This is a genomic window from Pseudonocardia sp. NPDC046786 (genome assembly GCF_040645415.1).
Taxonomy (GTDB): Bacteria; Actinomycetota; Actinomycetes; order Mycobacteriales; family Pseudonocardiaceae; genus Pseudonocardia; species Pseudonocardia kongjuensis.
The window spans coordinates 110,059-223,128 of sequence record NZ_JBEYYF010000008.1 but is presented as its reverse complement, the minus strand read 5'-3'; the positions used below and the strand labels follow the sequence as shown (position 1 = coordinate 223,128).

Below are 113,070 nucleotides of genomic sequence, written 5' to 3'. Positions count from 1 at the left end.
GCAGCGTGAACCTGGACCAGGTGCGTAGGACCCATGCGGTGGTGGTGCCCATCAGGCGGCCCCCCGCTCGGTGTCGAGGTCGATCACGTCCGCGTCCGGCGGTGGGGTGCAGCGCTGGACCAGTTCGGTGATGTCGTCGTCGGAGACGAACGCGGCCCGGAACCGGACCGGCAGGCGCGATCCCTTGTCGATGACGAACCCGATCCCGGCGTGGCGGGCGTCGCCGGGGATCTCATCGGCCAGCGCCCCCCGCTCCCGCGCGCCCTCGCCCAAGACCATGTCGACGTGAGAGGCAGCGGTGACGCCCAGGCAGATCCGCTGCGCGAACAGCTCCCGGACATCCACGACGTCCTTGGAGGGCTCCTGCAGGTAGCCGTGGACCGCGAACAGCGACGCCCGACCCTGCGTCATCACCTCCGCCAGCAGGCGCAGTGCGTCGCGGACGCTGGTGCGGTCGCCGTAGGCGGTGAGCATGGCCATCTCGTCGATGACCAGCAGCTCCACCGGCGTCCCGGCCGACGGGGTGGCGGCGCGGATGTTCTGGTCGCGCATGTCGTCCTGCCGGTCGCGCATCGCGTCCCGGAACTCGGTCAGCAGCTCCAACGCGGCCGGCATCGAGATGGCGTAGCGGTGAAATAGCGGGGCGCCCTGTTCGGTCTCCACGCCGCCCTTGAGGTCGACCATCCAGACGCGGACGATGCCGTCGCGGATGCAAGGGCCGACCCCGCGCAGGGTCGACCAGAGCACGGAGCCCTTGCCCGCTCCGGAGGCGCCGGCGACCAGGCGGTGTCCGCCGATGACGGGGGCGGTGAAGGGCTCGCCGCGCTCGTTGTCGCCGATCTCCACCGCGCCCAGGTCGACATCCTCAGTGGCCTCGGGGATGTCGGGGGCGGGGATCGTGCGGGTGAAGGGCAACTCCCACTCGATGACGATCGCCACGACTCCGGGTCGGTGGCGGGTGATCGCCACCCGGTGCGCGATCAACGCTTCCCAGAGGACCGAGGAGCGTTCCTGCCAGTAGGCGACGTCCTGTCCGCGGACCATGCGGACGTAGACGGTGTCGATCGACGCCGAGGACGACCGGACCCGCAGGACCCGGGGCACGAGCTGGTCGCCGGTGTGGCGGTGCTCCTTGGTCAGTCCGGTGTCGGACATGAGCTGGGCCCAGCGGCGGCCGCGGTAGACCGTCCAGCGCCGCCATGTCGCGCGTAGAGCCGGTGCCGCGAAGCGGTCGAAGCTGGCCGGGTGGGCACGGCCCCAGACCGCCACCGCGGCGACCAGGATGCCGAGCCCCAGCCCGGTGACGAGCGGGCCGAGCATCAGCGCGAGGCCCAGGACGATCAGGGGGACGGCGACGAACCCGGGGTGACGTGCGGTCCAGGCCAGCGCCTGGAACTCCCGCCCCGGCGGCCGAGACGCACGCCCCGCATGTGTGCGTGCCGGGCCGTTGATGCGTGTTGCGGTGCTACTACGCTTGTTCACTGCTACCAGTCCTCACGAGAGTTGTCGGGTAGCAGGGGCGCCCGCTGTGTGTTTCCGCCAAGAATCAGTGCAGCGGGCGACCCCACCACCCAGAGATGGGTTACTTCTGTTCGCGCAGAGCGCCGCGGGCCGAGTCCAGGTGGACGGTCAGGTGCGCGACATCGCGGGCGAGGTTGTCGTGGGTGTTCTTGAACCCACCGGTCCGATACGGAATCCCGTGCAGGCTGCGCTTGAGTTCGCGCATCGCGGCGTCGAGTTCCTCGACGGTGCGGTCGACAGCCTTCGACATGGCGCTCACTTCCTCCATTCGCGGGAGACCAGCTCGGCCTCCCACTTCTTGGCCGAGGAGGCCATGACCCGCAGCGAGGCGTGCACGGTCTTCGCCGAGGCCCGGATCTCCTCCGGCGACGCGGTCGACCAGTGCACGCCGCTCGCGCCGCTCTTGGCCGACAACCCCTTCCCCGACCGCTTGGTCTTCGAGTCGGCGGCCTTCGCAGCGACCTTGTCCGCTTCGGCGAGCGCGTCGCCGACGAGCTGCAACGCCCGCCAGAACTCCCCGTACTTGCGCAGAGCCCGCCGGTTGACCTTCGGCAGCGTCTTGACCCGGTCCCGGGCCCCGAGGTTGATCGCCATCGCCTCAGACCCCCTTGCGGATGGCGAGCTGGGCCAGGCGCAGGCCCTCGGCGACCCCGGCCCGCCACGCCTGCTCGGTCGCGATGACGGGGTGCTCGGTGCGGGCCCAGCGGCGCCGCTCGATCTCCAACCGCCGCACCAGCCGACCCACACCGGAGGTCACCCGCGGACGGACGCTCGTGTTGGTGTTCATGCCGTCATCCCCATCCCGACCGCGGCACCGGGCCGTGGGTCTCGCCGTCTCCGAAGCAGCCCGGGCAGACCCCGGAACCACCACACGCCCCGCACTCGACACCTGAGGTCGAGTCGCCGTAGCCGTCGCACACATCGCACGCCTGGCTACCGCTGCATTCGCCACACACCACCGCAGATCACCCCTGGTCGAGGACACAGGTGTCCCCGTCTCGGAATTACTGGGAAATTGCCGGAACACCATTCCGGCGACAGAAAGTGGGCCGCTACATCAGGCGGCCGGCCCGCTTGCGCTCGCGGGCATGCTCGACCCGTAGAGGCGTCGGTCAGGAGTGGTTCTCGTCGTCTTTGCCTCGGCGCATCGGCGCAGGGGAGGGGTGAGCGTGCTTGAGGCCCATCGCCTTGAACGCGATCCCCGACACTGTCCGACCATCCGGGGACTCGATCGAGTACGGGTTGATCTTCGGATCGATCAACTGAACCCGCGCGTCCTCCCCGAACCCCTCACCCGGATCTGTCGTCAGGGTCACCTTGATCTCCTCACCCTTCGGCGCCCGCTGACCCGCCTGAACCTGCAACTTCGCGAACAACGACACCACGAACTGCGTCACCCCATCCCGATCCGTGACCGGCACCTCCGCACCGTTCGCGTCCTGACGGGTCTTGGGTGCCGGCGGCTCCACCACCGTGAGCTTGAAGCCGTCGAGCACCACCGGAAGATCCCTCATCGCTCTCTCCTTCGTTCACCTGACCAGCTTGGCTAGCCATGTCAGAATGGCGGGCTTGGCTAGCCATGTCAAGCACGAATGAGGAACATGGCTAGTCGGGCTAGTCAGCCGACCGATACCGTGGGGTCATGAGCACGCCAGCCGAGTTCCTCGCGCACCTGGACCCGGAGGATCCGCGCACGCCGTCGCAGCAGATCTCCAACCAGATCCGCGCCGCGATCAAGCTGGGCAAGCTCAAGGCGGGGGAGAAGCTGCCGTCGCAGCCTGACCTGGCTGAGCGCTACGGCGTCGCTCGCGAGACGGTGAAGGCCGCGCTGCGTCCGCTCTACGCCGAGCGGCTGCTCATCAGCCGCCAGGGGAGCGGGGTGTTCGTCCGCGCCCAGACCGAGCTACCGGTGGGGCTGCGCCCGCACATCGAGGCTGCTTTCGAGCGCCCGCACGTGCGGATCGACTTCGCCGGGTTCTCCGGCGAGACCCTGGCAGGCACCCTGTCCGAGGTCCTGGACAAGGTCCGCGCCGGACGCCTGAGCCCGGAATCCATCGCCGTGCGGATCATGTTGTCCGACCCCGGCGTCCCCCTCGCGCTCCCGTGCCGAGCCGACACCGCCGCCGACGACCCCGCCGTCCGCAAGCGCGCCGACCGGATCACTCGTCGTGCCGTGGACAGCATCACCGACGGCGTTCAGGAGCTTGCCGACCTCGGGTTGGTCAGGACCGCGACCGCGGAGGTCCGGGCCCACAGCGCCTCACCGCTGTTCAAGCTCTACCTGATCAACGACGAGGAAGCGTTCTTCGGCTTCTACCCCGTCCTGGAACACACCGTCACCATCGACAAGGCCCCCGTGCCGATCTTCGACCCGATGGGCAAGGACGCCACCCTGTTCCACTTCTCCACCGGCGACGACGCCGACACCAGCAACGGCCCCCAGTACGTCACCCAGGCCCGCACCTGGTTCGACTCCGTGTGGACCACCATCACCCGTGAGTACCCGCAGTGACCCTCCCGACCGGCACCCGCACCCAGCTCGCCGACCTGCTCCGCGGCGCCCGGGTCCTGCTCCTGGACTTCGACGGGCCCGTCGCGCACCTGTTCGCCGGACACCCCGCCCCCGAGGTCGCCGCCGCCGTCCGCCAGTTCGCCACCGTGCGTGGCATCGACCTGAGCGAGGTCCGCACCGATGACCCGCTGGTCCTGCTTCGCGCTGCCTACCGGCATTCGCCCGAGTCCGGTCGTGATGTCGAGGCCCACGTCATCGAGCACGAGACCCGCGCCGCAACCGTCGCCGTACCGACCCCCGGCGCCCACGAGCTCATCCGCACCGCCGTCGCCACCGGGCACACCGTGCTGGTCGTCAGCAACAACTCCGAGCGAGCCATCCGCACGTATCTGGCCCGCCACGACCTCACCGAACACGTTGCGCAGATCATCAGCCGGCCCTTCGGGCGCCCCGAGCAGATGAAGCCCGATCCCCATCTACTCCACGCCGCGCTCGACATCACCCGAGCGGCACCGAGCGACGCTGTGTTCGTCGGGGACTCGATCACTGACGCTCTCGCCGGGACCGCGGCAGGAGTGCCGTGCATCGGCTATGCCAAGCAGGCCGAGCGTGCCGAGGGCCTGGCCGACGCGGACGCATTGGTCGTCGTCGACGACATGCACACCCTCGCCACCGCACTGCGCCCGTGACACCACTGCACCCCGACGTCGCCCGCGCCGCACACGCGCGATGGCCCGACCGCGCACCCGCCTGGATCGAGGCGCTCCATGTCGAGCTGGCCGAGGTCTGCGCCGCACTATCGGTCAACCCGACCGGCACGACGTTCTCCGCCAGGTCGGCCCACGTCCTCGAAGCCACGACCAGCACCGGCGCACGATTAATCCTGCGGTCGACTCCCGACCCCGACGCCGTCCACCAGGCCGCGGTACTGGACCAACTCGCCCGTGCTGGCCTGGCGCCTGCAGTCAATCTCCTGCGGAACACGCCCACGAGCACATGGATCGCCATGGACGCGGTCGAGCCTGGCGCATCGTTCGCTGAGCAGGAACCGCGACCGCGAGATCTCGCGGGGGCAGCCGCGATGCTGCGCACCCTCGCCGACGAAGACGACGTGCCCTCGGTGCCGAGCATCGTGCCGTGGCTCCGAACGCGGCTCACCGATCCGCCGGCCGACGACCAGCCACCGCACCGCAGTCCCGAGCCCGCTGACGTACGCAAGTCCGCCAGTCTTGTTCTCGACCAGCTCGCTACCGGGATGGCGGTCGGGCTGTGCCACGCCGACCTATCGCCGCCCAACGTGCTCCACGGGCGCAGTCGGCTGTGGTTCATCGACCCCCGAGGGATGAACGGCGAAGCCGCCTACGACATCGCTGTCCTCGCGCTGAAGCTCAGCGACGATCACCTCGACACCGCCCGATCCCTGGCCCGCAGCATCGCTCTGTCCAGCAGAACTGACCCTGAGCGCGCTGATGCATGGGTCACGGTGGTCGACGCCGCGACAGTCTGACCGCGGCGACAGCGTGCTGCGACAGCGTGCTGTGACAGCGTGCGTCGTGTCTAGACCTTCCGTTCGGTATCAAGCGGCGCCTGCGGCGCCGGCTGTGGGGCCCGGGGACGTGCGGCCTCCGGCCGTTCCCCGGGGCCCCACAGCCTCAGCGCGACAGGCTCATGGGTTATTCGCTGACCCGTTGGAATCCTTTGCTTTGGGCTTCTTGCGTGGCTTCTTGCGGCGATTCTGTCGATCCCAATCGTCGTCAACGAAGCAGTACGACGCCGGGACTTCCATCAGATCGAGAGCGTGAAGGCTGCGCCTGAGGCTGATTCTGGAAAATAGCGGCAAGTTCCTGCTTCTATGAACCTCATCCTTCTTGCTGATGATGGCGAAGAGCACCTCGAACTTTCGGCCCGCGATGGCTGCCGCCAGATTCTGCGCAGCATCGCCGTCGTTCGAGCGCGCATTCACAAGGTCGACAAGCTTTGCTCGCGACTCGTCCTCGCGTTTCAGGGTTTCGACCGAATTAACACCCTGGTTGAATAGGTGGCTTAGCGATGAAGAATCTGTGGATATCTTCACGTGGATCAGTTGTGCGCGGTCCTCGTGACTTGATATGACGTCGCACGGTTCAATCTGTGATTGACCGCCTGGGCTGATGTCAGTCTTGTCTAGACAGGCCACCTTATGTTCGGCGAGCGCGATGTTGTAATCCTCCTCGGCCTTCTCCTTGCATGGGCGAAGGCTGGTGGTTATCCAGCGTTTATCGAGAAATGTTGCAAGGTTACGGAGGTAGTCTTTGTCAACCTGGTACCACTGCCCTTCCGCTAGGTGGTAGAGAATTCCCTCGTCCCCGTCTAGTTCAACATCTAGAAGTAAGCTCTTATAAATGCTGTAGGTTCGAGGCCTATCCCCGTCCTCAGCTGTTGTGTGAACGCTGTGCTTCTTCAGGGTCTTCAGGTCGATCTGGTCGCGCGCGACGCCCTTGCTGTCTAAATAGTGGAAGTAGTTGGCTGCTAGGACTTCGTCGTACTCCGCGCTTCTGCCTGCGCCACTGAACGACGCGAAGATCCCTTGGGAATAGTCAACAAGCTCCGGGATGTCCAGCATGACATCTGTCGAGCGATCTTGAATCGCCTCTACCAGTGACGAGTTTAGTTGAGATATCCGTTCAGGGTCACGAACTGGAACTACGTTCTGGATGTTTGCGAAGGTGGTTCGAAAGTCGTCGCTCTCATACAGTGAGAGCAGAGTTGCGCACAGGTCCTTAAGTTCGTCTGCCTGTGCGCGAGTTCTGATACGAAGACTGGTCGAGCCTGTCGCTTCGTGAATTGTTTCTGAGTGCTCGCTCCTGACTTTGCCGGTTAGGCTGCGAAGGATTGTGCTGTCTTGATCTAGGTCGAAGAATGTGAGATCGTTGCTCACGGTAAGCTGGGTCCGTCGTCTTCTTGCCGAGCCTGGTTCAGATGTGTCGGTGTTCTTTAGCTTGTCTGGGTCAACGCAGTTTAGAGTAGTTCGTAGGCCGAAGTCGTACTCGTACGAGTCTTCGTTCAAGTTGTGGGCAACGTGGCCGAAGCATAACGCGAACTCTCGACTCTCGGAAGTCAAGAATACATCGCCCCTTTTCCGGCCTGCTTTAAGTTGCGACTAATGCCGAAATAGTCGACCCACCAAGGCGTATATGGGTCATTGTCGAGAATGTAGAGAGTCGCTCCCGGGGGAAGTTCGGAAACTTTCGACTCATTCTTTAATTTATGTCCGAGCTTCAGTGCTTCTGTTCGCTTCACTCCCTATTTTAAGAGGAATAGCGTGAAGTCCCTGCTCTTGGTCATGCGACGTCCGTTCGGCCGATACGTGATGTTTGCGACACAGTCGCCACTCGGCCGTCGCGCGTTACACGCGCCGTGGTGCCTCGATGACGGAGAGTCCTATACGAGTCCTCGCCGGACGGGCAGACCTCCGGGATGGTGGGCCGTGCCATCCCGTCGGCCTCCCCGAGGGCTACCGCACGGCCGCCCGTGGGCAGTAGCTCCGCATCGCCGGCTGCCTGTGTGCGTCGAGGGGCTGCCCACGAACGACCGCGCGGTCGGGCTGCGCCAGGCCGACGGGATGGCACTCGAACCGCAGTCGGGGTGTGTGGGCCGGGCCTGGCGAGGGGGGCCTGGGCCGTCTCCGGGCCGTCTGGGCCGTCGTGGGGCCGTCGGAGACCACCCGACAACGAGAAACGACGCTGACCGACGGGAGAAGATTCCCGCTGGTCAGCGCCGTTTCAGGGCCTGTAATCAGGCAGCCTGCTTGGTCTCCCAGAAGATCTCGTCGATCTCGTCGATGGCCGAGAGGGGCCGCCAAGCCGGCGATAGCGCGGCCCGACATCGGTCAGGAATCGAGAAGAAACGGGACAACGGCAGGTCTGGCGTTCCCGCGATGAACCTCGCGATTGATGCAAGCTTCCTCCCTTACGGCGACCGGGACGCTTCCCTCAATTTCTACCGTGACACCGTCTGCCCCCCTCGCTCGTCCACGCTGCTCAGGCCCATGATGGGACGCAGCACAGGTTCATGGCGCAGAACGCGATCGAGCCTCGCGCACGGGGTGGCCACTGTGGCTACTGGAGCAGGCCATCCGCGCTGGCCTTGAGGGCTGAACGACCGTCGGTGGCCGGAGCGGCGGAGCTGATCGCTGGTATCAGCGTGCTGCGTCGGTCGTTCCGCTCAGTGGCCTCGGAGGCACCTGCGACTTGGCCCCGCAGGACCTAGAGTGGCCACATGCTGGTCGAGGTGCTGGGCCCCGTTCGGCTCAGCACCGACGAGGGCGTTCCGGTCGAGGTGGCTGAACGGAAGCTGCGGCTGTTGCTGGTCTCCCTGGTCGTCTCCAGTGGCGAGCCGGTGTCGGCCGATGTGCTGATCGACCGTCTCTGGGGTGAGCGGTTGCCAGCCGATCCGAAGAAGGTGCTGCGAGCCAAGCTGTCGCACCTGCGTACCGCTCTGGAAAGGGCCCAGCCAGGCGGGCGTGATCTGCTGGTCCACACTCCGGTGGGGTATCGCCTGGCTGCCGAGACCGGCGTGGTCGATGCCGAGCGGTTCAAGGACGCGGTCGAACACGCTCGTCACATGAGCGCGCCGCAGGAGAAGACGACGTCCCTGCGGGCAGCACTGAACATGTGGCGCGGGGAACCGTACGGCGACGCGGTCGACGAGGTCTGGCTGGCCCCGATGGTCGCGGAACTACGTGACGCACGTGGCGACGCGCTGGAGTTGCTGGCCGAGGCGCTGGTCGAGCAGGGGGCACCGGAGCGGGCGATCGAGCAGGTGGGCGGTGTCGTCAAGGACCATCCCACCCGCGAGCGGCTGATCGCGGCACTGATGCAGGCGCTGTATCAGGTCGGCCGTCAGCATGACGCGCTCGAGATGTTCGAGTCACTGCGCCACCGACTCGCCGAGGGCCTCGGTGTCGACCCGAGTCCTGCAGTCCGCGAGCTCCACGGACGGATCCTGCGCCAGGACCCCGCCCTGAGTGCTGCAGGCCCGTCCGTCGGTCCTGCTCGTGTGGCGCCGGCACGGACGAACGTCGCGGCCGAGACTTCCCCGCTGATCGGGCGAGAACGCGAGGCCAGCCAGATCAACGCGATAGTGGCCGAGTCCCGGCTGGTCACCTTGACCGGCATCGGGGGCGTGGGGAAGACCCGCCTGGCACTGCACGTCGCTCGGGAGCAGGAACCCCGGTTCGATCGCGGAGCTTGGTTCATCGATCTGACCGAGCTGACCAGGACGCCCGAGGAGTGCCTCGGCTCCGCTGGACGAATCGCAGCTCTGGTCGTCGCGGCACTGGGACTGCCCGAGCAGAGCACAGGCTCGGAGCTCGACCGCGTCTGCGAGGCCTTGGCGTCGAGAGCCGCACTGTTTGTGGTGGACAACTGTGAGCACGTGGTCGTCGAGGCCGCCGTCTTCGCGGCCGAACTGCTGCGCCGCGCCCCGGGAGTGCGCCTATTGGCGACGAGTCGCGAACCCTTGGGGCTGCCGGATGAGCATCGCTACGACGTCGGCACCTTGAGTACGAAACCCGCTGACGATGGCGGGGCGAGCGAGGCGGCGCTGTTCTTCGCGGCGCGTGCTCGCGCTGCTGATCCGGCGTTTTGTCTCGATGAGGACACGACCCGGGTCGTCACCGAACTGTGCCGCCGCCTGGACGGGTTGCCGCTGGCACTGGAGCTTGCCGCCGGGCGGATCCGCGGGATCTCGGCGCGGGATCTGCTGGAGCGGCTCAGCGACCGGCTCAACATCCTGCGGCGTCCTGGCCACGGAGTGCGCAGACGGCAGCAGACCCTGCGGGGAATGATCGATTGGAGCTGGTCGCTTCTCGACGACGCCGAGCGGGCCGTGCTGCGCAGGCTCGCCGTCCATCCCGGCACGTTGACCCTCGACGCCGCCGAAGTGACGTGCGCCGACGATCCCGACGCCGGGACAGCAGTGGTCGTCGGACGATCGCAGGTGGTCGATGTGTTGATCGGCCTGGTGGAACGCAGCTTGGTGACCACGACCTCGACGCCGAACGGTGTACGGTACGGACTGTTGGAGTCGATCGCGGCCTTCGCCGGGGAGAAGCTCCACGAGCAGGACGAACGCGACGCGGTCGCCCGGCGTCACCTGACCTACTATCTCGATCTCGCGGTATGTGCGGATGCAAGGCTGCGGGGCACAGCGCAACGGCGGTGGTTGGCCCGGCTGGACGCCGAGCGCACACAGTTGAGCAACGCCTTCGGTGAGGCGGCTCGCGCCCGGGACGGAGGTAGTGCGGCAGGCTTGGCCGTGACGACGTTCTGGTATCACTGGATGGCTGGAAACGAAAGCCGCCTCCACCAGGACCTGAGCACCGCGATCAGCCTTCCCGGTCCCAGGGACGATACCTACGCGGCTGCGCTCACGCTCGCGGCGAGCATGCGAATCGACACCTCGTCGGGAGGCCCAGCTCGGGTCGACGACGCCGTTGCTCAGTTCAGCGACGCTGTGGCTCGTGCACGATGGCAGTGGGTCGCAGGCACCGAACTCATCGCAGCAGGCTATCGGACCGAAGGTGAGCAGCACGTCGACCAGGCCCTGGTTGTCTTGCAGGGTGCAGGCGACGACTGGACCGTGAGTGTCGCGACATGCCGGCGCGACTGGTTGCTGGTGACCATCTGGGGCGAGCAGCCACGAGGACCAGTCGATGGCCGCGACCCTGAACGCGTGCTCCGTGAACTCGGTGACCGCTACGCTCTCACCTACGCGCTGGCCGTGAAGCACCGCGCTGCCGAGGTCGCGGGCGACCGCCCTACTGCCTCGGCCGCGGCGGGTCGTGCGCTGACTCTGTGCCGGGAGCTCGGTTTGTGGTCGGCGGCCTCACTCTGGACGACCGCACAGGCGATCAACGCTGTCCGGGACGGCGATGTCGCTGGCGCTGCGGCTCTGCTGGAGGAATCCCGCGCGTTGGCCAGCGACACCGCGTCGCCCAACGCTCTGTCCTATGTCGATTTCGCAGAAGCGATGATCGCTCGACAGCAGGGCGACACGCGGCGAGCTGCCGGACTGCTGAGGCGTTGGAAGTCAGCGGGTGACGCTGCCGGTATCGACCTGCAAACACGGATCGAGGAGGCGTTCCTCACCGTCCAGGAAGGACGAACGGGTCAGGCTGAGGACTCCCTGGTGACACTGCACCGGCAGCTTCAGTGTGGGGCCAGGACACCCACGACTGCGCGACTGCTGGAACTGGCGGCGGCCGTGCGCGCGTTGCGCTCTGAGCCTGGAGCCGCTGCCGCGCTGCTGGGCACCGCCGAGGCACTGCGAGCCAGGACGGGACCAGTGCCGTCCTGGCTCGAGTGCCAGGACGTTCGCCGGATCCGCGAGCAGATGGCCCAGCAGTTGTCTGAGCCGGTACTGTCCGACGCGATCGTGCGCGGCAGATCCGCCGATCCCGGTCAGCAACTGGAAGCAGCGGTGCAGGCTGCCTCGCCCCGTGCCGCAGAACGGTGATCACGCTCGGCCGCTAGCGGGGCCGGCACCAGCACCGCGAGAAAGCCCTGTCGGTCCGGGCTCACGAGGAGCGTCCTCTGTGCACGTTGTGGTTGACTTCCGCCCCGTCCGGTGCGGCCGCTGGTTGGGGGCCACCGCACCGGTTGCCTCCTCTGAGGATGGTTCGGAATCGGCCGTGGACGGGGCGGCTTCGTCGGTGGGCAGCTCGACCCCGCGAAGTCCGCGCACCACGAGCACGGTGGTGATCACGCCGATGACCAGTGCCGCGATGTGGGCGGCCAGCGTGCCTTGGGACAGGGCATCCTGGGCAGTTCGAAGCAGTTCCTGGCCGGCTTGGCCCCCGATCTGCTCGGCGACGGCGACCGCTCCGCCGGGGCTCTGGGTCGCAGCGCTGCGATCGGCGTCGGAGACGGAGTCGGGGGAGCCGGCGTTCACGAGTCGGCCGAAGACCGCCATGGCGATGCTGCCGAGGAACACGATGCCCCCCGTGGCTCCGAGACTCGCGGCGATGTCCTGGACAGATGCGACCGGGCCAGCCTGCTTCTGCGGTACCGAGGTGACCATGAGCTGGGCGCCGAGCACCATCGGCGGGCTAATCCCGAAGGAAACGGTCGTCATCCCGACGGCGATGAACGCCGTCATGGGGGCCACCGCGATCGCGGTCAGTACGAGGGCGGTACCGACAACCGCAAGTCCTACCCCTGCCGCCATCACGGTCGCCGGTGTGAACCTACGGGTGAGTGCCGGGGTCAATGCGGTTCCGAGGATCGCCGCGGTGGCGGCGACAGCCAGGAGCAGCCCGAGCTGCGCGGTCGACACCCCGGAGACGATCTGCAGGTACTGGATCAGAACGAAGTCGACGGTCAGGAACGCCAACTGCGCCAACACATAGACGAGTGCCAGGACGCGCACGACCCTGATTGAGAACAGGTCAACGTCCAGCAGCGGGTTGTCGATCCGTCGCTGCCTGCGCAGAAACCATGCACCAAGGCCAATGCCGAGGAGGGTCGCCAAGGCGTAGGGGACGGAGAAGCCGTGATCGGCGATCTCCTGCAGGCCGAGGACGAGCAGTATGACCGCGGTCATGGAGACCACCACGCTGGTCATGTCGATCCGGTCGGTCGTCCTCTCGCTCGCACGGGGGTAGAGCCACAGCCCTGTGACGAGTACCGCGGCGGCGACGGGGACGTTGACCAGGAACACCGAACCCCACCAGAAGTGCTCCAGGAGCACACCGGCCAGGGGCGGGCCGAGCGCACCACCGACTGAGAAGGCGCCCATGACCACGGCGAACGCAACGCCGAAGTGCTTCGCGCTGGTGAACATCGACCGCAGCATCGCGATACCGGCCGGGGACGCTGCCGCGGTCGCCACACCGATCAGGATGCGCGCGAGGAGAAGGGTCTCGGCGTCAGGAGCGAAGGCGGCCAGTGCCGAGCCGGCACCGTAGAGGGCCATCGCGACCAACAGCAGCGTGCGGGGACCGATCCTTCCGGTGAGCCAGCCCATGGTGATGACCATCCCCGCGGCGACGAGCTCGCCGATGTGGACGATCCACAGCATCTGGGTCGTCGTCGGCGCCACGTCGGCGGCCACGGCGGGCATGGCCAGGAAGATCGCCGTGAAGTCGGTGGCCATCATGAACAACGGCAGCGCCAAGAGGATCAGGCCGGTCCATTCCCGCCATGTCGGTCGCGCAGGAACTCTCACGGAGCTCATGACGTGCCCCTCTCGGATAGGTTGTGGTGAGCGTGCGCCACTTCTGGTGACGGCCCGGGTGCTGGTGACGCCATCGTCGTGGCGTCCGATGCGGGCTCTGGGGCGGGTGTCGCCTGCCCAGGCATGTCTCCGCTGCTGTCGGTGGGCAGAGTGACTCCGCGCAGTCCTCGAAGGACGAGCACGGCCATGACCGCGCCGATGATCACTGCGGTGGCGGCCGCAGCCATGGTTCCCATCGACCATGCATGCTGGACCGCGGTCAGAAGATCCTGACCGACCCGTCCATCGATCCGCTCGGCGACGGCCACCCCACCCCCGGGACTGTGAGTCGCTACGTCGAGATCGAGATCGGACACGGCCGCCGGTGCCTCGGAGACCAGCGTTCGGCTGAAGACTGCCATCGACAGGCTCCCGACAAGTGCCATCCCGGTGGCCCCGCCCAGGCCAGTGCCAATGTCTTGGATCGCCACTGCCGATCCTGCCCGGTCCCGCGGGGCAGCGGTGACGATCATCTGCGAGCCGAGCACCATCAGCGGCGAAACGCCGAGCGAGATCAGCGTCGTGGCGACGACGAAGGAGGCGACGAGTCCCGGGGCGATCAGGAGCGTGACGACCACCAACGTTGCTCCCAGCACCGCGATCATAATGCCGCCGAAGATCAGATGAGAGGGCTGTATCCGTCGGCTCAGTACCGGTGTCAGGCTCGTGCCGAGAAGCGCGGCGATTCCCGGCGTCGCCAGGAGCAGGCCGAGCCAGCCGATGGGAACTCCTGCGACGACCTGGAGGAACTGCACCAAAGTTAGGTCGATGGGCACGAACGCCAGGTCGGACAGGAACAGTACTGCGGCCGCCACCCATAGAGTTCGAATTCTGAAGAGGCTTAGATCCAGCAATGGGTCTGCGATTCGATTCTGGCGGCGCAGAAACAAGGCTCCCAGGACGAGCCCGATCACGACCGGCAGGAGATAGACCGCAGACAGTCCTTGGGCGGCGATCTCCTGCAGTCCGAAAACGATCGTCACTATCGCGACGATGGACAGCGAAACGCTGACCAGATCAACACGGACGTTAGGGTTCCGCTCTCCCCGAGGGAACAGCCAGACGCCTCCCAGTAGCACAAGCAATGCGACCGGAACATTGACCAGGAAAACCGACCCCCACCAGAAGAACTCCATCAACAGCCCGCCCAGAGGCGGGCCCAGTGTCTTCCCGACGAAGAAGGCGCCGATGATAACGGCAAACGCGGTACCGTAGTGTCGCGCACCAGTGAATAGCGACCGCACGATCGCGAAAGTCGGAGGCGACGCAGCTCCGGTCGCGACTCCTACTAGAAGACGGGCCATCACCAATGTCTCTGAATTGGGAGAGAAGGCAGCCAATGCCGAAGCCGCACCGTACAGAACCACCGCCCACAACAGCAGGGTTCGATGACCGACCTTATCGGTCAACCGGCCCATGGTGATCACCAAGCCTGCAGCGATGAACTGCCCGACGTGCACGATCCACAGCATCTGCGTCGCGGAGGGGCCCAGGTCAGCCGCGACCGCCGGCATCACCAGGAACATCACGGTGAAATCTGTGGCCATCATGAACAACGGCAAGGCCAGCAACACGAGGCCGACCCATTCGCGCCACCTCGGATGTCCCGGGACGGCGGTGAGCTCGTCGGCGGTCATCATGGAACCTCAGCTCCTGGGGACCATCGAAAATGAATCGTCAATCGGACTCGACGAAGGGGTATGGGCGGTCGACGCGGGCTTGCTGTAGGGTCTGCGCCCACCAAGCGAGCTGGCCGAGGAACCCGTCGGCGAGCTTGCTGGTGCGCTCGACGTCGACTGGGCGACCGTCGTGGTCAAAGACCTCCCAAAAGTTGGCGAAGGTGATTGAGTCACGCAGCGGGACGGCATGGAACTCGGTGAACACGCTGCGCAGAGCGTCGATAGCCTGCAGACCACCGGTGATTCCGCCGTAGGAGACGAAACCCACGGGCTTGAGCTGCCACTCGGCGTAGAACCAGTCGATCGCGTTCTTCAGTGCCGCTGGGTAGGAACGGTTGTAGATCGGGGTCACCACGACAAACGCATCAGCAGGCGCGAGACACTTGCCCAGTTCGGTGACGGCGTCGGGCTGCGAGGCGCCGGCGTCGTTCCCACCCAGCACCACAGGAAGCTCGTAGTCGGCCAGGTCGACCAGATCGACCTCCAGCCCCTCGCGCTTGCGAGCCTGATCGGCGATCCAACCTGCAGGAGTCGGGCAGAACCGGTCCTTGCGAATGCTCCCAACGATCACCGCAACACGCAGCGGCTCGGTGCTGGTCTGGCCGTCAGACAGAAAGGTTGTCATCGAAGTCGACTCCTTCTAGAGGGCTTCTTGCTAGGTCGACCCGATCGTCGAGCGGAGGCGCTTCGTAAGGGTTGCGGGGAAGCTGTGGTCCGTCCGCAACCCGATCGGTGACGCGGGCCCTTCGGGTACAGCTGGTCGACCTGGGCGCACCTACGCGCGGGTTCTCCTCTCGACTCCTGAGCTTGACGCAACTTTCGAGCGGGTTGTCGCTGGCGGCGCCAAGGTCGTACAGGAACCGACGGAGCCTCCGGACGCGGCGGCGTGCGACGAACGTGCGATACGGCAGGGTCCACGAGGGTCACCAGCGGTCACTCGGGACCCCCCAACTCGCAGGTCACGGGCCAGATCCAGCGACGTGCATCGGATTCCCAAGCTGCTGTCTCGTCGAGCTGCCGGCCGAAGCGACTCAGGAACGGACCACCAGCGACCGCCCGCCCGCTCAATCACACGACCGCCCAGTCGGTCGCCGCGATCTTCTATGCGGTCGCAGGGGGCCATGTCCCCGATCGTCATCCGCGCGCGAGGTGCTGGCGCGGAACCTGCTCACACGAGTGCCTCCGCGGCGTTTGCGAACACCAGCCCGAGCCAGAACCAGCCCACGCCGATCACGGCGCGCTGGATCAGGCCCGCCCGCGGGTCGTCGTTCTCCCAGGCCGATCCGAACATGCTGAACCCCACGAACAGCAGGACCGCTGTCGCGCCGGAGTACCAGCGCCATCCGGGTCCCTCCAGAGCGAACGCCGCGATGGCGGCTGCAACGGGGAGCGCGAGGAAGACCACGGCCCCGGCGTGGTCGTGTCGCTCGTGGGTACGGGAGGTGTGTTCGGGCGTGTCGTCCGGGGTGCCTGGCGGGTACCCGCGCATCGGGTCCATCGGGAACACCCCGGAGGCGACCAGGCCGGCGCCGAACACTGCGATCACGAGCGCGAGCAGCATTGTCCCGTACATGATCGCGAGGGCGATGGCCCCGCCGGCCACCGCGAGCCCGCAGAGGACGAAGTTCACCGTCTGAATCCAGCCACGTCGTCCCAGCGCGAGCGCGCTGACCGGATGGCGGACGGGATGGTAGCCGGGCCGAGTAGCACCGTCGACGAGGAACGTCAGGATGAACAGCCATGAACCGATGGCGCCGATCCACAGGAGTGCGATCACGGCGCAGCCCGCCTGAGGTCCTCCATGGAACCAATTCCGATCCGATTCCGAGGATGGAAACGCCGGTCCGAACAGCACGTCCAGCGGCAACACGAGGCCCGTTCAGCCCGACCAGCGACGCCGAGCGCCGGCCCGTCACCATCAGCGAGCCAGCTGGTCAGAAGTCGATTCATCAGCGCGTTCGGGTGACCGGAGTCTCCCTTGTGGCAGTGCATCTCCGAGTGCCTCCATTCGTTCAGGAGAAGATCTCGTGGACTCCGTCCACCGATTCCGGGCCGTAGGCGACCGCACCGACCGGGATCTTGTGCCCAGTGGCTTCGAGGATGTGGGTGGTCCAGACAGGGCCGAAGCCACCGCACAGCTCGATCAGCTGCACGTCGTGCTGTTCGACGAGTCTCCGTGCCGCCTCGATGCCCTGGTCGGGGCGTTCCATGCCGACGACGACGGTGCGGCACGAGCCGGTGTCGACGACGGTGATGTCGCGCTCCGGATCGGCGCCCGCGGCCGTGTACAGGAAACCCCAGCGTGCGAGTGCCATGTTTTCCTCCTGTGAGGGCGTCTACTATCGCGGAGTGATTCCATCAAAGAGGATCTCTGGTGTCGACCGCTTCTCGAACGGCTTGCCGGTCAGCGAGTTGGGGCGTCGCGTTCGTGAGGGTCGGCAGCGGCGTGGTCTGACGCTGCAGGGTCTCGCCGACGCTGCGGGGGTCAGTCGCAGCATGCTGTCCGAGATCGAGCGGGGCGCGAAGATGCCGACGGTGCTCGTGCTGGATCGGGTCGCCGGGGCGTTGGGGTCATCGGTGGCGCAGTTGCTCGATGGGCATCGCAGCGAGTCGGCGGTGGTGATCCGGGCGGATGACCAGCGAGTGGAGGTCGAGGACGGTTGGACCTGGCGTCTGCTGTCGCCGGCGCTCCCGGACCGCTCGACCCAGGTCGTCCGGGTCGTCGCGCCGCCGAATTGTGATGGGCCCGAGTTCCCGGCTCATGCCGCCGGGTCGCGTGAGTGGCTGGCTCTGGAACGTGGTCGGCTCCGGGTCACGGTCGGTTCCGAGGTGGTCGAGTTGAAGGCGGGTGACGCCGTCAGCTTCGTCGGAGATCTGGTGCATCGGATCTCGAATCCTGGTGACGACGAGGCGATGTACTTCCTGGTCATCGACTACTCCGCGCCGTAGCTGGGCGGTCTGCGATGTGTGACCTCCACGGCGGGGCGCTTGAAAGGATCGGGGGAGTGGGCAGGTCCTAGTCTCCCCCGAAAATGGACGGCAGAAGCCAACTGCGGACCGTTGCTCGTGGAAGAGACAGGAGCTAGGACGTAGTTCGACGTGGCCGTGTTTCGGCGAGAGCTGAGTCGGGCTTGGTCCAGTTGGGTGCTTCTCGCCACAGCATGCCCGCAATAGTTGTCGCTGCGCAGAATGCAACCACGGCTGTGGTTAGGATGAAGATGCTCTCATTGCTGACATGAATATTCGCGTAATGCGAGCCCAGAAAGAGCTGCATGATGACCTGAAAAGCTAGGTGGAATCCGATAGAGGCCCAGATTGATCCAGCTATGAGGCGAACGCAGCCAGCGACGATGGCCATGCCGAAGAAGAGGATCGAACGCTCGAAAAGTACTCCCCAGCCGTTGTTGATGACCCACAGTGCGGTGCCGAAGGTGGAGAACAGTAGGGCTTGGACCACGACGGCGATCCAAGGTGTCGCGACCGTGGTGAGATTCCGGTAGATATAGCCACGGAAGATGAGCTCTTCGGAGAATGCCTCGTAGGTGAAAACCAGCACGACGAGCAGGAGGACTGCGCCGACGATCTCTGCGACCGAGGACTCGATCCGGACCTCCAACCATCCGAATGAGAGTCCGGCAGTCATTCCGATAGCGGCCGGGATAAGCCAGGTCAGGGCGCCGTAGAGGACGTCTCGAAACGCCTGCTTTCCACCCGTGAGCCCCAAGGACGATATCGCGCGACGGTCCAGGTATCGGCACATTGCCAGGACTAGCGGCACCGCTAGAGCGAACGTGCCGACAGCGTTGGTGACGTGCTTAGGTAGCGACATCTCGGGGCCCCACAGCGCGGTGCTCAGCTGGGTCACACCGAGCCAGATGAGCAATGTCCCTACGGTCGCGACCACGAGCCGCAGACTGAGCGGCGCGAGAGCGACGGAGTCCCGCCGTGGTGTGGAACGTGTCATTGGATCCACACTATGGGGCCGGGCCGGCTGGCGGACCTGCCAGAAGTCATAGCGGACCGCGACGATCAGGTCCCGGACTCGACGCCGATACCGCCATCGCCAACGTCACGAACCTCCATGCCGCGCAGGAGGTGAGGAGTGGCGAGCTGCCCGGTCGCCGTCGACCACCACGGCAGCCGAGACCCCACGGGGCCGACAGCGCGACGTTCCCGCTCTACATCTGAACGTGCTCCTTGCTTCACACCGAAGTGGCCCTGATCGGGGCCGCGGGGATCCGAGCGTGCAACTGGCATGCAACTACAGGCGGTAGACCACGGTCACTCGCAGGGCGTGGCGACCGCTGTTTCCACAGGTCGAAGTCGACGAGCGCCAGTCTGACGAGGCCTTCCAAACTGGCTACGCGGGTTCGATTCCCGTCGCCCGCTCAAGTAGGTCTACCAGCGGAAACGGCGCCCACTCCCGATCTTGGGAGGGGCGCCGTTCGGCGTTCGTGCCAGATTCGTGCCAGAAGTAGGCGGGGCGGGCCTCCAGGGGTGCCTCTCAAGGACCGAGAGGCACCCCTGGAGCCTGATGGGTGGGCCTCAGGCCAGCCAGCGTTCTCGCAGGTGTGCGCGGGCTTCATCGGGCGCTTCGAGTCGCGTGTACTGCCCGGGAGTTGCTCGGAAGATGCAGTCCACGCCGTAGCGGTGGAGATACGTGACCACGGAGTCGGCAGGCCGCTCCGGTACGAGGACGGTGAGGCGGTCGACAGGCTGGCCGGCCCAGGGTGCGTAGTCGAGGAGCTGGCCAAGAGCCTGACGCACGTAGGTCCGAGATGAGCTGCGCTTAGCTTCGATGACCTCGACGGTGTCCGCGGTGGCGACCAGCAGGTCAGCGATGCCCCCGTCGGGGGTCTTGAAGCGCGATGTCGCAACGCCGTTCAGGGTCGCCGCGTAGTCCTGCACGAGGAGCGCCTCAGCTCGGTGGACGAGTACCTCGCTTGCCGCCTTTAGGTAGGTGGTCGTCGTGGTCCTGACGGCCTCGGTGGGCAAGGGCTTGCCGGAGGCAAGTGCCTCCGTCACCTTGAGTTCAGCTTGATCAGCCTGCTGCGCGGCGACAGCGGATTCGATCCGAAGACCCTGGAGGATCTCGGCGCTCTTCTCGGCGTCGAGGAAGCGGAGACCCATGAAGTTGTCGCCCTCCTTGAAGCTGGGTAGCGCCCAGATCTCGGAGTACGGGATGTCGACGTGTTGGAAGTTCAACAGGCTGTAGACGTTGTGGAAGCTTCCTTTGTTGGGATCTTCTGCCCACATGCGGTTGGCGAAGACCGAGTTTCGGAAGGAGACTCCGACCTCGCCGACGGCACGGACTCGGTTTTGGCCGGTGAACAGGAAGACATCCCCGCTCTGCAACGTGTCCATGCGCTTGTCGTGGTTCGGGGTCGCACCCCAGAACTCCGTCCGACCCGCTGGATGCAGGCCGATCAGCGAGTCGAACTGGGAATCCGTCAATCCCGAGCGAAAGTGTTCCTCTTCGAAGGGGACCTGCTGATCCAGTGTCAGGGCCCAATGCCGTCTGGCCATCGGGTTGCCGTACGCGGGCTGGATGACGACCTGGACCATGCAACGCTCCCAAGATCTCGACGTCGTTGAAGCCTAGGCGTCTGGTAGATCGGTGTACTTCGCGGCACTGCCCTTGGACTGGGCAACTGGGTACCGGTCCTCGTTCCTCGTGACCTTGGCATGGGCCTCTGCCACCGGATCGATGCCACAGACCTGGCTGAATCGGATCAAGTAGATCAGGACATCTGCCACCTCGTCCGCCAGACGGACTCGCAGGTTGTCGCTGATGCCACCGACCAGCTCGCTGTCAGCCTTCCACTGGAGCTCAGATGCCAGCTCTCCGACCTCGCCCACGAGCGCGAGAGCGAGCGCTCTTGGAGTGTGGAACTGGCCCCAGTCACGGGCGTCGGTGAACTTCTCGATCCGATGTGCAAGATCATCGAGGTCGCGCATTCTGCCGAGGATATCGACCTGGTCGATCGATGCTGTGACCACAGAGTGGTGCCCGCCCTCCGGCGAAGGCGGGCACCACTCCACTGTGACAGCTCGCCGGGGCGTGCTTCAGCTCACCGACTCTTCCCCTGCCGTCCGTGCCTCTCGGATCATCAGATCCAGCGCCTCGGCGATCCGGTGGTCCCGCTCGCTCGTCGCGTGCTGGTAGATGAGCGCTGCTCGCGCGCTGCCGTGGCCGATGCGGGACATCACTTCGCGCAGCGTCGCACCGGTCTGCGCAGCCAGTGTTCCGCCGGTGTGACGTAGATCGTGCACGTGCAGCTCCGGGTTGGCCCCCGCCGCCTGCACAGCCTTCTTCCAGATCTTGTTGAACGCGCTGCGACGGGGCGACGCGCCCTTGGGACCGATGAACAGCCGGCCGTCGGAACCGGGCTCGGCGTACAACCGCAGGTGCTCGCGGATCTCCGGGAGAATCGCGGCCGGCAGGGCCACAGTGCGCCGGCCGGCCGCGGACTTCGGCCCTTTCAAGGTGCGCTGCCCACTGTTCAGCTCGGCGAGCGCGCGCGAGACCCGCAGGACCGGAACGCCATCGTCGATCGGCGAGTCCGGGTCCGCTCCGGCGGCAATCTCGGTAGCCGTCGGCTTCCGTATCGGCGGCACAGTCAGGTCCGAGCGGCGGAGCGCGACCAGCTCGCCGAAGCGGAGCTGTCCGAACGCGGCCAGCAGCACCAGCAGCCGGTACCGCCGTTGGATTCCTGCGGCGATCGCGAAGACCTCCGTCAGCGTCGCGGTGGGCCGCTCCGGCGTCTCCGACTGGCCTGCCCCCGTGATCCGGCACGGGTTGCGGCGCAGGATCTCGTCGTCGACGGCGGTGTTGAGCACTGCGCGGAGCAGCGAGTAGGAGCGCGCGATCGTCGCTGCACCGGTCCCTGCTTCTTGTAGCGCGCTGCGCCATGCGCGAACGCGGGGTGCGGTGAGGTCGGCGATCATGACTTGGCCCAGGGTGGGTCCGATGTGATTCCGGAGGTACCCGGCGTACAGCTCGCGGGTCCGGGCTTCCAGATCGCGCTCGGCGATCCACCGTTCCGCATACTCGGCCAGCGAGACGCGGCCGGCGTCCGGGTCGATCCACTCACCCCGACGAACCTCTGCCTCGATGTCGACGAGCCGCTCGTTCGCCTCCGTCTTGCTCGGATAGGTCCGCTCGTCGGAGCGCAGGATGCCGTCCGGACCCGGGTAGCGCACCTGCCAGTTTCCCGACGGCAGCTTGCGCACGCTCCCGAACCGACGTCGGCGGCCGGTGCTGTTCCCACCCATCAGGCCGCCCTCCGTCCGCGTCGGCGCACAGGGATCGGGGAGACCGTGCATCGGGCGATGTACTCGTCGAGCACGCTCTCCGCGATCCGCACGTGCCGTCCGATGCGGACGAACGCGATCCGGCGCTCAGCGATCAGACGACGAGGGAACCGCACCGTCGTTCCGAGCCGCTCGGCGACCTCGACCACGGTCAGATAGCGCTCGCTCATCGGGTACCCCCGTCGGTAGCGGTTACAGCGGTTACGTGCCTGGTCAGGGGCGTAACCGACGAACGGGGTGTAACCGCGGCGTCGGTTACGGCGGTCTGCTCCGGTGAGTCGTCGGGTGAGGGCTCGACAGGGGGCGTAACCGTGGGTGCGGTTACGCGGTCGGGATCGGTTACGCCTCTGACCTGCGGTGTAACCGGTGTAACCGTGGTAACCGCACCTGCCGGGGCGGGCTCTGGGGCGGGTGGGAGGTAGCGGGCGAAGGCGTCGGAGAGTGCGCCGTCGACGTGGTAGCCCTTGGTGACGTGCCCGCCGATGCGCAGCGGGCCGGGGCGGACGCCGTAGCGGGCCAGCTCGCGGGCGAGGCGTCGGGCGTCGAGGGGGCGGCCGTCGAGGTCGGCCCAGCCGGCTTCCTCGTCGGCGCAGAGCCGGCCGATGATGTCGCTGGTCGCCATCCGCTCGGCCTCGTGCGCGGTGAACAGGGCGCGCAGGTCGGCGAGCAGCCGCGTCCCGACCGACGTGCCGGTCTCGGTGGCCTGCCCGACGAAGTGCACAGCGGCGGCGCGGGCGGTGTCGGGCCAGTGCCCACCGGCGAGATCGGCGATGGCGAGCAGGGGCTCCCAGACCTCGGCGGCGCGGTCGGTGACCTGCTCGGGCATGACCGGCTCGGCCCCGACCAGCTCGTCCTCCCCGACCCTGTCGAGCCACGCGGCGAGCTGCTCACGCAGCGGCGTCGCCTCGTTCTCGACCCGACGCTCGCGAAACGCCTCGGCGCGTTCGTGCGGGGCGCGTCGGCGCATGTGCACGGTGATCGCGCGGGTGGTGATCGTGGCGGGCATCGCCCCGGCGATCCCGGCCAGAGCGACCGGGGCGAACACCGGGAACCGCTCGACCTTCATCCGGGAGGCGTCGCCGACGCAGCGCGACACGGTGGCCGAGCGCTTGTAGCCGGAGTTGAGCAGTCCACGCAGGTCCTCGTGGTTCCCGCCTCCCTTGGGCGAGAACACGGCGTCGATCTCGTCGAACAGCAGCGTGACCGGGCCGTCGCAGAGCATCCGGAAGATGGCCGCGGTGGTGATCGAGATGGTCATCTCGGGCTTGCGGACGAGGTACTGCGCCACTTCGAGGACCCGGGTCTTGCCGGAGCCGGGCTCGGCGCTGTCGAGGATGAGGCGCGGAGTCGTGTAGAAGTGCTGGACAGCGTGGGTGTGGGCGTACCAGAGCGCCAGCATCGGGGCGGTGTGCCGGTCGGGGAACACCGAGAACCGGGAGACGAACGCGGCGACCTGGTCGAGCAGCTCGGCCGGCGCGATGGCGGGCAGGTCCGGGACGGCGCGCAGGCCGGCGGGTGTGGTGCTCATGCCGACCGCCGCCCCTCGCCGTGGGAACGAGTGCTCGACAGGGTGGGCAGCCGGCGGGGCCGGCGGGCGCCGTAGCCGAGTCCGGACGCGATCGTGGCGGCGATGTCGGCGGCGGTGCAGTCGCACGGCCCGTCGACGATGTGCCCGGCCAGAGCGGTCAGGTCCGCGGCGGCCTGCTCGCGGTCGAGCACCCCGGCCCCGACGAGCTGTCCGAGGGCACGGGAGGCGGTGAACACCGCGGCGTTGTGGCCCCCACGCTCGGCCTGAGCGATGCGCTGCAGCTCGGCCCGCACGACCGCCGACACGTAGGCCCCGGCGTCGCGCGGCGTGGTGGTGGGCCGCTCAGACGGCGTTGAGTTGGCCGTGGAGGGGCGAACGGACAGGTGCCAGACCAACCACCCCGGCAGAGGGGGTGGGTCGGTGTCGTCGAGCAGTTCGTAGGAGCCGTTCGGGAGCCGGCTGCCGGGGGCGAGCACCTGCCCGCCCTGCCCGCGGCTGTCGAGCATCGGCCCCAACGTGCGGGCGGTGTTGCCGAGCCGGACCGCGGGGGCCCGGAAGTACAGGTGTCGGCCGCCGGATGGTGTGGCGACGGTCCAGGTGTCGGGCAGCCCGCCCCGGCCGGCGGCGAGGCCGGCGAGCACGGCGGCGCCGTCGCGGCTCTGGTCGGGGTCGGTCGGCTTGGGGGTGTCGCAGTCGACGACCAGGAGCCGGGAGGGGCCGCAGGCGATGCCGGCGTTGTGGTCGGGGTGGGCGGTGAAGTAGTCCACGATGGTCTCCGGGTGAGTGGTGGCGCGGGACTCCCACGCCGGGATGGCGGGCTGCTTGCGGCCGGGCAGGACCGGGAAGAGGTGCCAGCCGCGGGCGGCGAGGTCGAGCCAGCCGGCGAGACGAGCACGGGCTGCGGGACTGCCGGAACGGTCACTCTGTGTCGACATTCGGGCTCCTGATTTCGGCATGGGTCTAGCGCCGCAGCACCCACGTGGATGCTGTGTGGAGGAATTTCTGGTGTGTTCGCCCTGGTGGAGCTAGGTTGCTAGCGTGCTGATCAGATGTGGTGTGGCGCGCTAGCGGCGGGTGCTAGACCTAGCGGGGCTCACTGCTAGTCGCACCCGCCGCCGCGCTGTCTCGTTTGGCTACTCGGTGTCACCGTCGGTGCCGGTGCGGTGCCGCCGTTCTGCGGTCTCCCACGCGGTCGTGATGGCGTCGCGGTGGTAGCCGCGCCGGTTGCGTCCGTCGCCGGTCTGGGGATCGGTGCCCCACACCTGCTTGGGCTCGACCCCGTACGGGCGCAGGGCGGCGGCGAGCGTCGCCGGAGTGGTGCCGGTGTAGGTGGTCGGCCACTGCTCGACCAGCCGGGCGGCGATGACGTCGGACCACAGCCGGTCCTCGCCGGGGGCGAACACCGCGGCCACGTCACCGAGCGCGGACCGCGACGGCCCGCCGGTCTCCTCGACCGTCTCGCCGACGGCGTGGCCGGACAGGGTGCCGGCGGCCTCCCGCAGTGCGCGGGCGCGCGCGGCGATGGTCTCCGCGGCGGGTGCGTCGATGTAGGCCGAGCGCACGATCTGCGGCTCGTCGGCGGCGCCGACGAGGTAGCCGATGCCCTTGTCCTTCGCGGTGAACGTGGTCGCCCGGATGCCGTTCTTGTAGGCGCTGGTGCCGAGCACCATGTCGTTCTCGGTCTGGCCCATCACCCGCAGGCAGAACCGGGTGCCGACGTTGGCACTGACCCCGGTGGGCAGCGACTTCGCGTCCGGGCGCTGCGTGGCGAGGATGAGGATGATCCCCATCGCCGGGCCGCGCTTGATGATGCCGGTCGCGAGCCGGTCGGCCTCGTCCTTGAAGTCGGGGTGGGAGAACAGCTCCTGGCACTCGTCGACCGCCACAACGATCGGGAACAGGCCCAGGTCACGGCGCCCGGAGATCTGCGGGGTGACCTTGTTCTCCGGGCACAGCTCCCGCGGCAGCTCCCGGATGCGCTTGGCCCGGGTGTTGAGCTCGGCGTACAGCTCGCGCAGCGACTCCATCGCCAGTTCCAGCGTGGCGTCGTCGGCGCCGGAGGCGTACCGGTGCGCGCACCCCTCCATCGGCGACAGGTCCCCGGTGCCCTTCAACTCGAAGATCCGCAGCTGAGCTGTCGGGTCCAGAGCGCAGGCCAGCAGCAGCACCCGCAGCGCGAACGTCTTCCCTACCCGCGGCATCGCCCCGATCAGGACGTTCGAGAACATCAGCAGCAGCGACACCGACCGACCGCGCTGGTCGGCACCGAACGGCACCGGCTTGAACAGGTCCACCTCGCCGTGCGCGGCGAGCGGCCACGGGCGCGGCTTGGCCTGGCTCATGTCCTGGTCGCCGACCCACAGCACGAGACGGCCGGCGTGGGCGTCGTGCGCGGGCTCGGGCCACACACAGCCCAGCGGGCGACGCAGACCGGAGGCGAGCCGGTCCCGGCGCTCGACGATGTCGGTCACCGTCACCCCGAACGGCAGATCGACGTCCGCGCGCCAGCCCGGCCCATCAGGGGTGATCGGCGCGGGGAAGGTGATCCCGTTCGGCCCCTTCGCGAGCGCCTTGTTCATCTCGCCCAGACCGAGCGCGCCCAGGGCTCGCACGACCATCTCCGAGGTGAGTCGCGTCGGTCGATGGGTGACCACCGACCGCCCGGTGACCGGCTTGTCGGCCGGCGACCCGACCCAGCCGAGCACCAGCACCCCGGCGACCAACAGGACGGCAAGCAGCCACGGCGGGGCGAAGGTCCACAGCGCCACCAGAGCGCCGGCCCCGCCGAGCACCGCGGCGGCCAGCAGCCGGCGCCGGACCGTGATCCGCTCGGCGCGAGCGGCGGTCAGACGTAGGTACTGGTCCGGCTCACCGGAGCGGATGGCCTGCTCCCGCAAGGGTCGGGACTCGGCGTTGCCGGCCCACCGAGCGGCGCCGGCGACCGCGGTCACCGCGCCCCGCGGGGCGCGAGCGGTGAGCCGGGCGGCGTAGAGGGGGGTGCGGACGGTGTGGAACCCGGTGGAGTGCCACGCCCATCCGGCGGCCCAGCGGGCGGCGGCCGCGATGTCCTCCCGGCTGCGCAGCCACGGTTCCACGACCGGTCGGCGGGACACCTCACGGCGCCACGGCAGCGCCACGTCCGCCCCGGTGGGCGGGTCCACCGCCACGTGCTGGACATCGGTGTCGTCGACGATCTCGCCGTCGACCACCGTCGGGCGGGCCGAGCGCTCGACAGGGTCGGCCGAACGCGGGCGGAAGTTCAGCACCCGGGCGCCGGTCCCGTCGTCGTGAACGGTGCCGGGCGCGGGCTCGTGAACGGTCGCCGGGGTCTGCTGGTCGGTGTTCGGGGTGTGCGGGTGGTCGGTCATCACGCAGCCACCTCCCCGCCGGCCACCGGCCGGCTGTCGCGGGAACGAGCGGAGTCGATCGAGGCGGGCGCAGCACGCAGGGCGGCAGCGACCTTGACGCTGGTGCCGGCCGAGCAGCCCGTCACCTGCCGGCACCACGCCGGCGTGACGTCGACCTGCTCGCCGGCGTCCCGGGCGCTGTCGAGCGCTTCGGACGCGGCACGGACGTAGTCGGCCAGCAGCCGACGCGGCCGGGCCGCCGCCTTCCGTCGGCCACCGCCACGCGGTGCCCGGACCGGTGCCGCCGCGATTCGCGGAGCGGGCTCGGCAGCCGGCTCGTGAACGTCCGGCTCGACCGGGTCGTGAACCACCGGAGTCTGCTCGGCGGTCGGCGCCGGCCCGGCGGCCACCGCGCGGTGCACCGCCTCGGTGAGCCGGTCACGCAGGACCGGGCCGGTCTCGGCGGTCGCGAACACCACCAGCGGCGGCACCGAGTGCAGCACCACCCCGGCAGCGGAGAACGGTGCGTCGCCCAGGCCCCACGAGGTCCAGGTGTTCATGACGTAGGTGGCGGCGAAGGTCAGCCACTTCGTCCGCCGTGCCCAGGTCGGTAACGCGACCTGGTAGCGGGCGGTGACCTGCTCGGCGCGCAGCACCGCGAGCAGGACCAGCGACACCATCGGGTCGAGCAGCCACGCGACCCACCACGCGGCCGACCACGCCGGGGCACCGGCGGCGGCGAAGCTCTGGACGTTGACCATCGTGAACGCCAGACCGAGGACGATCCCGGCCCACAGCAGCCCGTCCACCTGCGCACGCACCCGCTCGACCCGCAGCGCGATCACGTCCGGGTCGGTGGTCAGGGCCCGCACCCGAGCCGCATCCGCGGCCTGCTCGGCGAGGCGCTCCACCGCGGCGCTCACCGGACACCCCGCGACGAGACGCGGACGACGTCGTCCGGTCCGGCGAGCATCCGCGCCACGGTCACCCCGGCGATCAACGCCGGGACGCCGAGCACGATGACCCACGCGACCGGGTCGGCCGAGAGCTTCACGACCGCCCACTGCACCCCGACCACCACCGCGGCGGTGGCCAGGATTCGGGCGGCGTTGTTGCCGGTGCGGCCGGCGTGGTGGATCGACTTCTGCACCTTGCGCCCGGCGCGTGCGCCGGCCGCCCACGACCACATCAGGACCAGCCCGGCCAGGAGGCCGAGCGCGACGGCGATCGTCTGCCCGTTCACCGCTGCTCACCCCCGGCCGGGGTGGCGGGCCGGGGCCCGTGCGGCTCTACCATCGCGGTCTCCTCACGTGCGTTCTGCTGGTGGGGGAGAGCCAGCCCGGCGGCTACATCCGCCAAGATCCCGTCGCCGGGCTGGTGCTCACTGCGGTTCCCGTTGCGGCGTGCCGGCTGCGGGCGCAGCTCGCCACGTTCGATCGCGGCGACGTAGGCATCGGCCGCGCGCTCGTCGGCTCGTCGAGATGTCGCGTCGGTCTGGATCACGTGCCGGTCGTCGACGTGGTCGCATCGCCGGCACGTCCGCCACTCCCACCCGCAGCCCTCCCACGAGGTCGGGTCCTGCCACGGCTCGCAGGTCGAGTGCTCCACAGCGAGCCGTCGCAGGCGCACGCCCGCCACACCGGGGCGGGGCCGAAGTCGTGACCGAGCAGCCGGCACAGCGCCGGGTCGGCACAGGCCGGGCACAGGAGCCGGCCGGACAGTCGGACCACCCATCCGGCGGCGCGGGCCGCCGCCAGTCCGTCGGTCGTCGTCCGCGCCTGGTCGGTGCCGGCCAGGGCCACCGCGCAGTCGTCGCAGCCGACGGTGATCTGCAGCGCGATCACGCTGCCTCACCTCCGTAGCTCGGTGCGGGCGCGGTGACCTGCGCTGCGCGAGCCATCCGGGTCATGGCCCGGCGGGTGCTGCGTCGGCGCCGGCGCTCGGCCAGCTCCACCAACGCCCCGTCCACCGGCGCCGGCCGCGGGATCGAGGCCGGGCCCCACTCCTCGGCGATGACGCGGTCCCAGAACTCGTGCAGCGCATCGCGCTGCTCGTCGGCCAGGGGCACGGTGCAGTCGTCCAGCCCGGCGGTGTCGTGTCGGTCTGTGTGCATGACGCTCCGATCCGTCTTAATACGGTTGCTGTGGTTGAGACGGTAAAGCTCGACCGTCGCAACGTCAACCGCCGTCTTGAGACGGCGAGTAGCCTCGCCGGCATGGCTGCGCCCGACCCCGAGCCCGACGACGCCGAGCCGCGCTACGCGAGCCACCGCGTCGCCGAGCTGCTCGCCCGTGACATCGACGCCGGCACCTACGGGCCGGGGGAGCGGCTGCCCTCCTATCGGCAGATCGCGACCGACCACGACATCGCCGTGAACACCGCACAGGCGGCTGTCCGGCTCCTCGTCGCGTCCGGCCGGGCCGTCGTGCGCCCCAGCAGCGGCGCGTTCGTTGCCGACGAGCCGGCCGGCGCGACCCGGACCACCGCGGCGGACCGGCTCGAACTCGCCGCGCTGCGGGACCAGGTCCGCCGAGCGAAGGCCACGCTCAACGACGTCGAACGAGCCATCGGCGAGATGCTCGACCGGGCGCCGGCGTCTGGTTCGGACTCGGGTTCGTAGTGCTCGTCTCGGTGCCATGAACCGAGAATCGAGTCTCCGGACACATGAGTCCAAGGACCCTCTGACCTACCCCGTGACCTGCTAGGACTACCAGGCATAAGCACTGGTCGGAGCCCGCGTCCGCGGGGCCGGCGCCCGAGAGGAAGGCGGAGATTTCTCGTGCCAGACGAGCCGTGGCTGTCGTCCCCCGCGTCATCGGAGCTGGAACTGAACACCGACCTGCTCGGCGAGGTCTTGCGCGAGTACCGCCGCGCCAACAAGATCAATCAGGCCGACCTGGCCCAACTGCTGCACCTGGATCAGTCCTACGTTTCCAAGATCGAGACGGGCAAGCGCCGGGTCACCGACATCGAGATGCTGTTGCGCATCGCCCAGCAGCTCAACATCTCACCGGCCCGACTCGGACTGTCGGACGAGCTGCTGCGGCCCGTGGCCGAGCCGTCGGACTCGCGGTTGGTCGGCGACGTCGACCCGGTCGCTGTGAGCCAGGAGAAGTGGCGCCGCACGCGCCGTGCGCTCAACCGGTCCCGCCGGGAGCTGGCCCAGCGGGCAGCGGACCTCTACCAACCCGACGTCCGGGTCGGGGACCTGACGTTCCTGGCGCTGCCGCAGTGGACTCCGGAGCGGCCGATCCCGCTCGACGACATCCGCCTGGAGTGGAGCGACAACCCGCCCCCGGTCAGCATCACCGGCAGTGAGCCGGAAGCAGCGGCCACGTTGCCTCTGAGGGCACCGGGGAAATCGTTCCCGCGCTACACCTCGGCCGTGCGCTACCTCGACCCGCCGAAGCTGTTCGAGAACCGCACCAGCTACCGGCTGCTCGACGTCGACCTACGCGACGACCCGCGGATGACGTTCGGGCTCGCGGCCTACTTCGACAAGCTGGACCTCGCCGAAGCCATCGCGCACGAGATGGCGATCGCAGCTGAGCGGACAGGGAAGAGGTTCGACTGGGGCGAGCTGCCGTTGCGGGCGCTCATCGGGGACCCGTTCGACATGGAACGGCGGTACATCATCCCCGCTATCGAAACACTCACGCTGCGCCGAAACCGGAAGACCGGCGAGGCGACGTTCCTACTGCACTGGCGCGACCCGGCCAAGGTTGCCACCTCGGCCGGGATCTACGGCCTTATCCCGGCGGGGGAGTTTCAGCCGTCGACTGTCGCCTCACACGATCGCGAGAACGATTTCAGTCTGTGGCGCAGCATGGTTCGCGAATACAGCGAGGAGATCCTTGGCGACCCCGAGCGCGACGGCAGCTCCGGCGAGCCGCTGGTCTACGACGACTGGCAGCTCTACAGGGACATGGAGCGAGCGCGGCAGGACGGGCGGGTGACGCCGTATTGCCTCGGGATCGGGCTCGACACTCTCACCTTGACTGCCACCATCCTGACCGTCGCGGTGTTCGATGACGACGCATTCGATGAGCTGTTCGGCGACGCTGTATCAGTCAATGCGGAAGGCTCGCTCGTTAGTGCCTCGGATGTTATAAACGTGACAGACGGACTTCGGTTTGATGACAGTAATGTTCAGCGGCTACTGCATGAGGAACCAATCGCATCACCTGGGGCGTGCATATTAGAGCGAGCTAGTAAGTTCAGTGACGAGCTTCTGAGTTGAGCCCAATATTCAAGAGCCAATCAGAGTGCGGATCAGCCAATTGGAGGCGAGCGATCTCGGACCTTGGCTTAGCTAGTCATCTCTCCGTTAGATGACATCTCCGCCTAGGCCGTCGTCTTCTGCCCAGGGTTGGCCTTGTCGAGGTAGCGACCACCCCGATAGGGCGCTCGCTTTGGACCAGGTCGCTTCTCCAAGGGCCCAGTGGTATAGGTTCATGTAGTCTGGAAACAGAACAAGTCCCGCGCCATTAATGTCGCCGAGGGCCTGTCGATGCGCGAGTGCTCGCAACTGATCTTTTAATGCAATTCCGGAACCTCTGCCGGCGACAGCGGCTGTTGTAGCAGCGACTACCAGATCTGCGAGCTGCAGATGTGGCAGATGCTTGCTGTCTGATGTAAGGACCGGCATTACGACAGCACCGGGCTTGACGTACTCAGTGCCGCCGCCAGTGATAATGAGTGTGTTTGCTAAGAAGTGGGCCTCCTCGGCGGATCCACCGCCTGGCTTGTCTGCGATCATAATTCCGAGGCTTTCGTCCTTCTCGAGAAAGATCGTATACCGTTCGAAGAGCCACTTCAATAGCTCTTGACCTACTCCAACAATGTCGCGGCTCTGGTAGCGGCAGCCATGATCAATTATGCATACGATACTTTTCACCTCGCAGTCGGCGGCCAGTTCGAGCATGCTCCGCCTAAGGGCGGTAACCACCTCGCCGCCAGCATTCGCAAGGAAGCTGCATTTCGGCGGGTTCCATTTGATTTCCTCGTTCGTGGGCATGCCGATGCTTGCGCGCAGCTCGTCAAGGCGTCGGTGAAAAGCATCGACAGTGTGCTCCGGGAATATGACGGCGCCAAGTGAGACGAGTGGTCCTAGACCGTCACGGGGAGGGTCATTCTGTCCACTGTCATCGATAAAGGCGATTCGCAATCTAGACTCCGTAGACTCTATTGGATTTCTGCAGTTAGTGTCGCGTGGTGCGAGGGTGCGGTGCTCTCGGGCGATTAGACACGCTGGCGGCTGGGTCACGTATCGCCTTGCTAAATGGCTCCGACAACAAACAGTTGGTCGCAACTATTCCGAATAGTCCGGTCGGTACTACTTAAGAGATTATCTAGAAGCGCTAGGCTCATTGCGTCGGGCGTGGAGTATCCGTTCGCCGTCGCTTCCCGAGCCTCGTTGTAGCGACTCTTTAAGAGGTGCGGCTGAACTAGGTAGACGTAAGTTCGATCTGAGGCTGTTCGCATCCGGTACTGATCCAGGAACTCACTCCGGTCATCCACTCTTTTACCGTCGGTGAAGCAAGCCGGCATGCGAATTCGACCAGGATAGAGGGCGGCTAAGAGAGATCCATCGCGGAGAGTTGCAACATTTTTCTCGGCCTGACTGACTAGCTGTTCGAACCGGGTGACCGATATCCGACGGTTGAGTGAGCTGCGTCCTGCGGCCTTGGCGTGGATAGCTGATAGTGTCCCGTCGTTCGATATGTGCAAGAAGTCTGCTACCTCGCCTGACCCGTCGTCGCAGATGAGCCAGCCGTCGCTGAAGTAGTCGACAATCCAGGAGAATATTGATCGGTCGTTCCCTCGGGCTATTCTGCGGTGGATTTCGTTGTCTCCGCTGGCCTTCGGTTTCTCGCGGAGGATATCGAAGCCACTGAAGTCTTCGAACTGAACTCCTTGGAAGGGCGGGGGGTTGAGGTTCTGGGTAAATATCTGGCCGGATGTATACATGTGGCCAGATTCGTAATAGATGCTGACTGCGTCACTCTCGTCAATGATGTCCCGCGCGCGACACACCGGTTCAGAGGCTCCGGTGATCTTTCCTAGTCCTACGGATAGTGTGAACTTGTTTTTTCCTGTAGTGGGGTTCAACACGACGTGCCCTTGTAATGCCCCATCTCGACAGATCTCTAGAGACGCTTTGGCTGAGGCAGGGTTGCCGTGTACTTCGCCGATAGACTCTCGGAGAAACTCTGCGTGAGTTTCTAGAAGGTCGCGATCGTCTGCATTGTGGCTGGCAATCTCTTCGCTTGAGATGACTCGAAGATCGAATGCACCGAGAACCCCTGATAAAGTGGAAGTCCTCCGGGCATAGCCAGGCAGTGCCGGGTCGGGGGGATTTTCGCCGCTGAGCGATTTCTCCACCATGCTTAACGCTTCATCAGTTGATGCCGCAAACGAGCCGAAGTCGGGTAAAGAGCGTGAGCTAATATGCGATCGTTCCGGCGATATCGTTAGCGACCCTGCCAATGTTGCATCGGAACGAGCGGGTGTGTAGTCCAGTCTCATTGCAGTAAGTGCAAAGCTGAAATCTTCAGTTGCGTCGAATACGTCTTGTAATCGACCCCCTGATATTGACTTACTGTCGGGCTTTGTCGTGCGACGTCGGTGGACGCCCTGTGCCCATAGCATCTTCCCATCGCCCTTGAATGTTCCTTCTAATATTTCCGGCAGCAGTGGCCGGTAGGGAGAACTAAGCGTACTTGCCCAATTCACGATTTTCGTTGCATCCATAATGTCGCTTCGAATAGCGACAAGTCGACCGCGCCGTAACGTTAGAGTGAGCTCGTGGTGAGTGTCGAGCAGGTCGTTGCCGGTTTTGAGCCAAGATGGGGTCGCCTGTCTGCGTCGCGCGATTGCGTGCAAGCCGTCGAATCCTAGGTCGGCGAGGATCTCGGTCGAGCCGTCCTCGAATCGATCCCCCGGACCGCCAATCAATGTCTCAGCAATCACTGTGGAGCTAATCGATTGGCCCAGGTGTTTTGCTGAAGACTGACTAAACTTCACAAGTTCGTGGAAGGCGCGATCGGCGTCGTCAGTAACGCATTCAAGTATGGTTACCGAAAAGTACAGACGGAGACTTCCGAGCTGCACCTCTGGGGGGCCGGTGTTGGTATGAGTGGTCGAAGCGCCAGCTTCGGTCACGATGCCCTCCTGTAGGTGCGCCGGCAGGGGCCGTGTGGCATATACGGACCGTCGCGTGGCAGCCGCGATCTGTTACTGGTCCAAATGGGCGTCTTGTTGTTCATCCGTGCTCGCCCTAGTGGGCTAAACGATCGTGACTCCGTCAACCCGGTGGCGACCTGGAAGAGGTGCTGGACGCTCGGTCACCGAGCTTCGCTTGGCCAGGACGGCGGGCGAGTGGCCGCGGAGCGCTACGGCTACCTGCGGGCGTTGGCGCCTGTCTGCTGACGCAGGTTGAGCGGGTGAATGCCAGATTGGTAGGCCGTTCCGAACTGGCTACGAGGGTTCAATTCCCGCCGCCGACTCTGATAGATGGCGCTGGGCGTCAACTCGCGTTCCCGGCGGCAGCATCGGCTTGACACTGTGCGGTGGTCATCCCGGTCTGCTCTCTGCATGCCTGCAGGGCGTTCTCCTGGGCAATCTCGCCGGCGCCGGGGCCACCGACGTAGTAGTCGTACTGCGCCTCTCCGGACGTGGCGTACTCGCGCTGGGTCTGCTCCTTCGCAGCGTTCAGCCCCGGGCAGTCCTTGTTGACGATGATCCCGTCGACGACGCGGGCATCCGCAGCGGGCTCGCAGGTGTACCGGCGTTCGGCGGCGGCAGCAGCGGCCTCGGCCTCGGCCGCCACGACGGCGTCGACTGCGGAACGGGCGGCTGCGATCGAGTCCGCCGCGAACGTCGAGACCGGCAACTGCAGGGCAGGCGAGCCGGCGCCCGTCGGAGCGGCCGCGACCACGGGGACGGGCGGTGGTGTTGTGACGGCCTGCGATGCGTAGACCGTGCCTCCACTCATGCCGGCGACGGCGACGACGGCGGCACTGAGTAGGACTCGGACGGTGCTACGCATAGGTGCCCCCGGAACGTCAGGTCAGGTGGTTATCGCCTGGTCTGTCGCGGTTCGAGTGGGGGTGTTAGCTGCTGCTGCGTGGGCTCGTCAAAAGTGTTGAGTCGCTGCTCGGAGTGGCGCAACCGTGTGCGGCGCTTCGTGACCGGTGCCGTCAGCTCAGAGATGGCGAATGCCCTGACGACGGCGGTGCTACTCGCTCGTTGCGTGCCCATGGAGGGTCTCGCGGCGGTCGTTACGCTCGACGGTGTGAGCTCCCGACAGATCCGCAGGGCGGCGGCACGCGATATCGAGGACGTCGTGCGGCTCCGTGCCGAGATGTTCCGGGCGATGGAGGTCTCGCAGCACGATGCCACCGACTGGCAGGCCGCGGCGGCGGAGTGGCTCACGCGCCGGCTGGACGACCCACGGTTCTGCGTCATGGTCGTCGAGGTGGGCGGCGCGGTCGTCGCGACCGCGATGGGCATCCTCCGGGAAGCGCCCCCGTCGCCGCACTCGCCAGGCGGCGACGTGCTGGTCTGCAATGTGTGCACCGATCCTGAGGTCCGAGGGCAGGGGCATGGCCGCGCAGCCTTCGACGCTGTGTTGGCCTGGAGTCGCACCGTCGGTGCCGGCCGCGCGGAGCTGCTCGCTACCGAGGACGGGCGTCGGATGTATGAAAAGGCCGGTTTCCGTGTCTCCCGCTCACCGGTGATGCGCGTGCACCTGCAGGACGAGGGCCTTGCGGGCCCGACGTTGCCGGGCGGGGCAGCGACATCCGCCGATCAGGTGCCGGGCGGTCCGCATCGTCACGAGGCGCCGAGCAGAGGGCTGCCGAAGCTGGGCGATTAACAGGCGATTAGCTGCGGTGAACCACGGTTACTCGGGGGCACTATGACCGGTCTGATGGCGCCGGTTGATCGGGTTGCAGCCAGTTTGGCACGGCCTTCCAAACTGGCTACGGGTTCGATTCCCGTCGCCCGCTCAGGTAGGTCTACCAGGGAAAACGGCGCCCACTGCCGATCATGGGAGGGGTGCTGTCGTCGTTGTCGTGCAGCTATGCTAGTAGAAGATCACGCGGTAGTCGTCACACACCACGCCAGCGGCCTTGACCTGCGCCGTCGCCAGGAGGCCACGGCGACCACGCACAGCAACGGCCCGCATAGCAGGAGGGGCAGGTACGCCGGGACCGTGGTCGCGCCGCTCAGCAGCTCGCCGGATCCATGGTTCAACACCGGGAACGGATTCATGAGTCGCTATCTCCATCTCTTGTGAACCCCCCTCTCGGATTCCGTTCGACATGGTTCGACCGTGCCGGCCTGCCAGGCAAAGCAGCCATGTGGCGTTCCTCCAGACCTCCCGCGGCCGACGACTCCCTCCGAGGGGGAGTTGGGTGGCATCGACGAGTGAGAAGGTTGGGGCCCGGGTCGCCCTACCTCGGTCCTCCCGCGTCGACCTCTGCTCAGGTTTCAGCCGCCCCTCCCGCACCACCCCCGCGGACAGTGCCGAGGCTCGATTCGATGCGCGCCAGCGTGCCTCGAAGGATACGGATGTTCTCCAGGATGTCTTCGCGTTGCCGACCGAGCCGGGACGCGAGGTCAGGGCATGCCTCGATGGTCGACTGGACGTCATCGGACACGCAATGCGCCACGTGCAGGATGGTCGACGTCGGCATCCCCGTATCCATCAACCAGCGAATGCCCCGAACCCGATCGACGTCGGAAGAAGTGTACTCGCGATACCCGTTATAGCCACGGCGCGGATGCAGCAGACCCCGTTCCTCATAGTACCGGAGGAGCCGCACAGTCACCCCGGTGAGCTCCGCAACAGTACCTATTCTCATGGGGCGAGTGTACTTGAGTCTCACATGGTGTGAGGCTCTAGCATTTCCGTCATGCCTGGATCAGTGATCATTGTCGGCGCGGGGCCCGGCCTCGGCTCGGCACTCGCACGTCGCTTCGCCGACCGCGACCGTCCGATTGCCTTGCTCGCACGTCAGCGACGTCATCTGGAGGCCGTAGCCGCAACGGTCTCGTCACGGGCGGAGGTCGGGACCATCGAGGCCGACTGCCGCGACGAGGCGTCCCTCCGCGGAGGGCTCGACGTCGCTGTCGACAGATTCGGGCCACCGGAAGTCGTGGTGTATAACGCCGCGGTCGTCCGCGCCGACCACCTGCACGGTGTCACGTTGCACGACTTGCGGGAGACCTGGGGGGTGAACGTCGGCGGGGCCGTGATCACGGCGGCGCACCTGTTGCCGATCATGGCGGATGTCGGCGGTGGGAGCTATCTGATCAGTAGTGGAATGCCGGAGCCGAAGCCGGAGTATCTGACTTTGTCGCTCGGCAAGTTCGGCATCAGGACCCTGGTGAGGATACTCGATTCGCAGTTCGCGTCGCGAGGCGTCCACGTTGCGAGCGTCACCATCGGCGGGATCATCGCCTCCGGAACAAGATTCGACCCCGACGCGGTCGCGGAACGCTACTGGTCCCTCCATGGCCAGTCTCCCGGATCATGGGACACCGAAATCGTCGTCTAGTCTGAACTCTTCATGGCAGGCTGGGCGGCAGGTGACCCCCGAAAGAAGAAAGTGCCTCTCGACCAGTAGGCTTATTCGAGGCTTTTCACGACAGCGGGTAGGGGCTGAGTCCAGCGACCGCCGAGATCGTCTCGTCGAATTTCTCGAAAGGGGCGTCGGTAGTCGGTATGGAGGATGCGTCAGATCTTGATGTTCGCGATGACGCGTTCGATAACGGCTCGTGTGGATTTGATGTCGTCGTTGAAGGTTTCTGCCAGTCCAGGAGTTCGCGACTCTTGGTGTTTTGAACGGCGTGAGCATGCCGCGGCAGACGCACCCTTTATCGCCGATCCATCGATGGTCACGCATCTGTGCGAGCCCCCGGGCACTGCGAGCGCGTTTGAGAAGTGTCGGCGTGTCTGCGTCGCGCGGGCCGGGTCCTGGTCCTGGTCCTGGTCCATCGTGGATGGGTGGTTCGGCGTAGGCGGCGGTAGCTTCACCCACCCGTGGTCACGCCGCGCCGCACCCGCCCCGACCTGCCCGTCCAGCAGGTTGGCAAGGACTCACTGTCAGATCGCGCACCGCACCCGAACTCGAGTGGCGCACATCACCGTCCGGTCCTGTCACGGTCCACCCCCGCGCTCTCGTCTCGTTCATGAGGGAGCGCCGTCGCCGATACGCGGCTCTCGTCGTCAGGTCTGGTGACAAGGAGGCAGGATGAGTCAGTCGAGAGGTCGTGGAATGAGTCGAGAGGTCACAGTCGTTGGCGCCGGTCTCGGTGGGCTGGTCGCCGCCGCCACGCTCGCGGAAGCCGGTGTCCCGGTCCGGCTGCTGGAGGCCAAGCCCGATCCCGGCGGCCGAGGGACGTCACTCGACGCCGATCACCGGGCGAACTGGGGACCGCACGTCCTCTACGCGAACGGGACACTCTGGAAGTGGCTCGACGCCCGCGGTTTGGGGGAACCGGCCGCTCGAGCAGCCCGTGCAGCTGTCCGGTTCCGCTACCGCGGCGCGTTGCACCGCATGCCGCCCGTGCAGGCCGCAGCCGCGGCCATGGTGGCACGGTCTCGGCGGGCCCCCGATGACGTCTCGTTCCGGGACTGGGTCCGCTCGATGACCGGAGAGGCATCCGCCGAGGCGTTGTGCAGCTGGCCTGGACCGTTGACCTTCCACCACGATCCCGGTGAGCTCGCCGCGTCCTTCGTGCAGGGACGGCTGCATCAGGTCACCCGGATGCCACCGGTGCCGCGCTACATCCGCGGCGGCTGGCGATCCATGATCGACCGACTGGTCGGGTACTGCGTGGGCCTGGGTGTGCGGATCGAGTACGACAGCCTGGTGCGGGCACTGCCGGAGGCCCCCACGGTTCTCGCCATGAAGCTCGAGTCGGCCGCGCGCCTCCTCGGTGATGACACCCTGACCTGGACGGGTTCGCAGTGCGTCGCCATCGATCTCGGCATCCGGGCACGCCGTGGAGACGTCTACGTCTGCTTCGATCTCGACGAAGCCGGATGGGCCGCGGCCTACAGCTACGCGGACCCGTCACTCGCCCCGACAGGCCAGCACCTGGTTCAGGCTCAGATCGGTATCAGACCCGGAGAGAGCGTCGACGACGCGGCGGGCCGACTCGAAGCTCTGCTCGACCAGGCGTATCCGGACTGGCGGTCCCGCACGACATGGCGCAGGCGGCTGCGGCTCGTGGACCAGACCGGAGCAATCGATCTCCCGGGGACGTCCTGGCGAGACCGGCCTGCGACGCAGCGGGGCCCAGGCGTCCATGTCGTCAGCGACAAGAGTCGGGCCCCCGGCTTGCTCGGCGAGGTCGCCTTCCACGCCGCGCTCGAGGTGGCGCACGATCTCGTCGAGCAGGTCGGAGCCGGCACGGCGAGGAGGCGATAGACGTGCGGGTGGTCATCGTTGCGATCGGATCGACCGGTGATGTGCTGCCGTACACCGGGCTGGCTGCCCGGTTGCAGGCGGATGGACATGAGGTGTCGATCGCGACGCACGTGCCGTTCGAACAGATGGTGCGGGCCCACGGGGTCGGCTACCACCCACTGCCGATGGATATGGAACGGGAGCTCGCCTCACGAACGGGTCAGCGTTCGCTGCGGTTCGCAGCCGCAGGCTCCGCGGCGATGATCGAGTTGCACCGGCGGCATTGGCGGGACATGGGTGCAGCGATCACCCGAGCGGCATCCGGGGCGGAGATGCTGCTGGTGTCGGCGTTGGGCTGGCAGGGCATCCATGTCGCCGAGGCGTCGAGGATCCCGAGCATGGGCGTCTATCTGCAGCCGCTCGACCCTACGGGGGAGTTCGCGCCGTGGGCGTTGACCCGGCGATCGCTCGGGCGGTGGGGCAATCGTGCTGCGGCCCACGGTCTGCGGGTGCTGGGCCAGGTCCCGTTCCGGTCGGCGACGGCTCAACTACGGCACGATCTCGGGTTGGCGCCGCTAGGGATCCGGGAGTACTTCGCGAAGCTCGATCGGCAGCGTTGGCCCGTGATGTACGGGTACAGCCCAGCCGTGCTGGAAGCACCGCAGGACTGGCCCGTGTGGCGCCGCGTGGTCGGGTACTGGTGGCCTGCGGTGGAGCCGGGATGGACGCCACCCGCAGAGCTGACGGATTTCCTCGCAGCGGGTACACCACCAGTGGTGGTGACGCTCGGCAGCATGGCCCCGGCGGGCGTCGCGGACAGACTGGCGGGCCTGCGCGATGTGTTGCAGGGGCACCGGGCGGTGGTGCAGGCGGGGTGGGCCGGGCTGGACGTGTCGAGGGACGAGCAGATCCTCTCGGTCGGATCGGTGCCCCACCACTGGTTGTTCGAACGAGCCGACGTCGTCGTGCACCACGCCGGGGCCGGGACGACGGCCGCGGGGCTGCGGGCGGGTCTGCCAGCCGTGCCGTTGCCGTTGGCCGCCGACCAACCACTGTGGGCGGACCGACTGGTGGACCTCGGGGTCGCCCCCGCGGCGATCGGGCTACGTCGCGTGACGGCGGGGGCACTCGGCACAGTCCTGGGCGGGGTGTGGGCGGAGCCGGGCCTCGGCGAGCGCGCCCGCGGACTCGCCAGGAGACTGGCGGCCGAGGACGGTGCAGGCGCGGTCGCCGACGCGATCCGCACCGGCCGCTACTGGTGATCCGCTTCCGCCGGTGGCGCTCCGAGGCGAGAGCTTCCGAGGAGGCGGTGACGCCGCTGCCTCACGGAGATCCGGTTCGGCACAGTCAGGCTCGCGAGTGGGCCTGCATCAGCCGACCGCGCAACGCCCGTATCTCGACTTCAGGTAGTCCTGCCACGTGCGGGTGCCCCGCGGCTCGGCCTGCGTCGCCAGCAGCCCGTTCCTGATCGCCCTGCCCAGCTTGCCCGGGACGTGAATGGGTAGGTGCGGGCGGCGAGTCCCCGTCGCCTCGAGCCACTGCTCGACGGCGGTGCGCAGGTCGAGCACCTCAGGCCCGCCGAACTCGACGATCTCATCGCACGGCCCCTCTCGAAGCATGCCGAGGATCCGTCCGGCGGCGTCTGCGGTGTCGACGGGTTGCGCGACGAACCCGCGGTCGCTGGTCACCAGCCCGGTGCGGGCGAGCGCGGTGAGTCCCTGGTCGATGAACTCGTGAAACTGACCGAGGCGCAGGATGCTCGAGGGCACAGCGCTGTTGCGGACGATCTTCTCGGCCTCCCATTTGGTGCGGATGTAGCCCCAGGGAACCTTGTCGCACCCGATGATCGAGGTATAGATGACGTGCTCGACGCCTGCGTTCGCCGCAGCGGCGAGCAGTCGCCCGGTTCCGCCGATCTCCACCTCTCTGGTGTAGCCGCGCCGGTACGGCGCAGACGCGAGATGAACGATCGCCGAGACGCCGGAGGTCGCTTGGTGAAGGCCTGTGCCGGTAGCGATGTCGCCTGCGACCCAGTCGATCGTCCCCGTCGGTTCGCGCGCCCCACGGCTGAGCGCGCGGACGGAGAACCCTTCGGTGACGAGGTGCGTGGTGACCGCGCGTCCGAGCCGCCCGGTTGCACCGGTGACGAGGACCGGGGCAGGCGAGTCGCTCATGCGGACAGTCCTTCGATGTTCGGGTTCCGTGCCATGCGGCTACAGTACAGTGACTATATGAATGCAGTGACTGCCTTTATGTCGAGCGGCCGATGAGGTTCGTGGGCGGGCTCGCGCCCTGGGCTGTGACGAAGCCGGTGTGGGGCTGCTGTGGTGCGAGCACTCCGGTCCGGCGCTGCGCGCACGGATGGAGTGATGCGTCACGCCGATCAGTTCATCGCGAATCGAGGGCCGCGACGGCGGCGGCGACCGCGGCCTCGCGTGTCGCGGGTTCCTCTGCGTCGGGAAGCATCAGCGCCCGGGTGAGACCGCCGAAGGCCACGGTCGTCCGCACCCTCCTCTCGGGGGACGGGTCGTCCTCGTCGTCCAGAAGTGCTCCGACGCGGGACAGCCATCGGGCGCTCACCTCCGCGAGATCCAGGTCGACGGCGGCGGCCGGATCGCGCAGCATCGCCGTGAGGGTCGCGCGATGCGGTACGAGGGCTTCGGCATACGCGGAGAGGATCTCCCGCGGTGACCGCCGACCATCGAGCCTGCTCAGCAGGGCGTCCACGTCGTCGATGAACGGTTGGAACACGCTGCGTGCGAGGTCCTTCTTCGCGGGGAAGTGGTAGTAGAGGGCAGCCTTGGTGATGCCCAGCTCGTCGGCGATGTTCCGGAGGCTGGTGGCGGCGAAGCCCCGGGTGGCGAACAGCCTCAATGCCGTCGCCTCGATGCGCTGTCGCGTGTCCGTCGTACGGCCGTCACGACGGGGGGAAGGGTCGTCCTCCGCCACCGCTCGCTCCCTGTGCAGTCGCATGCCGCTCAGAACGAGCGGCTGACTCGGCATGCTAACCGCTCGACGAGCAGGTGATCCGGCGGAACCTCATCGTGGGTTGATACCTAGCCGTCCGACAAGTAATCTTTCTGCATGACTCGGACCGTTCTCATCTCGGGCGCGGGTATCGCCGGCTCCGTGCTGGCGTACTGGCTGTCCCGTGCCGGGTTCGCGCCCACCGTGGTCGAGAGGGCTCCGGATCTGCGACGGAGCGGGGGGCATGCCGTCGATCTCGCCGGAGTCGCGGTCGAGGTGGTCGAGCGGATGGGCCTGCTGTCTGCGGTGCAGGACGCCCGGGTGCGAAGGGACAGCGTGGTGTTCCAGCGGCGGCGGGGGAGGCCCCTTCGGATGCCGCGTCTGAGCGCCTCGGTCTCGGACCGGCACGTGGAGATTCAGCGGGACGACCTGGTCTCCATCCTCTACGACGCTGCGGCACCGAACGCGGAGTACGTGTTCGGTGACGCTGTCGCGGCTGTCGGCGACGCCGAGGAGGGGGTCTCGGTCGAGTTCGAGAAGTCCCCACCGAGAACGTTCGACCTGGTCATCGGCGCCGACGGCCTGCACTCCCGCATCCGGCGTCTGACCTTCGGGGCCGAAGATCGGTTCCGCAACGATCTCGGCGCGTATCTGTCCGTGTACAGCTATCCGAACTCGCTCGGGCTGGATCGGGAGGTGCTCAGCCATGTCTGTGCCGACAGGGCAGCATTCACGTATGCCGTGGACGGTGGGCGCCGAGCGCGAGCACTTCTGCTCTTCCGAGAAGGTCGCACTCCCGGCGTCGAACTGAGCCGCGCTCAGCAACTGGATATGCTGCGTGGCGCCTTCGGTGGCATCGAGCATCTGATTCCACCCCCGCTCAGCGGCGCTGAGACCGCCGACGACTTCTACTTCGACTCCATCAGCCAGATCCGGATGGAGACGTGGTCCCGTGGGCGCGTCACCCTCGTCGGTGACGCCGCCTACTCCCCCGGGCCCGCCGTCGGTGGAGGCACGGCCCTCGCCGTCCTCGGCGCCCATGTGCTCGCCGGTGAGCTAGCGCGTGCCGGTGATGATCACCGGGCGGCGTATGAGCGGACGGAACGTGTCATGTCGGCTCCGGTCGCGCAGAGCCGCAAGGTCGGGCCCAGCGCGCTCGCCCAGCTCGTGCCCCGAAACCGCGTCGCGGCATGGTGCACTCCGCACCTGATGAAGCTCCTCACGCGCCTTCCCAGGTCCGTGACGCTCGCGCTCTTCTCCCTGCAGGGGAGCGACAAGCAGACCCTGGAGGACTTCTCCTCCGAGACGGTCGGCTGAGCCCGGGGCCTCGCGTCTCCGGCGATCATGGCGTCCGTGGCGGACCGCTCTGCGTCGCGATCTGTAGGGCGAGTCGGATCGCGTCGCGTACTCGGTCCTCGTCTCCGCCGTCGTCGAGAACGGCGACAACGACGGAACCCACGGCGAACGTCGCGCCACCGATGACGGAGCCGACCAAGGCTCGTGCCTCGAGGCCGTCCAGATCCGGGTACGCCCGACGAAGCGCCTCGGTCAACTCCTCCTGACCGGCGAGTAGGCGCTGCATGAGGCGGGCGCGCACCTGTTCCGAGCCGAAGATGAGGCGTGCACGTGCGCCCAGCCAGGAGAGTGCGTCGCCCGAAGGCGCCGAGGCGATCATCGCTGCGGCCGCGTGAGCGAGTGTCGTCCGTGGCGGGTCTGCGGGATCCCGGGCCTCGATGGCGGCGATCCCGGCGTCGGTGTTGAGGCGGGCGTCACCGAGCAGCACATCCTCCTTCGCATCGAAATGGAGGAAGAAGGTGCGGGGCGAGACGTCAGCGGCCTCGGCGATCTCCGCTGCCGTCACCTCGTCGAACCCCCGCTCCGCGACCAGTCGGTTCGCAGCCCTGATCAGCGCCTCTCGAGTCTGTCGCTTCTTGCGTTCCCTACGTCCCAGCTCACCCGTCATTCCGACAGAGTACCCTGGATGAATAAAAGCAGTCACTGTACAGTTATAGTCACTGCACCTAGGGGGAACGATGGGAAGTCTTGATGGGCGTATCGCCCTGGTAACGGGCGCGGGACGCGGGATCGGCCGCGCCGAGGCGCTCTACCTCGCGCGCGAGGGTGCGAGAGTCGTGGTGAACGATCCTGGCGTCGCCCCGGACGGGAGTGGGGGCGATGCGAGCATCGCAGCCTCCGTCGCCGCCGAGATCCGTGAGCAAGGGGGAGAAGCGGTCGCCAGCACTCACAGCGTCGCGGAGTGGCGCGGCGCTGAAGCTCTGGTCGGCACCGCCGTCGAACGCTGGGGCGATCTCCACATCGTCGTCAACAACGCCGCTGTCAGCCGACCGGGCTCCTTGGTCAGAGCGACGGAGGACGAGTTCGACGCGGTCGTGGCCGTGAAACTCAAAGGCGCGTTCAACGTGAGCCGCTGGGCGGCCGACTACTGGCGAGGATGCCACGAGGAAGGCGATCACCAGGATCGTTCACTCGTGAACACCACGTCGACGGCAGGGCTCGACTCGCCGTTGCCGCTCAACACGAGCTACGCCGCCGCGAATGCCGGCGTTGCGGCCATGACGATCGTGCACGCTCTCGAACTGCGCCGATACGGTGTTCGGGTCAACGCGATCTCGCCCGGAGCGCGCACCCGCCTGTCGCTCGACCTGCCCGCGGGCGTGCCCTCGCTGACGCAGACGACCCCCGCTCCGGGTGCGTTCGACCCGTGGGATCCGATCCACCAGGCGGTGGTCGTCGCCTATCTCGGCCGTTCCGACACTCCTCTGACGGGGCAGGTGCTCACCGTTCGTGGCAGCAGCGTGATCCCGACGAACACGTGGTCACTCGGGACACCGGTGACGAAGGAAGACGGGGGATGGACCGTCGATGAGCTCGCGGACGCCCTCGGTGAGGCCTCCTTCACGGACCCCTTCGATCGGCTGACGTTCCTGCGGCGTGTCTATGGCGTCTCCACGCACGAGGAGATCCAGGGGCTGCTCGACTCGATCCTCGATGCGGACTTCGCCGGGGTCGGCAGGGCGTAGACATCGTGTCGTGGTTCTTGTCCGGGAACCCCGTGTTGCTGCCCTTGGTGGTCGCACAGGGTCTGTGGGTGCGCCGGCTTGATTCGAGTAGCTGGCCGACATGCCGGCGGGCGGCCAGCTTGGACTCGCCATGATCACGCAACCGGTCCTGGTAGAGGCGGACCGCGCGGGCACGGGTCTCCTCGTCGAACTTCCGAGGTGCAGGCACAGCTCCAATCTCCTTGCTAGATCAGGAGCCTCCACCACCCAGGACGATTCACCGCGAGCCTCCGGGCGAGGTCAGCCGGTGCGCGCCGGTCGTCTGCCATAGGTCAACCGACGGAGCACCACCTCGGCAGGACCGCGTCGACCCGCCCGTTCGAGGACCGCGGAGGCGGCGATCCCGAGCAACCAGGTTGCGACGCCGAGCAGTGACGCCTGCCAGACCGTCAGGTCGGCGCCCAGACCGAGCGACCAGGCGGGTAGCAGGGCGCAGAAGACCACGGACTGGCCCAGGTAGTTCGACAACGACCGACGGCCGGTGGCGAGCAGCGCCCGCGGAGCTGTGCGCGTCGAGATCAGGCCGAACAGCGCCCCGAATCCGACGCCACCCGCGAGCCCGCCGACCTGGTGCAGCACCCCGGCGACCAGGGCGGGCACGGTCGTCGGCTGCCACCATCCGGTGGCCGCGAGTGCGAGCGGCAGCCCGGTCACCGCCGCGACGGCGATCCCGGTGACGGCGGTCCGGCGCAGGAACGGACGGCACCGGCCGGGTTCGTCGAGAATGCCGCGGCGGGCCGCGAGCGCACCGAGCGCGACCATTCCGACCGTGGTGAGCGCTGCGACGACGGTGCTGCCCAGCCACTCGGGCAGGTGCAGCAGCATTGCCAAGGCCGGGTCGGTCACCGTCATGCTGGGCCAGGCGGGGCCGGAGGGCAGGCCCGAGCTGACTCCGACGGCGCCGGTCACCAACAGCCCGGCGAGCGCGATCATCCGAAGGGCGCCATCCGAGCCGCGTACCAGGACCCCGGCGGAGAGGACCAGAAGTACACCGTAGGCGCCGACAATGTCGGCGGAGAACAGCAGCACGCCGTGCAGCGCACCGATCGCCATCATCCAGGCCCCGCGACGGCGCAGGATCCCCACAGCACGGCCGGGTTCACGTCGTCGTGCGGACTGGACAGCGCCGTAGCCGACGAGCATCGCGAACAGCGGGTACGCCCGCCCGTCGACGAACATCAGCTGGAACAGGGCGACGATCTGATCGGCCAGGCCCAGGTCCGCCGGGTAGCCGCGCAGCCCGGCGGAGCCGTAGAGGTAGAGATGGACGTTCGCGAGCGCGATCATCAGCAGCATCGCGCCGCGGGCGAGGTCGGGCGCGACGGCCCGGGTGGTCGGTGTACCGGCGACCGTGCTCATACCGGCTCGCTCGCACGGTGCACCGGTGCGCCTGCTCCGGTCGGTTTCCTGGGCATCTCGTTCTCCTCGTGGGGCCGTCGCCACGGTGGCGTCCGCCGGGTGCTCCCCGTAGACGTACGGGGGAGGTGCGCGGTGACCGTGGCTGGTGGTCAACCGCGGTCGAAGTGAAAGGTGTGCCGTCGGGGCAGGGTCAAGGCGACGGTGACTCGGTCGTCGGAGCCTTGCCTGTGTCCCGACGGCATGGTTTGTAGTGGCGTGGTGCGCACCCGTGGCAGCGCGTGGGGCCAGAGCACGAGAACGGGGGGACGAGGTGGTGTGGAGCACCCGTGAGCTCGCCGAGCTCGCCGGCACGACAGTGAAGGCGGTGCGCCATTACCACAAGGCCGGGGTGCTCGACGAGCCCGAACGCGAGCCGAACGGCTACAAGCAGTACCGGACGTCCCACCTCCTCCGGCTTCTGCAGGTCACGCGCCTGCGCGCGCTCGGGGTCCCGCTCAAGGAGATCCGCGCCGCGGCACATCCGCAGGAAGCGCTGCGCGCGGTGCACGACGAGCTGGACGCGACGATCGAGCGGTTGCAACGGATGCGCGCCGAGCTGGCGGTGATCCTGGAGCACCGGGTGCCGCTGGACACTCCGTCGGCGTTCGGCGCGGTGTCCGGTGATCTGGGGCCGCGCGATCGGGCTCTGCTCACCGTGTTCTCGCGGGTGTGGGAGGACGCGTCACTCGCCGACCTGGTTGTGCTTGCGGCGGAACGCCGGGATTACGAGGCGGAGTTCGAGGTGCTCCCGCAGGATGCGGACGAGGCGACGATCGAGGCGTTGGCGCTGCGGGTGGCGGTGGCCATCCGTGACGATCACGCGAGGTTCCCGTGGTTGCGAGACCCGGGTTCCGAGTCGCCCCAGGGCAAGTACACCGCCGACGCGGTAGTCGCCCAGGCGTTCGTCGAGAACTATCACGCGGCCCAGATCAGAGTTCTGGCTCGGGCGAGCGAACTCGTGCAGGCCGACACCGAATAGATTGCGTGTCGCGCCGGTCACGGTGCTCGGACCGATACTGCGGCGGCCTGAGACGCCCTCCATGAATCGCGCGATAGCGCTGCTCCACCGCTCACCGGTGCCGTGGCCGAGGCCCAGCTGCTGATCGACGGCTTCGCCTCACGGGTGGCAGGTAGCGGATTCGATGCGGTCGCGGAGACACCCATGCTCGTCAGCCAGGTCGAGATGCTGCTCGACGGTGCCGCGCCCGCACCCGCACCCGACGTGCGGACGCGTTCCCGTTGAGCAGGTGCTCCCCGGCGATCTGACAGTGGTGGCGGCCACGGTGTGGTGTGTCGAGGTGCACCGCGCACGGAGGTCGAGAGACCAGCTACGCGACGACGACCCACGCACATCACTGCTGCTGGTGGTCATCTACGGAGGCGACAACGACGCTGATCGTGACGTACCCGCACCCCGCCTGCCCGCACTCGCTCGTCTCGCGCCGAATCGGTCGGTCTGCCCTGCAGACCTTGGCTATCCGATCGTCGCCGGCGGCGATCGGCCTGTTCTCAGCCGTTCCGCTCCCGCTTGACGATGATCCCGATCTCGATCGACTGCCCGGCGCCGACGCTGGGCACGATGGTGCCCACGGCCTCCCAGCCCTGGGCCCCGAGTTCGTTGAGCTCCTGCTCGATCTTGGCGTAGTCGAACCCCTTCCAGCCCCAGGTGAACTTCAGGACCTTGTGCTCGAACACGGCTTCCTCCTCGAGGTACAGGTCGATGAAGGCCGGGTGGATCCCGGCGTAGGTCCAGTGAAGACCGTGCCGTCGCGGCATGGTCAAGTCGTTCGGCGACCGCCGATCGGCAGTATCGGAGCGTCCGTCGCGGACCTGGGGGCGCGAGTCGCGTCGTCCTACAGTCCGACGTATCCGGCGACGGGCGTGGGGTCTGTCACGGGACCGGTCCCCGGTCGGTGAGGTGGCAACGCGGTCGGGTTCCCTGGCGCTCGACCGGATCGGCGTCCCCGAGCCCGGCGGGTACGAGCGGTTCGGCCGGCTGCCGAGTAGTTGACGCCGGGCCGCTACCGAGGGCGCCTCAGGTTCGGTAGGTGAGCCTCCGCAGCAGCACCTCGGCCGGGCCGCGGACACCGGCGACGTCGAGCCGGTAGGCGACGACGACGGTCAGCAGCCACACGCCGATCGCCACCAGCATGGCGGTGGCGCTGGTCAGGTGCGCCCCGAGCCCGAGCCCCCAGGCCGACAGCACCGGGACGAAGATCAACGACTGGGCGAGGTAGCCGGACAGCGACCGGCGGCCCAACGCGACGAGCGCCCGGACCGGAAGGGGGCGGCGGGTGCCGACCCGGTGCGCGATCAGCCCGAACAGGGCGGCCACGCCGACGCCGGCGAAGATGCCGGTGAGCAGGTGGAACGAGACCACGGCCGACGGGTTGGGCACCACGAGCACGCCCAGGTGGAGCAGGGCCTGCAGCGTTCCGAGGCCCCAGCCGAGCGCGAGACCGATCACGGCGGTGCGGCGCAGCAGCGGGAGGTGGCGGCCGGGTTCGTCGAGGATGCGGTGCCGGGCGGCGAGGATCCCGATCAGGAACGCGGCGGGCATGACGAGCCCGACCAGCGACGAGATCGGCGACGGCAGCCACAGCGCCAGCCGGAGCAGCGCCGAGGCGAGGTAGCCGGTCTCCGCGGCGGCCTGCTGCTGCGGCGCCGCCGCCCCCACCCCGGCGGGTACGAGCTGGCCGAGCACGGCGAGGCCGATGTTGACCAGTGCGGCGACCCCGAGCAGCAGCCCGATCCAGAGCTTGAGGACTCGGTCGCTGCGGTGCAGGAACAGCGGGACGAGCAGCAGTCCGAGCAGTCCGTAGGTGCCGAGGATGTCGCCCTGCCAGAGCAGCACGGCGTGCACGAGGCCGAAGGCGAGCAGCCACCAGTGACGGGTGCGCAGCAGCCTGCGGATCTCGGCGTCGGTGCTGCCCGCGGCGCTGCGGCGGGCGTAGAGCTGACCGATCCCGTAGGCGAACAGCAGCCCGAACAGCGTCCAGGCCCGCCCGTCGACGAACACGATCGTCACGGCCTGCGCGACACGGTCGGCGGCCCCACCGCCGGCCGGGTGCAGCAGGGTCGACCCGAGCTCGGAGTTCCAGAGGAACCACGGGGCGTGGGCGAGTGCGATGAGCAGCAGCATCATCCCCCTGGCCAGGTCGGGAGCTACCGACCGCTCGGCGACCGGTGTCGGCGCCGCGGCGCGGGCCGGGTCGTGGTCGTCCGGTCTGGGCCGGTGGATGGGTAGGGACACGGCATGCCTCCCGGCACGATGGTCGTGGATGGTGACGTCAGCAGGCGGCGCGGCGGGCCCGGACGCCTGCCGCCGGATCGACCGGCAGGGATCGGCCCCGGCCCGTAGTCGAAGCGGCGGCCGGCGGAGAGCCGTGCGGCACCACGGCGCGCGCGTGGTCCTCGGCATTCGGGGACACCATTCCGGCCTCCTGACGGTCCGTGGCTGTGCGGACCAGGTGACACCGTGCCGCCGCGGCACGGTCAAGTGCCCGGGGTGCGGGCCATCCGTCCGTGGACGCCGATGGGCGTCGGCGGCGGGGCGGGGTTCACCGACCACGTCCTCGCGCCCGGCCCGCGCGTCGAGCCTGGTGGACCTCTGTCACCGCGGTTCGCGCTGCACGGTGACCGCGCCGAGGATCAGCACGACCCCGACCACCCCCCCGGGGTTCCGGCTTTGCACGGGGGTGCGGCCGGAAACCGCCGGCGTGCTCGGGCGAGCGGGCCGCCGGCGCCCGAGGGGCTCACCCGCCGACCTGGTCGGACCGGGCGATGAGATCGGCCATGGCGGTGTGGAAGTCCCGGCGCCGCTCCTCGCTCCAGCCCGCGGTCAGCTCATCGAAGATCTCCTCCTGCCATGCGTGCGCCTGCCGGAGGACCAGGCGTCCGGCGCGGGTCACCGACACCTCACGTCTGCGGCCGTCCGACGCTCCCGCTGTCACCGTGAGATATCCGGCGTCGACGGCGCTCGTGATCAGTCGTGACGCGCAGCTCTGGTCGATGCCGATCTCGTCGGCGATCGCGTTCACGGTCGGTGGCCGGCCGCGGCCGTGCAGCGCCGCCACCGCCTCCGTCACCAGTACGAGTCGGCCCGTTCGGCGACGGAGGCGTCGTGCGTGGCCGCACGGCGTGACCAGTGCCGGACGAAGGAGAACAGCAGCTGCCCGGTACACCGGGCCTGCCCACACGGCGGTGAGCACCGCGGCGGTGGCGCCGGTCGCGGCGACAACACCCCCCAGATCATCGTGCGACAGGGGCAACGAGTCATACCGCGACCGGCGGCCTGCAAGCCCTCACCGGGCTTGATCAAGAAGGCTCCTCTCTAGTCAAGTCGATCTTGGTCGGGGCGGCGGTAGAGTAGCGGCCGCGGGCCCGGGAAGTGACTTGTCCGAAGAGCCGGCGGTAGGGGTTGAGCCGGTCGCGCTGGACTCTCGAGTCGCCCCCTGGTGTCCTCCCGGGTCCGCGCCATCAACACGTGCCGCATCGCGGCAGAGTTCGCGAAAGACCAGGTCGGACAGCCGCCGCTTCAGGCAGCGCATGGCCTCCTTGTGGCTCTTTCCCGCGGTGCGCTTTCGCCGGTAGTAGGTCCGGCCTGGCCCCTCGTGCCGAATCTGGCTGATGGCCATGATGTGCAGGCAGCAGTTGAGCTGGCGATCCCCGGCCCGGGACAGGCGGTGGCGGACAGTGTCGCCGGAGGAGACCTCGATGGGCGCGGTGCCGGTGTAGGAGGCGAACGCTGCCGCCGAGCGGAACCGGTGGACGTTCCCGACTCGGGCGAGGATCTTGCCGGCAGTCAGATCACCGATGCCGCGCAACTCGGTCAGGCTGCTGCCGCTGGCCGCAACGGCAGCGCTGATCTCGGTCGTCGCGGCGGCGATCCGTCGGTCCAGGTGACGGACTTCGCCGACGAGGTCGACGGCCAGGCGACGTAGCGTGCGCGGGCCCGGCGTGCGCGGCCGCACCCTGCGCAATGCCCGTGCTGCAGTCTCGGCATCGAGGGAGCCGGACACTCCACCCGGGAGCAGCTTGGTGAGTAGCGCATGAAGGCGATTGACCGTCTGGGTTCGGGTACGGACGATGTCGTCTCGATGCTCGACCAGGGCACGCAGGGCTGTGATCGTCTCGTCGACCGCAACGCTGCGTAGCCCGGCCGCGGTCAGCGCCGCGATACCGACCGAGACCGCGTCGTCGCTGTCGCTCTTGCGGCCGTGCCCAGTCGAGAGGGTGCGGACTCGAGAGGCCAGCTTCGCGGGTACATCGACGACGTCGATGCCGTCTGCTGACAAGCGGGTCGCCAGCGGGGCGCCCAGCCCGATCGCTCCCTCGATCGCCCATACCGCGTTCGGCCAGCGATTCGCGAAACGACGCAGCTGACGGTAGCCCTGCTGGCTCACCGGCACCCGGAGCGTGGCCAGCGGGGTCAGCCCCGCGCCGACCGCCGCCGCGGTCCACGATGCTTTGTGCGGGTCGACCGCGATGACCACACGATCCTGCTGCTGCGTCGACGTGTTCGACACCCAACCTCCTCGACGACGTTCGTCTGTTGTTCGACGAGGAGGGCAGACCAACTTGGGGCAGTGCAGACCTCTCTCAAGCCACTCCCGTCGGCGGCACCGGCCAGGACACAAGCCTTCTTGGAGTCAGCCCCGCGGGGCGACAGGTAACGGGCGAGCGAGCCTGGCCGGCGCCTCGGAGATCATGGCTGCAGACCTGATCTCCTGCCGAGATCAAACAAGTTGGTGACGGGGGCAGGTTACCGACGGCGGCGAACGCGACGGGTGCGGTGCCCTACAGGGCACCGGCGGAACAGACCTGGAGGACCCACGAGCACCGGCCCGGTCTCACCCCGGACCCGCGACCCCGTCCCGCACCCCCGGACCGGCGAGCTGCCGGTCGAGCTCGGCGACGGTGCCGACCGGCCGCTCGCAGACGAACCCGCGGCAGACGTGCGCGGCCGGGCTCCGGTGCGCCGCCGGCCCGTCGGGCACCGCGGGGTGCCCGGCGACGACCACGCCCCCGCCGGGGACCCGCCTGCGGGCGTGGTCGACCAGGTCGGCGAACCGCGGGTCGCGCGGGTCACCGTCGACGGTGACCAGGACCGGGCCGTGCACGAGTGCCTCGGCGGTGCTCAGCCAGTGTCCGGCGAACCGGGCGTGCTCGGCGAGGACCCCGCCCATCGTGGACAGTGCGGCCTCGGCGATCTCGCGGTAGCGGTGCGACCGCTCCCCGTCGACGAGCACCGAGGCCGTGAGCAGAGCACCGGCGAGCGCCGAGCTGCCGCACGGGGTGGCGTTGTCGACGAGGTCGCGCGGCCGGTGCAGGATCGGCGCGGCGTCGTCGGCGGTGTCGTGGAAGCGGCCGGGCCGGTCGGGATCGGCGAACCGGTCCAGGGTGAGATCGAGGACGGTGCCCGCGGTGTCGAGCCAGGCGGGGTCGCCGGTCGACCGGTGCAGGGCGAGGAGGGCCTCGGCCAGCCAGGCGTGGTCCTCGAGCACCCCGGCCGCGGTGCCCGGCCGCCCGTGCCGCGACGAGCGGTACAGCCGTCCGTCGCGCAGGTGCAGCCCGAGGAGCAGCCGGGTGAGGTCCGCGGCGGCGGACACCCAGTCGTCGCGGCCCAGGTCGGTGCCCGCCTCGGCGAGCGCGACGGCGGCCATCGCGTTCCACGCGGTGACGATCTTGTCGTCGCGGGCGGGCTGCGGGCGCCGCCGCCGGGCGTCGAGCAGCGCGGCGCGGACCCGGCGCAGGCGCTGGTCGTCGTCCGGGTCGGCGGGCAGCTGCAGGGTGGACCGTCGCTGCCCGAAGGTGCCGGCGCTGGTGACGCCGAACCGGTCGGCGGCCCACATGCCGTCGCCGAGCCCGAGCGCGCCGATCAGCTGCCCCGGCGTCCACAGGTAGGTCAGGCCCTCCTCGCCGTCGGCGTCCGCGTCGAGCGCGGAGGCCAGGCCGCCGTCGACGGCCATCCCGGTGAGCAGGAAGTCCCCGGTCCCGGTGGCGATCCGGTGTGCGAGGGCCGATCCGGTCAGCCGGGCGAGGTGCGCGTAGAGCCGCAGCAGCAGCGCGTTGTCGTGGAGCATCTTCTCGAAGTGCGGGACGGCCCAGGCGGCGTCGGCGGTGTAGCGGGCGAAGCCGCCCGCCAGCTGGTCGTACAGGCCGCCCCGGGCCATCCGCTCACAGGTCAGCGCGACGACGTCCAGCGCCCGCGCCGATCCGGTGCGCTCGTGATGGCGGAGCAGGAACTCCAGGCACAGCGCCTGCGGGAACTTGGGGGCCGCGCCGAACCCGCCGTGCTCGGGATCGGCCTCGTCCAGCAGCGTCGCGGCGGCCCGGTCGAGGATCTCCGGACCGACCGGCACCCGGGGCCGTTCCTCGGCGGCGTGCCGGGCGAGGTTCGCGGTGATCCGGGTGGCCGCCTCGCGGACCCGCGCGCCGTCCTTCCCCCAGGCCGTCGTGACGGCGGTCAGCACCTGGCGGAACCCGGGCAGCCCGGACCGGGGCGTCGGCGGGTAGTAGGTCCCGCAGTGGAACGGCTCGCCGTCGGGGGTCAGGAAGCAGGTCAGCGGCCAGCCGCCGCGCCCGGTCATGGCCTGGGTGGCGGCCATGTAGGGGGCGTCGACGTCCGGGCGTTCCTCGCGGTCGACCTTGATCGCGACGAAGCCGGCGTTGATCTGCCGGGCGGTCTCCGGATCGGCGAACGACTCCCGGGCCATCACGTGGCACCAGTGGCACGCCGCGTAGCCGATCGAGAGCAGCACCGGCACGTCGCGCCGGCGGGCGTCGGCGAAGGCGTCGTCCGACCACGGCCACCAGTCGACCGGATCGTCGGCGTGCTGGAGCAGGTAGGGACTGGTCGCGTCCGCCAGCCGGCCGCTCACGCCGGCTCCGCCCGCCCGGCGCCGGCCGCCGTGGCGCCGTGCGCGCCGGCCCGGCCGGGGGAGTGCGGCCGGACGACCAGCGGGTCCGGGCCCCCGCCGGGTGCCGGATCGATCCGCAGGGTCAGCGGCGGCCGCGCGCCGTCGGTGGCCCGGCGGTGCCGCACCAGCGCCTGCGCGACCGGCACGACCACGTTCCGGCGCACGCTCCGGCCGAGGCCGCGCGCGCCGTTCACCGTGTCGAAACCGTCGTCGAGCAGCACCTCGACGACGCCGTCGCCGATCACGAGCTCGACGTCGCGCCGCCGGAAGCGCTCGCGCACGTCGTCCAGCCGCAGCGCGACGATCCGCGCCGCCGTCCCGGGCGTGATGGCGCCGAAGTGGACGACCTCGTCGAGCCGGTTGAGGAACTCGGGTTCGAAGAAGTCGCGCACGGCGCGGTCGACGATCGCGCCGTCGCGGTGCCCGAGCGCCGCCCGGGCGCGCCGCCCGACCGGCCCCCTCACCGGGAGCGAGCCGAGCGCCCGGCGCCACGCCCGGCCCTGCCGGCGGGCGAGATCGGCCGACCCGAGATTGGAGGTCATGAACACGAAGGTGTTGCGGAACGAGATCGTCCGGTCGCCGCCGGCCAGGGTCAGCCGGCCGTGGTCGAGGGCGCCGAGCAGCGCCCGCAGCACCAGCGGGTGCGCCTTCTCCACCTCGTCGAAGAGCACGATCCCGGGCGTCAGCGCGGTGCCCTCGACGGTGGCCCGGTCCAGCACGCTCGCGTGCTCGCGGCTCCCGGCGTAGCCCGGCGGGGCACCGGCCAGGGACGCCGCGTAGTGCTCCTGGCCCAGCTGGCCCATATCGACCCGGCAGAGGTCGTCCGGGCCGGACCGGATCTCCGCCGCCAGCCGCCGGACGAGCTCGGTCTTCCCGACCCCGGTCGGTCCGACGAGCAGGACGCTCGCCATCGGCCGGTCCCGGTCCTGGAACCCGGCCTGGGCGATGACGAGCGCGTGCCCGACGGCCTCCAGCGCCGCGGCCTGGCCGAGCACGCGCTGCCCGATCGCCGCGGTGACCGCGGTGGCGTCGAAGGTTCCGGTCCGGTTCGGGCCCGCTGCCGGTGCGGCCGGACCGGGGGCGCGGAGATCGGTGTCCCGGTCGTGGAACCGGTCGCTGAGATAGGGCACGGGATGGTCCGGGTACCGGTCGCTCAGGCGTTCCGGGTCTTGTCGTAGGGCAGGTCGTAGACCGGTGCGCTGGCCACCCCGACCGTCGAGCGGGTGATCGCCTCGACCGCCTCCTGGGCCTTCTGCGCATCGGTGACCCAGAGCTTGTAGAAGTCGAACGGGCACTCCGCGATGCCCTTGTCGCCCTCACCGGCGGCGTGCACGCCGGTGTAGCCCCGGTGCAGCAGCTTGAACAGGTGGTTCTGGGACTGGTCGTTGCGCCGGGCGTCGCGGATCGCGCTCAGCGAGAGCTGGGCGTACTGCACGCCGTAGTCCTCCTCGCCGCACTCGCCGAGGGTGCGGCCGTCGAACCCGATGATCGCCGAGTGCCCGAAGTAGGAGTAGACCCCGTCCCAGCCGGTGTCGTTGGCGACCGCGACGTAGCAGTTGTTCGCCCAGGCCATCGCCTTCGCCATGATCACCTGCTGGTCCTTGGACGGGTACATGTAGCCCTGCGGGCGGACGATCAGCTCGGCACCCTTCATCGCGCAGTCCCGCCAGATCTCCGGGTAGTTCCCGTCGTCGCAGATGATCAGCGAGATCTTCATGCCCTTGGGGCCCTCGGCGACGTAGGTCGAGTCGCCCGGGTACCAGCCCTCGATCGGGGTCCAGGGCAGGATCTTGCGGTACTTCTGGACGATCCGGCCCTCGTCGTCGATCAGGACCAGGGTGTTGTACGGCGGCTTGTTCGGGTGGTCCTCGTGGCGCTCGCCGGTGATCGAGAAGACGCCCCAGGTGCCGGCCCGGCGGCAGGCGTCGGAGAAGATCTCGGTCTCCTCGCCCGGGACGGTGGCCGCGGTCGCGTACATCTCGTCCTGGTCGTACATGATCCCCATGGTCGAGTACTCGGGGAACACGACCAGGTCCAGGCCGGGCAGGCCCTGCTTCATGCCGATGATCATTTCGGCGATCCGGCCCGCGTTGTCGAGCACCTCGGCCTTGGTGTGCAGCCGGGGCATCTTGTAGTTCACGACCGCGACGCCGACGGTGTCCGGGCTCGACGAGATGTCTCCGTGACGCATGTTTCCTCCTGGCGAGGGACGGGCCGGTCGGGACGGGCGCGCACGACGACGTGGATCGGCACGGCTGTGACCTCGCACTACGGCGTTCGGCCCAGCTGCCCGCGTGACCGGCGGGCCTCCGGGTGGAACCACCCGGAGAAATTTCACGATGAAGATATTTATAAAGGTACGGCTGTGTCAAGGTGATGCACCGGGGGCCGTTGACCCCCGGTTCCGGCACGCCGGCCGGTCGCCCGATCGGCCTACAGGTCGTCAACATGCAGGCAATACGACGGGTGCAGACTCAGCGCATCGTCGGGTGCGGACAAGACGGAGATTCGCGTGACCGCAGATGTCATCGAGATCGCGTTCGTCGTGCCGGCCAGCGGACCGTCGGGTATCTACGGGCCGTCCTGCCAGGCCAGCGGCCGGTTCGCGGCCATCGAGATCAACGAGGCCGGCGGCATCCTCGGCCGCGAGGTGCGGCTGCGGACCGTGGATGGGGGGCAGTCCCCGGGCCGGGTGGCGAGCGAGGTCGGCGCTCTGGTCGATGCCGGGTTGGTCGACGCCGTCACCGGCTGGCACACCTCGGCCGTCCGGGAGACGCTCGCGCCCCGGCTGCGCGGCCGGGTGCCCTACGTCTACACCGCGGTCTACGAGGGCGGCGAGCGGTCACCCGGTGTCTTCCTCACCGGCGAGACCCCGACCGACCAGCTGCTGCCCGCGATGCGCTGGATGTCGGCGGAGATGGGCATCCGGAGCTGGGCGATCGTCGGTAACGACTACGTCTGGCCGCGCGCGTCGGCCCGCTACGCCCGCAGCTACGCCGAGCACGTCGGGGCCGAAATCCGGGACGAGATCTTCACCCCGCTCGGGACCGAGGACTTCGGCCAGGTCCTGCGGCGGGTCGAACGCGCCCGGGTGCAGGGCGTGCTGATGTTCCTGCTCGGTTCCGACGCGGTGCGGTTCAACCGCGCGTTCACCGAGATGCGGCTGCACGACCACTGCATCCGGCTCAGCCCGCTGATGGACGAGAACATGCTGCTGGCGACCGGTGCGGCGAACACCCACGAGCTCTACTCGGCCGCGGGCTACTTCGAGACCCTCGGCACCGGGTACGGCCTGGACTTCGAGCGCCGCTACCTGGAGACGATCGGCCCGACGGCTCCTGCGCTGGCCTCGCCGGGCGAGTCCTGCTACGAGGGGATCACCCTGCTGGCGCAGCTGGCTGCGGCCGCCGGCTCCACCGACGTCCCGCGACTGTCCACGGTGGCGGACCGGGTCGCCTACGAAGGTCCGCGCGGAGCGGTGCGGGTCCGCGACCAGCACCTGGTCCAGCGGATCTACCTGGCCCGCGCCGACGGTCTCGAGTTCGACGTCCTGGCCGAGATCCACGGCGGTGCGTAGCTCCGGCGGCCGGCCCCGCCGGACGCCGAGCCCGCAGCGCGACGCCCGGCCCGGGGCGCGCCTAGCCGCGCGCGCCCGCCGGGGCGTTCTGCTCGGCCAGCCGGGCGAGCAGATCGGTGAGCACGAGCGCGTCCGCACCGAGGCCGGCCACCGCCTCGGCCTCCACCGCGGCCACCCGCGGCTCGATCGCGGTGTGCAGGCTCCGCCCCTCCTCGGAGAGGAACGCCAGCACGCGGCGCCGGTCGCGGTCGTCGACCAGCCGGTACACCAGCGTGGCGTCGACCAGCTTGTCCATGATCTTGGTCAGGGTCGGGCCCGGGACCACCAGGGATCCGGCCAGTTCCGACATCGGATGCCCCTCGCCGTCGGCCAGGAGATCGAGGGTCCGCCACTGGTCGACGGTCAGGCCCTCGGAACTCAGCGTGCCCTCGAGCAACCGGGCGATCTGCCGTTCGACCTGGCCCAGCAGCCGGCTCATCTGCAGCCGGGGCGCGGGCCCGGCTTCAGCCGTGCCCCCGGCGTCAGCCGTGCTCGCTGTGCCTTCTGTACCTTCTGTGACCTGTCGGGTCCTGCCCATCGAATCCCCGCACCCCCACAGCGGCCTGTCCCGCGTCGGACAACCCGTGCGGGCGCGCCGACCTCGTCGGGTCGGGCACCGCGACACACTGCTGTCACCGTAAACACTGTCATTGTAAAGCTAGGTCGTCCGCACGTTCCAGTCGATCCCGGGGCCGGTCACACCGGCCCGGGCCGCGCCGGCACCGTTGCGACCAAATTACTTCACACAGAAGGTATTGCCAAAAGCAGATATTCACGTAGGTTCATCTCCAGTGGTCGACGAGGAGGGGAGGGCAACATGTCGTTCGAGGTCGGAGACGGCGGGACGGTCGGCGTCGTCGTCGTCAACCAGCTCGTTCCCACGGTGCGGACCCGGACCGACGCCCGGCTGTCCTACTTCAGGACCGCGGGGGTGGTGTCCGGTCTCGCCGGGGCCTACCGGGCCGATCTCGTCGTCCTCCCCGAGTACGGCGTGCACGGGATCGGGACGGGCACCGGGGAGCGCCCTGCGCTGGCGTTCCCGGAGGAGGCGCTCGACGTGCTCGGGCCCGCCTGCGCGGCGGCCGGGGTCTGGCTCGCCGTGTCGGTCAGCGCCGGCGCGACCCGGGACGACCCGTCCCACCGCATGGTCCTGCTCGACGACCGCGGCACGGTCGTCGCCGGTCACGTGAGCGGACCGGCGGGCGGTGACGCCGCGCGCCGGCCGCGGATCGTGGACGGGCCAGGGGGGCTGCGCACCGCCCTGGCGTTCGCCGACGGCCCCCGGCCGGCGCTCACCGATCCCGGGCTCCGGGAGGCCGAGCTGGTGATCCTCTGCTGGACCGCCCCCGGCGCCGGACCGAGCCGGATCGTGCAGGCGGCCCGTGGGCTCGCCTGGACCAACGGCTGCTACGTGGCCTCGGCGAACGCCGCGGGCACGGTCGGGTCGCGCCAGTGGGTCGGGCACTCGTCGCTGGTCGGTCACGACGGGCGCGTGCTCGGTCTGTGCGGCGGGATCGACTACGAGGTCCAGCACGCCGAGTTCTCCGTGCCCGGCCTGCGGGCCGCCCGGAGCCGGCGGGCCGACGCGGGTCGTGCGGTGGCCGACTCGGTCCGGCGCGGTTCCCTCTCACGCCTCGCGGCCGCGCGTGGCTCTCACACCCCAGGAAGCATCCCCGGAAAGGCAGACACCTATGTCCGATGATCATGGACACGGCCACGGCCACGGCCACGAGGCGGCGGACACCGCGCTCGCCCGCATCGAGGCGCTGAGCAAGGAGAAGGTCCATCACGCGGGCGACCACGAGGGTCCCTTCTCGCTGCACGTGCTCGGCCTGGGCGCGACCGGGGCGGAGGTCGTCTCCGCGATCTCCGGCATCGCGCCGCCCGGGTTCACCGCACTCGCCGTCGACATCGGCGCCGGCAGCCTGTCCGGTGTGGCGGCCGGTGATCCGGCGGTCCGCACCGTCGAGCTACCGATCCCGAGCCGGCCCGACCTGTCCTCGGCGCTCAACCGGTACCGCGAGTTCCTCAAGATGGAGTACCCGCGCTACTACTGGAACCCGAACTACGAGCCGTGGCTGCCTGGGGACCTGGAGATCCCCGGATCGAGCGCGGAGATGCCCCGGGCGATCGCCAAGGCGATCTACGGTGCCGAGTACTACCAGAACCGCGAGATCACCACGGCGATGGACGAGTTCGCCGAAGGTGTGCTCACCAGCGAACAGACCCCGCTCGTCGTCGTCGCGTTCTCGATGGCCGAGGCCGTCGGCAGCGGGATCGTCGTCGAGATCGCCCGGCACCTCTCCTCGATCAAGCTGGGCCGGCGGCCCTGGGTGATCGGCATGGGCGTCCTGCCGCAGCAGCCCGAGGCGACCTTCTTCCCGGTGATCAACGAGCTCGACTGCATGATCGACACGGAGAAGAACAACGGCGTGATGGCCGTCTGGGGCGACCTGTACAAGAACCCGTTCACCGGCGGCTTCTTCGCCGTGCCGGACGACGGCACGCACAGCCCGGTCGACGCCATCGCCTCGTTCAGCACCGCCGGGGGCGGCAAGGACCTCTACGAGACCCTGAAGGCGCTCAACTGGCTGGCGGTGCCCGGCGACCAGTGGCACCCGGCGATCCGGGGCGAGCAGAGCGACCGGTGGATCAACCTGCTGGCCACCCGCCCGCCGACCGAGGCCGGCGACCTGTCCGGGCTCGGGCTGATCGCGGGCTTCGCCACCGAGTACGCCGAGGCGCGGGTGTTCGGCACCGGTCCGGCGGCCGCGGCGGCCGCGGCGGCCGTGGCCGGCGCGATCCCCGGTGTCGCCGCCACCCGGGTGGAGCCGGTCGTGGAGTCCGTGGAGACCCCCGGCGACGGCGTCGTCAGCGTGGTGCTGCCCCGGGCGTCGAAGCTCGATCTCGGCCTGTTCGTGCCCTCCCGCGATCTCTACGACCCGCTCGAGTGGGAGGCACACCTGCTCATGCACTCGTGGCTGCTCGATCTCGGGGTGATGCTCTGCGAGCCCTCCATCCGGTTCGACGGGATGGGCGGCGAGTGCATCTGGGGCTGCGCCTGCTGGGTCGTGGTGCCGCACGCCGCGATCCGCGGCGAGAGCGTGGCCTCACCGATCAGCGACGAGGACGTCGCCGCGGTCGCCTCGTCCGGCGTCGGCGTCCCGGCGTCGGGCTGAGGAGCGGGCGATGGCCACCGACTGGTCCGAGATCGTCGCCCGCTACCAGGGGGGCGCCCAGCTGCCGTCCATGCCGGGCGCCCGCACGCTCGAGGTGACCGGCGCCGACGACGAGTACGTCTACGTCTCCCACCGGCTCTGGCAGGACAAGATCACCCGTGCCTACCTGGAGAAGGCGATGACCCTGCTCGACGAGGGGAAGATGACCAGCAACTACGGCGACGTCGTCGACTACTACCGGACCTACATCGCCGACGAACGCCCCACCACGGCCGCGACCATCCTGAAGGACCTCGGCTACGTCAGCTAGGCCGGCCGGGACCGGTCACGACGCAGCCACCGCACCACCGGTTCACCCCCCATCACCGATCGGCACACGACCGCACCGGCCGTGTGGCGACGACCCATGACATCCCGAGGAGGCCAGCAATGGCTCTGTCCATGTACCACAGCGCCACCGGCGCGCAGTCCCCGCACTGCATCCACGCCATCGGCATCGGCAAGGCCGGCGCCTACATGGTGGAGGCCCTGCTGCGCACCGGTGAGATCGAGGACATGCTCGAGGACCCGCGTGCCCGGTTCACCGGTCTCTCGATCGACATCGGCGATCAGGACCAGCACGAGCTCAAGGAGTACATGGGCGGTTTCAACCAGCGGTTGGAGGAGCGTGGGATCCCCACCGACCGGGCCCAGGTGCGCGCCGTCTCGCTGGACGTCCCGGAGAAGAAGGACCTCCTGACCAGCCTCAACCGTTGGCGGGAGTACCTCAAGATGGAGTACCCGCGCTACTACTGGAACCCGAACTACGAGCCGTGGCTGCCGGCCGACATGGAGATGCCGAAGGCCGGTGAGTCGATTCCGCGCGCGGTGTCCAAGGCGATCTACGGGCACTACTACTACGGCGAGGAGAAGTCGCTGGAGAAGGAGCTCGACGACTTCGTCGCCTCGATCAACGCGACCAAGCTCCCGTCGATCGTCCTGGTCTTCTTCTCGATGGCCGGCGGGACCGGCTCCGGCATGGTGGTCGACCTGGCCCGGCACCTGTCCAACGTCAAGCTCGGGCGGCGCATCCCGGTCGTCGGCGTCGCGGCGATGCCGTTCTCCGGCGACGAGGAGCACGCGGGCGGCGACGCCGCGCTGTTCCCGACGATGAACGAGATCGACTGCATGCTCGACGACGCCAAGAACCAGGGTGTCATGGCGGTCTGGGGCGACCTGTACAAGAACCCGTTCACCGGCGGCTTCTTCGCCCTGCCCCAGGAGCACTCCTGGCAGCGGCTCGGCTCCTACACCAAGGCCGGCAAGCCCGCGGTCCGCGACCACCTGCGCAAGATGGTCACCCGCAAATTCGTCAACGACTCGTTCACCCGGTTCGTCGTGCAGGACTACGGGCGGCTGCTGTTCAAGATGCTCCGTCCGGCCGGCTTCACCGGTGCGCCGCACGAGCGGAACATCTCCGGCGACCGGACCTGGACGGTGTTCGACGTCGCCAAGTTCACCCACCCCGGGGTCGAGGTGCTCCCGGGCGAGCCGCGCAGCAAGTGGCGCGAGGTCGTCGGCAAGTGGATCGGCTACATCCCGCAGTTCTCCGGCCTGCGCGAGGGATTCAAGACCGACTACATCGAGGCGCACACGGTGTCGCCGCGGGAGCTGTGGAACGAGACCCTGCAGAAGAAGCTCGAGTCCACCCTCGGCGAGTACGTGCTCGACGGCGAGGACGGCACCGTCAACACCACGCTCGGCGAGTTCTTCGACGAGCTGACCGCGTACTCCAACATCGTCATCCCGGGCGTCGCGAAGAGCGACTTCACCGCGTTCTTCGCCGCCCGTGACGCCTACGACAAGATCGAGTCGTGGGAGGAGAAGCTCCTCATGCACTCCTGGCTGCTCGATCTCGGGGTGATGCTCTCCGAGCAGTCGATCCGCTTCGACGGCATGGCGGGCGAGTGCATCTGGGGCTGTGCCTGCTGGGTCGTGGTGCCGCACGAGGCCATCCGCGGGGACGCGCCGGCCTCCAAGGACCTCACGGTCGTCCAGGCCGAGCACATCGCGATGATGACCAAGACGGTGGTGCCGACTCCGTGACGACCGGGGCGGGCGGGCGGCTGCCGGCCGCCCGCCCCGCCCTGCACGACCCGGACGGCCGGGGCCGCGGCCCGCCGTCCCTGCACCCCACCCACCGACCGGTCGGCCGCGGCGACCGCGAAAGGCGACGATCCCGATGCCCGGAGTCGCAGACGCCCACCCGGTGGGCACCGCCGCGCCGCCGGTGGCGGGGCGCTGAGGCGACCGTGTACGCCGACACGACGAGCGAGCCCACCGTCACCGACGACGAGCGGGAGTTCGCCGAATGGCTGGAGCGGGTTCGCTCCACCTACGAGGCGGTGCTCTACACCTGCACGCACCGGCTGGTCGACGCGAGCCTGGCCGACCAGGTCGCGGTCCAGGTCGTCGCGGGGCTCGTCTCCCGGCCGCTGGTGTTCCGCTACTTCGGCCTGCCCTACTCGGGCCGGATCGCGACCCTGGCCGAGGCCCGCATCGTCGAGGCCGACACCGGCGGGCTGGCCCGCGTCTGCGGGTGGCCGGAGCTGCGGTCGCGGCTGGCGGCCGTCCCCGCCGAGCACCGCGAGGTGCTCGTCGCGGTGTGCCTGCGGGCCGAGGACGTCGAGACCCTCGCCCGCGGGCTGGGCTGCGACGAGGACGACGCCGCACGACGCCGGGCGGCGACGCTGGATTTCATGAGGACGCTCGCGGCGCCGGGCCTGCCCGGCACCCCGGATCCGGAGGGACAGGACTGATCGCATGCCGTTGATCTGGGCGGACGTGGAACGGAAGTACGACGGCGGCGCGCGGATCCCGACCGTCGCCGGCGGGAAGACCCTGCAGGTCACCGGGGTCGACGCGGACGGGGTGCACATCCGCAACGCGCTCTGGCGCGACACCCTGCGCCGCGCGGACCTGGAGAAGGCCGTCGATCTCGTCGAGGCCGACCGGATGAGCCGGCACGCAGGCCTGTTCGTGGAGGAGTACCGGACACTCGTCGCCGACGTGCGTGCCACCTCCGCGGCGCACGTGCTCAAAGACCTCGGTTTCCTGGAGTAGCGCCGGTGCCGCCGGATCTCGCGCTGCCGCCGCAGGTCGCCGCACAGTTCACCGCCGACTGCGGGATCGGCGACGGGCCGGGCCGTCCCGCCCGCACCGTCGTCGACCGGGACCTCCCGTCGATGATCCTGGCCGTCCGCCGTGCCCGCGGGGCGGGCGCGGCGGCGGCCGGGTCGCTGCTCGTGCTGGCCTACGCGCGCCGGCTGGTCTGGCCGGTGCTGGGCGAGCACCTGCTGCACGGCCGCTGGCTGGACCCGGCCTGGGCCAACGTGGTGATCGACACCGACGACCCGGGCGGGTCGTTCCGGATCGGGTTCGTCGGCACCCCGCAGCCGGCCGGGCCGGCCGTCGGCGAGGTCGTCACCGCCCTGGTGGACGGCCACCTGGAGCTGCTGGTCGAGCAGGTGCACCGCGAGACGCGGGTCGGCCGGCGCGTCCTGTGGGGCAACGTGGCCGTCGCCGTCGCACACGTCTTCCTGGCCCTGTCCTGGTCGGCGCCGCACCGCGACGCGCTCGCGGGCACCGCCCGGGACGTGCTCGCCGCCGCACCGCGCCTGCGCGGGCTGGTCTCGGTCGAGTCGGTGCGCCATCCCGCCGCGGACGGCGACCGGTGGATGGTGGTGTGGCGGCGCACCTGCTGCCTCGCGTTCCGCTGCGCGGCCGCGGTCCGGCCGTCGTACTGCGGGACCTGTCCGGTGGTCCCGCACCGGGATCGGCTGGCGAGCTTCCACCGGGCCGCGGGCCGTTACCCGGGCCGGCCCGGCGGGCCCCGCCGGGACGACGACGTGACGCCGGTCCCGGATCCGCGCCGATGCCGCACCCCACCGAGGAGGACCCCGTGATCGCCTGGACCGACGTCGTCAGCCGCCTCGCGCCCGGCGACAGCCTGAGCCCGCTGGTCGGGTCCTCCCGGCTCACCGTCGACAGCGTCGGAGCCGATCGGATCTGCATCCGGCAGCGCCTGTGGTCCGCCTGCCTGACCCGGGCCGACATCGACACCGCGAACCGGATCCTGGCCGACGCCCCGGCGGACGTCTCGCCGGTCGGGTTCTCCGAGCTGATGCGGGCGCACTACGCGTCGGGCACCGACGTCACCACCGGGTGCACCCGGCTCCCCAACCTGGCGGCGGTGGTCCTGCTCCACCTCGGTGCCTTCGCGGCGGGCCCCGGCGGGCGCTGAGGCGGCGCCCGGCCGGACCGCCCCCGGTCAGCGGCCGCGGGCGTCCGCGCCGATCCGCAGGTCCCCGGCGAGGTCGATCCGGGCCAGCTCGGTCCGGGAGCTGATGCCGAGCTTGGGATAGACGTTGGCCAGGTGGTGGCCGACCGTGCGCGGGCTGATCAGGAGCTGGGCCGCGATCTCCCGGTTCGTCAGGCGGTCGGACGCCAGCCGGGCGACCCGCAGCTCCTGGGCGGTCAGCCCGGCGGCCGGTCCCGGCCCGCGGCGGGCGGGCGGGGCGTCGGCCAGGTCCTGCTCGCGCAGCGACCGCCTGCGCAGCGGATCGGCGTCGAGCCGGTCGAACACGGCCGCGGCGGCGGCGAGCTGGCGGCGGGCGTCGGAGCGGCGCCGGGCGCGGCGCAGCCACTCGCCGTACAGCATCCGGGTGCGGGCCTGCTCGAACGGGGTGCCCGCGGTCTCCGCCAGGTCGAGCGCGCGCCGGTAGGATGCCTCGGCTGTCCCTGACCCGCCGGTCAGGGCCTGCAGGCGGTGCACGGTCGCCTCGGCCCAGGCCGCCCCCGACCGCCGGGCCCAGTCCTGCACCGCCGCGAGCCGGGTCGCGGCGACGTCGAGGCGCCCGGCCTGCACCGCCGCCTCGGCGGTGTCCGCGGCGGCGAGCAACGCGAACGTGGGGTGGGCGGCGTCGTGACCGGGCCGGGCCAGCGGCATCAGGTGGTCCAGCGCCTCGTCGGGGCGCCCGCCGAACAGCGCCGCCCGGCCGCGCGGCCAGTGCGCGGCGCCGCTGAGTGCCCGAACCCCGCGCGGCGCCGAGACCTCCAGCGCCCATCGCGCGTGCCCGTCGACCGCGCCGTCGTCGCCGCGCGCGGCGGCGAGCAGCCCGAGGGTGCCGTGGCACTGGGTGGCGACGTGGTCCGCGCCGACCTCCCGGGCGAGCTGCAGGCCGTCGACCGCGGCGGCCTCGGCGGCGCCCCAGCGTCCGGCGTCCAGGTCGAGCACCGCGCCCTGGGCGAGGACCACCGCCAGCGCGGCCAGCTCGTGGCGGTCGCGCAGCGCGGCGGCCTGCACCCGCAGCAGGTCGCGCACCGGCTGCACGACGCCCCAGAGCTGGACCAGCGGGGCCGGTGGGAGCAGCTCCCAGGCGACGGACTCGAGCCGGTCGGCCGCGGCCCGGGCTGCGGCCGCGGTGATCGGGGCGGGCCCGCCGGTCCGGTCGTAGCAGGACCAGAGGGTCCGCAACGCCGGCAGCTGCCCGGCCAGCGCCGGGTCGTCGTCGGCGTCCACGCCCAGCAGCCGCTGCAGCGCCTCCTGCTGGAGGTCGGACCGGCCGGCCGACCAGGCGGCGCGGACGGCCACCGAGCCCAGCTGCACCGCGTCCCGGGTGCCGGCGACGGCGTCCATGTCGCGGATCAGGTGGTGGTGGGCGCGCTCCGGGATGCCGGTGGCGAACTCGAGGATGCCGCGCAGGCCGCTGCTGGCCCGGGCCACGTCGGTCCCGCTCTCCAGCCGCTCGGCGTCGTCGAGCAGCTGCCGGGCGGCCTCCGCGTGCCCGGCCTCCCAGGCGGCGCGGGCGGCGGCGGCCAACCGGCGCGCGGCCTGGGCCGGCGCGGGCGAGAGCTCGGCGGCGCGCCGCAGGGTGCGCGCGCCGGCCGGCCCGGCCCCGCAGCGCAGCGACTTCGCCGCGGCGAGTTCGAGCAGCGCGGCGACCTCCTCGTCCGGCGCGTCCGCGGCGGCGGCCAAGTGCCAGGCGCGTTCCTCGACCGCGTCCGCGGGCAGGGCCGCGGCCAGGGCCCGGTGCGCGGCCTGCCGGTCGCCGAGCGCGGCGCCGTCGTAGATGGCCGCCGGGATCAGCGGGTGCCGGAACTCCACGCGGGACCCGGTGGCGCGCAGCAGGCCCGAGCGCAGCGCGTCGTCCCAGGCGGAGTCGTCGACGCCGCGTTCGGCCCCGGCCCGGTGCACGACGTGCCGGTCGCCCCGGTCCTCGGCCGCGGCCAGCAGCAGCAGCGCCCTGGCCGGCTCCGGCACGGTGGCGACCCGGTCGCGGAACGCCCGCCGCAACCGGGGGCCGATCGGCACCGGTGGGCCCGGCGCGGGCAGCGGCGTGTCGGCGGGCGCGCGATCGAGGGTGGGCAGCTCGTGCAGGGCCAGCGGATTGCCGCCCGCCGTCCGGACCGTGGCGTCGACCAGCGCCGGATCGGCGCCGGGCGCGGCGGCGGCGACCAGCGAGCGGGCGTCATCGTCGGCCAGCCCGCCGATCTGCAGGGCGGCCAGCCCGTCCCACGGCCCGGTCGCCGGCTCCTCGTGCCCGGCGAGCAGGACCACGACCGGATCGCTCGCGACCCGCCGGGCCAGGAACCCGAGTGCGTGCGCGGATGCCTCGTCGATCCACTGGACGTCGTCGACGACGACCAGCACCGGCCGTCGCCGGGCCAGGTCGGACACCAGCGACAGCACCGCTGCACCGATCAGGAAACGGTTGGCCGGCTCCCCGGTCCGGCCCAGCGCACCGCCCAGCGCGGCGGCCTGCGGCGCGGGGAGGGCGTCCAGCCGGTCGGTCACCGGCCACAGCAGCTCGTGCAGGGCGGCGAACGCCAGCCCGGCCTCCATCCGGGTGCCGCGGCAGCGCAGCACCGTCGAACCGGCGGCAGCGCCCACCGCGTGGTCGAGCAGCGCGGTCTTGCCGATCCCCGGCTCGCCCCACAGCAGCAGCGCGGAGCCCGCGCCGTCCGCCGCCCGGGCCAGCAGCCGGTCCAGCGCTGCCGTCTCGGCGCCCCGGCCCACCAGCTCCGTCGTCACCGCAGCCCTCCCACGGGCCCACCCGGCGACCCGGTGCAGCGTAACCAACCGATCTCCGGTGCCGGACAGGGCGACGCGACCGGGGCGACCGATCCGCCGACCGATTCGCTCCCGGTCCGGCCACCCGACACTCGGGGCGTGAGCACGCCCCCGACCGCCAAGCCCGACTTCACCGGGCTGCGCGCCGTGTACGTCAACTGCACACTGAACCGCTCGCCGGGCCTCAGCCACACCCAGGGCGTGATCGACCGCAGCGTTGCGATCATGGAGGCGAACGGCGTCCACGTCGACCAGATCCGCGCGGTCGACCACGACATCGCCACCGGCGTCCGCCCGGACATGACCGGGTTCGGCTGGGACGGCGACGAGTGGCCCGCCCTGCTGGCCCGTATCCTGGCCGCCGACATCCTGGTCATCGGTGGGCCGATCTGGCTGGGCGACAACAGCTCGGTGACCCGCCGGGTGATCGAGCGGCTCTACGGCTACTCGGGCGTGCTCAACGAGCACGGCCAGTACGCCTACTACGGGCGGGTGGGCGGCTGCCTGCTCACCGGCAACGAGGACGGCCTCAAGCACTGCTCGATGAGCATCCTCTACAGCCTGCAGCACATCGGGTTCACCATCCCGCCGCAGGCCGACGCGGGCTGGCTGGGGGAGGTCGGGCCCGGCCCGTCCTACCTCGACGAGGGGTCCGGCGGCCCGGAGAACGACTTCACCAACCGCAACATCACCTTCATGACCTACAACCTGATGCACACCGCGTCGATGATCCGCAACGCCGGCGGCTTCCCGGCCCACGGCAACCAGCGCACGGTCTGGGACGCCACCCGGCACGCCGACCACGCCAATCCCGAGTACCGCTGACGGCGGGCCACCGCCGAGAGGACGCCACATGATCGTCGTGACCGACAACCGGGCCGCGAACCGATTCGAGGCCCGCGAGGGCGAGACCCTGGCCGGTGTCGCCGAGTACGCGCGCACGGCGCAGCTCGTCGCGTTCGTGCACACCGAGGTCGAGCCCGCCTTCGAGGGGAAGGGGGTGGGTTCGGCGCTGGCCCGCGAGGGGATCGCGTCGGTCCGGGCCGACGGGCTGCGGGTGCTCGCCGTCTGCCCGTTCATCGCCGGCTGGCTGGCCCGCCACCCGGAGTTCGCCGATCTCGAGTACCGGGCGGCCAGCCGGGTCACGGACTGACCGGCGCCCCGGCTCGCGCCGGCGCCGCCGCGGTGCCACCGTGTGATGCCGGTTCGCGGCATCGGGGAGGCGATCGGGATGAGCGGGCTGGACGGGCCCGGCCTGCGGATGGGGACGTCGCGCGGGCGCTGGGTGCTGTTCACCACGGTGCTCGGGTCGGCGCTGGCGATGCTCGACGCGACCGTGGTCAACGTCGCGCTCGGGCGGATCGGCGCCGAGTTCGACGCCGGCTTCTCCGGTCTGCAGTGGACGGTCAACGCCTACACGCTGACGCTGGCGTCGCTGATCCTGCTCGGCGGGTCGCTGGGGGACCGGTTCGGGCGGCGCCGGGTGTTCGTGATCGGCGTCGTCTGGTTCGCCGTGGCGTCACTGCTGTGCGGGGTCGCCCAGAACATCGAGATGCTGGTTGCGGCCCGGGCGCTGCAGGGCGTCGGCGGGGCACTGCTCACCCCCGGGAGCCTCGCGATCATCTCGGCGTCGTTCCGCGGCGCGGACCGGGCGGCGGCGGTCGGTGCGTGGTCCGGGCTCGGCGGGATCGCCGGTGCGGTGGGCCCGTTCCTCGGCGGCTGGCTCGTCGAGTGGAGCTGGCGCGCGGTGTTCCTGGTGAACCTGCCGGTCGCCGTGCTCATCGTGGTGGTGGCCGCCCGGCACGTCCCGGAGTCGCGTGACCCGGACGCCGCGCCGCGGCTCGACGTCGCCGGCACGTCGCTCGGTGTGCTGGGTCTCGCCGGGCTGACCTGGTCGCTGACCGCGGCCGGTGAGCAGGGCGCCGACACCGTGGTGCTGTCGGTCGGCGTGGCCGGCCTGCTGGCGCTGGCCGGCTTCGTGCTGGTCGAGCGCCGCTCGACGCATCCACTGGTGCCGATGACCCTGTTCCGCAACGCGCAGTTCAGCGCCGCGAACGCGGTGACCCTGATGGTCTACGCCGCGCTCGGGGTGCTGTTCGTGCTGCTGGTGCTGCACCTGCAGGTGGTCGTCGGCTTCTCCCCGCTGCAGGCCGGCGCGGCGCTGCTCCCGGTGACCCTGCTGATGCTCGTGTTCTCCGCCCGCGCGGGACGGCTCGGCCAGCGGATCGGGCCGCGGATCCCGATCGCGGGAGGCACCCTGCTCGCCGCCGCCGGCCTGCTGCTGCTGTCCCGGATCGGGGTGGACGCGTCGTTCGGTGTGGACGTGCTGCTGCCGATCGTCGTGTTCGGCTCCGGGCTGACCCTGGTGGTCGCGCCGCTGACCTCGACGGTGCTGGACTCGGCGTCGGACCGGCACGCCGGCGTCGCCTCCGGGGTGAACAACGCCATCGCGCGGGCGGCCGGTCTGCTGTCGGTCGCGGTGATCCCGGTGGCGGCCGGGATCACCGGCGAGGACTACACCGATCCGGTCGCGTTCGGCGCCGGTTTCCGGACGGCGATGCTGATCAGCGCCGCGCTGATGGTCGCCGCCTCCGTGCTGGCGGTGGCGTTCGTCCGCCGGTCCGCCGCGGAGCCGGACCAGGCGGAGCCGGGCACCCTGATCCGGCCCGACTCCTACGCGCAGTGCGCGATCACCGGCCCGCAGATCCATCCCGGCCGCCCGGTTGCCGCCCTGCCCGCCGACCCGGGCGCGGACCCCCGCGGCGGGCCGACGGATTGACCGACCGATGCGGTCCGCGGCCGGCGGCCGGACACTCGGTCGATGACCACCTCGACGACGGCCTGGCCGACCCTGCGGGTCGCGGACTGGACCGCCACCCGCGAGACCCTGCACATGTGGACCCAGATCGTGGGCAAGATCCGGATGGCGCACGCCCCGCTGGTCAACCACTGGTGGCAGGTGGCCCTCTACGTGACCCCGCGCGGGCTGAGCACCTCGGCCGTCCCGTACGGCACCGGGGCCTTCGAGATCGAGTTCGACTTCCTCGGGCACCGGCTGGAGATCCGCAGCAGCGACAGCGGCACCCGGACCGTCCCGCTGGCGCCGATGCCGGTCGCCGAGTTCTACGCCCGGGTCATGGCCGCGCTCGGCGAGCTCGGGATCGACGCCCCGATCCGGCCGCACCCCAACGAGGTCGACCCGGCCATCCCGTTCGCCGAGGACCACGTCCACGACTCCTACGACGGCACCGCGGCCGCCCTGTTCTGGCGGCAGCTGCTGCAGGCCAACCGGGTGATCGGCGAGTTCCGGTCGCACTTCGTCGGCAAGGTCAGCCCGGTGCACTTCTTCTGGGGCGGCATGGACCTGGCCTGCACCCGGTTCTCCGGCAGGCCCGCCCCGGCGCACCCCGGCGGCGTGCCCAACTGCGGGGACTGGGTCATGGTCGAGGGCTACTCCCGCGAGCTGTCCAGCTGCGGCTTCTGGCCCGGCGGCGGCGAGGAGGGCGCCTTCTACTCCTACGCCTATCCCGGGCCCGACGGGTTCGCCGACCGGCCGGTCGGGCCGGACGGCGCGTTCTTCAGCACCGAGTTCCAGCAGTTCCTGCTGCCCTACGAGGTCGCCCGCGCCGCGCCCGATCCCGATCGGGCGGTCACCGAGTTCCTGCGCAGCAGCTACGAGGCCGCCGCCGATCTCGGGCACTGGGACCGCGCGGGGCTCGAGGACGATCCCTTCCGGTGGCAGCGGATCGACGGGGCCTGACGGGCGCGACCGGCGTGCTCGCGGTCAGGGCAACAGCACCGAGCGGAGTACTGTGCCTGCGCCTCGTCGATGACGGCCTCGTCGGCGAGCCTGCGGATGCGCGCTTCGGTCTCCGCCCGCTCTCCGTCGTCCGGTGGCGAGGGGTCGATGCGATGTCGGCGGGCATCGGTGGGGGCGTGGAGCGGTCCACCCCGGCGGACGGCGGCGGTGTGTCGGCGGGCAGCCGGGCGACCGCCCGCAGCGACTGTTCGTCCTCACCGGCGAGCAGCTGGCCGAGGAACACCTGGCCGCCGTCCCGGAGCTGTGCGCTGAGCTCGGGTAGACGCGTGTGATCGGCGCGGGCTCGGAGTCGATGGTGACGACCTCGGTGAGGCGGGCGGCGCGCACCGTCGGGGACTGTGGCCGAGGTCGGAAACCTGCCCGGCGAGCACCCGTGTCGAGGTGACCGCGATGTAGTCGGTCAGCGGCCGCAGGCTGTTCGCGACGAAGAAGCCGCGCACCACTACGTCCGGTTCCAGGCACCCCCTCAGCACGGTCCCGCTCCTGCGCCGTTCCGGGCCGCCCGATTGCCGAGCACCGGCTCGTCGTCGGCCGGGGGCGTCTCGATGGCGGAATGGAGCTGATCGAGTTCTGCTCCTTGGGCAGCCGGGCCTTCTCGCACTCGAACTCCTTGCGCGCGGCGTCCTCGTCGCGCTGACGTTCGCGTTCGGCGCGGATCCGCTCCTTCTCCTGTTCCTGGTGGGCGAGGGCGGGCGGCCCGGCCGCGGACGGTGGCACCGTGCTCTACCATCCCGATCTCGCCGCACCGGGATGCCGACGCCGTGGCGTTCGCCACGAAGTCCGCGCCGCGGCCGCCGACGGCACCGCAGGTCCAGCAGGCAGTCGCGGTGTGAGCACGGCCGGGATCCTGGCCGGGTTCCCGGCGTCGCCGTTCCTGCTGATCCTCGGCGTGACCTACCTGTTCTCGGTCGCCAACAGCAACGGGACGATGGAGTGGGTGATCGGCGTCGCCGCGCGGGCGGTCCGGGCGCGCCGTCGCGGTGCCGATGGGCCCGTTCGCCGGGGCCGCCGTGATCACCGCGTTCGGCGCCCCGGCCCAGGTGGCGGGCCCGGTTGCTCACCCGGACGGGGCTCGCCGACGTGCTCGACCCGGTCGATCGCGGGGTGGGGTGAGGCCGGCGGCCCGGGCCGTCCCGCGTCGCGGCGGGCCGGGTCCGGGCCGGACGCCTATCCTCGCCGGGTGCCCTTCGACGTCCGCCCGGCGGTCTCGTTCGACGACGTCGCGACCCTGCTCGGCCCGCGGAAGAACCCGGACGCGAGCGTCTGCTGGTGCCTGTCGCACCGGCTCCCGGCGGCCCAGCACCGGTCGCTGGTGGGGCGGGCCCGCGGGGAGTACGTCCGGGAGCTCACCGAGCGCGAGCCGGCACCCGGCGTGCTCGCCTACGACGGCGACGACGTCGTCGGCTGGGCCGCGGTCGCCCCGCGGGCGGAGCTGCCGTTCGCCCGCTCCCGCACGATCCCGCGGATCGACGCTCTCGACGTCTGGTCGGTGTGGTGCTTCCGGGTCCGCGCCGGGCACCGCGGCCGCGGGATCGCGCACGCCCTGCTCGACGGCGCGGTGGCGTTCGCCCGCGGGCACGGCGCGCCCGCGGTGGAGGGCTACCCGGTCGACAACGGCGGGCGCAAGGTCGACCTGACGATGGCCTACGTCGGCACCCGGGCGCTGTTCGAGGCGGCCGGGTTCACCATGGCGTCGCCGACGTCGGGGGTGTCCGGCGGGTTCCCGCGGGTGGTCATGCGGTTGCTGTCGCCCCCTGATCCGGGCGGGCGACACGGCGCCGGCCGATCGGGAGCCCCGGATCGGACCTGACGCTCCGCGCGTCACATCGGCGAGCACCTGACACCGGCGTCAGCTCCTGGCGTCGCGACGGTGACGAAAGAACCGGGAAGCGAGCACAGCACGGCACCGGGGTACCGGGCGTTCGGCGGGGCCGACGTCCAGGAGCTCATCGACCGGCCCGATCCGGCACCCGGCCCCGCCGAGGTCCTGATCCGGGTCGCGGCGGCCGGGACCGTGCTCGCGGTCGGCGCCCACGTGACCGGGCTCAGCGTCGGCGACCGGATCACCGGGTTCGCACTGACCGGTGCGGGCAGCTACGCGGGCACGACCCTGCTGCTCGGCACATCCACCGCTACACCGCCCGGGACGTCGCCGACCGGCTCCGGGCACACGCCCCGGACGGGTTCGACGGCGTCGTCGACATCGTCGGCGGTACCTCCCTGCGCGGGGTCGCCCCGCTGACATCGACGCCGGGGCCGGTCGTCCCGGTGGGGACCGCCCGGTGACCGGGATCGGAGGCGAGTTCGCCCGCCGCCGGCTGGACCGCGCCGGCATCGAGCAGGTCCCCGAGCCCAGGACGACCGGCGTGCTGGATCCGAGCATCACGGCGACCCACCCGCTGGCGCGGGCGGCGGAGGCGCCGGCGCTGGTGAAAACGCAGCACGTGTCCGGCAGGGTCGTCATCGACATGACGCTCTGATCCGGCTCCGTCCGACGGCTCGGGCCACCCCGACTTCGGTCGGACGCGTTCGGGCCGCCCGGCCGATCCGCGGCACCGGTCGGGGGCCCTACCGTCCGGTCCATGTCAGGACCTCGCGGCGTGACCGCGCCGACGCCGGCCTCGGAACGCCTGCTCGCCCCGGACCTCGCGCGGGGGGTGATGCTGCTGCTCATCGCGCTCGCGCACTCGCGGATGCTGCACGCGGGCGGCAACTCGCTGACCACTCCCGCCGGGGGCGGCCCGGCCGACGTCGCCGTGCAGTGGCTGCTGACGTCCTTCGTGGACGGCCGGGCCGCGCCGCTGTTCGGGCTGCTGTTCGGCTACGGCCTGGTCCAGATGACCCGGCGGCTGACCGGCCCCGACGGCGACCCCGCCGGGGCCCGGCGGCTGATCCGCCGGCGCGGGATCTGGCTGGTCGTGTTCGGCGTCGCGCACGTGGTGCTGCTCTACGCCGGTGACGTCATCGGCGCCTACGGCGCGTTCGCGGTGATGTTCGCCGGGGTGGTGAGCTGGCCGGGCCGCCGGTTGTGGGTGGTCACCGGGGTGACACTGGCGGTCGGCGTGCTCGCCGCCACCGCGCTCCAGACGGCGACCGGCCCCGACGTGCCGCTGCCGGTCGGGCCGACCCTCCTCGACAGCGCGGCGCTGCGCGCGATGGTGCTGCCGGTGCTGCCGGTCGCAGCCCTGGCGGTGGCGCCGTCGGTGCTGCTCGGGATCTGGGCCGGCCGGCAGCGCCTGCTGGAGGACGCCCGCCGGGTGCCGCTGCTGCGCCGGGTCGCGTTGATCGGGTTCCCGGTCGCCGTGCTGGGGGCGCAGCCGGTCGCGCTGCAGGCCGTCGGTCTGTGGAGCCCGGGCAGCGCCGCGGTCGGCGCCCTCGCGGTGGCGGTGTTCGCCGTGACCGGCATCGCGGGCGGGCTCGCGTTCATGGCGGTCATCGCGCTCGTCACCGGCCGGATCGGGGACCGGCGAGGCCCGGTGACGACCGCGCTGGTGGCGTGCGGCCGCCGGTCCATGACCTGCTACCTCGCCCAGTCACCGGTGTGGTTGGTGATGACCGAGCCCTCGCTGCTCGACCTCGGTGGCCGGCTGGGTGCGGCGACGGCTGCAGCGGCCGCCGTCGCGACCTGGATCGGCACCGTCGTCGTCGCCGATGTGCTGGGGCGGGCCGGGTGGCGGGGGCCGGCGGAAACCCTGCTGCGGTACCTGACCTATCGGGGTGCGCGGTCGCCGGAACCGACCGGACGCACGTCGGGTGGGCCGGCTGCGGGCTGACCGTCGTCATATCCCAGGACGGTGTCGACGGAGGCCGTCACGAGCCCGGACCCGGCCGCCCGGGGGTGGTGATCCGCACCGCGAGCTAACCCCGGTCGGCCGGCAGGAGCACCGTCGACAGGATGCGCCGCGTCCGCCCCTCCTCCGGATCGTGCTCGAGGAACGGCGCGAACGCCTCGGTGATCCGCTCCTGCAGCTCGGCGAGCTCCCCGTCGGACAGCCACAGCGCGGCCTGCCGGAAGCTCACCCGGTCCCGCACCGGATCGACGTCGTCGGCCGCGAGGTAGCGATCGAAGTCGCCGGCCAGACCGGCGAGGAACACAGTGAACATCGTCCGCAGCCGGTCGCGGTCGGGAGCCTCGTTGTCGCCGTCGGCCGCGGCGGTGTTCAGCTCGTAGGTCCGCTCCACCGCGCCGCGGATCCGCCGCTCGCCGGTCACCCGCAGGACGTCGGCCTGCACCAGGACCGCGACGTGCCGGTAGAGGGTCGTCGTCGGCACGTCGGGCAACCGCTGCGCGAGCTGTCCGGTCGTGAGCGGGCGTCCGATCAGGTTCTGCACGATGCGCCAGCGAACCGGCTGATGCAGGAGATCGGCCAGCGAGCGCGGGTCCGGCACTGGTCCTCCATTTCCAAATCTGGTATCAATACCGAAAGCGAGAACATCCTAGGGGGGACCATGGCGGACATCCAGGTCGGCGACTGTGCGATCACGGTGCGGCTCTCGGCGGTCGAACGGCTCTTCAGCGGTGGTCGCGCGGAGCTGGTGGTGCCGCGGACCGCGGTGCGCGCGGCCGAGTACACCGAGCGCCCCACCCGTGCCTCGGTGACCGGCGTCGCCCGGGCGGGCCTGGTCGTCACCGGGGTCGTGAAGATCGGCCGCTGGGGGGTGGGGGGCCCGGTCAGCCGGTTCGTGAGCGCGTGGCGCCGGGTCCCGGCCGTGCGGATCGTCGTCGATCCCGGCTTCCGGCCCCAGCTCGGCTACGACGAGCTGGTGATCAGCACGCCGGACGCCGCAGCGGTCACCGCCGCGCTCGCCGCGCCGGGCGACCGTGCGCACCCCTGAACCGGGTCGTCCTGCAGAAGTCGATCGAGGCGACCACCGGCGCCGGGATCCTGATCCGCGACGTCGACGGCGACGCCTCCGCCGGCCGGGTCGTCGAGGCACTGATCGACAACCTGGAACTGTGACGCCCTGATGCGAGGTCCGGCCCGGCGGGCCGGCCCGCGCCATCCTCACCGTCATCGCCACCCTGATGCAGGGCCGCGGTCTGGTGAAGCCGGACTTCGACCCGACCCACCTGCTGCTCTCCGCGGCCCTGCCGCTGATGCCGGCCTACGCCGGCGTCGGCGGCCTGCTCAGCCGGTCGCGACGCCGCCCAACCTGATCGGCCGCGGGCCGATCGAGGAGACGGCCGGGGAGCGGATCAGCTTTGCCCAGTGGGGTGCTCGCCGCCGCACCGCTGGCCGCGTCGATGTTCGTGGTGCTGGCCGTCGTCGTGCTGCTGCCGGTGTAGCGCGGGCCCGCTCGTCGACATCGAGCACGGTGACGTGCATGCCGTCGTCGGACAGCCGCCGTGCGGTGGCGGCCCCGCTCCCGGTCGTCGTGGCCCCGCGGGGGTCGTCACGACCGGCGCACCGCCTGCCGCACCAGGCCGCCGCCGATGATCAGCCGCTGGATCTCGCTGGTGCCCTCGTAGAGCCGCAGCAGCCGGACGTCGCGGTAGATCCGCTCGACCGGGATCTCGCGCATGTAGCCGGCGCCGCCGTGCACCTGGACGGCGAGATCGGCGACCTGCCCGACCATCTCGGTGCAGAACAGCTTCGCCGCGGACGGCGCGATCCGGCGGTCGGTGCCGTCGACGTAGGCGCGGGCCGCCTCGCGGACCATCGCCCGGCCGGCGAGGACACCGGTCTGCATGTCGGCGAGGTGCGCCTGGACGAGCTGGAAGTCCCCGATCCGCTGCCCGCCCTGGGTGCTCTGCGCGGCGTGGGCGACCGACTCGTCGAGCGCCCGCTGGGCGGTCCCGACGGCCAGCGCGGCGATGTGCACCCGGCCACGGGCCAGAGACGTCATCGCGGCGGCGTACCCGGCCGCCGCGTCGCCGCCGACCAGCGCGTGTGCCGGCACCCGGACCGCGGCGAGGTGCACGTCGGCGGTCGACGCGCCCTCCTGGCCCATCTTGGCGTCCTTGGGGCCGACGGTGACGCCGGGCGTGTCCGCCGGGACCAGGAACACGGCGATGCCGGGGTTGCCCGGCTCCGGCTCGGCGTAGCGGGCGAACACCACGAACAGCTGGGCGGACGGGGCGTTGGTGATGTACTGCTTCTGGCCGTCGATCACCCAGTCGGTGCCGTCCCGGCGGGCCCGCGTCCGCAGCCCGGCCGGGTTGGAGCCGGCCCCCGGCTCGGTCAGTGCGAACGACGCGACGACCTCCCCGGACGCGATGCGGTCCAGCCAGGTGGTCCGCTGCTCGTCGGTGCCGAACCCGACGAGCACCTGCCCGGCGATGCCGTTGTTGGTGCCGAACATCGAGCGCAGCGCGAGCGTGGTGTAGCCGAACTCCTGCGCGAGCTCGACGTCCTGGGTGAGGTCGAGTCCGATGCCGCCCCACCGCGACGGGATCGCGTAGCCGAACAGGCCCATCCCGGCGGCGGCGGCGCGCAGGTCGTCGGGGACCCGGTCGGCCTGCATGATCTCGTTCTCGCGCGGGACCACGGCCTCGCGGACGAACTCGTGGACCTGTCGGCGGATGACGGCGAAGTCCTCGGCGGAGACCTCGGACGTCGACAGTGCTGGTGTGCTCATACTCGCATCGTCGCCGTCCCATTAGGCTGCGGTCCAAGGCCTGGTCGCGGCTCATCGTTTCAGAATCTGCATCAATGGAGGCGCGCGGTGGACCAGGCCCAGCTCCGGGTGTTCCTCGCGGTGGCCGACGAGCTGCACTTCGGCCGGGCGGCCGAGCGGCTCCACCTGGCCCAGCCGTACCTCAGCCGGACCGTCCGGGCGCTCGAGTCCGAGCTCGGGGCCGCGCTGTTCCACCGGACCACCCGCCGGGTCGAGCTGACCCCGGCCGGGCGGGCGCTGGTGCCGCTCGCCCGCGAGCTGGTCGCGCTCGCGGGCCGGGCCCGGGACGCGGTGACCGCGGCCGCCGAGGGCCGCAGCGGCCGGGTGCGGATCGCCTTCGCCGGGCCGTCCGCGCAGGTCTACGTCGGGCGACTGGCCCGCGCGGTCCGGGAGGACCATCCGCTGGTCGATCTCGACCTGGTGCCGGGTCGCTACGGCGCGACGGCGATGGCGGCCCTGCACCGGCGCGACGTCGATCTGGTGCTGGCGTGGTTCGTCGAGCCGCCGGCGGGCGTGCGCAGTCGCCGGATCGTCGAGGACCGGTGCGTGATCGCGCTGCCGACCGGGCACCGGCTGGCTGCGGGAGCGGAGATCGCGCCGGCCGAGCTCTGGGACGAGCCGCTGGTCGGGCTGCCCGAGTCGGCCGGATCGATGGTGCGCAGCCAGCTCGTCGGGCGCTGTCAGGAGGCCGGCTTCACGCCCCGGTTCGTCCAGTCCGCCCCCGACTCGTGGACCTGTATGGCCCTGGTGGCGGCGGGCGTCGGACTGCACGTCACCACAGCCGGCGCCGTCGAGCACATGTCGCTCGACGGCGTGGTCGTGCGCGAGATGGCGGGCGAGCTGCCCGCCGTCTCCATCCACCTGATCTGGCGGGACGACGGTGATCCGGTCCTGCGCCGGGTGCTGGACACGGCGGAGCGGGCGCTGCCCGGCTGACGCGGCGGGCTGCCGTGTGGCCGGGCCCGACCATCGCCGGAACATGACTGTCGAAATATTGACAACAGTGTGACCGCAGGTCAGAGTGCTACCTGTCGCGGATCCGGGGTGACCCAGGGAGCAAGGAGGCTCGAATGTCGACATCCGCCAGTACCGAGCAGGTGAGCCCGAGGACGGCCGCCGTCGCCGTCGCGATCTGCTTCGGGGCAATCGTTTTCGACGGGTACGACCTGATTGTCTTCGGCTCGGCGGTGCCTGCCCTGCTCGCCTACGAGCCGTGGGCCCTCACACCGGCCGCCGTCGGCGCGATCGGCAGCTACGCGCTGCTCGGCATGTTCGTCGGCGCGATCGCCTCGGGCATGCTGACCGACCTGGTCGGGCGCCGGAAGCTGTTCATCATCGCGCTGACCTGGTTCTCGGTGATGATGCTGCTGGCGGCCGTCGCACCGACGCCGTGGGCGCTGGGCCTGTTCCGGTTCCTCGCCGGTCTGGGCTTCGGCGGCATCCCGCCGACGGCGATCGCGCTGGTCATGGAGGTCGCTCCGGCAGCCCGCCGGCACATGATCAACGGATTGATGCTCTGCGGCTTCCCGATCGGCGGCGCGCTCGCCGCGCTCGCGGCGATCGTGCTGCTCGAACCGGCCGGGTTCCGGGTGCTCTTCGCGGTCGGGGCGCTGCCGCTGGTCACGCTCGTCCCGCTGGCGGTGCTGTTCCTGCCCGAGTCCCCGGGGTTCGTCCGTGCCGGTCGCGGCAGACGCCGGACGGAGATCACCGGCCTGCTCCGCGGCCGGGCGGCGTGGGCGACCGGACTGTTCGTGGTCGCGAACTTCTGCGGCTTCCTGCTGGTGTTCGGGCTCAACACCTGGCTGCCCCAGCTGATGCGGGGCGCAGGCTACGAGCTCGGCTCCGCGCTGGCATTCCTGCTGGTGCTCAACCTCGGAGCGGTCGTCGGTGGCCTGGCCGGATCGGCGATGGCGGACCGGTTCGGCAGCCGCTGGGTCGCGACGTCGCTGTTCGTGCTCGCCGTCGCCTCGCTCGGTCTGATCGCCGTCCCGCTCCCGGCGGCCGTGCTCTACCTGCTGGTGTTCGTGGCGGGCGCCGCGACCACCGGGAATCAGATCGTCGTCTACGGCTACGTGGCCGCGCACCATCCGCCGGGCAACCGCGCCACGGCGCTCGGGCTCAGCAGCGGGATCGGACGGCTCGGCGCGGTCAGCGGCCCGGCCGTCGGCGGAGCGCTGCTCACGGCGGGTGTCGGGCTCGCAGGCAACGTCGGTGTGTTCGCCGCGGTCGCCGTCGTGGGAGCGGTCGCCTGTGCCCTCGTCCCGAGACCGACCGGGGGCCCGGCCGACCCGGCTGCCGGTACGGCGGCACCGCCGGCCGGTCCGGCCCCGGCCGGTGCCCCCGCTGCGGGCTGACCGGCTGTGCCGACCACCACCGTCGACCCCCGGATCCTGGGAGGACCGCCATGACCACCGACCTCGCCCGTCCACCTGCGCCGCCCGGAACGGCGACCGGGCTGCGGGAGCGCTACCTCGGGCAGGGACTCTGGCGTCACGAGACGCTCGGCGCCGCGCTCCGAGCGGCGACGGCCCGGCGCCCGGACCATCCCGCCCTCGTCGCCGACGGGGTGCGGTGGACCCACCGCGAGCTCGACGAGCGCACCGACGCCGTCGCGGCCGGTCTGCTCGCCCGGACCACCCTGCGTCCCGGTGACCGGATGATGTTCCAGTCGGGCAACGTCGCCGAGACGGTCGTCGCCTACTACGGCGCGGTCAAGGCGGGCATCGTCCCGGTGTGCACGCTGCCGCAGCACGGTGAGCGGGAGATCGCCGCACTGGCCGCGCACACCGGCGCCCGCGGTCACCTCGTCCAGGCCGACTTCCGCAACCGGGACCTGACCGCACTCGCGGCCGGGCTGCGCGCCGCCGTCCCGGCCGTCGAGGAACTCGTCGTCGTCCGCGGGGCGGCGCCGGCCGGCGCCGTCACGCTCGACGACCTCCTCGACGCGGGATCGGATCGCGCCGCGCGCCGGGCGCTCGCCCGGCTGGAGATCGACCCGGACGCGCTGGTCGCCTTGCAGCTCTCCGGCGGCACCACCGGCCTGCCGAAGGTCGCCCCGCGGTTCCACAGCGAGTACGCCTGCAACGCGCGGCTCTGGGCCACCGCACTGGATCTCGGCCCGGACTCGGTCGTGCTGCACCCGCTGCCGATCATGCACAACGCCGGGATCGTCGCGGCGTTGCAACCGACCCATCTCGTCGGCGGCACCCTGGTGCTGCCGGCGACGGCGGACGCGGGCGAGGTGCTCGGCCTGATCGCCGGCGAGCGGGTCACCACACTGCCGGTCGTCCCTCCGGCCGTTGCGATCCGGCTGCTGGAGCACCCGGACGCGCGGCGGACCGACCTCACCAGCGTGACCCGGTTCGTGATCGGCGGCCAGCGGCCACCGTCGGAGCTGATCGACCGGCTGGAGGCGGAGTGCGGGATCAGGGCGCTGCAGATGTTCGGGATGGCAGAGGGCCTGTTCCTCTACACCCCGCCGGACAGCCCGGCCGAGGTCCGGCGGGGAATGGTCGGCACCCGGATCTGTGCCGCCGACGAGGTGCGGGTGCTCGACATCGGCTCGGAGGACGAGGTGCCGGACGGGCAGGTCGGTGAGCTCGCCTGCCGCGGCCCGTACACGATCGCGGGCTACCTCGACGCCGAGGCGCACAACGTGACAGCCTTCACCTCCGACGGCTTCTACCGCACCGGCGACCTGGTCACCCGGCACCTGGTGGACGGAGTCGACCACTACTCGATCGACGGCCGGATCAAGGACGTCATCAACCGGGGCGCCGAGAAGATCCACGCCGAGGAGCTCGAGGAGCTGCTGGTCCGGCATCCGGCGGTACGCGGTGCGGCGGTCGTCGCGATGCCCGATCCGGTGCTCGGCGAACGGGTCTGCGCCTACGTCGTGCCCGGCGGCGACCCGCCGACGCTGCCGGAGGTCTGCGCGTTCCTCCTGGAGCAGGGCATCGCGAAGTTCAAGCTGCCGGAACGACTGGAGATCGTCGACGCGTTCCCGCTCACCAACGTCGGGAAGGTGTCCAAGAAGGACCTGCGGGTCGACCTGCTGAACCGGATCGAGATCGAGAACGAGGAGGTGCCGTCGTGAGACCGGCCAGTGTCGCGGTGCTCGGTGGCGGGCCCGGCGGGCTCTACGCAGCACGACTGTTCAAGCTCGCCCACCCGGCCGCCACGGTCGTCGTGCACGAGCAGAGCACCCCGGAGTCGACGTTCGGCTTCGGTGTCGCCGTCGCCTCGCGGACCCAGCGCAACCTGGCCGCGGCCGATCCACGGACCCTCGACGACGTCGTCGCGGCCGGGTACCCGCACGACATGCGGATGCTCGTCGGCGACGCCGAGGCGCGGGTGCACAACGGTGCGCTGATCGGTATCGCCCGCCCCGAGCTGCTCGCGATCCTCACCCGGCACGCGCTCGACGCCGGGGTGGAGATCCGGTACGGCCGTCGCACCGAACTCGCCGAGCTCGACGCCGAGCTGGTCGTCGTCGCCGACGGGGTGAGCAGCCGGACCCGGACGGACCTGGCTGATGAGCTGGGCGCCCGGGTCGACGTCGCCGAGGGGCTCTACCTGTGGGCCGGCACCGAGTTCGCCCTGGAGACCGCGGTGTTCGCCCCGGCGCGCACCGCGCACGGCACCTTCGTCACGCACGCCTACCCGTACTCGCCGCACCGCTCGACGTTCCTGGTCGAGACCGACGAGGCGACCTGGCGGGCCGCCGGGTTCGACGCCTCGACCGACGCGATCCCGGCCGACGCCTCCGACACCGTCGCGCTGGAGTACCTGTCCGACGCGTTCGCCGAGCTGCTGGGCGGCCACCGGCTGATCGGGAACCGGACCCGCTGGCAGCGCTTCCGCACCGTGCACTGCCGTCGCTGGACCAGCGGCAACGCGGTGCTGCTCGGCGACGCGGCGCACACCGCGCACTACTCGGTGGGCTCCGGCACCAAGCTCGCGATGGAGGACGCGATCGCCCTCTGCGACGCGGTCACCGCCGCCGGTGATCTCCCGTCCGCATTCGCGGACTACGAGCAACAGCGACGCCCGCAGGTGGAGCGGCTGCAGGAGCTGGCCCGCCGCAGCCGGCTGTGGTGGGACTCGTTCCCGCGGCGCACCAACCTGCCCGTCGACCAGCTGATGGTCGCCTACATGACGCGCACCGGGAACGTCGCGCTGGACCGGTTCGCCGGGACGAACCCGGACGTCGTGCGGCGTGCGCTGGCCGGCTGGGCCGGGACCGACCCGGCCGACGTGCCGACCGAGGGCGTCGTCGACTGGGTGTTCGGCCGGCCCCTGCACCACGACCGGTACGACCGGTCGTCGCGGCTGCTGGGGCCCGCGGACCGCGACGAGCTCTCCGCCGAGCCCGGATCCGGGGGAGCGGGCCGGCTGGCCCGGGTCCGGGTGGCGCTGACCGAGCCGTGGTCGAGCGAGGGCGACGCCCTGGTGAAGAGGCTGCACGACCTGACCCAGCGGGGCTGGGACGGCTTCTGGCTGACCGGGCCGGACGAGCGGGCCGAGGTGCTGACCCGGCTCGACATCGGGGAACGGCTGCGCGCCGAGACCGACGGGCTGGTCGTCGTCGAGGCCGGGCCGGGACACCGGACCGATCTCGCCGCCGGTCTGGCCTCCGGGCGGACCGACCTCGTGTGCACGACCGACGGCATCCACGGAACCAACCCGACCGGGAGGACATGATGAGCACCGACGAGCACCGGGTGCGCGGCGTCGACCACGCCGCGTTCCCCACCTTCGATCCCGCCGCGACCGTGCGGTTCTACCGGGACGTCCTGAAGTTCCCGGTGGTGCACTCGATCTGCGCCGCCGGCTGGGGCCCGCAGCAGCACCCGGACTTCATCCACTTCTTCTTCGACATCGGCAACGACGACCGGATCGCGTTCTTCTACTACTTCGGGCACGAGCCGGTGGGCGACCCGTCCGCCCGGGGGGACGCCTGGGCGCGGCTGCCCGAGGGGACCCCGGAGTTCTTCGCGAACTCGCGTCACCTCGCGATCCACGTCGACTCCGAGGACGACCTGCTGGAGTACCGCCGCCGGCTCGACGACAGCGAGTGGCCCTGCGAGATGCAGGTGATGCACGAGACGATCGAGTCGATCTACACGCACGACCCGAACGGCTACATGATCGAGCTCACCAGGGCGCTGCGACCGGTCACCCCGCAGGAGGATCTGGACGCCGAACTGACGGTCGACGCGCTCTGCGAGATCGCCGGCGCGCCGGAACCGTCACTGGAGAAGCTGCTCACCCGCAAGGCCGAGCTGATCGTACAGCGGGCACCGGCGTGGGAGTCCGCGCGGCAGCCCGAGGGGCGGGGGGCGTCGTCGTGACCGCGATGTTCGTCCTCGACGTGCCGGAGAACGACGGCCTGGTCCGGGTCGCCGAGCAGGATCCGCTGCTCGGGGTCGAGAAGGTCGGCCCGTACTTCCGGATCGTCGCCTCCGGCGTCACCGCCGCCACCCCGGCCCCGGAGGACGGCCCGCTCGGCGCCGGCCGCACCAGCGGGCCCGGCGAGATCGTCATCGACCGGCGCGCGACCGGATGCCGGCACGCGGTCTGGTACTCCGGCGTCGCCGGGCTGGAGCGCGCCCGGATCGCCCAGCACGACAAGAACGCGCTGCGGGTCGTCGCCGGCGCCGAGGAGGAGCGATGACCGCACCGGCCGTCCCGCACCACCGGATCGGGCTCGTCGTGCCCAGCTCCAACGTCACCGTCGAGACCGAGTTGCCGGCGCTGCTCGGCCGGCACACCGGCGCCACGTTCTCGTTCCATGCGAGCCGGATGCGGATGCACACGGTGTCGCCGGAGGAGCTGCGCGCGATGAACGCCCAGCGCGGCCGGTGCGTCGACGAGATCGCCGACGCCGGGATCGACGCCGTGCTCTACGCCTGCCTGGTCGCGCTGATGGTCCAGGGGCACACCGATGGGCGCGGCGAGCACGACCACGTCGAACGGGCCGTGGTCGACCAGCTCACCGACCGGGGACTCGCGGCCCGGGTCACCTCCAGTGCCGGTGCGCTGGTCACCGCCCTGACCGCGCTCGGTGCGTCCCGGGTCGCGCTGGTGATGCCCTACCTGCGACCGGTCGCCGAGCTCGTCGTCGGCTACCTGGAGGCGGAGGGGTTCACGATCACCGACTGGCGTGCGCTGGAGGTCGGCGACAACGCCGAGGTCGGCTGCATCGCCGGGGACCGGGTGCTCGGTGCCGCGCGGTCGCTGGACCTCGCCGGGGCCGACGCGCTGGTGCTCTCCGCCTGCGTGCAGATGCCGTCGCTGGACCTGGTCCAGCGCGCCGAGGACGAGCTGGGACTACCGGTGCTCTCCGCGGCGACGGCCGGCGCGTTCACGCTGCTGCGCAGCCTGGACCTGCCGGTCGACCTACCCAGGGCCGGAGGGCTGATGCGGCTCGACAGCCCGGTCGGGGCCCGCTGATGGCGGCCAATCCCGGGCTGAACGTCGACTGGCACCCGGGCGCGCTGCCCGCCGGGACCGGGGTGCAGCTGCAGACCGTCGTGACCGTGGACGGCAACGCGGCCAAGGCGACGCTGTACACCCCGGCGGGTCGGGCGCCCCGGGACACCACCGTCGTCGTCCTCATGCATCCGCGGGTCGACTTCTCCCGGCACTACCTGATCCCGGCCCTGCTGGAGGCCGGGATCGCGGTGCACGCCCAGCAGGCCCGGGACAGTGGCAGCGACATGCGGCTCGTCCACGAGCAGGCGGTGCTCGACCTCGGCGCCGGGCTGGAGTGGCTGCACGGTCGCGGGTTCCGGCGCACCGTCGGGCTCGGCAACTCCGGCGGCGGAGGGCTGCTGACCTACTACGTGCAGCAGTCGCTGCGGGCACCCGCGGACCGGATCGCGCGGACCCCGGCCGGGCGGCCCAGCCGGCTGGACCGCGCCGTACTGCCCGGGCTGGACGCGCTGGCCTACCTGGCGCCGCATCCCGGGCAGGGCCCGCTGCTGTCCCGGTGCATCGACCCGTCGGTGACCGTCGAGGCCGATCCGTTCTCCGCCGACCCGGCGCTCGACCCGTTCGACGAGAAGAACGGCTACCGCCCGGCGCCGGAGAGCTCCCGCTACGCGCCGGACTTCGTGCGGCGCTACCGCGCGGCGCAGCTCGACCGGGTCGCCCGGATCGACGCGGTCGCCCGCGAGCACGTCGCCGAGTCGCTCGCCGCCCGCCGCGCGGTGAAGGCGGGTTCGGCGACCGCGGCCCGGAGCCGGCGGGCCGGCACCGCCCGGCTGCTGACGGTCTGGCGGACCGATGCCGACCTGCGTGCCGTGGATCTCGGGCTGGACCCGTCGGAGCGGAGCTACGGCTCGGTGTTCGGCCCGCGGCCGGAGGTGACGAACTACGGCGTCGTGGGATTCGGCCGGACCAGTACGCCGGACGCGTGGCTGTCCACCTGGTCCGCGCTGTCGTCCAACGCCACGATCGCGAAGGCGGGCCCGGAGATGACGTTGCCGACGATGGTGGTCGGCTACGGCGCGGACAACTGTGTCTTCCCGGGTGACGTCGAGGGGATCCTCGCCGCGATCGGCAGCTCGGACCGGCAGGTCACGACGATCGCGGCCGACCACTACGGCGTACCGGTCGGCGGGGGCGCCCGCGACGGGGCCGCCGCGCTGCTGGTGCCCTGGCTGCGGGACCTGCCCTGAACACCGCCCCGGCCTGCCCGGGCGGGGACCCGGTCGGGCACGATGACCGGGGACCCGGGGGAAGGGGTGGGTGTGGCGCAGCGGCACAGCTCCGGGCGGCTCGTCTCGCACGAGTTGCTGGAGCACGCGGCACGGTTGTTCGCCCGCCAGGGGTACGCGGGCACGTCGTTCCAGGACATCGCGGACTCGATGGGCATCAGCCGGTCGGCGCTCTACCACTACGTGAGCAACAAGGAGGAGATCCTCGCCGCGCTCGTCCGGGACGTCCTGGAGCGGGTGGTGGAGATCCTGGAGGAGGTGACGGCGCGGACCGATCTCGCCGAGGACGAGCGGGTCGCGCTGGCCCTGCACCGGATCATCGTCAACAACGCGCGGAACACGACCCGCTTCCGGCTGCTCGACCGCAGCGAACCCGACCTCCCCGACGAGATCGCCGAGCTGCACCGGCAGGCCCGCCGTCGCGTCCTCGACCTGCTGAGCACCCTCGTCGACGACGCGATCCGGGCCGGCTCGTTCCGGCCGGTCCCGGCACGGACCGCCGCCCTCGGCATGCTGGGAACGGCGAACTGGGTGGCCTGGTGGTACCGGCCCGACCACGACGGCGACGCCGAGGAGCTGGCGGCCACGCTGGTCGACATGGCGCTGGTCGGCGTGCAGCGCAGCGGGGACCGGCGCGTCGACCCCGGTCCGTGGGCCGCGGTCGCGCGGCTCAAGGAGGAGCTGGCGCACCTCGAGCACTCACTCGCCGACACCCACCCGGAGCCCGGTTCCGGCTGAGCCCGGGCCGGTCAGGACCGCGTCGACGGCCATCTGCAGGGTGTCGTTCTCGGACTGCAGGAGCGTGTGCTCCGCGGGCAGTGCCCGCTCGATGCTGAGCCCGTTGACGACGGTCAGCAGGAAGCGCGCCCGCCGGGTGTGGTCGCCCTCGGGGAGGGCGCCCTCCTTCGCGAGCACGGTCAGCCAGTACTCGATCCGGCGGTGGATCTCCCGCTCGATCGCGAGATATCCCGCGCGGGTCTCCTCGCCCGGCTCGGGTTCGACGAAGTCGTCGACGACCCGGCGCAGGTTGGCCCGGGCGTCCTCGCCGACCCCGGCACCGGAGAGCACCTGGCGCAGGCAGCCGAGCAGCCGTTCCCGGGCGGGCACCGACCGGTCGTTGATCGGGTCGTCCGGGATCGCCAGGTCGTAGACGCGGGTGAGCACCTCGTCCTGGAGCTCGCGCTGGGTCGGGAAGTGGTAGCGCAGCGAGCCCGTGCTCACCCCGGCCCGCGCGGCGACCGCGCGCACGCTCAGCCGCGCGGCCGGGTCCTCTCCGAACAACTGCATGGCCGCCCGGAGGATCTTGTCCCGGCTGCTGATCCGGTCGGTGCCGTGGGTCGTCATATCGCCTCCACGGACACCCTACTAGTACACCGTGCTAGATTCCCGACCAGGGATTAGTACAGTGTGTTAGTACGTTGGGGGCGACATGATGACGAAGTGGCGGCGGCGTCTGGCGGCCCGGCGGTTGACCGGCGGCGACGGGAGCCCGCTGAAGCGGCTCCGCTGGTGGCAGATGATCACCGGGCGTTCGCTGCTGCACCTGGATCTGGTCGCGGCCGCCGGGCGCCCGGTCCGGTACTCGGTGGACGTGCGCTACCACGGCGACGGCGAGGACGGTGTGGTGCGGGCCCGCCTGTACCGCGACGGCTGGCAGCACGCGGTGTCGAAGGTGCCCGCCGTCTTCCCGGTCGAGGGCGGGGAGATCGAGGTCGCGACGAGCGGGTTCGGCGTCCGTCGCGCCCACTACGTCACCGACGGCGGGGCCGAGCACCAGCTCACGCCCGATCCGCGATCGGGTGAGGGGCGCCGGGCCCGCTTCCAGCACGACCACCCGTCGGCGGGCATGATCCTGGGTGCCGTGTCGGTGGCCGTGCTGGTCGTCGGTATCGGTGTCAACGTCCTCCAGCTGCTGGAGCCGGTCTCGGCGATACCGCCGATCGCCGAGAACGTCGGCGTCTTCGTGTCGCCGATCCACCTGCCGCTCTGGCTCAACATCGCCCTGGGCGTCGGTGCCGCGTTCGCCAGCTGGGAGCGCGCCCTGCGGCTGCGCTACCACTGGCTGCTCGACGCCGGCGGGAACTGACCCCGCCCGGTCCATGATCCCTGTTTCGGGAGTGTCCGTGCCGCTCCGGGGCTCCCGCACTCCCGAAACGCGGATCATGAACGGCGGGATGTGCCGGGCGGGGGAGAACCGGAGGTCCGCGGCGACCGAATGTCCGTGAATGGAGGACTCGAGCGCCCTGGACGTCGCGGCGGCGACGCTCGCGCTGGCCACGACGGACGCCCGGGATCCGGCACCCGCTCTCGGCAGGCTGGCCGAGACCGCGCACCTGCTCCTCGGGGTGGCCGCCGGTGCCGCGCTGATCTCCGAGGGCGCCGTGCACGGTGTCGCCTCCGCCGGACCCGACGGCCCGTGCGGGGCGGTCCCCGCCGCCTTCGGCCAGGGCCCCGGCGGGGAAGCCGCGCGGAGCGGCCGCCCCGTGCTGTGTGCGGACCTGACCCGCGAACGCCTGCGCTGGCTGGCGTTCGTGGCGAAGGCCGCGACGGCCGGTGTCACGGGCGCGTGGGCGCTCCCGATCCGGTCCGGCTCCGGGACGACCGTCGGGGCGCTGCTGCTGCTCGGCTCGTCCTGGAACGGGTCGAAGGTCTGGCCCCGGCTTGATCACGCCGGCCGCGGTGGCCGCGGCGGTGACGGCGTCCTGCAGGTCGATCGCCGGCCGGGAGACCTTCGCGTCGCCGAGGGCGGCCCGCAGGAAGTCGACGTGCGCCCGGTCGTCCTGGGCGATCTCCTCGGCGTACTGGCGGCCGATCTTGGTCTCGAAGGCGACCTGGTAGCCGCCGGTGACCCCGCCGAGCTCGCCGCGGCCGTCGATCTGGGAGTCGGCCAGTCCGGCACCGGTGACCGCGCGCAGGTAGAATCCGGCCTCCAGGTACTCCAGGTTGAGGGCGAAGTTGAGCACCGCGTCGTCCGACACCGCGGACTCGCTCCCGGAGCCGGAACCGGACCCGCCGAGGACGCCGCCGAGCAGGCCGCCGTCGAAGGCCGACGCGATGCCGGCGCCCAGGACGCCCAGGCCGGCGACACCGGCGCCGGTCAGGCCGGCGGCGCGGAGGAACCGGCGACGGTCCATCGCGTTCTCGGAGCTGCGCTCGATCGAGTCGTGCAGGAACTTCTTGGTGAATCCGTGGAACACGAGGTCTCCTCGTGCAGGCCAGGCGCGGGGGACGACCGGGGTCCGGGGTCGTCGCGTGTCGGCCGGGCGGGGACGGGCACCTGCGCGATACCCGTACCCCGCACAACGACCCGGCCGCGCAACGGTTACGGATCTACAGCGAGCAGCGGGCGTCGTCCGGCGGGGTCCGCAGGTCGATCAGATAGTCGCCGACGATCCGGTCGACGCATCCGCTCTGCCCGAGCAGCGAGATGCCGTGCTGGACACCGTCCACGGTGAGCAGGTTCCCGCCGAGGAGGCGGGCCATCGCGATGCCGCCCTCGTGCGGGGTGCCCGGGTCGCCGGTCACCGACACGGTGAGGGTGGGCGGCAGCTCCGCGTCGGTCCCGTCGAACCACGGCAGGGTCCGGCTGACCGGCTCCGGCCAGGCCTCGCACTCGTAGTGCGCCCGCTCGAGCGGGCGGCCCGGGTCGAGGAACGGGGCGGCCGCGAACGCCTGCCGGCCCAGCTCGGTGTGCTCCTCGGCGGTGCGCCGGGGGTTGTCCATGCACCGGATCGCGAGGTTCGCGTCGGTGTTGAGCGAACCGCCGTAGCGGCCGTCGGGGCCGCGCCCGACCGCGAGATCGCGCAGCGCCAGCAGCGGCGCGCCGTCACCCCGGGCGAGCTCGTCGAGCGCCCGGACGATCACCGGCCACTGCCCCTCGGCGAACTGCAGGAGCGAGACCGCCTCGATCGCCTGGTCGTAGGTCAGCTCGCGGCCGTCGGAGGTGGGCAGCGGGCGGTCCTGCAGCGGCCGGACGAGCTCCTGGAACCGCTCGGTCGCCTGCGCCGGATCGGTGCCCAGCGCGCAGTCTGGGCCGGTCGTGCACAGCGTGGCGACCTGATCGAACGTCTCCTGCCAGGCACCGAACTGGGTCAGCCGGAAGTCGGGCTCGGGCAGCTCGGGATGCACCGCCCCGTCGACGACCATCGCCCGCAGGTTCTGCGGGAACGCCTCGGCGTACATGGCGCCCAGCTCGCTGCCGTAGCTGAAGCCGAGGTAGGACAGCTTCTCGTCGCCCAGCGCGGCGCGCAGCACGTCCATGTCCTGCACGACGTTCATGCTGCCGACGCTGGTCAGCGCCTCGATCCCGCCGGGGGTGTTGTCCACGCAGCGCTGCGCGATGTCGCGGGCGGCCTGCTCGTCGGGCACGTCGAACCGGTAGGGGCCCGGGGGCACCCCCTGGTCGGACTCGGCGTCGGTGAAGCACTCCACCCGCGGCCTCGACGCGCCCACGCCGCGCGGGTCGAACCCGATCACGTCGAACCGCTCACCGACCGGCCCGGTGTCCCACGACGCGCCCAGCGAGGCGACCAGGTTCATCCCCGACCCACCCGGGCCGCCCGGGTTGACCAGCAACGACCCGATCTTCTCGCCGCGCGCCGCCGCCCGCAGCAGGGCCACCTCGCCGCGCGGCCCGTCCGGGTCGGTGTAGTCCAGCGGGACCTGCACCCGGGCGCAGTCGAACCGGCCGGGGCCGTAGAGAGCCTCGTCGCCCGCCGAGCTCGCGTACGGCTCGCACGGCCCGAACGCGACCTCCTGGTCGTGGAACTGCGCGAGCGCCGCGTCGGCCGGGGCGGGTGGTGCCGGTTCCTGCGCCGGGGCGGCACAGGAACCGACGAGTACCAGCGATGCCAGGCCCAGGGCGGGCAGCATCGAGCGGGCACGGAACATGGGACCTTCTCCCTCGTGGGTGTTGACGGTCGGGCGTGGCTCAGGCCGCGCCGGTGGATGCCAGGACCGCAACGGTCATGACGAGGTTGTGGACGGCGTGCGCCGTGACGGCCGGCCACAGCGATCCGCTGCGCCGGCGCAGCTCCGCGGTGACCAGGCCGAGGACCAGGGCGGAGACGGCCGCGGGGGCCGGGCCGTGCACGGCGGCGAACACCAGCGCGCTGCCCAGCACGCCGGCGACGGCGCCGTGGCGCAGCAGGACCGTCGTGACGATGCCGCGGAAGAGCAGCTCCTGACCGAGCGGTACGACGAGCACCAGCAGCAGCAGCGCCGCCGCGGCGGGGAGACCGCCGGCGCCGGAGGCGGGTCCCGGACCGAGCGCGGCGGCCACCCCGATCGAGACGAACGAGCAGACCAGGCCGGCGGTGGCCGCGACGACGAGCTGGTCCCGGGTCGTCCGGACCAGCCCGAACGCCGCCCACGGGCGGACCCGGACCCGCGCGGCCGCGGTGAAACCGGCGATCGCGGCGATCCCGGGGAGCGCGACCAGGACCAGGCCGTGCAGCACCGGACCGAGCGCGGCCACGTGCGGAGCGAGCAGTGGCGGCACCCGGAAGGCGACCACGCCCATGATCACCAGCGCGACCGCGATCTCGGGCCATCCCGGTGGCGGGGCCTGCGTGCGGAGGAACGTCGAGCCGGACATGGCGCCGACGCTAGGAAGGCCGGCCGGTCGGGCGGATCGGCTGTGCGGCTCGGATGTTCCTACCGAAGTCGGAGTGCGGAGCACCGTGCGACGGAGGAACCGGCCCGGTCGGGAGGCCTAGGCTCGGCGCCGTGGAACCGGATCCGGACCGACGGCGCGGCGCCTGGCGGCGACGGATCACCGACGTCGCGCTGATCGCGCTCTGCGCGCTGGTCGGGCTGTACGCGGCGGCCCTGCGGCTGGCGGTCCCGGGAGCGGTGCCGCCCGCCCTGGTCTACGCAGACATCGCGATCGGGCTGCTCGGCTGTCTCGGCCTGTGGTGGCGGCGGCGCCACCCGCTGCACGTCGCGACCGTGCTGATCGTGCTGTGCACCTTCTCCGAGGTGGCGTCGATCGCGGCGCTGGCCGCGGTGTTCACCGTGGCGAGCCGCTGCCCCGCCCGGACGGCGGCGACGACGGCGGTGGCGAGCCTACTGGCGCTGGGGCTGTTCTTCGTGCTGCGCCCGGAACCGGCGGTGCCGCTGTGGGCGCTGGTCCTGCTGCTCGTCACCGTGCACGCGGCCGTGGTCGGGTGGGGCATGCTGGTCCGCAGCAGGTACGAGCTCATCGAGTCGCTGCGCGAGCGGGCGGCCGCCGCCGAGATCGAGGCCGCGTTGCGCTCCGAGCGCGCCCAGCACGAGGCGCGCGAGACGCTCGCCCGGGAGATGCACGACGCCCTGGGCCACCGGTTGTCGCTGCTCAGCGTTCACGCGGGCGCGCTCGCCTTCCACCGGGACGCGTCGCCGGAGGAGGCCGCCCGGGCCGCGGACGTGATCCGGGAGAACGCGCACCGCGCCCTGCAGGACCTGCGCGAGGTGATCGGCGTGCTGCGCGCCCCGGTCGGCGAGGTCCCGCTGCCCGACGTCGCCGACATCGGCGAGCTGGTCAGCGAGTCGCGCCGCGCCGGGAACCCGGTCGAGCTGCACGACGAGCACGGTGTGACGACCGGGGGACGGCCGGTCCCGGCGACCGCGGGCCGCACCCTCTACCGGTTCGTCCAGGAGGGCCTGACCAACGTGCGCAAGCACGCACCCGGCGCCGCGGTCGTCGTGCGGATCACCGGCGCTCCCGGCGACCGGATCGAGGCCGAGGTGGAGAACGCGGCTCCGCCGGGCCCGGCACCGGACGCCGCGGCCGGATCGGGCGCGGGACTGCGCGGCCTGGCCGAGCGGGCGACGCTGGTCGGCGGCGTGCTGGAGTACGGCCCGACCGGGTCCGGCGGGTGGCGGGTCGGGATGCGGCTACCGTGGCCGGCGTGACCGACGAGACCGGGCCGACCATCGACGTGCTCGTCGTCGACGACGACCCGGTCGTCCGGTTCGGACTCACCATGATGCTGCGCGGCGCCCCCGACCTGCGGGTGGTCGCCGAGGCAGGCGACGGCGCCGAGGCGATCGAGCTCGCCGGGCGGCACTCGCCACACGTGGTGCTGATGGACATCCGGATGCCCGGCACCGACGGGCTCACCGCGACCGAGACGCTGCGCCGGCGCCCGGGGGCGCCGCAGGTCGTCGTGCTCACCACCTTCGACGCCGACGAGCACGTGCTGCGCGCACTGCGTGCCGGTGCGGCCGGGTTCCTGCTCAAGGACACCCCGCCGGACGAGCTGGTGCTCGCCGTCCGGCACGCCGCGCAGGGCCGCCCGGTGCTCTCGCCCGAGGTGACCCGGCGGCTGATCGACCAGGTCGCCGGGTCCACACAGGACGGCGCGCGGGAGACCGCGCGGAAGCGGCTCGGGCTGCTCGCCGACCGGGAGCGCGCCGTCGCGCTGGAACTGGGCGCCGGGCGGTCGAACGCCGAGATCGCCACCCGGCACCACGTCAGCGTCGCGACGGTGAAGACGCACGTGTCGGCGATCCTGACCAAGCTGGACCTGAACAACCGGGTGCAGGTGGCGCTGCTGGTGCACGACGCGGGGATCGAACCGCCCGGCTGACCGGACGCCCGCGCCGGGGTCAGCCGGCGAGCCGCCGCAGCGGCCCGGTGACGACCGGGGCGCCGGACCGCGACCGCAGGTCGGCCAGGATCCACTCGGCGACGATCGGAAGCCGCCCGTCCCGGCCGGTGACGGCCGGATCGGACTGCAGACCGCAGGCCCGCACCCCGCCGACCGGGCGCAGGTAGGTGATGATACCGCGACCCTCGGCGGCGAAGCGGGCCATCGCTTCGGTGAGCGACCGCCCGCAGTCGCAGGAGCTCGCCCGCAGCACGTCGCCGCTGAGGCACTCGACGTGCACGTGCACGGGGGTGTCCTCGGTGACGTCGTCGAGCTCGCCGGCCAGCAGCGCGACGTGCTCGGCGCCGTCGGTGGCCCGGTACCCGACCGCCCGGAAGTGGCCGTGCTCGGTCGGCAGTGCGGTGGTGACGACCCGCTCGACCTGGGCCTCGGTGCGCAGCCGGTACCGGATGATGTCGTCCACCGACACCAGCGCCAGGCCGTGCTCGTCGGCGAAGCGGGTCAGCTCGGCGCCGCGGGCCATCGTGCCGGGCAGCTCGGTGGAGACGATCTCGCAGAGCGCGCCGGCCGGCGGCAGCCCGGCGAGCCGGGCCAGGTCCACTGCGGACTCGGTGTGCCCGGGCCGGGTCAGCACGCCGCCGGGGCGGGCCCGCAGCGGCACCACGTGCCCGGGCCGGACGAAGTCGCGCGGGACCGACGTCGGCGCCGCGAGCGCCGCGATCGTCGCCGCCCGGGCGGTCGCCGAGATCCCGGTCCCGGTGCCGGCCCGGTCCACGGTGACCCGGTAGGCGGTGCTGAACCGGTCGCCGTCGCGATGGTGCATCGGCGGGAGGTCGAGCCGGTCGCACTCGTCGTCGGGCAGGGCGACACAGATGAATCCCGAGGTGTGCCGCACGGTGAAGGCGACCAGCGCCGGGGTGGCGAGCGCGGCGGCGAAGATCAGGTCGCCCTCGTCCTCGCGGTCGGCGTCGTCCACGACGACGACGGGCTGACCTGCGGCGATCGCGACGAGCGCGGCGCGCACGCGGGCTTCGGCGGGATCGGTGCCGGGGGAGACGGTGTCGAGCGGGTGCACGGGGGGCTCCGGTGTCAGATCGCGGCCAGGCGCCGGAAACGGCTGCCGTGGAAGACCAGGGGAGGGGTCGCCGGATCGGCACGGATCCCGTGCACGTTCAGCAGGATGATGTCGTGGTCGCCGCTGGGGACCTCGGCGTGGACGGTGCAGTCCAGCCAGAGCGTCGCGCCGTCGACGAACAGCGCGCCGTCGGGGGCGACCGTGGTCGGGGTGCCGGCGAACCGGTCGCCCTTCTTGCTGGCCAGCCGGCCGCAGGCGTCGTCCTGGCCCTCGGCGAGGACGCTGAGCCCGAGCCGGGGGAGCCCGCGCAGCTTCGGCCACGTGGTGGAGCTGTGCTGCATGCACACCGACACCAGCGGCGGCTCGATCGAGACCGAGGTGAACGAGCTCGCGGCCAGCCCGACCGGGACACCGTCGACGTCCGCGCACACCGCCGTCACGCCGGACGGGAAGCAGCCGAAGGCCTCGCGGAGCTGTTCACCGGCGGTCACCGGCTCGATCACGGACATCGCTGCCTCTCCCTCCGGTGCCGGCGGCGGTGCCTGCACCCGTCCGCCGACGCTAACCGGGCGACCGGCGGTGTGACTGTCCTGAAAACGTACGGTCGTATCCATTCAACGCCGGATGGCCTCCGTTCACGCCGTGACGCAGGTGTGACGAGTGTCCCGGAAGCGCTGGGGCAAGGGGGTTGACTCCGGTCAGCCCGCCTCCACCGCGGCCTTCATCGCGGTGTTGTCGCGGCCCACCCGGGACGCCGCCAGGAACAGCCCGACCGCGGTGATCGCCATCGAGATCGGGACGATCACGGCGAGCGCCTGGCGCAGCCCGGTCGCCGCCGCCTCGGTCTCCCCGGCCCCGGCGGCCAGCGCGGTCGCGGCGAACGAGTCGGACAGCGCACCGGCGATGACCGGCCCGATCGCCCCGCCCAACAGGTAGAAGGCGGCGAAGAAGACGGCCGTCGCGGTGGACCGCAGCCGCGGCGGGACGACGTCGGCGACCGCCGGGTAGGCGGAGGTGTAGTACAGGTACTGCAGCAGCCAGCCGGCGCCGAACAGCAGCACGAACACCCCGGTGGCGTCCGGGCCCAGGGTCAGCGCGGTCCAGGTGAGCGGCACCGACAGCAGCGTCGCGACCGCACCGACCATGACCCGGGCCCCGGTGGACCGGCCGGCCGCCCGGTCGGACACCCAGCCGCCGACCAGCAGCCCGATCAGGCCGGTGATCCCGACGACGACGCCGGTCAGCACCGCGGCGGTGGTGAGCGAGACGCCGAAATAGCGCTGGAACAGCGGGACGGTGAACGTGTTGACCGAGTAGGCGGCCAGGTTGGCGCCGATCCCGGCGATGATCAGGCACCACATCGTCGGCACCGCGAGGATCCGCCGGAACGGCCGGTCGACCTTCTCCGCGGTGGTGGGCGCCGCGACCTTCTCCGACGCGCCCCGGCGCGGCTCGCGGACCAGGAAGAAGCCGATCGCGATCAGCAGGCCGGGGATCGCCGCCAGCACGAACGGGGCCCGCCACGAGTCGAACGCCTCGGTGATCGCGCCGACCGAGAAGTACGCCAGGATCAGTCCGACCGGCAGGCCCAGCTGGAACAGCCCGAAGGCGCGGGCGCGCTTGTGGGCCGGGTAGAGGTCGGCGATCGTCGAGTTGGCGGCCGGGGCGTAGCTCGCCTCGCCGATGCCCACCCCGACCCGCATCAGCAGCAGCGAGACGTAGTTCCAGGCGGCGCCGCTGGCCGCGGTCAGCAGGCTCCAGGCGACGATGCCCCAGCCCATGATCCTCGCCCGGGAGCGGTTGTCCGCCAGCCTGCCCAGCGGCAGCCCGAACAGCGCGTAGACGACGGTGAACGCCGCCGCGAGCACCCCGATCTGCAGGTCGGACAATCCGAACTCGATCTTGATCGGCTCGGCGACGATCGCCGGGATGGCCCGGTCGTAGAAGTTGAAGGTGTTCGCGGCGAACAGCAGCAGCAGGAACCGGCCGGCGTTGGACGCCTGCGCCCCCTGCTCGTCCTTCTCGGTGGGCAGGAAGTCCTCGCGTGGGCGTCCGCTCGTCATCGACCCCTCCGGTACCGGTGTCCACATCCTTGTGGTCGGGGACAGCCTGCCCGAACCGGACGGGTCCGTCACCGGGGTGCGAGCGGCTCCCCGGCGTGTCCGAGCAGCGCGTCGGCCGTCGCGGCGTCGCAGACCAGCGTGTGCACCAGGCCGGACCGGAGCACCGCATCGGTGGCCGCGGCCCGCTCCGGGTCCCGGACCAGCGCGACGACCTCGCCCGCCGCGCGCAGCTGGGCCTCCCCGATCGCGACCAGGTGCCGGGACAGCCCGGTGTCGAGCACCCGGCCGTCCGGATCGACGAGCAGTCCGACGATCTCGCCGCACGCCCCGCGCCCGCCGAGCCGCCTGCGCTCCTGCGTGCTGAGCACGTCGTGCACGGTCGAGCCGCCGTCGCGCCAGGCGCCGATCCCGACGACGGCGGTGCCGAGCTCGCCGAAGCGGGCGTAGGCGTCGGCGACGCCCGGCTGCTCGCGCAGGGTGCGGGCGGTCTCCGGGTCGGGGAGCACGAGCGGGGCGTAGATCGGGTACGCCTCGCCGCCGCAGAGCGCGGCCGCCCGGAACACCGCGGTGGCCGATCCGTCCCGCCGCCACGGCAGCGAGTAGGCGCCGCACAGCTGGACGACCGTGCAGCGGGCGAGCCGGTGCAGGTGCCCGACGACGTCGTTGACCGTCCGGGACCAGGCCAGTCCGAGCACGTCGCCGGGCCGGACGGTCTCGCACAGCAGGTCCGCGCCCAGCGCGGCGACCCGGTCCGGCGCCGTCCGGGCCGGGCCCTCGGCCGTGACGAGCGCCCGCCGCAGCCCGTAGGCGGTGCCGAGCCGCGCCGACCGGGCGGCGTCGAGATCGGCGCCCGGGTCGATCGCGACACGGACGATCCCCCGCTCCTGCGCGGCCTCCAGCAGGCGCGCCACCCGGAACCGGCTGAGCCCGGTCTCGGCGGCGATCGTCACCTTCGTCTGCTGCCGCCGGAAGTACCGATCGGCGATCTCGGCGACCTGCAGCCGGTGGGCCGGACCCCAGTCGAGTGCGCTCACATGAGCACAGTAGGGCGGGCCATCGGTGCCCTCGCTGTCGCGGAATCGTCGGTGACGTCCGGTGGAGGGAGTGCGACGACACTCATCCGAGAGCATCGCGCGCCGGTCGTCCCGATCGCCCGGGCTGCAGCGGTCCGGCGGATGTCACTTCTCCCAGGAGCCGTCGGAGCGCGCCGACCGCCATGAGGATCCGGTCCGCGCCGATGAACCGTGTACGGGATGGTTCGGTCACGATCCTCGGGTTGTCGCAGCTCCGGATGTGCCCGCCGACGAGCGGTGTTGACTCGCCCGCGGAGGGGGGCCGCGCTCTCGCGGTCGCCCTGCACGAGCGCGGCAACACGGTCATCCTCGGCGGACGCCGCAGGGACCGCCTGGACGAGCTCACCGCAGCGCACCCCGGCCTCGACGCGGTCGTGATCGACACCGCTGATCCGGAGAGCATCCGGAAGGCCGTCGCGGAGGTTCTCGACCGGCGCCCGGATCTCGACGTTCTCGTCGCGATGGCCGGGATCATGAAGGCCGAGGACCGGCGAACCCCGGAGGGCTTCCTGTCCTCCGCGGAGGACGTCGTCACCACGAACGTGCTCGGTCCGATCCGGTTGATCGCCGCACTGGTCGAGCACCTCCGGGGCCGACCGGGGGCTGCGATCCTGACCGTGTCCTCGGGGCCGGCCTTCACCCCGCTGGCTGTGACCCCCAGCTACACATCGAAGGCGGCGGTGCGCGCACTGACCGAATCGCTGAGGTTGCAGCTCGCCGACACGTCGATCGCCGTCCGCGAGATCGTCCCGCCCGCGGTCCGCCCGCTGATGCCCGGCCACGAGGACAACGAAGCGGGGATGCCGCTCGACGAGTACGTGGCCGAGACGATGGCCCTGCTCGAGGGGGGCGACCGCGAGATCCTCGTCGAGCGGGTGAAGCCCCTGCGCCATTCCGAGGTGCGCGGCGAGTACGAGCAGACCGTCGCGCTGCTCAGCGGCGGTCACTAGATCCACCCACCGATGCGCCGGCCCTGGCCGATAGCGCTCATATGAGCACCGCAGCCCGCCGATTTCGGCGCTTCGTTGACCTCATCGCGGGTCGGATCATCTACTGGACCGCGAGCACACCGCTCATCTGAGCCGAGGGGAGCGCCGCGACCGTGACCGACGTCGTCTGCGCCCGGGTCCGGACGGAACCGGCCACGCCGGGCGGCCTGCTGCTCGTCGGCCCCGACGACGGCTACGGTGACATCGCCCTGGAGCGGCTCACCCTCACCGGCACCTGGCACGGCGGGGCGCGCGCGGCGGACCGGCTGCTGGTCGTGCTGACCGGGACCGTGCGGGTGCTCGTGGCCGGCGGCCCGGTCGTGACGCTCGGGCCGAACGAGGTCGTGCACATCGGGCACGGGCGCGGCGTCGCGGTCGAGTTGCCGGACGGCGGCACCACCGAGCTGATCCTGCTCGCCGCGCCCGCGTCGTCGTCGGGCTGACGCCGCCGCGCGTTCCCCGGGGCTGTCCCCGCAGGACAAGTGTCACCAACACTTTTGTCCGCGGGTTCCATCGGACAGCGTGGTCGTTGACGGCACTGTGACCCACGCAACGTCGTGATGCCGACGTCCGGCAGATCCTCGGGCAGGCGACAGTCCCACAGAGTTCAAGGAGGAACTTCCATGGCCGAAGTGCTGGCGGAGGGCTACAACGTCTTCGACACCGCCAAGTCACCCAGCGGGACCGTGAAGTACCTGTCCTCGCCGGCAGACGTGATCTCACTGATCCAGTCCGGCAAGCTGGGCGAGCACATCCTGCTGGTCCAGGGCGGGACGACGACCTTCCTCGCGCCCGCGCTCAGCATGGGCGCACTCGGCGTGATCACCATGTCCGGCGCCCCCGAGTCGCACCTCGGGATCCTGTCCCGCGAGTTCCAGACCCCCTGCGTGATGACGGCCTACCTGACCTCCAGCGAGTCCCGCTACGTGGTCGGCGCGACCGATCCCTCGCACTTCGAGGAGATCGCCACGGCGCTCGACGGCCGCAAGGTCCGGCTGGACTGCACCGACCACGAGGTCGGCCGGGTCGTCGCGGACGACTGACCACCTCCCCTCCCGCACGCCGCCGATCCGGACAGGAGCACAACGCAGTGACGACCACCGAGGGCAAGAAGGCGACCTACAGGAAGCGCTACGAGGAGGGCGACGACGGCCTCCGGTTCCAGGACCTCACCTACACCGGCAACTTCGTCGGGCTGGAGCCCGTCACCGACGGCATCAAGGGCGACAAGATGCTGAAGGCCCGGGCGAAGTCGGGCGTGCTGGAGAAGGTGTCCAAGGACGACGTCCTGAACCCGCAGTTCAGCATCGACGAGCTCAACGACCTGAACAACTACCTCGCCTGGAACATCTGGGACGTGCTGGTCATGCGCGCCACCGAGGGCGTCAGCGGCATGATCCCGCGCCAGGAGTACGAGATCCTGGCCTTCATGCACGAGTTCTACCGGTGGCCGGAGATCCTGCGGATGACCACCCGGGAGGTCGGCGCGCAGGGCGTCATGGACATCGGTGCGTCCGCCCGGCGGGAGATCGGCACCAAGGTCAACTCGGTGCACGACTGGTGCATCGGCGCGGTCGGCTTCGGGATGGGCCGGTGCGGCCTGCTCGCACTGGAGGCGATCGGGCCGGACGACTATGTCGCCGAGTCCAACGAGATCCTCAAGTTCATGCAGCGCGTGCTGTGGGGCAAGCGCCAGGACGGCTTCATCCTCAACTCCCAGGACCGCTACCGCTGCCGGATCCACGAGGAGGACTTCCTGCAGCAGCTGACCGCCCAGGTCGAGACGCTCGAGCCCGGCAGCCCCAAGCACGGGGCCTTCACCCAGTTCAACGCCGCCACCGAGCTGCTGGCGTTCCTGCACCACTACGACAACCGGCTCGGCCTCGGCGACACCGGCCCCTACGAGCTCCCGGACGGCAACCTGCTGATCCTGCGGGACCTGTTCGTCAACGAGGAGATCTACCACTGGTCCGACGTCAGCGAGGACGCCCGGCTGCCGCACGCCTACACCCTCGCGATGATCATCGACCCGGAGCGGATGGGCCTGGAGGAGATCCGGGTCAACGACATCTCGACCACCTTCACCCGGCCGAAGAACTACATCGAGGCGATCATCGGCGGGGCGGTGTTCGCCCGCGAGAAGTGGGACACGCCGATGGGCGAGGTCTACCCGATCAAGATCGACGAGCTCGGCGACCACCTCGGGCGGGTGCAGCAGGCGACCCTGAAGCTCTACACCAAGACGTCGAAGATGTGCCGCCGCGATCTCATCTGGAACGGCCAGTACGTCTACTACATCGACATGATCCTGCCGCACCTGCGCAAGGCCGGAACCTACGAGAAGGCCTGCCGCGACTACGACCTGTGGGAGATCGACCAGCGCGTGTCGAACTACTACTACGACATCACCAAGCGCGGCTTCGCCCAGGAGACGGTGCCCAGCAAGATCTTCTCCGGGGCCGGCTACCTGCCCTTCTCCGACGACGCGGACCTGCGCAGCTCCAAGGGCCGCTGGCTCTGACCTCCGGGTGACCGCGCCGCCCGGCGGCGGTGCGGTCCGACCACCACGAGCCGACCCGGCCGGGCGGCGCGGCGCTCCTCGCCGCGCCGCCCGGCCCCGTGAAGGGAGCCCCATGACCGCAGTCGTGCTGGACAAGACCGACTACGACGTGCTCGACGTCGTCGCGCTGAAGAAGATGGCGACCACCCAGGTCGTCGCGACCGCCTCCGGGGTCGCCCCGGACCGGGTCGACGCGGTGCTGGAGCGGCTGACCGGCCAGGGCCTGGTCGTCGTCGCGGGCGGATCGGTCCTGCCCACCGACGACGCCGAGCCGGCGCTCGCCGCCGCCGCGGCCCGGTTCTACGCCGGGGTGCGCTCCGACGCCGACGTGCTCGCGCTCGTCGAGCGGTTCGAGACGACCAACGCCCGGTTCCTGACGACGATGTCGTCCTGGCAGCAGATCGACGTCGGCGGGCGGAAGGTCACCAACGACCACTCCGACCCGGACTACGACGACAAGGTCGTCGCCCGGCTGGAGAAGCTCGTCGCCCGGCTGACGCCGCTGCTCGACGCGCTCGCCGGGCACGACGCCCGGTTCGCCCGCTACCCGGAGCGGTTCGCCGCCGCACTCGGGTCGATCGACCGCGGGGAGCACGAGTTCGTGTCGTCGCCGACGATCGACTCCGTGCACAACATCTGGTTCGAGTTCCACGAGGACCTGCTGCGGACGCTGGGCCGGGAGCGGGCGGAGTGACCGGGCCGGGCACCGTGACCGCATCCGCGGGTCTCACCCGCACCTTCGCCGAGGCGGACCCGGCCGACGTCGACTGGCTCGGGGGCAAGGGCAGCGGACTGGCTCGGATGAGCCAGCAGGGGCTGCGGGTCCCGCCGGGATACGTCATCGGCACCGCCGCCTGCCGGAGCTACCTGCGCGAGGGCGCGCTGCCCGACGGCCTGGCCGGGGAGATCACCACCCGGCTGGCCGAGCTGGAGCGGCGGACCGGGAAGACGTTCGGCGCCGGGCCGGTCCCGCTGCTGCTGTCGGTGCGCTCGGGCGCGCCGGTCTCGATGCCCGGGATGATGGACACGATCCTCAATCTCGGGCTCGACCGGGCCGCCGCCGTCGCGCTCGCTGCGGCCACCGGGGACAGCCGGTTCGTCGCCGACCTGATCGCCCGCTTCCACGCGATGTACGCCGAGACCGTGCTCGGCGCGTTCGATCCCGGGGAGGGCATCGACGAGCTCGTCGCGCAGGTGCGCCCCGGCGACGACGCCGGCGAGGTCCACGACCGCATCTGGCGGGCCTGCGAGGAGGCGCTCGCCGCCTCCGACGGCGAGTCCGTCCCGGCCGATCCGCGCGCCCAGCTCTTCGGCGCCGTCGAGGCGGTCTTCCGGTCCTGGAACACCCGCCGGGCCAGCACCTACCGCGAGTTCCACGCGATCCCGCACGACCTGGGCACCGCCGTCGTCGTGCAGTCGATGGTGTTCGGCAACCTCTCCGACGACTCCGGCTCGGGCGTGGTGTTCACCCGGAACCCGGCCACCGGCGAACCGGGGCTGTTCGGCGAGTACCTGGCGCACAGCCAGGGCGAGGACGTCGTCGCCGGCACCCGGACGCCCGATCCGGTCGACCGCGCGCTCGCCCCGGGGCTGCTCGACGAGCTGCGCCGGACCTGCGCCGAGCTGGAACGCGCCCAGGGCGACGTGCTCGACATCGAGTTCACCGTCGAGCGGTCCGTCCTCTACTTCCTGCAGGTCCGCAGCGCCAAGCGGACCCCGGAGGCCGCGGTGCGGATCGCCGCCGACTTCCTCGCCGAGGGCGAGGTGGGCACCGCCGCGGCGCTGCGCCACCTCACCCCGGAGCACGTCCGGCAGGTGCAGCGGCCCGGGTTCGACACCGACGAGATCGACCGGGCGCGCGCCGCGGGCCGGGTGCTCACCACCGGCATCGGGGCCTGTCCGGGGCAGGTGAGCGGCGTGCTCGTGCTGGACCCCGACCGGGCGAAGGAGCGGGCCGACGCGGGGGAGGACGTGATCCTCGCGCGCGCCGTCACCAGCCCCGCCGACCTGCACGGCATGATCGCGGCCCGCGGCATCGTGACCGCGACCGGCGGCTCGACCAGCCACGCGGCCGTCGTCGCGCGGGCGCTCGGGACGGCCTGCGTGGTCGGCGCCGGGGCGCTCGTCGTCGACGGTGCGGCCCGCACCCTGACGATCGACGGCCGGACCGTCGCCGAGGGCGACGAGGTCTCGCTCGACGGCGCCGGCGGCGAGCTCCTGCTCGGCCGGATCAGCACCGCGACGCCGGCCGTCGCCACCGGCGCGCTCGGTTCGGTGCTCGCGACGGCGGCCGAGGCGTCCGGCTGCGAGGTGCTGGTCCGGGTGACACTGCCGGCCGACGTGCAGTACGCCCGGGAGGCCGGCGCGCACGGGCTGGTCACCGCGGTCGACGACGTCCTCGCGGCGACCGGGCACATCGACGGCCTGGTCCGCCGGCTGCTCGACGACGCCGAGATGGACGGCCCGTTCGACCGGGTCGCAGAGCTCGTCGAGCAGGAGTTCACCCCGCTGCTCGCCGCCGCCGGGGACCTCGAGGTCGGGGTCCGCGCGATCGATCTGGTCGCCGACGAGGCGCGCGAGATGCTGCAGCAGACCGCGGTCACCACCCGGCACCCGGAGCTGGCGATGCCGCTCGGCCGCCCGGCGCTGGTCCGCGCCCAGCTGCGGGGACTCGCCCGGGCCGCGGCCGCCGCGGGCCGCACCTCGGGGGTGCACCTGGCCCTGCGGCACGTCTGCGACCCGGCGGAGGCCGCGGCGCTGCGCGCGATCGCCGACGAGGCCGCCCAGGAGTCCGGTGGAGCGGTCGCGGTCTCGGTCGGTGCCTACCTGACCAGCCCGCGGGCCGTCGCCGGCGCGTCACGGATCGCCGCCGCCGTCGACGTCGTGTGGGTGGAGGTCCGGGCGCTGCAGGCCGCCGTGTTCGGGATCCCGGCCCGCCAGCTGCTCACCGCCGAGCCGCTCGACGGGTACCTCCGCCGCGGCCTGCTCGCGGTGGACCCGCGGACCGAGATCGACCAGGTGGTGCGGGGGCTGCTCGACGGTGTCGCGGGCGCGGTGCGGGACGGCCGGACCGTCGGGATGCGGCTGTCCGGTGAGGTTCCCGAGGAAGCCGCCGCGCAGCTGTTCGGTCTGGGGTTCCGGCGCTTCGCGGTGGACGCCGACGGGGCACGCCCGCTGGTGCTGGCGCTGGGCAAGGCGGCGCAGACCGGATGAGACCGGTGGCCGGGCCCGGGAGGCACCCGGGTCCGGCCCGCTCCTCCCTCCTTCAGCCGGTGGGCACCAGCAGCCCGTCGCGCAGCCGTTGCAGGTCCGCCGGTCCGATCCCGCGCCGCCCCGCCCAGCCGGCCGCGCCGCCGTGGTCCCGGTCGAGGGCCGTGAGGAACCCGCGGATCGTGTACTCCTTCGCCTGGTAGACCTCGGACGGGACGGCCCCCATGTGATCCCGGTAGCGCGGCCAGGTCCGGAACCGGTCCATGACACGTTCCATGTTCGGCCCGGAGCGCAGGTAGTCGGCCACGATGTCGTCGTCGTCCACGCCGAGCAGGCGCAGCGTCATCGCCGACACCAGGCCGGTCCGGTCCTTCCCGGCGGCGCAGTGCAGCAAGGTCGGCCGGCCAGCCATCGCGCACAGCACGCGCACGATCGTCGCCAGCGGCGATGCGGCCGACGACAGGTGTTCCCGGTAGAAGAACAGCGACTGCTCGCGGGCCGGCAGGTCGGAGACCGGCAGGTCGCGCAGCGGGGCGTTCAGGTAGCTGACCGGGCGGGCCGCGAGCGGGCCGCGGCCCTCCTCGACGGCCTCGGGGCCGATCCGCAGGTCGACGACGAGCTCCAGCGCCAGCACGTCGGTGAGGTGATCGACGTCGGCCGGGGTGAGCGCCTGCAGGGTGTCGCTGCGGAACAGCACGCCGGTCCGGACCCGCCGGTCCGGACCGGCGTGCAGTCCGCCCAGGTCCCTGAAGTTGAACGCACCCTCCAGCTCGTGCGCGCTCATCTGCGCATCACCCGCCGCACCGCGTCGAGTATCTCGTCCGGTGGGCCGGGCCGGACGGCGGTCGGGCCCGGGGCTTCGGGTCCCGGGGCGGCACGGGTGCCGGCCGCGGTCCGCCGCCGGTCGCGGCGCACCCGTCCGGCGGCCGCCGGATCGGGTTCCCCGGCGCAGCCGCACCCGCAGCCGCCGGCGGCGATCGGGCCCGGGTCCGCGGCGGTGCCGGCCGGAGCCCCGGCCGCCGGAGCCGGGCCGGGGCCGCCGGGTGGGAGCGCGCGGGCCCCGTCCGGCGGGACGGCCCGGGCTCCGTCCGGCGGGATCGCGCAGGCTCCGCCCGGGGGCAGGGTCGCGGCGTCGCCGAGCAGGTGCGCGGTGAGCTCCTGCGGCCACAGCGCGACGAACTCGGCGCCGGCTGCGAGGAGATCCTCGGCCGGGTGCATCCCCCAGGCGACCCCCACCGCGCGGATCCCGACCTCGACCGCGTCCCGGACGTCCCCGGCGGTGTCGGTGACCAGCACCGTGCTGGCGAGATCGGGGGCCTGGCGCAGGCCGCCCTCGTCGTAGTCGGCGGAGCAGCGGCGGCCGAAGGTGTTCGCCGAGTCTGCGAGGAAGGTCCGCACCGCGGCCCGCTTGTCCGGGATCACGTCGCCGCCGAACACGTGCGCGAAGCAGAACGCCAGGTCGTTGTCGGTCAGCACGCGGCGCATCACCTGCATCGCGTTCGACGACATCACCGCGAGCGTGCAGTGCCCCGCCAGCCGCCGCACCACGTCCCCGACGCCGGGCACCAGCGGCGGCGAGTACTCCGCGCGCAGCAGCGCCAGGAACGCCTCCTTGACCTCGGCGGCCTGCTCCTCGTCCCGGCAGAGCTTCGCGATCGAGTCGTAGACGTTGCCGCGGAACAGGTCGAAGTACTGCTCCGGGCCGTCGACGCCGAGCCCGAACCGGTCGTTGATCGTCGAGAAGACCGTCCAGGACGCGATGCGGGTCTGGACCAGCGTGCCGTCGAGGTCGAAGAGCACCGCCTCGGCCCGGGGCGTCGCGGGGGGCGCGTTCATGCCGTGCTCACGAGCCGCCGTGCACCCGGTCGTAGATCGCACCGAGCTCACCCATGCCGATGAAGTCCATGCACTCGCCGTACCCGGTCCGCCCGTCCAGCGTCCAGCGCAGCAGCGCGTTGTGCCCGACGACGCCCGGCTGGGACTGCCACGGGAACGACGTCAGCGCCTGCCCCTCGGCCTCCCACACCCGGTCCGCCGAGTCGGTGACGCTGATCGAGATCTGCTCCGGGTAGAGCCGGGACCGCTTGGTCAGGCCCGAGCCCGCCTTGAGGCCGCGCAGCTCGCCGTCGTGCAGGACGTAGCCGTGGGTGAGCCGCAGCGGCGACTCGCCGTCCGGCCCGTTCTCGGTGCTGAAGTCGAACAGCCCGTGCACGGCCAGCTCCGGGCCGACGTGCGCGTGCAGCCAGCTCAGCCGCGAGGTCTGCCGTTCCGCCCGCACCCCCCAGCTGTGGTCCATCGTGGACACGCAGTCGATCGGCGTGGTCCGCCCGCGCAGCCGGATCTCGCCCTCGTAGTGCCCGGTCTGGTCGAAGTGGCCGGCGTAGGCGTGCCCCCAGGTCTTCGCCATGTCCCGGTCGGCGGCGAGCGGGTCCTGGTCCGGGTCGTTGATGTCGTACGGCTCGTGCAGCGCCGTGTACCGGAACCGGATCTCCAGATCGGCGGCCGGATCCGAGTAGGACACGTCCCAGATCCGGTGCGGGTCGGTGGCGACGACCTTCAGCCCGTTCGCCAGCTCGTAGTCGAGCAGGTTCGACGGCTGCGGCACGACCAGGTGCTCCCAGGCGTCCCAGTACTCGGCCTCCCACGGCGCGGTGACCCGGCGGCTGTTCACCGAGACCGTCGACCCGACGACCCCCAGCGGCTCCCGGAACAGCCCGTACAGGCCGATGTTGAGCGGCCGGCCGGTGTCCTGGCCGGCGTACAGGCCGAAGTAGTTGGTCTCGGCCCAGAGCGGGTCGTCGCTGGTCGGGGCGTGGAACTGTGCGTCCTCGGGGCGGATCACCGGTGAACCTCCTGGCGCGTGCGGGCCCGGCCGCCGGGCGACGGGGCTGTGCCTGACATCCAGCACGCTCCCGCGCGGACCCCCGCCCGGCCACAGCGCCGATGGACAACGACCGGCCGTGACGTTGTCCCGGACGGATAAGGCCCGCGGGAACGTGCCGGACGTACTGTCCCGGCCAGCGGTGGTCCGGCGCACGCCCGGCCACCACGTGTCTACCGACGGAGGTGGCCCGGGCATGCGGCTCGCCAAGGTGCTCGGGCAGGTCGTCTCGACGATCAAGGGCCCCGGGCTCGAGCGGTTCACGCTGCTGCTCGTGCAGGAGGCCGCCGCCGACGATCCCGAGCGGGACGGCGGCCCGACCCTGGTCGCCGTCGACACCGTCGGTGCGGGGGTCGGCGAGATCGTGCTGGTGGTGACCGGCGGGGCCGCCCGGGTGGCCGCCGGCGCGGACGTGCCCACCGATCTGGCCGTCGTCGGGATCGCGGACACCGTCGTCCGCTCCGGCACCGTCAGCTACCAGAAGACCTGAACCGAATCACACCAGGAGGACGCCATGGCTCCGACGACTGCGAACCCGGCCGCCCCCGCCCTGCGCGGCGCGCTGGGCCTGATCGAGACCAAGGGGCTGGTCGGCGCCATCGAGGCCGCCGACGCGATGGTGAAGGCCGCCAACGTGCAGGTGCTCGGGCACCGCGAGATCGGCGGCGGTCTGGTGACGGTGATGGTCCGGGGCGACGTCGGCGCCGTGAAGGCCGCGACCGACGCCGGCGCGGTCGCCGCGGAGAAGGCGGGCGAGGTGGTGTCGGTGCACGTCATCCCGCGGCCGCACGACGAGACCGAGGGCATCCTCGCCGTCCTGACCCGGCCCAAGGGCTGAGCCGCTCCCACCCCGTCCGTCGCACCGCCACGGCGTCCCGCCGGAGCGGCGGCCGGGCGTGCCCACGTCGACCACTGACGAACCCGAGGTGTGGAGATGACCGCAGCCACCGCCCCCGATCCACGGCTCGACGCCGACCTGGCCGGAATCGCCGACGTGCGGGCGAAGGTCCGCGCCGCCGCCGCGGCGTTCGCCGAGCTGGAGGGGACCGACCAGGAGACGCTCGACCGCTACGTGCGGGCGATGGCACTGGCCGGGACGAAGGCCGCCGAGGAGCTCGCCCGGCTCGCCGTCGACGAGACCGGGTACGGCGTCTACGAGCACAAGATCTACAAGAACCGCTACAACACCGGCTTCGTCGCGAAGTGGATGCTCGAGCGGCGGGCGGTCGGCGTGCTCTGGGTCGACGACGACGCCCGGGTCACCGCCGTCGGGTCCCCGATGGGTGTGCTCGCCGGGATCATCCCGGTCACCAACCCGACGTCGACGGCGCTGTTCAAGTCGCTGGCCGCGGTGAAGTCGGGCAACGCGATCGTGCACGCACCGCATCCGCGGGCGGCGCGCTGCACGCTGCGCGCCGTGCAGGTGATGGCCGAGGCCGCGGTCGCCGCCGGTGCCCCCGAGGGGCTGGTGTCCTGCCTGGAGAACCCGACCCTGCCGGCCACCCGCGAGCTGATGAGCCGTGACGAGATCGCCCTGGTGCTCGCCACCGGCGGCCCGGGGATGGTGCGGGCCGCGTACTCCAGCGGGAAGCCGACCATCGCGGTCGGTGCCGGGAACGTGCCCGCCTACGTCGGTGTCAGCGTGCCGGACCCGGCCGAGGCCGCCGAGATGATCATCACCTCGAAGTCGTTCGACAACGGGACGGCCTGCGTGGCCGAGCAGTCCGTGGTCGTCGTCGACGCGGTGGCGCCCGCGTTCCTCGCGGCCTTCGAGGAGCGCGGCGCCTACTGGATGAACCCGCCCCAGCAGGCCGCGCTGGCCCGGGTGCTGTTCGACGACCGAGGCGCGATGCGACCCGCCTCGGTCGGGCAGACCGCGGTCCGGCTGGCCGAGCTGTCCGGGTTCACCGCGCCGTCGTCCACCCGGGTGCTCGCCTGCCGGCTGGACACGGTCGGCCCGGACACCCCGCTGTCCCGGGAGATCCTCGGCCCGGTGCTGTCGGTGTACCAGGTGCCCGACGCCGCGGCCGGATGGCGGCGGTGCCGGGAGATCCTGGCGCTCGACGGCGAGGGGCACACCACCGCGGTGCACGCCGCCGATCCGGCCGAGATCGCGCCGTTCGGCGCGCTCCCGGCCGGCCGGATCGTGATCAACACCCCGGCGCTGTTCGGCGGGATGGGCTACTCGACCGAGGTCGACCCATCGTTCCAGCTCGGTACCGGCACCTGGAGCGGTTCGATCTGCTCGGACAACGTCACCCCGCTGCACCTGATCAACATCAAGCGGATCGCGCACGAGGTGCGCCCGTGGCGGACCGTCTACGACCCGGTGGAGCTGTAGATGGCCACCACCACTGCCACCACCACTGCCACCACCACTGCCACCACCACCGCAGTCGGCACCGCTGCCACCGCGGTCGGCACCGCCCGGCGGCGGACCCCCCGGGGCTCGCGGGCTCGCCACCCGGAGCCGGCGCCCGGCCCGCGGGCGCTGCTCGCCGCGGCGGCCGCCACCGCCGCGGCGATCGGCGGGGACGGTGGGCCGGACCGGTCCGCGATCGCCGCGGTGGCCGCCGCGGACACCCTCCGGACCGGGGTCGATCTCGGGACGGCCGGATGCGTGCTGGTCGTCCTCGCGGTGGCCCCGGACGGCCGGGAGCACCCGGTCTGGGTGCAGAGCCACCCGTCCGGCGCGCTGGCCGACGGCGTCGTCGTGGACTTCGCCCGGGCCACCGCCACCGTGCGGCGGCTCCGCGAGCGGGCGGAGGCCGCACTCGGCGTCGAGCTGCGCAGCGCGGCCACCGCCTACCCGCCGTGCATCCCGGTCGCGGACGCCCGGGCCTGCACCTACGTCTGCGAGTCCGCCGGGTTCGACGAGGTCGTCCTGGTCGACGAGGTCGGCGCGGCACAGCGCACGCTGGAGGTGCGCGACGGCGTCGTCGTCGACGTCGGGGGCGGCTCGACCGGGGTCGGCGTCTACCGCGACGGCGAGCTGGTCCGGCTCGACGACCGCCCCGGCGGCGGCCACCACCTCGACCTGGTGCTGGCCGGTGCGCTCGGGATCGGCGTCGAGGAGGCCGAGGCCCGCAAGCGGTCGCATCCCCGCGAGGCGCTCCCGATCCTGGTCCCCGGGCTGCAACGGATCGCGGAGAACGTCCGCGCACTGACCGCGGGCGCCGAGGACCTGCCGCTGCACCTGGCGGGCGGCGCCCTGATGATCCCCGGCGCGGACGACGTGCTGGCCGGCTACCTGGAGCGAACCGTCGTGACCTATCCGCACGCCCTGCTCATCACCCCGGTCGGGATCGCCAGGGCGGGGGAGCGGGCATGAGCGCGACCCCCACCCTGCGCACCTACGCCTTCGTCGACCGGATGCAGCCGCAGTGCGCGGCGCACATCGCCGCGACCAGCCCGGGCGACGTCCCGCTCGCCGGGATGGCCGAGCTCTACATCGAGATGGCACCCGGCAACGAGGTGTTCCGGGCCGCCGACATCGCGCTCAAGGCCGCCGGGGTGCGGCCCGCGCTGCAGATCATCGAGCGCGAGTTCGGCCTGCTGGAGATCCACTCCGAGCAGCAGGCCGAGGTGCTGGCGTCCGGGCAGGCCATCCTCGAC

Annotated in this window: 110 protein-coding genes, 1 tRNA gene and 5 pseudogenes (2 of these 116 cut by a window edge); 60 read left to right on the top strand and 56 right to left on the bottom strand. The window is 71.0% G+C overall.

Going from position 1 to position 113,070, the window contains the following annotated elements:
- From ABZ881_RS13105 to ABZ881_RS13080, 6 genes are all read right to left on the bottom strand, one after another.
- Positions 1-52 carry the 5' portion of a hypothetical protein gene (locus ABZ881_RS13105; protein WP_358484315.1) on the bottom strand. Its footprint begins 164 nt before the window's first position, so only the first 52 of its 216 coding nucleotides appear in the window; the start codon lies at positions 50-52; its stop codon lies beyond the left edge, outside the window.
- On the bottom strand, positions 52-1,482 hold the full coding sequence (locus tag ABZ881_RS13100; protein WP_358484314.1) for an FtsK/SpoIIIE domain-containing protein: 1,431 nt from the start codon (positions 1,480-1,482) through the stop codon (positions 52-54). The genes ABZ881_RS13105 and ABZ881_RS13100 overlap by 1 nt, the downstream gene beginning before the upstream one ends.
- 100 nt (positions 1,483-1,582) lie before the next feature.
- Positions 1,583-1,771, bottom strand: coding sequence for a hypothetical protein (locus ABZ881_RS13095; RefSeq protein ID WP_010223771.1), 189 nt, complete (start codon positions 1,769-1,771; stop codon positions 1,583-1,585).
- A gap of 5 nt (positions 1,772-1,776) precedes the next feature.
- Positions 1,777-2,115, bottom strand: coding sequence for a hypothetical protein (locus ABZ881_RS13090; protein ID WP_358484311.1), 339 nt, complete (start codon positions 2,113-2,115; stop codon positions 1,777-1,779).
- 4 nt (positions 2,116-2,119) lie between these two features.
- The gene (locus ABZ881_RS13085) at positions 2,120-2,308 is read right to left on the bottom strand and encodes a hypothetical protein (RefSeq protein ID WP_358484310.1); all 189 of its coding nucleotides are present in this window, start codon (positions 2,306-2,308) and stop codon (positions 2,120-2,122) included.
- A gap of 325 nt (positions 2,309-2,633) precedes the next feature.
- Positions 2,634-3,035 carry a hypothetical protein gene (locus ABZ881_RS13080; protein ID WP_358484309.1) on the bottom strand — a complete coding sequence of 134 codons (402 nt, stop codon included), beginning with the start codon at positions 3,033-3,035 and terminating at the stop codon, positions 2,634-2,636.
- 128 nt (positions 3,036-3,163) lie between these two features.
- Here ABZ881_RS13080 and ABZ881_RS13075 point away from each other — a divergent pair, with 128 nt between their 5' ends.
- Genes ABZ881_RS13075 through ABZ881_RS13065 form a run of 3 tightly spaced genes read left to right on the top strand, consistent with a single transcriptional unit; the run spans position 3,164 to position 5,540 of the window.
- Entirely contained in the window at positions 3,164-4,033 is an 870-nt protein-coding gene (locus ABZ881_RS13075) for a winged helix-turn-helix domain-containing protein (protein WP_358484308.1), read from the top strand.
- The gene (locus ABZ881_RS13070; protein ID WP_358484306.1) at positions 4,030-4,722 is read left to right on the top strand and encodes an HAD family hydrolase; all 693 of its coding nucleotides are present in this window, start codon (positions 4,030-4,032) and stop codon (positions 4,720-4,722) included. Before ABZ881_RS13075 ends, ABZ881_RS13070 begins: the two co-directional genes overlap by 4 nt.
- Entirely contained in the window at positions 4,719-5,540 is an 822-nt protein-coding gene (locus tag ABZ881_RS13065; protein WP_358484305.1) for a phosphotransferase, read from the top strand. The genes ABZ881_RS13070 and ABZ881_RS13065 overlap by 4 nt, the downstream gene beginning before the upstream one ends.
- Positions 5,541-5,699: 159 nt before the next feature.
- Here the strand turns inward: ABZ881_RS13065 and ABZ881_RS13060 are convergent.
- A pseudogene (locus ABZ881_RS13060) lies at positions 5,700-7,139 on the bottom strand (DUF6119 family protein); the annotation flags it as partial.
- Positions 7,140-8,290: 1,151 nt separating this feature from the next.
- On the opposite strand from ABZ881_RS13060, the gene ABZ881_RS13055 reads away from it, so the two are divergent.
- Positions 8,291-11,530: a BTAD domain-containing putative transcriptional regulator gene (locus ABZ881_RS13055; protein ID WP_358484304.1), complete on the top strand. Its 3,240-nt coding sequence runs from the start codon at positions 8,291-8,293 to the stop codon at positions 11,528-11,530.
- Here ABZ881_RS13055 and ABZ881_RS13050 read toward each other — a convergent pair whose 3' ends face one another.
- From ABZ881_RS13050 to ABZ881_RS13030, 5 genes are all read right to left on the bottom strand, one after another.
- Positions 11,531-13,249, bottom strand: a complete 1,719-nt coding sequence (locus ABZ881_RS13050) for an MFS transporter (protein ID WP_358484302.1) — start codon at positions 13,247-13,249, stop codon at positions 11,531-11,533. It lies immediately after the preceding gene.
- Positions 13,246-14,925, bottom strand: a complete 1,680-nt coding sequence (locus ABZ881_RS13045) for an MFS transporter (protein WP_358484301.1) — start codon at positions 14,923-14,925, stop codon at positions 13,246-13,248. Before ABZ881_RS13045 ends, ABZ881_RS13050 begins: the two co-directional genes overlap by 4 nt.
- Positions 14,926-14,965: 40 nt before the next feature.
- A complete protein-coding gene (locus ABZ881_RS13040; protein ID WP_358484300.1) occupies positions 14,966-15,592 on the bottom strand; it encodes an NAD(P)H-dependent oxidoreductase in 627 nt (208 codons plus the stop codon).
- Between the two features lie 543 nt (positions 15,593-16,135).
- Positions 16,136-16,837, bottom strand: coding sequence for a DUF998 domain-containing protein (locus tag ABZ881_RS13035; RefSeq protein WP_358484299.1), 702 nt, complete (start codon positions 16,835-16,837; stop codon positions 16,136-16,138).
- A 142-nt stretch (positions 16,838-16,979) separates the two neighbouring features.
- Positions 16,980-17,282, bottom strand: a complete 303-nt coding sequence (locus ABZ881_RS13030; protein ID WP_358484298.1) for a DUF6506 family protein — start codon at positions 17,280-17,282, stop codon at positions 16,980-16,982.
- Here ABZ881_RS13030 and ABZ881_RS13025 point away from each other — a divergent pair.
- Positions 17,176-17,916, top strand: a complete 741-nt coding sequence (locus ABZ881_RS13025; RefSeq protein ID WP_358484296.1) for an XRE family transcriptional regulator — start codon at positions 17,176-17,178, stop codon at positions 17,914-17,916. The genes ABZ881_RS13030 and ABZ881_RS13025 overlap by 107 nt on opposite strands.
- Positions 17,917-18,049: 133 nt before the next feature.
- Here the strand turns inward: ABZ881_RS13025 and ABZ881_RS13020 are convergent, their stop codons facing one another.
- Entirely contained in the window at positions 18,050-18,871 is an 822-nt protein-coding gene (locus ABZ881_RS13020) for a type II CAAX endopeptidase family protein (protein ID WP_358484295.1), read from the bottom strand.
- Positions 18,872-19,254: 383 nt separating this feature from the next.
- Between ABZ881_RS13020 and ABZ881_RS13015 the strand changes: the two genes are divergently transcribed.
- Positions 19,255-19,356: transfer RNA gene (locus ABZ881_RS13015), tRNA-OTHER, on the top strand.
- A 156-nt stretch (positions 19,357-19,512) separates the two neighbouring features.
- Here ABZ881_RS13015 and ABZ881_RS13010 read toward each other — a convergent pair.
- The 12 genes from ABZ881_RS13010 to ABZ881_RS12955 all read right to left on the bottom strand — a co-directional run bounded on the left by ABZ881_RS13010 (position 19,513) and on the right by ABZ881_RS12955 (position 29,269).
- Positions 19,513-20,532, bottom strand: a complete 1,020-nt coding sequence (locus ABZ881_RS13010; protein WP_358484294.1) for a hypothetical protein — start codon at positions 20,530-20,532, stop codon at positions 19,513-19,515.
- 33 nt (positions 20,533-20,565) lie between these two features.
- The gene (locus tag ABZ881_RS13005) at positions 20,566-20,925 is read right to left on the bottom strand and encodes a nucleotide pyrophosphohydrolase (RefSeq protein ID WP_358484293.1); all 360 of its coding nucleotides are present in this window, start codon (positions 20,923-20,925) and stop codon (positions 20,566-20,568) included.
- 108 nt (positions 20,926-21,033) lie between these two features.
- Positions 21,034-22,200: a tyrosine-type recombinase/integrase gene (locus ABZ881_RS13000; RefSeq protein WP_358484292.1), complete on the bottom strand. Its 1,167-nt coding sequence runs from the start codon at positions 22,198-22,200 to the stop codon at positions 21,034-21,036.
- A gap of 41 nt (positions 22,201-22,241) precedes the next feature.
- Positions 22,242-22,451: an excisionase family DNA-binding protein gene (locus ABZ881_RS12995; protein ID WP_350589551.1), complete on the bottom strand. Its 210-nt coding sequence runs from the start codon at positions 22,449-22,451 to the stop codon at positions 22,242-22,244.
- Positions 22,448-23,809 carry a DUF3631 domain-containing protein gene (locus tag ABZ881_RS12990; RefSeq protein ID WP_358484290.1) on the bottom strand — a complete coding sequence of 454 codons (1,362 nt, stop codon included), beginning with the start codon at positions 23,807-23,809 and terminating at the stop codon, positions 22,448-22,450. Before ABZ881_RS12990 ends, ABZ881_RS12995 begins: the two co-directional genes overlap by 4 nt.
- Complete coding sequence (locus ABZ881_RS12985; protein WP_358484287.1) at positions 23,806-24,744, bottom strand: bifunctional DNA primase/polymerase; 939 nt, start codon at positions 24,742-24,744, stop codon at positions 23,806-23,808. The genes ABZ881_RS12990 and ABZ881_RS12985 overlap by 4 nt, the downstream gene beginning before the upstream one ends.
- A gap of 198 nt (positions 24,745-24,942) precedes the next feature.
- A complete protein-coding gene (locus tag ABZ881_RS12980) occupies positions 24,943-27,177 on the bottom strand; it encodes an FtsK/SpoIIIE domain-containing protein (RefSeq protein WP_358484286.1) in 2,235 nt (744 codons plus the stop codon).
- Positions 27,177-28,079, bottom strand: a complete 903-nt coding sequence (locus ABZ881_RS12975; RefSeq protein WP_358484285.1) for a hypothetical protein — start codon at positions 28,077-28,079, stop codon at positions 27,177-27,179. Before ABZ881_RS12975 ends, ABZ881_RS12980 begins: the two co-directional genes overlap by 1 nt.
- Positions 28,076-28,399, bottom strand: a complete 324-nt coding sequence (locus tag ABZ881_RS12970) for a hypothetical protein (protein ID WP_358484284.1) — start codon at positions 28,397-28,399, stop codon at positions 28,076-28,078. Before ABZ881_RS12970 ends, ABZ881_RS12975 begins: the two co-directional genes overlap by 4 nt.
- Complete coding sequence (locus ABZ881_RS12965) at positions 28,396-28,659, bottom strand: hypothetical protein (RefSeq protein ID WP_358484281.1); 264 nt, start codon at positions 28,657-28,659, stop codon at positions 28,396-28,398. Before ABZ881_RS12965 ends, ABZ881_RS12970 begins: the two co-directional genes overlap by 4 nt.
- Positions 28,656-29,000 carry a hypothetical protein gene (locus ABZ881_RS12960; RefSeq protein WP_358484280.1) on the bottom strand — a complete coding sequence of 115 codons (345 nt, stop codon included), beginning with the start codon at positions 28,998-29,000 and terminating at the stop codon, positions 28,656-28,658. The genes ABZ881_RS12965 and ABZ881_RS12960 overlap by 4 nt, the downstream gene beginning before the upstream one ends.
- Positions 28,997-29,269, bottom strand: coding sequence for a hypothetical protein (locus tag ABZ881_RS12955; protein ID WP_358484278.1), 273 nt, complete (start codon positions 29,267-29,269; stop codon positions 28,997-28,999). The genes ABZ881_RS12960 and ABZ881_RS12955 overlap by 4 nt, the downstream gene beginning before the upstream one ends.
- 102 nt (positions 29,270-29,371) lie before the next feature.
- Between ABZ881_RS12955 and ABZ881_RS12950 the strand changes: the two genes are divergently transcribed.
- Both ABZ881_RS12950 and ABZ881_RS12945 read left to right on the top strand, forming a co-directional pair.
- Positions 29,372-29,776 carry a winged helix-turn-helix domain-containing protein gene (locus tag ABZ881_RS12950; RefSeq protein ID WP_358484276.1) on the top strand — a complete coding sequence of 135 codons (405 nt, stop codon included), beginning with the start codon at positions 29,372-29,374 and terminating at the stop codon, positions 29,774-29,776.
- 159 nt (positions 29,777-29,935) lie between these two features.
- Positions 29,936-31,396 carry a helix-turn-helix transcriptional regulator gene (locus ABZ881_RS12945; RefSeq protein ID WP_358484274.1) on the top strand — a complete coding sequence of 487 codons (1,461 nt, stop codon included), beginning with the start codon at positions 29,936-29,938 and terminating at the stop codon, positions 31,394-31,396.
- Between the two features lie 87 nt (positions 31,397-31,483).
- Here the strand turns inward: ABZ881_RS12945 and ABZ881_RS12940 are convergent, their stop codons facing one another.
- The 3 genes from ABZ881_RS12940 to ABZ881_RS12930 all read right to left on the bottom strand — a co-directional run bounded on the left by ABZ881_RS12940 (position 31,484) and on the right by ABZ881_RS12930 (position 35,152).
- Entirely contained in the window at positions 31,484-32,422 is a 939-nt protein-coding gene (locus ABZ881_RS12940; RefSeq protein WP_358484272.1) for a DUF3800 domain-containing protein, read from the bottom strand.
- Positions 32,423-32,433: 11 nt separating this feature from the next.
- Positions 32,434-34,320 carry a hypothetical protein gene (locus ABZ881_RS12935; protein ID WP_358484270.1) on the bottom strand — a complete coding sequence of 629 codons (1,887 nt, stop codon included), beginning with the start codon at positions 34,318-34,320 and terminating at the stop codon, positions 32,434-32,436.
- 364 nt (positions 34,321-34,684) lie between these two features.
- Positions 34,685-35,152, bottom strand: a complete 468-nt coding sequence (locus ABZ881_RS12930) for a hypothetical protein (protein ID WP_358484269.1) — start codon at positions 35,150-35,152, stop codon at positions 34,685-34,687.
- A 300-nt stretch (positions 35,153-35,452) separates the two neighbouring features.
- On the opposite strand from ABZ881_RS12930, the gene ABZ881_RS12925 reads away from it, so the two are divergent.
- The gene (locus ABZ881_RS12925; protein ID WP_358484267.1) at positions 35,453-36,034 is read left to right on the top strand and encodes a GNAT family N-acetyltransferase; all 582 of its coding nucleotides are present in this window, start codon (positions 35,453-35,455) and stop codon (positions 36,032-36,034) included.
- 610 nt (positions 36,035-36,644) lie between these two features.
- Here ABZ881_RS12925 and ABZ881_RS12920 read toward each other — a convergent pair.
- Positions 36,645-37,025 carry a MerR family transcriptional regulator gene (locus ABZ881_RS12920; protein ID WP_358484265.1) on the bottom strand — a complete coding sequence of 127 codons (381 nt, stop codon included), beginning with the start codon at positions 37,023-37,025 and terminating at the stop codon, positions 36,645-36,647.
- A gap of 51 nt (positions 37,026-37,076) precedes the next feature.
- On the opposite strand from ABZ881_RS12920, the gene ABZ881_RS12915 reads away from it, so the two are divergent.
- From ABZ881_RS12915 to ABZ881_RS12905, 3 genes are all read left to right on the top strand, one after another.
- Positions 37,077-37,721 carry an SDR family NAD(P)-dependent oxidoreductase gene (locus tag ABZ881_RS12915; protein ID WP_358484264.1) on the top strand — a complete coding sequence of 215 codons (645 nt, stop codon included), beginning with the start codon at positions 37,077-37,079 and terminating at the stop codon, positions 37,719-37,721.
- 720 nt (positions 37,722-38,441) lie between these two features.
- Positions 38,442-39,599 carry an NAD(P)-binding protein gene (locus ABZ881_RS12910; RefSeq protein ID WP_358484262.1) on the top strand — a complete coding sequence of 386 codons (1,158 nt, stop codon included), beginning with the start codon at positions 38,442-38,444 and terminating at the stop codon, positions 39,597-39,599.
- Between the two features lie 2 nt (positions 39,600-39,601).
- Positions 39,602-40,840 carry a glycosyltransferase gene (locus tag ABZ881_RS12905; RefSeq protein ID WP_358484259.1) on the top strand — a complete coding sequence of 413 codons (1,239 nt, stop codon included), beginning with the start codon at positions 39,602-39,604 and terminating at the stop codon, positions 40,838-40,840.
- Positions 40,841-40,948: 108 nt separating this feature from the next.
- Here ABZ881_RS12905 and ABZ881_RS12900 read toward each other — a convergent pair whose 3' ends face one another.
- Positions 40,949-41,752 carry an NAD(P)H-binding protein gene (locus ABZ881_RS12900; RefSeq protein WP_358484257.1) on the bottom strand — a complete coding sequence of 268 codons (804 nt, stop codon included), beginning with the start codon at positions 41,750-41,752 and terminating at the stop codon, positions 40,949-40,951.
- Between the two features lie 214 nt (positions 41,753-41,966).
- Positions 41,967-42,527: a helix-turn-helix domain-containing protein gene (locus ABZ881_RS12895; protein ID WP_358484255.1), complete on the bottom strand. Its 561-nt coding sequence runs from the start codon at positions 42,525-42,527 to the stop codon at positions 41,967-41,969.
- Positions 42,528-42,662: 135 nt separating this feature from the next.
- Here ABZ881_RS12895 and ABZ881_RS12890 point away from each other — a divergent pair, with 135 nt between their 5' ends.
- Positions 42,663-43,862, top strand: a complete 1,200-nt coding sequence (locus ABZ881_RS12890) for an FAD-dependent monooxygenase (protein WP_358484254.1) — start codon at positions 42,663-42,665, stop codon at positions 43,860-43,862.
- Positions 43,863-43,887: 25 nt separating this feature from the next.
- On the opposite strand, the gene ABZ881_RS12885 is transcribed toward ABZ881_RS12890, so the two are convergent.
- Positions 43,888-44,508: a TetR family transcriptional regulator gene (locus tag ABZ881_RS12885; protein WP_358484252.1), complete on the bottom strand. Its 621-nt coding sequence runs from the start codon at positions 44,506-44,508 to the stop codon at positions 43,888-43,890.
- 70 nt (positions 44,509-44,578) lie between these two features.
- Between ABZ881_RS12885 and ABZ881_RS12880 the strand changes: the two genes are divergently transcribed.
- On the top strand, positions 44,579-45,586 hold the full coding sequence (locus tag ABZ881_RS12880) for an SDR family NAD(P)-dependent oxidoreductase (protein ID WP_358484251.1): 1,008 nt from the start codon (positions 44,579-44,581) through the stop codon (positions 45,584-45,586).
- An 82-nt stretch (positions 45,587-45,668) separates the two neighbouring features.
- Here the strand turns inward: ABZ881_RS12880 and ABZ881_RS12875 are convergent.
- Together ABZ881_RS12875 and ABZ881_RS12870 are read right to left on the bottom strand one after the other, a co-directional pair.
- Positions 45,669-45,794 (bottom strand): annotated as a pseudogene (locus ABZ881_RS12875) (IS3 family transposase); the annotation flags it as partial.
- Positions 45,795-45,865: 71 nt separating this feature from the next.
- A complete protein-coding gene (locus ABZ881_RS12870) occupies positions 45,866-46,984 on the bottom strand; it encodes a DUF418 domain-containing protein (protein WP_358484249.1) in 1,119 nt (372 codons plus the stop codon).
- A gap of 313 nt (positions 46,985-47,297) precedes the next feature.
- Here ABZ881_RS12870 and ABZ881_RS12865 point away from each other — a divergent pair, with 313 nt between their 5' ends.
- Together ABZ881_RS12865 and ABZ881_RS12860 are read left to right on the top strand one after the other, a co-directional pair.
- The gene (locus ABZ881_RS12865) at positions 47,298-48,002 is read left to right on the top strand and encodes a MerR family transcriptional regulator (RefSeq protein WP_358484247.1); all 705 of its coding nucleotides are present in this window, start codon (positions 47,298-47,300) and stop codon (positions 48,000-48,002) included.
- A 102-nt stretch (positions 48,003-48,104) separates the two neighbouring features.
- A complete protein-coding gene (locus ABZ881_RS12860; protein WP_358484246.1) occupies positions 48,105-48,266 on the top strand; it encodes a hypothetical protein in 162 nt (53 codons plus the stop codon).
- Positions 48,267-48,532: 266 nt separating this feature from the next.
- Here the strand turns inward: ABZ881_RS12860 and ABZ881_RS12855 are convergent, their stop codons facing one another.
- The 7 genes from ABZ881_RS12855 to ABZ881_RS12825 form a co-directional block, all read right to left on the bottom strand.
- Positions 48,533-48,799, bottom strand: coding sequence for a DUF4177 domain-containing protein (locus ABZ881_RS12855; protein WP_358484245.1), 267 nt, complete (start codon positions 48,797-48,799; stop codon positions 48,533-48,535).
- A gap of 259 nt (positions 48,800-49,058) precedes the next feature.
- Positions 49,059-50,276, bottom strand: a complete 1,218-nt coding sequence (locus ABZ881_RS12850) for a DUF418 domain-containing protein (protein ID WP_358484243.1) — start codon at positions 50,274-50,276, stop codon at positions 49,059-49,061.
- Positions 50,277-50,778: 502 nt separating this feature from the next.
- On the bottom strand, positions 50,779-51,111 hold the full coding sequence (locus ABZ881_RS12845; RefSeq protein WP_358484241.1) for a MarR family winged helix-turn-helix transcriptional regulator: 333 nt from the start codon (positions 51,109-51,111) through the stop codon (positions 50,779-50,781).
- 249 nt (positions 51,112-51,360) lie between these two features.
- Positions 51,361-52,551: an IS110 family transposase gene (locus tag ABZ881_RS12840; RefSeq protein WP_358484240.1), complete on the bottom strand. Its 1,191-nt coding sequence runs from the start codon at positions 52,549-52,551 to the stop codon at positions 51,361-51,363.
- 324 nt (positions 52,552-52,875) lie between these two features.
- A complete protein-coding gene (locus ABZ881_RS12835) occupies positions 52,876-54,906 on the bottom strand; it encodes a thioredoxin domain-containing protein (RefSeq protein ID WP_358484238.1) in 2,031 nt (676 codons plus the stop codon).
- Positions 54,903-56,075 carry an AAA family ATPase gene (locus tag ABZ881_RS12830; protein WP_358484236.1) on the bottom strand — a complete coding sequence of 391 codons (1,173 nt, stop codon included), beginning with the start codon at positions 56,073-56,075 and terminating at the stop codon, positions 54,903-54,905. Before ABZ881_RS12830 ends, ABZ881_RS12835 begins: the two co-directional genes overlap by 4 nt.
- 23 nt (positions 56,076-56,098) lie before the next feature.
- Positions 56,099-57,136: an aliphatic amidase gene (locus ABZ881_RS12825; protein ID WP_358484235.1), complete on the bottom strand. Its 1,038-nt coding sequence runs from the start codon at positions 57,134-57,136 to the stop codon at positions 56,099-56,101.
- A 321-nt stretch (positions 57,137-57,457) separates the two neighbouring features.
- On the opposite strand from ABZ881_RS12825, the gene ABZ881_RS12820 reads away from it, so the two are divergent.
- On the top strand, positions 57,458-58,522 hold the full coding sequence (locus ABZ881_RS12820; RefSeq protein WP_358484233.1) for a substrate-binding domain-containing protein: 1,065 nt from the start codon (positions 57,458-57,460) through the stop codon (positions 58,520-58,522).
- Between the two features lie 61 nt (positions 58,523-58,583).
- Here the strand turns inward: ABZ881_RS12820 and ABZ881_RS12815 are convergent, their stop codons facing one another.
- On the bottom strand, positions 58,584-59,000 hold the full coding sequence (locus ABZ881_RS12815) for a MarR family winged helix-turn-helix transcriptional regulator (RefSeq protein WP_358484231.1): 417 nt from the start codon (positions 58,998-59,000) through the stop codon (positions 58,584-58,586).
- A gap of 378 nt (positions 59,001-59,378) precedes the next feature.
- Here ABZ881_RS12815 and ABZ881_RS12810 point away from each other — a divergent pair, with 378 nt between their 5' ends.
- From ABZ881_RS12810 to ABZ881_RS12775, 8 genes are all read left to right on the top strand, one after another.
- The gene (locus tag ABZ881_RS12810; protein ID WP_358484229.1) at positions 59,379-60,263 is read left to right on the top strand and encodes a nitrilase-related carbon-nitrogen hydrolase; all 885 of its coding nucleotides are present in this window, start codon (positions 59,379-59,381) and stop codon (positions 60,261-60,263) included.
- Positions 60,253-61,740, top strand: a complete 1,488-nt coding sequence (locus ABZ881_RS12805) for a hypothetical protein (protein ID WP_358484228.1) — start codon at positions 60,253-60,255, stop codon at positions 61,738-61,740. The genes ABZ881_RS12810 and ABZ881_RS12805 overlap by 11 nt, the downstream gene beginning before the upstream one ends.
- A 10-nt stretch (positions 61,741-61,750) precedes the next feature.
- The gene (locus ABZ881_RS12800; RefSeq protein WP_344019517.1) at positions 61,751-62,050 is read left to right on the top strand and encodes a hypothetical protein; all 300 of its coding nucleotides are present in this window, start codon (positions 61,751-61,753) and stop codon (positions 62,048-62,050) included.
- A 119-nt stretch (positions 62,051-62,169) separates the two neighbouring features.
- Positions 62,170-63,825 (top strand): tubulin-like doman-containing protein, encoded by a 1,656-nt coding sequence (locus tag ABZ881_RS12795; RefSeq protein WP_344019515.1) that lies wholly within the window; start codon positions 62,170-62,172, stop codon positions 63,823-63,825.
- A 206-nt stretch (positions 63,826-64,031) separates the two neighbouring features.
- Positions 64,032-64,538 (top strand): hypothetical protein, encoded by a 507-nt coding sequence (locus ABZ881_RS12790; RefSeq protein WP_358484226.1) that lies wholly within the window; start codon positions 64,032-64,034, stop codon positions 64,536-64,538.
- 4 nt (positions 64,539-64,542) lie between these two features.
- On the top strand, positions 64,543-64,842 hold the full coding sequence (locus ABZ881_RS12785; protein ID WP_344019511.1) for a hypothetical protein: 300 nt from the start codon (positions 64,543-64,545) through the stop codon (positions 64,840-64,842).
- Positions 64,843-64,847: 5 nt separating this feature from the next.
- Positions 64,848-65,684, top strand: a complete 837-nt coding sequence (locus ABZ881_RS12780; RefSeq protein ID WP_358484224.1) for a ferric iron reductase — start codon at positions 64,848-64,850, stop codon at positions 65,682-65,684.
- Positions 65,681-66,022: a hypothetical protein gene (locus ABZ881_RS12775; RefSeq protein ID WP_344019507.1), complete on the top strand. Its 342-nt coding sequence runs from the start codon at positions 65,681-65,683 to the stop codon at positions 66,020-66,022. Before ABZ881_RS12780 ends, ABZ881_RS12775 begins: the two co-directional genes overlap by 4 nt.
- 27 nt (positions 66,023-66,049) lie before the next feature.
- Here the strand turns inward: ABZ881_RS12775 and ABZ881_RS12770 are convergent, their stop codons facing one another.
- A complete protein-coding gene (locus tag ABZ881_RS12770; RefSeq protein WP_358484222.1) occupies positions 66,050-68,812 on the bottom strand; it encodes an AAA family ATPase in 2,763 nt (920 codons plus the stop codon).
- A gap of 138 nt (positions 68,813-68,950) precedes the next feature.
- Between ABZ881_RS12770 and ABZ881_RS12765 the strand changes: the two genes are divergently transcribed.
- The 9 genes and pseudogenes from ABZ881_RS12765 (at position 68,951) to ABZ881_RS12725 (ending at position 76,444) form a co-directional block, all read left to right on the top strand.
- Positions 68,951-69,676: a flavodoxin family protein gene (locus tag ABZ881_RS12765; RefSeq protein WP_358484221.1), complete on the top strand. Its 726-nt coding sequence runs from the start codon at positions 68,951-68,953 to the stop codon at positions 69,674-69,676.
- A 28-nt stretch (positions 69,677-69,704) separates the two neighbouring features.
- Positions 69,705-70,004, top strand: coding sequence for a GNAT family N-acetyltransferase (locus ABZ881_RS12760; protein WP_358484219.1), 300 nt, complete (start codon positions 69,705-69,707; stop codon positions 70,002-70,004).
- A 78-nt stretch (positions 70,005-70,082) separates the two neighbouring features.
- Complete coding sequence (locus ABZ881_RS12755; RefSeq protein ID WP_358484216.1) at positions 70,083-71,630, top strand: MFS transporter; 1,548 nt, start codon at positions 70,083-70,085, stop codon at positions 71,628-71,630.
- Positions 71,631-71,672: 42 nt separating this feature from the next.
- Positions 71,673-72,611: a DUF5996 family protein gene (locus ABZ881_RS12750; RefSeq protein WP_358484215.1), complete on the top strand. Its 939-nt coding sequence runs from the start codon at positions 71,673-71,675 to the stop codon at positions 72,609-72,611.
- Positions 72,612-73,389: 778 nt separating this feature from the next.
- Positions 73,390-73,632: pseudogene (locus ABZ881_RS12745) on the top strand (hypothetical protein); the annotation flags it as partial.
- 219 nt (positions 73,633-73,851) lie between these two features.
- Positions 73,852-74,481 carry a GNAT family N-acetyltransferase gene (locus ABZ881_RS12740; protein ID WP_358484392.1) on the top strand — a complete coding sequence of 210 codons (630 nt, stop codon included), beginning with the start codon at positions 73,852-73,854 and terminating at the stop codon, positions 74,479-74,481.
- Between the two features lie 60 nt (positions 74,482-74,541).
- A complete protein-coding gene (locus tag ABZ881_RS12735; RefSeq protein ID WP_358484213.1) occupies positions 74,542-74,913 on the top strand; it encodes a hypothetical protein in 372 nt (123 codons plus the stop codon).
- A 40-nt stretch (positions 74,914-74,953) separates the two neighbouring features.
- Positions 74,954-75,151, top strand: coding sequence for a hypothetical protein (locus ABZ881_RS12730; RefSeq protein ID WP_358484211.1), 198 nt, complete (start codon positions 74,954-74,956; stop codon positions 75,149-75,151).
- A gap of 102 nt (positions 75,152-75,253) precedes the next feature.
- Positions 75,254-76,444 (top strand): DUF418 domain-containing protein, encoded by a 1,191-nt coding sequence (locus ABZ881_RS12725; protein ID WP_358484210.1) that lies wholly within the window; start codon positions 75,254-75,256, stop codon positions 76,442-76,444.
- Positions 76,445-76,529: 85 nt separating this feature from the next.
- Here the strand turns inward: ABZ881_RS12725 and ABZ881_RS12720 are convergent, their stop codons facing one another.
- Positions 76,530-77,060, bottom strand: coding sequence for a helix-turn-helix domain-containing protein (locus ABZ881_RS12720; protein ID WP_358484208.1), 531 nt, complete (start codon positions 77,058-77,060; stop codon positions 76,530-76,532).
- A 60-nt stretch (positions 77,061-77,120) separates the two neighbouring features.
- Between ABZ881_RS12720 and ABZ881_RS12715 the strand changes: the two genes are divergently transcribed.
- Positions 77,121-77,507, top strand: coding sequence for a hypothetical protein (locus tag ABZ881_RS12715; RefSeq protein ID WP_358484206.1), 387 nt, complete (start codon positions 77,121-77,123; stop codon positions 77,505-77,507).
- Positions 77,508-77,697: 190 nt separating this feature from the next.
- Positions 77,698-77,829, top strand: a complete 132-nt coding sequence (locus ABZ881_RS12710; protein WP_358484204.1) for a hypothetical protein — start codon at positions 77,698-77,700, stop codon at positions 77,827-77,829.
- A 236-nt stretch (positions 77,830-78,065) separates the two neighbouring features.
- Here the strand turns inward: ABZ881_RS12710 and ABZ881_RS12705 are convergent, their stop codons facing one another.
- The gene (locus ABZ881_RS12705) at positions 78,066-79,250 is read right to left on the bottom strand and encodes an acyl-CoA dehydrogenase family protein (protein ID WP_358484202.1); all 1,185 of its coding nucleotides are present in this window, start codon (positions 79,248-79,250) and stop codon (positions 78,066-78,068) included.
- 87 nt (positions 79,251-79,337) lie between these two features.
- On the opposite strand from ABZ881_RS12705, the gene ABZ881_RS12700 reads away from it, so the two are divergent.
- The 9 genes from ABZ881_RS12700 (at position 79,338) to ABZ881_RS12660 (ending at position 88,750) form a co-directional block, all read left to right on the top strand.
- A complete protein-coding gene (locus ABZ881_RS12700; RefSeq protein ID WP_358484199.1) occupies positions 79,338-80,225 on the top strand; it encodes a LysR substrate-binding domain-containing protein in 888 nt (295 codons plus the stop codon).
- A 134-nt stretch (positions 80,226-80,359) separates the two neighbouring features.
- Positions 80,360-81,643 (top strand): MFS transporter, encoded by a 1,284-nt coding sequence (locus tag ABZ881_RS12695; protein WP_358484198.1) that lies wholly within the window; start codon positions 80,360-80,362, stop codon positions 81,641-81,643.
- Positions 81,644-81,693: 50 nt separating this feature from the next.
- Positions 81,694-83,385, top strand: a complete 1,692-nt coding sequence (locus tag ABZ881_RS12690) for an AMP-binding protein (RefSeq protein WP_358484196.1) — start codon at positions 81,694-81,696, stop codon at positions 83,383-83,385.
- Positions 83,382-84,992 carry an FAD-dependent monooxygenase gene (locus ABZ881_RS12685; protein ID WP_358484195.1) on the top strand — a complete coding sequence of 537 codons (1,611 nt, stop codon included), beginning with the start codon at positions 83,382-83,384 and terminating at the stop codon, positions 84,990-84,992. The genes ABZ881_RS12690 and ABZ881_RS12685 overlap by 4 nt, the downstream gene beginning before the upstream one ends.
- On the top strand, positions 84,992-85,642 hold the full coding sequence (locus ABZ881_RS12680; RefSeq protein WP_358484193.1) for a VOC family protein: 651 nt from the start codon (positions 84,992-84,994) through the stop codon (positions 85,640-85,642). The genes ABZ881_RS12685 and ABZ881_RS12680 overlap by 1 nt, the downstream gene beginning before the upstream one ends.
- Before the next feature lie 5 nt (positions 85,643-85,647).
- Positions 85,648-85,965, top strand: coding sequence for a hypothetical protein (locus ABZ881_RS12675; protein ID WP_358484390.1), 318 nt, complete (start codon positions 85,648-85,650; stop codon positions 85,963-85,965).
- On the top strand, positions 85,962-86,744 hold the full coding sequence (locus ABZ881_RS12670) for a maleate cis-trans isomerase (RefSeq protein ID WP_358484191.1): 783 nt from the start codon (positions 85,962-85,964) through the stop codon (positions 86,742-86,744). The genes ABZ881_RS12675 and ABZ881_RS12670 overlap by 4 nt, the downstream gene beginning before the upstream one ends.
- On the top strand, positions 86,744-87,973 hold the full coding sequence (locus tag ABZ881_RS12665) for an alpha/beta hydrolase (RefSeq protein WP_358484189.1): 1,230 nt from the start codon (positions 86,744-86,746) through the stop codon (positions 87,971-87,973). Before ABZ881_RS12670 ends, ABZ881_RS12665 begins: the two co-directional genes overlap by 1 nt.
- Before the next feature lie 72 nt (positions 87,974-88,045).
- Complete coding sequence (locus ABZ881_RS12660; RefSeq protein ID WP_358484187.1) at positions 88,046-88,750, top strand: TetR/AcrR family transcriptional regulator; 705 nt, start codon at positions 88,046-88,048, stop codon at positions 88,748-88,750.
- Here ABZ881_RS12660 and ABZ881_RS12655 read toward each other — a convergent pair.
- The gene (locus ABZ881_RS12655; protein ID WP_358484184.1) at positions 88,712-89,356 is read right to left on the bottom strand and encodes a helix-turn-helix domain-containing protein; all 645 of its coding nucleotides are present in this window, start codon (positions 89,354-89,356) and stop codon (positions 88,712-88,714) included. The two genes, ABZ881_RS12660 and ABZ881_RS12655, sit on opposite strands and share 39 nt — an antisense overlap.
- Before the next feature lie 85 nt (positions 89,357-89,441).
- Between ABZ881_RS12655 and ABZ881_RS12650 the strand changes: the two genes are divergently transcribed.
- On the top strand, positions 89,442-90,098 hold the full coding sequence (locus ABZ881_RS12650; protein ID WP_358484182.1) for a hypothetical protein: 657 nt from the start codon (positions 89,442-89,444) through the stop codon (positions 90,096-90,098).
- Positions 90,099-90,237: 139 nt separating this feature from the next.
- Positions 90,238-90,573 (top strand): annotated as a pseudogene (locus ABZ881_RS12645) (hypothetical protein); the annotation flags it as partial.
- A 180-nt stretch (positions 90,574-90,753) separates the two neighbouring features.
- On the opposite strand, the pseudogene ABZ881_RS12640 reads toward ABZ881_RS12645, so the two are convergent.
- The 3 genes and pseudogenes from ABZ881_RS12640 to ABZ881_RS12630 form a co-directional block, all read right to left on the bottom strand.
- Positions 90,754-91,146 (bottom strand): annotated as a pseudogene (locus ABZ881_RS12640) (ferritin-like domain-containing protein); the annotation flags it as partial.
- 196 nt (positions 91,147-91,342) lie between these two features.
- On the bottom strand, positions 91,343-92,902 hold the full coding sequence (locus ABZ881_RS12635; RefSeq protein ID WP_358484181.1) for an alpha/beta hydrolase: 1,560 nt from the start codon (positions 92,900-92,902) through the stop codon (positions 91,343-91,345).
- Between the two features lie 40 nt (positions 92,903-92,942).
- The gene (locus tag ABZ881_RS12630) at positions 92,943-93,608 is read right to left on the bottom strand and encodes a CPBP family intramembrane glutamic endopeptidase (protein ID WP_358484179.1); all 666 of its coding nucleotides are present in this window, start codon (positions 93,606-93,608) and stop codon (positions 92,943-92,945) included.
- Positions 93,609-93,739: 131 nt separating this feature from the next.
- On the opposite strand from ABZ881_RS12630, the gene ABZ881_RS12625 reads away from it, so the two are divergent.
- Together ABZ881_RS12625 and ABZ881_RS12620 are read left to right on the top strand one after the other, a co-directional pair.
- On the top strand, positions 93,740-94,906 hold the full coding sequence (locus tag ABZ881_RS12625; RefSeq protein ID WP_358484177.1) for a histidine kinase: 1,167 nt from the start codon (positions 93,740-93,742) through the stop codon (positions 94,904-94,906).
- Positions 94,894-95,583 carry a response regulator transcription factor gene (locus ABZ881_RS12620; protein ID WP_358484174.1) on the top strand — a complete coding sequence of 230 codons (690 nt, stop codon included), beginning with the start codon at positions 94,894-94,896 and terminating at the stop codon, positions 95,581-95,583. Before ABZ881_RS12625 ends, ABZ881_RS12620 begins: the two co-directional genes overlap by 13 nt.
- A gap of 19 nt (positions 95,584-95,602) precedes the next feature.
- Here the strand turns inward: ABZ881_RS12620 and ribB are convergent, their stop codons facing one another.
- The 4 genes from ribB to ABZ881_RS12600 all read right to left on the bottom strand — a co-directional run bounded on the left by ribB (position 95,603) and on the right by ABZ881_RS12600 (position 99,776).
- Positions 95,603-96,679, bottom strand: a complete 1,077-nt coding sequence (gene ribB / locus ABZ881_RS12615; protein WP_358484172.1) for a 3,4-dihydroxy-2-butanone-4-phosphate synthase — start codon at positions 96,677-96,679, stop codon at positions 95,603-95,605.
- Positions 96,680-96,693: 14 nt separating this feature from the next.
- Positions 96,694-97,188 carry a flavin reductase family protein gene (locus ABZ881_RS12610; RefSeq protein WP_358484170.1) on the bottom strand — a complete coding sequence of 165 codons (495 nt, stop codon included), beginning with the start codon at positions 97,186-97,188 and terminating at the stop codon, positions 96,694-96,696.
- A 189-nt stretch (positions 97,189-97,377) separates the two neighbouring features.
- On the bottom strand, positions 97,378-98,742 hold the full coding sequence (locus tag ABZ881_RS12605; RefSeq protein ID WP_358484168.1) for an MFS transporter: 1,365 nt from the start codon (positions 98,740-98,742) through the stop codon (positions 97,378-97,380).
- A 68-nt stretch (positions 98,743-98,810) separates the two neighbouring features.
- Positions 98,811-99,776 (bottom strand): sugar-binding domain-containing protein, encoded by a 966-nt coding sequence (locus ABZ881_RS12600; RefSeq protein WP_358484165.1) that lies wholly within the window; start codon positions 99,774-99,776, stop codon positions 98,811-98,813.
- Positions 99,777-99,979: 203 nt separating this feature from the next.
- Here ABZ881_RS12600 and ABZ881_RS12595 point away from each other — a divergent pair, with 203 nt between their 5' ends.
- From ABZ881_RS12595 to ABZ881_RS12570, 6 genes are all read left to right on the top strand, one after another.
- Positions 99,980-100,765: an SDR family NAD(P)-dependent oxidoreductase gene (locus ABZ881_RS12595; protein ID WP_358484163.1), complete on the top strand. Its 786-nt coding sequence runs from the start codon at positions 99,980-99,982 to the stop codon at positions 100,763-100,765.
- A gap of 152 nt (positions 100,766-100,917) precedes the next feature.
- Entirely contained in the window at positions 100,918-101,247 is a 330-nt protein-coding gene (locus ABZ881_RS12590) for a hypothetical protein (RefSeq protein ID WP_358484161.1), read from the top strand.
- Between the two features lie 180 nt (positions 101,248-101,427).
- Positions 101,428-101,847, top strand: a complete 420-nt coding sequence (locus tag ABZ881_RS12585; RefSeq protein WP_344019387.1) for a PEP-utilizing enzyme — start codon at positions 101,428-101,430, stop codon at positions 101,845-101,847.
- A gap of 47 nt (positions 101,848-101,894) precedes the next feature.
- A complete protein-coding gene (locus ABZ881_RS12580) occupies positions 101,895-103,325 on the top strand; it encodes a hypothetical protein (RefSeq protein ID WP_358484160.1) in 1,431 nt (476 codons plus the stop codon).
- A 112-nt stretch (positions 103,326-103,437) separates the two neighbouring features.
- Positions 103,438-104,058, top strand: coding sequence for a hypothetical protein (locus ABZ881_RS12575; RefSeq protein ID WP_358484158.1), 621 nt, complete (start codon positions 103,438-103,440; stop codon positions 104,056-104,058).
- Between the two features lie 14 nt (positions 104,059-104,072).
- Entirely contained in the window at positions 104,073-106,577 is a 2,505-nt protein-coding gene (locus ABZ881_RS12570; RefSeq protein WP_358484156.1) for a pyruvate, phosphate dikinase, read from the top strand.
- 52 nt (positions 106,578-106,629) lie between these two features.
- Here the strand turns inward: ABZ881_RS12570 and ABZ881_RS12565 are convergent, their stop codons facing one another.
- The 3 genes from ABZ881_RS12565 to ABZ881_RS12555 are packed head-to-tail and all read right to left on the bottom strand — an operon-like array spanning position 106,630 to position 109,416.
- Positions 106,630-107,358 (bottom strand): tyrosine-protein phosphatase, encoded by a 729-nt coding sequence (locus ABZ881_RS12565; RefSeq protein ID WP_358484153.1) that lies wholly within the window; start codon positions 107,356-107,358, stop codon positions 106,630-106,632.
- Positions 107,355-108,410: an HAD hydrolase-like protein gene (locus ABZ881_RS12560; protein WP_358484152.1), complete on the bottom strand. Its 1,056-nt coding sequence runs from the start codon at positions 108,408-108,410 to the stop codon at positions 107,355-107,357. Before ABZ881_RS12560 ends, ABZ881_RS12565 begins: the two co-directional genes overlap by 4 nt.
- Positions 108,411-108,417: 7 nt before the next feature.
- Positions 108,418-109,416 carry a hypothetical protein gene (locus ABZ881_RS12555; protein ID WP_358484150.1) on the bottom strand — a complete coding sequence of 333 codons (999 nt, stop codon included), beginning with the start codon at positions 109,414-109,416 and terminating at the stop codon, positions 108,418-108,420.
- Positions 109,417-109,651: 235 nt separating this feature from the next.
- Between ABZ881_RS12555 and ABZ881_RS12550 the strand changes: the two genes are divergently transcribed.
- From ABZ881_RS12550 to ABZ881_RS12530, 5 genes are all read left to right on the top strand, one after another.
- Positions 109,652-109,945: a EutN/CcmL family microcompartment protein gene (locus ABZ881_RS12550; protein WP_344019373.1), complete on the top strand. Its 294-nt coding sequence runs from the start codon at positions 109,652-109,654 to the stop codon at positions 109,943-109,945.
- Between the two features lie 24 nt (positions 109,946-109,969).
- On the top strand, positions 109,970-110,293 hold the full coding sequence (locus ABZ881_RS12545; protein ID WP_358484148.1) for a BMC domain-containing protein: 324 nt from the start codon (positions 109,970-109,972) through the stop codon (positions 110,291-110,293).
- Between the two features lie 96 nt (positions 110,294-110,389).
- On the top strand, positions 110,390-111,796 hold the full coding sequence (locus tag ABZ881_RS12540) for an aldehyde dehydrogenase family protein (protein ID WP_358484146.1): 1,407 nt from the start codon (positions 110,390-110,392) through the stop codon (positions 111,794-111,796).
- Positions 111,797-112,786, top strand: a complete 990-nt coding sequence (eutJ, locus tag ABZ881_RS12535) for an ethanolamine utilization protein EutJ (protein ID WP_358484144.1) — start codon at positions 111,797-111,799, stop codon at positions 112,784-112,786.
- Positions 112,783-113,070, top strand: the 5' end (the start) of a protein-coding gene (locus ABZ881_RS12530) for a BMC domain-containing protein (RefSeq protein WP_358484142.1). It continues 345 nt past the right edge of the window; 288 of the gene's 633 nt are visible here — the first part of the coding sequence; the start codon lies at positions 112,783-112,785; the stop codon falls past the right edge of the window. The genes eutJ and ABZ881_RS12530 overlap by 4 nt, the downstream gene beginning before the upstream one ends.

Coding starts and splice junctions, on each gene's coding strand:
- ABZ881_RS13095 (WP_010223771.1), bottom strand. CDS start 1,771: ATGTCGAAGGCTGTCGACCGCACCGTCGAGGAACTCGACGCCGCGATG.
- ABZ881_RS13090 (WP_358484311.1), bottom strand. CDS start 2,115: ATGGCGATCAACCTCGGGGCCCGGGACCGGGTCAAGACGCTGCCGAAG.
- ABZ881_RS13085 (WP_358484310.1), bottom strand. CDS start 2,308: ATGAACACCAACACGAGCGTCCGTCCGCGGGTGACCTCCGGTGTGGGT.
- ABZ881_RS13080 (WP_358484309.1), bottom strand. CDS start 3,035: ATGAGGGATCTTCCGGTGGTGCTCGACGGCTTCAAGCTCACGGTGGTG.
- ABZ881_RS13075 (WP_358484308.1), top strand. CDS start 3,164: ATGAGCACGCCAGCCGAGTTCCTCGCGCACCTGGACCCGGAGGATCCG.
- ABZ881_RS13055 (WP_358484304.1), top strand. CDS start 8,291: ATGCTGGTCGAGGTGCTGGGCCCCGTTCGGCTCAGCACCGACGAGGGC.
- ABZ881_RS13050 (WP_358484302.1), bottom strand. CDS start 13,249: ATGAGCTCCGTGAGAGTTCCTGCGCGACCGACATGGCGGGAATGGACC.
- ABZ881_RS13045 (WP_358484301.1), bottom strand. CDS start 14,925: ATGACCGCCGACGAGCTCACCGCCGTCCCGGGACATCCGAGGTGGCGC.
- ABZ881_RS13040 (WP_358484300.1), bottom strand. CDS start 15,592: ATGACAACCTTTCTGTCTGACGGCCAGACCAGCACCGAGCCGCTGCGT.
- ABZ881_RS13025 (WP_358484296.1), top strand. CDS start 17,176: ATGCCGACGACGACGGTGCGGCACGAGCCGGTGTCGACGACGGTGATG.
- ABZ881_RS13030 (WP_358484298.1), bottom strand. CDS start 17,282: ATGGCACTCGCACGCTGGGGTTTCCTGTACACGGCCGCGGGCGCCGAT.
- ABZ881_RS13010 (WP_358484294.1), bottom strand. CDS start 20,532: ATGGTCCAGGTCGTCATCCAGCCCGCGTACGGCAACCCGATGGCCAGA.
- ABZ881_RS13005 (WP_358484293.1), bottom strand. CDS start 20,925: ATGCGCGACCTCGATGATCTTGCACATCGGATCGAGAAGTTCACCGAC.
- ABZ881_RS12995 (WP_350589551.1), bottom strand. CDS start 22,451: ATGAGCGAGCGCTATCTGACCGTGGTCGAGGTCGCCGAGCGGCTCGGA.
- ABZ881_RS12990 (WP_358484290.1), bottom strand. CDS start 23,809: ATGAGCACCACACCCGCCGGCCTGCGCGCCGTCCCGGACCTGCCCGCC.
- ABZ881_RS12985 (WP_358484287.1), bottom strand. CDS start 24,744: ATGTCGACACAGAGTGACCGTTCCGGCAGTCCCGCAGCCCGTGCTCGT.
- ABZ881_RS12980 (WP_358484286.1), bottom strand. CDS start 27,177: ATGACCGACCACCCGCACACCCCGAACACCGACCAGCAGACCCCGGCG.
- ABZ881_RS12955 (WP_358484278.1), bottom strand. CDS start 29,269: ATGCACACAGACCGACACGACACCGCCGGGCTGGACGACTGCACCGTG.
- ABZ881_RS12950 (WP_358484276.1), top strand. CDS start 29,372: ATGGCTGCGCCCGACCCCGAGCCCGACGACGCCGAGCCGCGCTACGCG.
- ABZ881_RS12930 (WP_358484269.1), bottom strand. CDS start 35,152: ATGAGTGGAGGCACGGTCTACGCATCGCAGGCCGTCACAACACCACCG.
- ABZ881_RS12920 (WP_358484265.1), bottom strand. CDS start 37,025: ATGAGAATAGGTACTGTTGCGGAGCTCACCGGGGTGACTGTGCGGCTC.
- ABZ881_RS12915 (WP_358484264.1), top strand. CDS start 37,077: ATGCCTGGATCAGTGATCATTGTCGGCGCGGGGCCCGGCCTCGGCTCG.
- ABZ881_RS12910 (WP_358484262.1), top strand. CDS start 38,442: ATGAGTCGAGAGGTCACAGTCGTTGGCGCCGGTCTCGGTGGGCTGGTC.
- ABZ881_RS12900 (WP_358484257.1), bottom strand. CDS start 41,752: ATGAGCGACTCGCCTGCCCCGGTCCTCGTCACCGGTGCAACCGGGCGG.
- ABZ881_RS12890 (WP_358484254.1), top strand. CDS start 42,663: ATGACTCGGACCGTTCTCATCTCGGGCGCGGGTATCGCCGGCTCCGTG.
- ABZ881_RS12885 (WP_358484252.1), bottom strand. CDS start 44,508: ATGACGGGTGAGCTGGGACGTAGGGAACGCAAGAAGCGACAGACTCGA.
- ABZ881_RS12880 (WP_358484251.1), top strand. CDS start 44,579: ATGGGAAGTCTTGATGGGCGTATCGCCCTGGTAACGGGCGCGGGACGC.
- ABZ881_RS12870 (WP_358484249.1), bottom strand. CDS start 46,984: ATGAGCACGGTCGCCGGTACACCGACCACCCGGGCCGTCGCGCCCGAC.
- ABZ881_RS12855 (WP_358484245.1), bottom strand. CDS start 48,799: ATGCCGCGACGGCACGGTCTTCACTGGACCTACGCCGGGATCCACCCG.
- ABZ881_RS12825 (WP_358484235.1), bottom strand. CDS start 57,136: ATGCGTCACGGAGACATCTCGTCGAGCCCGGACACCGTCGGCGTCGCG.
- ABZ881_RS12815 (WP_358484231.1), bottom strand. CDS start 59,000: ATGAGCCGGCTGCTGGGCCAGGTCGAACGGCAGATCGCCCGGTTGCTC.
- ABZ881_RS12810 (WP_358484229.1), top strand. CDS start 59,379: ATGTCGTTCGAGGTCGGAGACGGCGGGACGGTCGGCGTCGTCGTCGTC.
- ABZ881_RS12805 (WP_358484228.1), top strand. CDS start 60,253: ATGTCCGATGATCATGGACACGGCCACGGCCACGGCCACGAGGCGGCG.
- ABZ881_RS12800 (WP_344019517.1), top strand. CDS start 61,751: ATGGCCACCGACTGGTCCGAGATCGTCGCCCGCTACCAGGGGGGCGCC.
- ABZ881_RS12795 (WP_344019515.1), top strand. CDS start 62,170: ATGGCTCTGTCCATGTACCACAGCGCCACCGGCGCGCAGTCCCCGCAC.
- ABZ881_RS12785 (WP_344019511.1), top strand. CDS start 64,543: ATGCCGTTGATCTGGGCGGACGTGGAACGGAAGTACGACGGCGGCGCG.
- ABZ881_RS12760 (WP_358484219.1), top strand. CDS start 69,705: ATGATCGTCGTGACCGACAACCGGGCCGCGAACCGATTCGAGGCCCGC.
- ABZ881_RS12755 (WP_358484216.1), top strand. CDS start 70,083: ATGAGCGGGCTGGACGGGCCCGGCCTGCGGATGGGGACGTCGCGCGGG.
- ABZ881_RS12750 (WP_358484215.1), top strand. CDS start 71,673: ATGACCACCTCGACGACGGCCTGGCCGACCCTGCGGGTCGCGGACTGG.
- ABZ881_RS12725 (WP_358484210.1), top strand. CDS start 75,254: ATGTCAGGACCTCGCGGCGTGACCGCGCCGACGCCGGCCTCGGAACGC.
- ABZ881_RS12715 (WP_358484206.1), top strand. CDS start 77,121: ATGGCGGACATCCAGGTCGGCGACTGTGCGATCACGGTGCGGCTCTCG.
- ABZ881_RS12710 (WP_358484204.1), top strand. CDS start 77,698: ATGCAGGGCCGCGGTCTGGTGAAGCCGGACTTCGACCCGACCCACCTG.
- ABZ881_RS12705 (WP_358484202.1), bottom strand. CDS start 79,250: ATGAGCACACCAGCACTGTCGACGTCCGAGGTCTCCGCCGAGGACTTC.
- ABZ881_RS12695 (WP_358484198.1), top strand. CDS start 80,360: ATGTCGACATCCGCCAGTACCGAGCAGGTGAGCCCGAGGACGGCCGCC.
- ABZ881_RS12690 (WP_358484196.1), top strand. CDS start 81,694: ATGACCACCGACCTCGCCCGTCCACCTGCGCCGCCCGGAACGGCGACC.
- ABZ881_RS12680 (WP_358484193.1), top strand. CDS start 84,992: ATGAGCACCGACGAGCACCGGGTGCGCGGCGTCGACCACGCCGCGTTC.
- ABZ881_RS12675 (WP_358484390.1), top strand. CDS start 85,648: ATGTTCGTCCTCGACGTGCCGGAGAACGACGGCCTGGTCCGGGTCGCC.
- ABZ881_RS12670 (WP_358484191.1), top strand. CDS start 85,962: ATGACCGCACCGGCCGTCCCGCACCACCGGATCGGGCTCGTCGTGCCC.
- ABZ881_RS12665 (WP_358484189.1), top strand. CDS start 86,744: ATGGCGGCCAATCCCGGGCTGAACGTCGACTGGCACCCGGGCGCGCTG.
- ABZ881_RS12655 (WP_358484184.1), bottom strand. CDS start 89,356: ATGACGACCCACGGCACCGACCGGATCAGCAGCCGGGACAAGATCCTC.
- ABZ881_RS12650 (WP_358484182.1), top strand. CDS start 89,442: ATGATGACGAAGTGGCGGCGGCGTCTGGCGGCCCGGCGGTTGACCGGC.
- ABZ881_RS12635 (WP_358484181.1), bottom strand. CDS start 92,902: ATGTTCCGTGCCCGCTCGATGCTGCCCGCCCTGGGCCTGGCATCGCTG.
- ABZ881_RS12630 (WP_358484179.1), bottom strand. CDS start 93,608: ATGTCCGGCTCGACGTTCCTCCGCACGCAGGCCCCGCCACCGGGATGG.
- ABZ881_RS12610 (WP_358484170.1), bottom strand. CDS start 97,188: ATGTCCGTGATCGAGCCGGTGACCGCCGGTGAACAGCTCCGCGAGGCC.
- ABZ881_RS12605 (WP_358484168.1), bottom strand. CDS start 98,742: ATGACGAGCGGACGCCCACGCGAGGACTTCCTGCCCACCGAGAAGGAC.
- ABZ881_RS12595 (WP_358484163.1), top strand. CDS start 99,980: ATGAACCGTGTACGGGATGGTTCGGTCACGATCCTCGGGTTGTCGCAG.
- ABZ881_RS12585 (WP_344019387.1), top strand. CDS start 101,428: ATGGCCGAAGTGCTGGCGGAGGGCTACAACGTCTTCGACACCGCCAAG.
- ABZ881_RS12575 (WP_358484158.1), top strand. CDS start 103,438: ATGACCGCAGTCGTGCTGGACAAGACCGACTACGACGTGCTCGACGTC.
- ABZ881_RS12565 (WP_358484153.1), bottom strand. CDS start 107,358: ATGAGCGCGCACGAGCTGGAGGGTGCGTTCAACTTCAGGGACCTGGGC.
- ABZ881_RS12560 (WP_358484152.1), bottom strand. CDS start 108,410: ATGAACGCGCCCCCCGCGACGCCCCGGGCCGAGGCGGTGCTCTTCGAC.
- ABZ881_RS12550 (WP_344019373.1), top strand. CDS start 109,652: ATGCGGCTCGCCAAGGTGCTCGGGCAGGTCGTCTCGACGATCAAGGGC.
- ABZ881_RS12545 (WP_358484148.1), top strand. CDS start 109,970: ATGGCTCCGACGACTGCGAACCCGGCCGCCCCCGCCCTGCGCGGCGCG.
- ABZ881_RS12540 (WP_358484146.1), top strand. CDS start 110,390: ATGACCGCAGCCACCGCCCCCGATCCACGGCTCGACGCCGACCTGGCC.
- eutJ (WP_358484144.1), top strand. CDS start 111,797: ATGGCCACCACCACTGCCACCACCACTGCCACCACCACTGCCACCACC.